We start from the raw sequence: 107,799 nt of genomic DNA, 5'->3' as shown, positions 1-107,799 counted from the left end.
GAGTATGAAACATGAAAACCATGGTGAAATCGCTGGGCGTCGCCGCGCTGGCCCTTTGGGGCGGCATGGCAGCAGCCGCAGATCAGGTGACGTTGCAGCTGAAATGGGTCACGCAGGCCCAGTTCGCGGGCTATTACGTCGCGCTGGACAAGGGGTTCTATGCCGAGGAAGGGCTGGACGTGACGATCAAGCCCGGCGGCCCTGACATTGCCCCCGCGCAGGTGATCGCGGGTGGTGGCGCCGATGTGGTGCTGGACTGGATGCCGTCCGCACTGGCCTCGCGCGAGAAGGGCCTGGCGCTGGTCAACATCGCGCAGCCGTTCAAATCGTCGGGCATGATGCTGACCTGCCGCAAGGATGCCGGCGTGGCCAGTCCCGCCGACTTCAAGGGCAAGACGCTGGGCGTCTGGTTCTTCGGCAACGAATACCCGTTCCTGAGCTGGATGAGCAAGCTGGGCTACTCGACCGAGGGTGGCGCGGATGGCGTGACGGTGCTGAAGCAGGGCTTCAACGTCGATCCGATCCTGCAGGGCCAGGCGGCATGCGTGTCGACCATGACCTATAACGAATACTGGCAGATCATCGACGCGGGCCTGTCCCCGGACGATCTGGTGGTCTTCAAGTACGAGGATCAGGGCGTCGCCACGCTGGAAGACGGCATGTACGTGCTGGAAGACAACCTGAAAGACCCCGCCTTCGTCGAGAAGATGGTGAAATTCGTCCGCGCCTCGATGAAGGGCTGGAAATGGGCCGAAGAAAACCCCGATGACGCGGCCATGATCGTGCTGGACAACGATGCCTCGGGCGCACAGACCGAAGCACACCAGAAACGCATGATGGGCGAAGTGGCGAAGCTGACCGCCGGCTCGAACGGCGCGCTGGACCCGGCCGACTACGAACGCACGGTGGCGTCGCTGCTGTCGGGCGGTTCGGACCCGGTGATCTCGAAAGCGCCCGAAGGGGCCTGGACCCACATGATCACGGACAAGGCGCTGAACTGATCCCTGTTGGCGCCAATCGGAAAGGCCGGCCCCCTGGGCCGGCCTTTTCGCGTTACTTGGGGTGGTTCTCGCTGACCCGTTTCAACAGGCGGACAAGGGTCTCTTTCTCCTCGACATCGAGGCCCATCGTGATCTCGTCCTGGATCGAGCGGGCAATGGTTTCCACCTGCTCCAGCGTCGCGCGGCCCGAATCAGTCAGGTTCAGAACCCGGGCGCGGCGGTCCTTCTCGGACACGGATCGGGCGACATATCCCTTTTCGACCAACCGATCGACCACCCCGCCGATCGTGGCGCGATCGCAGGCCGTCCAGGCCGCGACGGTGGCCTGATCCAACCCCGGCTGCAACTTGATCGCGGACATGGCGGCGAATTGAAACGGTGTGATATCAATGCCTTCACGAGTCATGTGGTCGTGAAACAGCGCCGTCGCCACCTGGTGAGCACGCCGGACAAGGTGCCCGGGCATATCGTGAAATTCAGCCATTTTCCCTCTGGTTTTTTCTTATTACCGACCGTATGGTCGGATTTGTCAAGTGTAGCGTTGTTTCAGTTTCCGTGTTAACTAGATTGACATGATCCATAACGATATGAATACATATCGTATAGAGGACCACGACACATCCTGAGGAGGAGGACCCGTGTTGACCCAATTGGCCACCGCTTCGCGAATTGCGCAACCCGTCTGCGGGCGGACCTTGCGTCGCTGTGTCGGATGAGCCTCGGATCACCGTCCCCCCAATCCATGGAGACCTGAGCGAATGCGCTTTCTGGGATATTTCCGCAGCTCTTCGGCCTACCGCTGCCGGATCGCCTTCAACCTCAAGGGGCTGGAGTACGATTTCGAAAGCGTGCACCTGAAAAGCGGCAAACACAAATCCGCCGATTTCGCCGCCGTGAACCCGCAAAAGCTGGTACCGGCGCTGATCACCGACGACGGGCAGGAGCTGTACCAGTCGCTGGCGATCATCGAGTGGCTGGATGAAACATACGGTGGCGCACGGTTGATCCCGGCGGACAAGGACCTGCGCGCGCAGGTCCGGGCGTTTGCCCAGGTCATCGCCTGCGAAATCCACCCGCTACAGAACCTGCGCGTACTGCAATACCTGCGCAGCGATCTGGGCCTGGGCGAGGATGCCGTCAACGCATGGCTGGCGCGCTGGCTGGGCGACGGGCTGCAAGCCTGCGAGGACATCCTGGCCAAGCGCGGCGACGCGACGGCCTATTGTTTCGGCGACGAACCGGGGCTGGCAGACATCTGTCTGGTGCCGCAGGTTTTCTCGGCCGAACGTTTTAATGTTGATATTTCGCATCTGACGCGCATCAATGCGATTTATGAACAATGTCAATCAAATCCGGCTTTCGCTGCTGCACATCCGAAGGCGCAGCCGGATTTCGAAGCATGACCGACGGCGCCCCGCACTGACACGGGGCGACGCGCGGACAACGGCGTTTGCCTGCCTAAGGGTGGGCCGACAATCTTAACCACGGGAGGTAAGACAATGAAACTTTTCAAGACTGCTCTGCGTACGGCAGCGGCGGCGGCCATCCTGGCCGGCACCGGTGCGGCGGCTATCGCTCAGGAAGTGACCCTGAAGATGCACCAGTTCCTGCCGGCACAAGCCAACGTGCCCGCGCAGATCCTGGACGTCTGGGCCGACAAGATCGAGGCTGACTCGAAGGGCCGTATCAAGATCGAGCGTTATCCCTCGATGCAGCTGGGCGGCAAGCCGCCAGAGCTGATCGGCCAGCTGGAAGACGGCATCGCGGACATCGTGTGGACCGTTGCGGGCTACACCCCCGGCCGTTTCCCCAAGGCAGAAGTGTTCGAACTGCCGTTCATGATGACCAACGCCGAGGCCACCAGCCGCGCGTATTGGGAATATGCCGAAGCAAACATGTTCGACAACGAGTACTCGACCTTCAAGCCGATCGCCCTGTGGGTGCACGGCCCGGGCCTGATCCACTCGAAGAACCCGGTTGCCGCACCGGCTGACCTGAACGGCGTCAAGCTGCGCGCCCCGACCCGCGTGACCAACATCCTGTTCACCGACCTGGGCGCAACCCCGATCGGCATGCCGGTTCCGGCCGTGCCCGAAGCGCTGTCGAAAGGCGTGATCGACGCGACCGTCATTCCGTGGGAAGTGACCGCCGCGCTGAAGGTTTCGGAACTGGTGACCAACCACACCGAATTCGGCAACGCATCGCTGTACACCACCAACTTCATCTTCGCGATGAACAAGGACAAGTACGACGCGCTGCCCGACGACCTGAAGGCCGTGATCGACGCGAACTCGGGTGCGGACGTTTCGGCATGGGCCGGCAAGACCATGCAGGCCGCCGACGAGCCCGCCAAGAAGATCGCCCAAGACCGTGGCAACAACATCGTCGTGCTGAACGACGAGCAGGTCGCCGTCTGGAAAGAAGCGTCGAAAGGCGTCGAAGCCAAGTGGGTCGCTGAAATGACCGACAAGGGCATGGACGGCGCGGCGCTGCTGGATCAGGCAAAAGGCCTGATCGCCAAGTACTCGAACTAAGGCCTGGTGCCTTTGCGGCCACGGCAGGGTATCCTGCCGTGGTCTCTACGTACCTCTCGCATCAAGGACGAGGATACTATGCAACAGTTCATGAACAAGATTGCCCGCTACATGGCCATCCTGGGGGGCATCATCCTGACCCTTCTGGTGCTGCTGACCTGCGTGTCGGTGGCCGGGCGCGCGCTGAATACCCTGTTCCACTCGGGTCTGGCGCAAAGCCTGCTGGGTGACGCCGCACAGGCCGTGCTGGACGCGGGCGTTGGCCCCGTCCTGGGTGACTTCGAGCTGGTCGAGGCGGGCATCGCCTTTGCCATTTTCGCCTTTATTCCGCTGTGCCAGATCACCGGCGGACACGCATCGGTGGACATCTTCACCTCGGCTTTGCCGGTGAAGGCAAACCGTTTCATCCAGATGATCGTCGAGATCCTGTTCAGCTTTGCGCTGATCCTGATCGCATGGCGTCTGTATGACGGGATGCAATCCAAGATGCGTTACAACGAAACAACCTTCCTGTTGCAGTTCCCGATCTGGTGGGCATACGCCGCCAGCCTGGTGCCCGCAGTCATCGCGGCGGTGGTAGCCGTCTACATGGCCGTCGTGCGCATCGCGGAATTCTTCTCGGGGCGCACCATCATCCATGTGGGCGGGGGAGCTGAACACTGATGGACTTTACCAATCTCGAAATCGGACTTCTGTCCTTTCCGGTCCTGCTGGTGATGATTTTCCTGCGGGTTCCGATCGGTCTGGCCATGTTCCTGGCCGGCCTGTTCGGCCTGTACTTCATCAACAACGGGTTCAACGTGGCCTTCGCCAAGCTGAAGACCGAGACCTACTCGACCTATTCCAGCTACTCGCTGGCGATCGTGCCGATGTTCATCCTGATGGGCCATTTCGCGACCCTGGGCGGCATGAGCCAGGCGCTGTTCAAGGCGGCCGAGGCATTCCTGGGTCACCGCAAGGGCGGCGTCGCAATGGCGGCTGTTGGCGCGTGTGCGGGCTTCGGCTCGATCTGCGGGTCGTCGCTGGCAACCGCGGCCACCATGAGCCAGGTCGCGCTGCCGGAACTGCGCCGCTATGGCTATTCGGGCGGGTTTTCCACGGCCACGCTGGCCGCGGGCGGCACGCTGGGCATCCTGATCCCGCCGTCGGTCATCCTGGTGATCTACGCCATCCTGACCGAGCAGAACATCGCCAAGCTGTTCCTGGCCGCGTTCATTCCGGGCATCCTGGCGGCGATCGGCTACATGATCACGATCTCGATCTACGTGCGTATCCACCCCAAATCGGCCGGCGTGCGTGAGCCGCAGCCGATGTCGGAACGGATCCAGGCGCTGATCGACGTGTGGCCGGTGATGCTGGTGTTCCTGTCGGTCGTCGGCGGTATCTACCTGGGCATCTTCACCCCGTCCGAGGGTGCGGCAGTTGGCGCCTTTGGCACCGGTCTGATCGCGCTGATCAACGGCGGCCTGACCAAGCACACGCTGATCGAAAGCTTCATCGCCACCGCACGCGGCACCGGCATGATCTTCTTCATCGTTCTGGGTGCCGGGTTCTACAACGGCTTCCTGGCGCAAAGCCAGGTGCCGCAGGCGCTGTCGGAATACGTGGTCGGACTGGGCCTGAGCCCGTGGATCGTGCTGTCGCTGATCCTGGTTCTGTACCTGATCTTTGGCTGCGTGATGGATTCGCTGTCGATGATCCTGCTGACGGTTCCGATCTTCTTCCCGATCATCTCGGCGATGGATTTCGGCATGACGGCAGAAGAGGTCGCGATCTGGTTCGGCATCATCGTTCTGATCGTCGTCGAGGTCGGCCTGATCACGCCACCCGTGGGGATGAACCTGTTCGTCATCAACTCGATGGACCGTCTGACCCCGATGGTCGAGACCTACAAGGCGGTGATGTACTTTGTCGCCTCGGACATCGTGCGGGTGATGCTGCTGGTCGCCTTCCCGTCGATCACGCTGTTCCTTGTCCGCATCCTGCACTGACAAGGCTATGATATAGCGACAGAAAAACAGACGCCCCGGCCATTCGGTCCGGGGCGTTTTCTTTGTGTGATCCGCCGTACGGGACCGCATGAATCTTTTGACTCGGGCTGCGAATATAGCTATAGAACATAACTAATAGTGGAGATAGCAATGACTGACACCGAAATCCTCAAGGTCGAGATGAAGGGCGACATCGCCGTTGTGACGATGAACCGCCCCGGCAAGCGCAACGCGATGAACGATCAGCTGCTGGCTGCGCTGGACGGGTTTTTCTCGAACCCGCCCGCCGAAGCCAAAGTCGTCGTTCTGACGGGTGTGGACGGGCATTATTGCTCGGGTCTGGACCTGAGCGAGCACGTCGCCCGCGATGCCGAGGGCACGATGCGCCACTCGCGCAACTGGCACGGTGTCATGGACAAGATCCAGTTCGGCGGCCTGCCGGTCGTGTCGGCCATGTTCGGCGCGGTGATCGGTGGCGGGCTGGAGCTGGCGACCTCGACCCATGTGCGGATCGCTGAACCCTCGACCATTTTTCAGCTGCCCGAGGGGCGGCGCGGGATCTACGTCGGCGGCGGCGCATCGGTGCGCGTGGGCCGTATCCTGGGCGCGGACCGCATGACGGAAATGATGCTGACCGGCCGTAAATACGGCGCGGACGAGGGCCTGGCCCTGGGTCTGGCGCATTACTCGGTCGGTGAAGGCGAGGCGCTGGAACTGGCGATGGACCTGGCCGGCAAGATCGCCAAGAACGCGGGCATGTCGAACTACGTCATGATCCACGCCCTGGCCCGGATCGAGGACATGTCCAAGCAGGACGGCCTGTTCACCGAAAGCCTGTGCGCGGCGCTGACCCAGACCAGCCCGGACGCTCAGGAGGGCCTGCGCGCCTTCCTGGAGAAGCGCACCCCGACCTTCCGGTAACGTCCCATGGTGCGCAAAACCGCTGACAAACCCGAAGAAACGCCCGAGCAGGCCGGCCCCCTGGACCGGCACCTGCGCGACTATGCCGGGTACAACATCAAGCGCGCGTCCAACATCATGCAATCCAACGCCGCCAAGGCGTTGGACCCCTACGGGCTGCGCATCACGACCTTTTCGGCGCTGTGCGTGATCGTGGACAACCCGGACGTGACCCAGTCGCAACTGGCCGCCGCGCTGAACATGGAACGCTCGAACACGGTGCTGATCATCGACTCTCTGGAAGAGATCAACCTGATCGGTCGCTTCCGCGTCCCCACCGACCGTCGATCCTATGCCCTGCGCGCGACGCTGGCCGGGATCAAGCGGCGCGACGCCGCCGCGCGGGCCCTGGCCAAAGCCGAGGAGGAACGGCTGGTCAATCTGAGCCCCGAAGAACGTGCCCAGCTGGCAGATCTGCTGCGCCGCATCGACCCCCTGGATTGAGGAGATCCACCCAAATGACCGACCAGATTACCGCCCCCCATGACGTGCTGACCGAGACTCGTGCGGACGGCACTCTGATCTTGCGGTCCTCGCACAAGCTGGGGCCCGTCGCCAAAACCACCGGCGAATGGCTGCACAAATGGGCCGAAAAGACCCCCGACGCGGTGCTGATCGCGGAACGCAGCGGGCCGGGCTGGCGCGAAGTGACCTATGCGCAGGCGCTGAAGGCCGTGCGCAACATCGGCGCGTGGCTGCTGTCCAAGGGTTATGACAAGAAGGGCCCGGTCGTCGTGATGTCCGGCAACTCGGTCGATCACGCGTTGCTGGCGCTGGCCACGCAATATGTCGGTATGGCCAGCGTGCCGGTGGCCGAGCAATACTCGCTGATCCCCGGCGCGCATGACCGCCTGCTGTACATCATCGAAAAGGTCCGCCCGGGCCTGCTGTTCGTCGATGACGCAGGCCGCTACAAGGACGCCGTCGCGATGGAGGCGCTGGCCGACTTCGACATCCTGGCCTCGGCCACCGAAGGCGCCCCGCGCGACGTGATCCCCTTTGCCGAGGCGCTGGCCGGTGCCGACGTGGACGTGGACGCCGCCCATGCAGCCGTGGCCCCCGATACGCTGGCAAAGATCCTGTTCACCTCGGGCTCGACCTCGCACCCCAAGGGCGTGATCACCACGCACAAGATGATGTGCGTGAACCAGACCCAGATCGCGGATGCCTTCCCGGTGCTGCGCGCCCGTCCCCCGAAAATCCTGGACTGGCTGCCCTGGAACCACGTGTTCGGCGGCTCGCACAACTTCAACATGATGCTGGCCAATGGCGGCGCGATCTATATCGACGACGGCAAGCCGACCGATGCGCTGTTCCCCCGCTCGCTGGAGAACATGAAGATGCACACCGGCACACTGGCCTTCAACGTGCCCGTCGGTTTCGCCCGTCAGGTGGCCGCACTGAAAGCCGACCCCGAGCTGCGCAAGAAGTTCTTCACCGGTCTGGATTTCACCTTCTACGCCGGCGCCTCGCTGCCGCAGGAAATCTGGAAAGCCCTGGGCGACATGGCGACCGAAGTCACCGGCAAGGTGCCGCTGATGGTGTCCAGCTGGGGCATGACGGAAACCGCGCCCGCCACGCTGATCGTGCATGAGCGGGTCGAGCGCTCGGGCATCATCGGCGTGCCGGTCCCGGGCGCCGAGATCAAGCTGATCCCCGACGACGACGCCCGCTATGAACTGCGCTGCAAGGGCCCCAACATCATGCCCGGCTATTTCGAGGACCCCTCGAAAACCGCCGAAAGCTTCGATGACGAGGGCTACCTGATCACCGGCGACGCGGTGAAGTTCGTGGAGCCCGGCAATGCCGATCGCGGCCTCAGCTTCGACGGTCGCATCTCGGAAGACTTCAAGCTGACCTCGGGCACCTGGGTGCGCTGCGCCTCGCTGCGTGGCCAGCTGATGACCGCGCTGGACGGCGTGATCGGCGATCTGGTGATCACCGGCCAGGACCGCTCGGAAATCGGCGTGATGCTGTTCCCGACCCCGCCGCACGCCGGCAAGGCCGGGGAAATCGTCACCGACCCCGCGATCGTCGACAAGGTCCGCGCCGCGCTGACCGCGCTGGCCGAGCACGCCACCGGCAGCTCCACCCGGATCGGCCGCGCGCTGGTCCTGGCCGAGCCCCCCTCGCTGACCGACCACGAGATCACCGCCAAGGGCAACCTCAACGTCCGCAAGGTGCTGTCGCGCCGCGCCGACCTGGTGGCCCGGATCTATGACGACGCCGACCCGGATGTGATCCGCGTCTAAGGCTTCTTTCTGATCGAAATACTCCCGCCGGAGGCGTCCCAACCCCGCCACCGGCGCCACGCTGAAAAGGATAAGAACATGGTGGATATCACCAAAGTCCGCGCCCTCGACTTCCACACCCACGCCGAGGAACCCTGCGGCTGCCACGCCGATGACGGTTATGACGATCTGCAAACCACGATGGCGAAATACTTCGGCGCGCCGTGGACGCACCCGCCGACCATCCAGCAGACCGCCGCGCATTACCGCGAACAGAACATCGCCGCGGTGATCTTCCCGGTCGATGCCGAACGCGAAACCGGCTACCGCCGCTACAAGAACGAAGAAGTCGCCGCGCTGGCCGCGGAAAACGACGACGTGCTGATCCCGTTTGCCTCGATCGACCCGTGGAAGGGCAAGATGGCCGCCCGCGAAGCGCGCCGCCTGATCAAGGATTTCGGCATCAAGGGCTTCAAGTTCCACCCGACGATGCAGGGCTTCTACCCCAACGACCGCATGGCCTATGAGCTGTACGAAGCCATCGCCGAAGAGGGCGGCATCGCGCTGTTCCACACCGGCCAGACCGGCGTTGGTTCGGGCATGCCCGGCGGCAACGGGATGCGTCTGAAATACTCGAACCCGATGTACATGGATGACGTGGCGGTGGACTTCCCCGACATGAAGATCATCCTCGCGCACCCGTCCTTCCCCTGGCAGGAAGAGGCGCTGTCGGTCGCGACCCACAAGCCCAACGTCTACATCGACCTCAGCGGCTGGTCGCCCAAGTATTTCCCCGACATCCTGGTGAAATACTGCAACGGCCTGCTGAAGAAGAAGGTCCTGTTCGGCTCGGACTGGCCGATGATCACCCCCGAACGCTGGCTGGCCGATTTCGAGAAGATCGCGATCAAGGACCACCTGCGCGAAGACATCATCAAGAACAACGGCGCCCGCCTGCTGGGCCTGATGTAATCACCGCGCACCGGCGCGAATGACCCGCCCCGTCAGGGGCGGGGACTGCCCCTTTTTGCCCTTTGAAAGGACATGCCATGAAACCCTTTGCGGCCCCTGTCGACGACATTCTCTTCACGCTGGAACATGTGGGTGGCGCGGCTGCCCTGCCCGAATGGGATGGCGATCTGACCCGCGAGATCACCCAGGCCTTCGCCGCCTTCGCCGAGGGCGAGATCGCCCCGCTGGACGAGACCGGCGACAAGCAGGGCTGCCGTCTGGTCGATGGCCGCGTGGTCATGCCCGACGGGTTCAAGGAGGTCTACGCCGCCTATGCCGAACAGGGCTGGCCCGCGCTGACCATCGCCGAGGAATATGACGGCCAAGGTCTGGGCGGGGTCGCGCTGGCCTGTATCTCGGAAATCTACACCGGCGCCAACCACGCGCTGGAGATGGTCACCGGTCTGGTCCCCGGCGCCGTGCGGACGCTGATGGATTTCGGCACCGACGCGCAAAAGGCGGCCTTTATCCCGCGCATGGCCTCGGGCGAGTGGCTGTCGACCATGTGCCTGACCGAACCGGGCGCGGGCTCGGACCTGGGGCGCATCCGCACCCGCGCGGTGCAGGACGGCGACGCGTGGAAGATCACCGGCGAGAAGATTTTCATCTCGGGCGGCGATCAGGACATGTCGCAGGGCATTTTCCATCTGGTTCTGGCCCGCACCGGCGAGGCTGACAGCGGCGTGAAGGGCCTGTCGCTGTTCGCCTGCCTGTCCGATCTGCCCGACGGCAGCCGCAACCCGATCACCGTCACCCGGATCGAGGAAAAGATGGGCCTGCATGCCTCGCCCACCTGCCAGATGGCGTTTGACGGCGCGCATGCCGAGCTGGTCGGCCGCGAAGGCGAGGGCCTGCGGGCCATGTTCACCATGATGAACCACGCGCGGATTCAGGTGGCGCTGCAAGGCGTGGCGCATTCGACCCGCGCCCATGACATCGCCGCCGCCTACACCGCCGAGCGCGTGCAGGGCCGTGGCCCGGACGGCAAGCCGGTGACGCTGGACCAGCACACCGACGTCAAGAACATGCTGGCCGAGATGCGCGCGCTGTCGCTGCTGGGCCGTGGCATCTGTCACTTGGCCGTGGTCGAGCTGGAAAAGGGCGAAGACCCGATGCTGGTCGAGTTCCTGACCCCGATCGCCAAGCATTTCTGCACCGAAGCGGGGTCTCGCGCGGCGGATCTGGGCATCCAGTGCCTGGGCGGCTACGGTTATCTGCAGGAATACCGGGTCGAGCAGGTCTGGCGCGACTCGCGCATCACCCGCATCTACGAAGGGGCCAGCGGCATTCACGCGCTGACTCTGGCGACGCGCCTGCTGCAGGGCAATGCCGCCGTCGCGGCGGATCGCTTTGCCGCTTTTGCCTCTGACAACGCGCCCGAGGGTGCCGTGGCCCTGTGGACCCGCGCCCGCGAAGCGATGGCCAAGACCGACGCCCCCGCCGATTTCGCGGCCGATTTCATGGGCCTGTCGGAATGGGTGCTGCTGCGCGCGCTGGCCCCGCGTTTTGCCGCGCATCCCGGTGCCGCACAGATCGCGCAGTTCCTGAAACGGACCGAGTATCTGGGCGCCGTCCTGTCGGACCGCATCTGCGGCTGATCTACCGGACCAGAGAAACGACAAGGCCACCCAGCGGGGTGGCCTTTTTCGTGTTTTCAAAGATGAGTGGCTCAGGCACCTTTTGACATAGGTCAAAGTGTCCGACGGTTTCGTATGCGAAGCATTGCATATCAAAGACGGATGCGTGTTTAGGGAAGGACTCGCAGATGAGTGACGCAACTCAGGCTCAGGCGACCAATCGGCTGGAGCATTACCCGGTGACGTTTTTCTCGACGATCATGGGGATGACGGGGCTGGCACTGGCCCTGCACGCCGCAGATACCGCGTGGGGGTTCGGGCATATGCCCGCCAAGGCGGTGTATTTCGTGGCGATGGCCATGTTCGTGCTGGTCTCGGTGTTCTACCTGGCCAAGGCGGCCAAGTACCCGCAGGCCGTCCGGCACGAGTGGAACCACCCGGTGCGGCTGGCGTTCTTTCCGGCAATCTCGATTTCCCTGCTGCTGCTGGCGGCTGCCAGCCTGACGCAGGCCCCTGCGATGGCCGCGCCGTTGTGGTGGGCCGGGATGGCGCTGCAGGGCGTGCTGACGATTGCCGTGGTTTCGGGCTGGATCGGCGCGCGTGCGTTCCAGACCGGGCACCTGAACCCCGCGTGGTTCATCCCGGCGGTGGGCAACGTGATCGTGCCGATCGCTGGCGTCCCGCTGGGTCACCCCGAGATCAGCTGGTACTTCATGTCCGTCGGCCTGATCTTCTGGGTCGTGCTGATGACGCTGGTCGTGAACCGGCTGATCTTTCACGATCCGCTGCCGGGCCGGTTGCAGCCGACGCTGGTGATCCTGATCGCTCCGCCCGCGGTGGGGATGGTGGCTTGGGTTCGGCTGGTGGGTGATGTCGACAGCTTTGCGCGCATCCTGCTGAACGGGGCCTACCTGTTCACGCTGATCGTGGCCGTGCAACTGCCGCGCATCGTCAAGCTGCCCTTCGCCATGAGCTTTTGGGCGCTAAGCTTTCCCTTCGCCGCCGTGACCATCGCCAGCTTCACCTATGCGGCCAAGACCGGCAGCGTCGCGCATCACTATCTGGGGACGGGGTTGCTGGCCGTGTTGGTGGTGATCATCGCCGCGCTGGTCGCGCGCACCGCCAAGGCGATGGCCGCCGGAGAGGTCTGCGTACCTGAATGACAGCATACGTGAGCGACGGATTCCTTCCCTGACGATGGCGCTCATGTACCGGGGCCGTGCCAAGTCTGTCTGGCGCGGCTCCTTTTATCTGTCGCGCCGGGCCAGCGCGAAGCCCCCAAAGCCCGAGATCAGGATGACCGCCAGCCCGGATAGGCTGATCGCGTCGGGCCAGTCGTTGAACACCAGCACGCCCAGACCGGCGGCGGCGATCAGCTGGAAATAGATCAACGGAGCCGAGATCGTGGCCGGGGTGGTCCGGTTGATGACCACCAGCAAGAAGTTCCCGAAGGCCGAGGCCAGCGCGCTGAGCAGCACCAGCGCCCAGATCGACAGGGAGCCTGCGTCGGGCAGGTGGGTCAGACCCAGCGGGGCCAGCAGGACCGTGCCGATCAGCAATTGCGCGGTCAGCAGAAAGCGGGGGCGGTAGGCGCCGGCCAGCCAGCGGGTGGCGGCCAGGTAGCTGCCGTAGCAGCAGCCGGCCAGCAGCGCGAACAGCATCCCCGTGCCCATGTCCAGACTGGGCTGGACCACCAGAATGACGCCCGCAAAGCCCAGCCCCAACAGCGCGGTGCGGGCGCGGGTGACACGCTCGTTCAGCAGCAGGACGGCCAGCGCGTAGGCGACGACGGGGCCGATGAAGAACGCGCCGTAGACGTTGGCGATGGGCTCGGTCCGCAGGGCTGTCAGGATCGAGGAAATCCCCCCCGCGATAAAGGCCGCCCGCAGGATCACGCGCCAGTTCAGCAGCTGAGGCAGTTCGGCGCGCTGCATCCCGGACAGGGGCAGCAGCAGGACTGCGGCCAGCGCGAAACGCGACCAGGCGATGAAGAAGGGGCTGATGCCGTCCTGGGTCAGCAGCTTGCCCGCCGCGTCACCGACCACGATCGAGGTCGTGGCCAGACAGATCAGAAGGATGACCCTGACGGGAACAAGGGGGGGCATGGCGGCTCCGGGGTGGTGATGCCCTTGGGGTATCTGTCCCGCGCCGCCTTGCCAAGCGGGAACGCGCCCCGGTCGGGGCGCGCTGTTGGTTCAGGCCGAATGTCAGGCCGGACGCAGGCCCAGCATGTCGCGCGCTTGTGCCGCGGTGGCGACGGGGCGCTCGTACTTCTCGCACAGGTCGACGACGCGCTGGATCAGGGCCGCGTTCGATGGCGCCAGATGGTTGCGATCCAGACGGATGTTATCCTCCAGCCCCGCGCGGGCATGACCGCCCGAGGAGACGGCCCACTCGTTGATCGTGATCTGGTCCTTGCCGATCCCGGCGGCGCACCATTCGCTGTCGGGCAGCAGGCGCTGCATGGTCTTGATGTAGTAATCGAACACGTCGCGATCCACGGGCATGGCGTTCTTCACGCCCATCACGAATTGCACATAGGGGCTGTCGACCAGCCGCCCGTCCGCATACATGCGCGCGGCCTGATGGATGTGCGACAGGTCGAACGCCTCGATTTCCGGGCGGATGCCGTAGGTTTTCATTTCCGAGGCCAGCCAGTCCACCAGATCCGGCGGGTTCTCGTAAACGCGGGTGGGGAAGTTGTTCGACCCGACCGAGAGCGAGGCCATGTCGGGCCGCAACGGCAGCATCCCACCGCGCGTCTGCCCGGCACCCGAGCGCCCGCCGGTCGAGAACTGGATGATCATGCCAGGGCAGTGCTTCTCCAGCCCTTCTTTCAGCCGGGCGAATTTCTCGGGGTCCGAGCTGGGGGTCTGTTCGTCGTTGCGCACATGGGCGTGGCAGATGGTGGCGCCGGCCTCGAACGCCTCTTGCGTGGATTCCACCTGTTCAGCGACGGTGATCGGAACGGCAGGGTTGTCGGCCTTGGTCGGCAAGCTGCCCGTGATGGCGCAGCAGATGATGCAGGGTTTGGTCATGGGGATTCCTGTGGCGCGTAATTTGATTGACATTGACACATATCGTTACGTCAAGGCAAGGCTACACAGTGGCAATCGGGGTCAGAGGCGAGCCCACCGCACCCGGCAACCGCAACGGCGGCGCGGTCAGCAAAAAGCGCGCCCGCCCCTGCGCGCGCAGATGCGCGGCCAGCGGGGTCAGGTGCCACAACTCGCCCAGATGGACGCCCAGCTTGAACAGGCAATGCTCATGCAGCGGCAGGATCGAGCAGCAGGCATCGCCGGGTTTGGCGGGATAGGCCTCGACCGCGTAATTGTCGGCGATCAGGGCGGACAACCCACTGTCGGTGATCCAGTTCAGCAAGGCGCCGTCACGGCCATCCAGAACACAGCAGGAATTGTGCAGGCGATCCTTGTCCGGCTGGCGGTTCATGCCCAGAACCACATCGGCGAAACCGGTGTGCAGACAGACCATGTCCCCCTTTGTGACCTCGACGCCGTCCGCGTCCATCACGCGCATCAGATCGTCGTAGGAAACATGGCGGAAGGCGTCCCCGAAATGGTGGCGCAGGTCGATCAGCACGGCGCGGCCCTGCACCCCGTGAGCGGCCATATTCTCGATCCCCAGACGCAGGGCCTGACTGCCGGTCTCGTCCGCCTGCACGTCCTCACCCGCGCGGAACCCGTTGTAATAGACCGCGCGCGGAGTGCCCGAACCATCCACGTCGAACATGCCGCCGACATGGCTCAGCCCGTCCCACTGGCTGGAATATTGCAGATGCAGGATCGCTAGATCGTCGCAAATCACGTCGGTATGGCCGGCGATTTCACGGTTGAAAAAGGCGATGCCGTTGCCCTCGGTCGGGCGCAGGATCGGTGGGTGACGGCGCGCGTTCAGCCCGTTTCCACCCGGAAAATCCAGCGGCAGGGACAGGCAGAACGTGCGCCCCTCGCGCACCTCGGCCACGCCCTCGCGCACCTTTTCGGGGGTTATCAGGTTCAAACGGCCCAACTGGTCGTCTGGCCCAAAATCGCCCCAGGTCGAGCCCTTGGGGCGGTGTGTCCAACGCGGATTATTCATGACGGTCTCCTCTCTCCCGAGGAGCAGCCTAGCCAGCCTGGTCCCACGCCCGCAACTTCTTCTTTTTCCAAATATCCCCGCCGGAGGCACGGAAAATCACGGATTTTCCGTTCAAAATTCCGTCCCGGAATTTTTCCCGCCCAAAACGAAACGCGGCCCCAAATCAGGGGCCGCGTCATGTCTTCAAATGTCAGCCAGATCAGCCCAGCAGGCGGCGGGCGATCACTTGGGCCTGAATCTCGGCTGCACCTTCAAAGATGTTCAGGATGCGCGCGTCGCACAGGATGCGGCTGATCTTGTATTCCAGCGCGAAACCGTTGCCGCCGTGGATCTGCAGGCCGGTATCGGCGGCTGCCCAGGCCACGCGGGCGCCCAGCAGCTTGGCCATGCCGGCCTCAAGGTCGCAGCGGTGGCCGTGGTCTTTTTCCCAGGCCGAGAAATAGGTCAACTGACGCGCGACCATGATCTCGACCGCCATCATCGCCAGCTTGCCCGACACGCGGGGGAAGTTGATCAGCGACTTGCCGAACTGCTTGCGGTCCTGCGCATATTGCATCGCCACGTCCAGCGCCGATTGGGCCACGCCGATGGCGCGGGCGGCGGTCTGGATGCGGGCGGCTTCAAACGTTTTCATTAGCTGCTTGAAGCCTTGGCCTTCTTGTCCGCCCAGCAGGTTTTCGCCCTTCACATGGAAGTTGTCGAAGCCCAGCTCGTACTCTTTCATGCCGCGATAGCCCAGAACCTCGATCTCGCCGCCGGTCATGCCTTCGGTCGGGAAGGGGTTCTCGTCGGTGCCGGGGATCTTTTCGGCCAGGAACATCGATAGGCCCTTGTGGTCCGTGGTGTTCGGGTCGGTGCGGGCCAGCAGGGTCATCACGTGGGTCCGTGCGGCGTGGGTGATCCAGGTCTTGTTGCCGGTCACTTTGTAGTCGCCGTTCGCGTCCTTGACGGCGCGGGTGCGCAAGCTGCCCAGATCCGAGCCGGTGTTGGGTTCGGTGAACACGGCGGTCGGCAGGATTTCAGCGGCCGCGATCTTGGGCAGCCAGTAGGCCTTTTGCTCGTCGGTGCCGCCGCCTTCGATCAGCTCGGCCGCGATTTCAGAACGGGTGCCCAGCGAGCCGACGCCGATATAGCCGCGCGACAGTTCTTCGGACACCACGACCATCGAGGCCTTGGACAGGCCGAACCCGCCGTATTCCTCGGGGATCGTCAGGCCGAAGACGCCCATTTCAGCCAGCTCTTCGATGATTTCCATCGGGATCAGCTGGTCCTGCAGGTGCCATTCATGCGCGAAGGGTTCGACCTTTTCGACAGCGAAGCGGCGGAACTGCTCGCGGATCATCTCCAGCTCTTCTTCGAGGCCCGTGGCGCCCACGGTGATGTTGGCCGAATGCTCTTGCATCAGCTCGACCAGGCGGGTGCGGGCGGCCTGGGTGTTGCCCTTGGCCATCAGGGTCTGCACTTCGGCGCATTGGAAGGGCGCCAGCGCGTCCCAGCCCAGGCCCATGTCGGCCAGGCGGAACATCTCGTTCTGGCTCATCGGGATGCCGCCTGCGATGTGGTGCAGGTATTCGCCGAATGCGATTTGCAGGATCAGCTGCTCGGTCTCGTTGAACTTGCCGTCGTCCTTGATGCGCAGGGCCCAGTTCTGCATCTGGCGCAGCGATTCCACGTAGGTGGCCAGCCAGGACAGGCCGTGCACGGCGCTTTGGTTGGCTTCGATCAGGTCGGCCGAAACGCGGCCATCGGTGCTGACCATGCCGCGCAGCGTGGTGGTTGCGGTTTCCAGCACAGCCTCGGCCGGGGCGATCGACGCCGCGGTCAGCGTCAGAAGATCGGGAAGAATGATCGGGTTGGTCATCGCGTATTCCTGTCCTGTGGAGACATGATTCATATCTTAACTTTCATCCGCCCCTCCCTAGCCATTTCGCAAGTGCAGCGCAACAAAAATACGTTTGATTGCTGGGAAGTGTACTAAAGTTGCGGGTAAAAATTTTGCAATGCAGCACCCACAGAAGGTGTTATGCACGCCTCATGGAAGTGTTTTTCTCAGATATGACGCCGCTGACTTTGGCGCTGTGCCTGATGGTGGCGCTGGTGGCTGGCGTAATCAAGGGCATGGTCGGATTTGCCATGCCAATGGTCATGGTTTCCGGCCTTTCGAGCATTGTCGGGGCGGAATGGGCGCTGGCGGGGCTGATCCTGCCGACGGTGCTGACCAACCTGTGGCAGGCGTTGCGGCAGGGGCGGGCAGCGGCCTGGGCCTCGGTCAAGCGATTCCGGGTGTTCCTGCTGTGCGGCTTCGTCACGCTGGTGGCCAGTGCACAGCTGGTGCGGGTGCTGCCCGCGAACGTGCTGCTGCTGATGATCGGGGTGCCGGTGGTGATCTTCGCACTGATCCAGCTGTTCGGGGTCAAGCTGCGCCTGCGCGAAGACGGTCATCACGTGGTCGAGGCCGGGATCGGCGGCTTTGCCGGGTTCATCGGCGGGATGTCTGGGATCTGGGGGCCGCCCACGGTGATGTACCTGACGGCGATCAACACGCCCAAGCGGGACCAGATGCGCATTCAGGGCGTGATTTATGGGCTGGGGGCTGTGGCGCTGCTGGGCGCTCATGTCGGATCGGGCGTGATGCGGGCGCAGACGCTGCCGTTCTCGGTGGCGCTGCTGGTGCCGGCACTGGCGGGGACATGGCTGGGATTCCAGGTCCAGGATCGCATCGACCAGGCCGCATTCCGCAAGGCGACGCTGGTCGTACTGATGGTGGCCGGTCTGAATTTGATCCGGCGCGGGCTGACGGGCTGAACGCCCGTCAAAAGCCTCAGGCGGCGGGGGTGTAGTTCGCCACCGCGTCGATGAACGAGCGGATCTGGGTCTTCAGACGCTCATCCTTGATTTTCGAGATCGTGCTGGCGATGCGTGCGGTTTCTTCGTCGATGACGGGGCCGCCGTTTTCCTCGGCTTCGCCCAGACCGTCAAAGAAATACGACGGCGGCACGTTCAGGATGCGCGAAATCTCGAACAGCTTGCTGGCCGAAATGCGGTTGCGGCCCAGCTCGTACTTCTGGACTTGCTGGAACGAGATATCCAGGCCCTTGGCAACATCTGTCTGGGTCAGACCCCGCAACACGCGCAGGTTCTTGAGCTTTTTGCCGACATGTTCGTCTACAGGGTGTGACATGGGGTCCTTCCACTATCTATTGTCACATTCAGCAATACGAAATCTAGTCTTGCGATCAATCCGTTACATGTTGCAACTTTAGGTATACGCATTTACCCCTGATGGGTGATTTATTTACCATGCGGTCGGGAATTTCGGATAGGGTAAGGGGGCGAAAGTGGGTAAGCCCTTGCTCAGTAACGATATGTGGGCTTAGTTTTCACGAGTTGGCCGTTCGGGAGGCGGCTTTTTCATGGTGAAAAACCAACAGTCTGGTTTGTTGTTTGAACTATTGCGCTCGTTTGTGACGTTGGCGCACACGCTAAATTTGTCTCGCGCGGTGCGCGAACTCGACTCGACTCGCCAGACAGTCAGGCGCCACATCAACATCCTGGAAGAGTTCAAAGGCGAGCCGTTGTTCGGCCTTGAGGACCGCCAGTACTACCTGACCGATGCCGGACGACGCGCACTGCGCGAGGCGGAAACCCTGCTGGCCCGGGGCGAAGCGTGGATGAACAACGAATCCGCGCATATCGACGGGCTGTTCCATGTCTCGCAGCACGAACCGGAACGGAACTGGGAGTTTTTCCTGCAGCAACAGCCGGTCTCGTCGATCTGGACGGGCAGCTCGGGGTTGCTGAAGCGCGGGCTGAAATGCTGGGCCGAAGCCGAGGGGCAACTGGAGCACGAGGCCTTTCAACTGATCCGCCCCTACCTGATGGTGTTCCGTCGCTTCGACGAAGACTGGGTGTGTAGCGAGGTGGGCAGCAAATCGTCCTACGCCACGTGGTACGGCTGGGCGTGGGAACGCAGCGCGGTCGGGCGCTCGGTGCCGGGGCTGCCGGGCGGGTCTTCGCATGCGGTGCTGCTGGCGCAACCGTTCGAGGACGTCCGCGCCACACAGGGTCTGCGCTATGATCATGTGCACACGCTGATGTCGCGGGGCGAGGGCGATACGCAGCATCCGATCAGCTACAAGCGGCTGCTGATGGGCTGCCGCTACCCGGATAACAGCTTTGCCTTGGCCTCGTTGGTCGAGCGTAGCTACGACCTGACGATCTTTGGCGTGGACGCAGACAAGATCCAATCCATGCCCGCTGACGAGGTGATGTCGGGCGAAGACCCTGCAATTGCGCTAAAATAACAAGGAAAAGACTCTTTCCCGCGTTTTGGTCATCCTGAGTGGACCTGCAACACAAAGGAGAGACCAAATGACCATTCACGACGTTTTCGATGGCGCCCGCTTACTGACCGAGGCCGCGTCGACGCTTCAGGCGAACCAGATTTTCCTGACCGTCGGGGACGACTTCGAGGAGTACGCCCGCATCGTTTCCGCCGGCCGTCCCGAACAGCCGCTGGGCCCGCCGTTTGACCCGGCAAAGCAATTTTTGCCTTCTGCCAGAGGTATTTGGGTGATAGGGCGCAATGCTCAGGGTCAGTTGGTCCATACTCAGGCGATGCGCCTTCTGGACCTGTGTGACCAGACTCTGGCGCGCTACATGAGCGCCCGTTTCGCCGAGTTCCCCCCGGGTGGTGTGGGCATCGACATGGACGGGTCGTGGTTCCGTCCGGGGCCGGGTGCAAAGCGAATCACTGGGCGCGCTTGCTACCACGGCGAGATGTGGGTGAAGGACGATGCGGCCTATCGCGGCCGTGGTCTGATCGATCATCTGGCGCGGTTTGCCTTTTTGACGGCGATGCTGCACTGGCAGCCGGATTTCGTGTTCGGATTCATGCTGCGTACCGTCGCCCGCCGCGGTCTGGCCGAGCGTGAGGGCTACATGCACTGCGACCCGTACTGCCTGAGCTGGAAGGTCGAGGGCCGGAATGAGCCGCTGGATTGCAACATGGTCTGGATGGACATCGAAGACATCCGCCACGTGATCCACGTCCCTCTGGAGCAGCGCGTCCCCGTCGCCGCCTGACCCTGGGGAGTGGGGGGTGAGCTAGCACACATAAACAAAACGCCCCGGCTGGGGGGCCGGGGCGTTTGTCAGATTATTCAGGAAAGCCTTAGCCGATTGCGGCGGCTTTCACGTCCTCGTCGATATGGGGGACGTATTGCTCGAAGTTCTTGGCGAACATCTGCACCAGCTTGGTCGCTTGCGCGTCATAGGCGGCGGCGTCAGCCCAGGTCTGGCGCGGGTCCAGCAGCTGGTCATCAACGCCGGGCACCGAGACCGGCACTTCGAAGCCGAAGTTTGCATCCTTGCGGAAGGTCGCATCGTTCAGCGAGCCGTCCAGCGCGGCGGTCAGCAGGGCGCGGGTGGCCTTGATCGGCATCCGCTTGCCGGTGCCGAAGGCGCCGCCGGTCCAGCCGGTGTTCACCAGCCAGCAGGTTGCGCCGTGCTTGGCGATCTTTTCGCGCAGCAGGTTGCCGTAAGCTTCGGGACGACGCGGCATGAAGGGCGCGCCGAAGCAGGTCGAGAAGGTGGGTTCGGGTTCCACGACGCCACGCTCGGTGCCGGGGGTCTTCGAGGTGAAGCCCGACAGGAAGTGGTACATCGCCTGTGCCGGGGTCAGCCGCGAGATCGGCGGCAGGACGCCATACGCGTCACAGGTCAGCAGGATGATGTTCTTCGGGTGACCGCCGGTGGCCGATGCCGACGCGTTCGAGATGTACTCGAGCGGGTAGGCGCAGCGCATGTTCTGAGTCAGCGACGAGTCTTCGAAGTCCAGTTCGAAGGTTTCTTCGTCATAGACCATGTTCTCGATCACGGTGCCGAACATCGAGCAGGTCGCGTAGATTTCCGGCTCGGCTTCGGCCGACAGGTTGATCGTTTTGGCGTAGCAGCCGCCTTCGAAGTTGAAGGTGCCGCGGTCCGACCAGCCGTGTTCGTCGTCACCGATCAGGGTGCGCGACGGATCGGCCGACAGGGTGGTCTTGCCGGTGCCCGACAGGCCAAAGAAAATGGCGGTGTCGACGGGGTTGTCGATCGCATGGTTGGCCGAGCAGTGCATCGGCATCACGCCACGATCGGGCAGCAGGTAGTTCAGCAGGGTGAACACCGACTTCTTGTTCTCGCCAGCGTATTCGGTGCCGCCGATCAGGATCAGCTTCTTGTCGAAGTTCATCGCGATGACGGTTTCGGTGCGGCAGTTGTGACGCTCGGGGTTCGCTTGGAACGACGGGCAGTTGATGACGGTGAAGTCAGCCAGGAAGGTGTCCAGCGCCGCGCGCTCGGGGCGGCGCAGCATGTGACGGATGAACAGGTTGTGCCAGGCCAGCTCGGTCACCATGCGGACGTTGATGGCATAGGCCGGGTCAGCGCCGCCGACCAGATCCTGAACGTAGTAGTCCTTGCCCTTCATGTGCTCCAGCATGTCGGCATAGAGCGCGTCAAAGCCTTCGGGCGACATGGCGCGGTTGTTTTCCCACCAGATGGTGTCGACAACGCTGTCGGTTTTGACGACGTGTTTGTCTTTCGGCGAACGGCCAGTGAATTTGCCGGTCGAAACCAGGAAGGCGCCGCCGTTACCCAGTTTGCCTTCGCCGTTCTTGAGCGCGGCTTCGATCAGCGCGGGCTCCATAAGATTGTAAAAGACATTACCCAGCCCTTCGATCCCCTGATCCTCAAGCTGGAAGTTCGGGTTTACCCGTCCAAATGCCATATTGCCAAGCTCCTGTAGCCGCGAAATCAGCGGCGTTGTCAGTATTTCGGTGCGGGCTCCCTCCCGCAGCGCGTCGGGAACATGCCCGATAGCGCGCCTCTTAACATGTCGCTTCCAGAGAAGAACAGGACGGTTTGGCGCAGTTAGCGCAACCAAATGAAGGTTAGCGCAATCACGGCGAATTTTGTCCGATGGCTGCGCCAGATGGGCCGCAAAACCGGCGAAAATTATGAAACCGTTGAGGAATCGCTTGCACAGTAAATGCGAAATCCAAGCTGATTCGCAGTTTGGGATTGATTGATCGGCGCAAACGACGTCATAATGTCGGGAAAATAAAAAGACAAAATCGAGCAGAATAAGGAATTCGCAGATGGCCAAAATCGCCCTCGTGGATGACGACAGAAATATTCTTACGTCCGTGGCAATGACTCTCGAGGCCGAAGGTTTCGAGGTTGAGACCTATAATGACGGGCAGTCGGCGCTTGATGCGTTCAACAAGAAACTGCCGGACATGGCAGTGCTGGACATCAAGATGCCCCGGATGGACGGGATGGACCTGCTGCAGCGCCTGCGCCAGCGGACGTCGATGCCGGTAATCTTCCTGACCTCGAAGGACGACGAGATCGACGAGGTTCTGGGTCTGCGCATGGGCGCGGACGACTACGTGAAGAAGCCCTTCAGCCAGCGCCTGCTGGTCGAACGCATCCGCGCGCTGCTGCGCCGGCAGGATGCGGTCGCGGGCGAGATCGTGGGTGACACCGAAGAAACCAAGGTGATGGAGCGCGGCGACCTGCGGATGGACCCGCTGCGCCATGCGGTGGCCTGGAAAGGTCAGGACGTGTCCCTGACGGTCACCGAATTCCTGCTGCTGCAGGCCCTGGCGCAACGCCCCGGTTTTGTGAAGTCGCGCGATCAGCTGATGGACGTGGCCTATGACGATCAGGTCTACGTCGACGACCGGACGATCGACAGCCACATCAAACGCCTGCGCAAGAAGATGCGGACGGTCGATTCCGAGTTTTCGGCTATCGAAACTCTGTATGGCATTGGCTACAGATATAACGAGGAATGATGGCTCTCGCTGAGGGGATTCATTTGCGGGACGCAGGCGGAAAACGCGATGGCGATGTCGTGTTGGGCGAGGAGTTTGTCGCCCCCGAAAGCACCGTCGAGAAGGAGCTGCGCGCACGGCGTGCGCGGCGTGGTTTTCTGACGCTGAACCGGTCGCCACTGACCCGCAAGATCATCACGTTCAACCTGATCGCCCTGAACATCCTGGTTGCCGGGGTGCTGTTGCTCAATTCCTCGCGGGACTCGTTGGTCGTGGACCGCGCCGACGCACTAATCGCGCAGGCCGAGCTGGTCTCGGACGTGATCGAAGCGCAGCTGCCCAAAGGGGCGCCGGTCAGCCTGGCCTCGGGTGATGGCGTCGACGTGGCAGCCACGCTGGAAGGGCTGGACCTGCGCAAGGGGGTCGAGGTTTACGTGTTCGACCAGCGCGGCGCGCTGATCTCCTCGGGTCAGGGCAAGGGCGTGATGCGGACCCGCAGCACGGATCAAGGCGGCTCGACGATCATTTCGGACGCGCTGGCAAAGATTTGGGAACGCTTCGACGTCCTGATCAACGGCCCGCGCGACCGCACAGCCATGCCGAATATCGAACAGCTGGTCAGCATGATGGTCAAACCGGCCGTCGCGGGTGGTGCACAGATCGAAACCGGACTGCAGACGGCCCAGGGCAGCTATTTTGCCGCCGCAACGCCGATTCAACAGGGCGATGCGACGGTTGGCGTGATCGCGCTGACCAGTGCGGCTGGGGAAATCGACCAACTGGTGCGCGGCGAGCGTGAGCGTATCCTGCAGATGTTCCTGATCGCCACGCTGGTGTCGATCGGGTTGAGCCTTGTGTTGGCCTCGACCATCACGAACCCGCTGGCCGACCTTGCGGCCGCCGCAGAACTTGGCGGCGCGCGCGACCGGCGCAGCCATGCCGCCGGACGCATCCGTATTCCCGATCTGACCGCGCGACCCGACGAAATCGGACGCTTGTCCGCCGCCTTGCGCGGGATGGTTTCGGCGCTTTATGACCGGATCGACAGCAACGAACAATTTGCCGCCGACGTCGCGCACGAAATCAAGAACCCGCTGGCCAGCCTGCGCTCGGCCGTGGGGACGATGCGCGTCGCCAAGCGTGACGATCAGCGTGAAAAACTGCTGGACGTGATCGAACATGACGTGCGCCGGCTGGACCGTCTGGTCAGCGACATCTCGAACGCGTCGCGTCTGGATTCCGAGCTGGTCAAGGAAGAGCAGGAAGGCTTCAACCTGCTGAAAATGATCTCGAATCTGGGCGAATACCTGGGCCAGCAGGCCGAGGAAAAGGGCATCGAGTTCATCATGGACATCCCCGATGCGCCGATTGCCATTCACGGTCTTGAGGCGCGGCTGGCGCAGGTTTTCGTGAACCTGATCACCAACGCGATCAGCTTCTGCGAGGATGGCGATGCGATCCGTGTCTGGGTTCGTCAGCGCGACAATCGCGTGCTGGTCGTGGTCGAGGATACCGGCCCCGGCATCCCGGAACAGGCGCTGACGAAGGTGTTCAAACGCTTCTACTCGGAGCGGCCCGAAAACCAGTTCGGCAACAACTCTGGTCTGGGTCTGGCGATTTCGAAACAGATTGTCGAAGCCCATGGTGGGGTGATCTGGGCCGAGAACATTCGGCCGACCGACGCCGACCCGACCTCGGAGCCGCTGGGCGCCCGTTTCGTGGTTGGCCTGCCGGTCTGACATGTCTGGCGACATCCTGCATGCCTCTGCGGTGGCCCTGAACGGGGCCGCCGTTTGCATTACTGGGGGCAGTGGGTCTGGCAAATCGGGACTGGCGTTGCAACTGATGGGCTATGGCGCACAGCTGGTGGCCGATGATGGTTGCCGGATCTGGGCGCAGGACGGGGCGCTGTGGGTGGACGCGGTGGACACGATCCAGGGGCGGATCGAGGCGCGGGGCATCGGCATTCTGAACGCGGCCGCTGCCGGGCCCACGCGTTTGGCTCTATGGGTCGATCTGGACCAAACGGAACCTCACAGACTGCCACCGCAGCGTGAAAAGGTTTGTCTGGGCGTTTCCCTTCCGATCGTCCACAATGCGCAGACGCAGCATTTTGCTGCGTCGATTCTCCAGTACCTCAGGGCAGGACGAAACGCCTGATTTCACGACGCAATGACCGAGCAGACCCCATCCCGCCCCAACAAACGCATCGTCCTGGTGACCGGCCCGTCGGGCGCCGGACGCAGTACGGCGATCCGCACGTTGGAGGATATGGGCTATGAGGCCATCGACAACCTGCCGCTGTCGCTGTTGCCACGCCTGCTGGAAGGGCCGCCGCTGAACAGCGATCTGGCGCTGGGGCTGGATGTGCGCAACCGGGATTTTTCGGTGAATGCACTGATCGAGACCATCGACCGCCTGTCCGACATGCCCGACATCCGGCCCGAAGTGCTGTATCTGGACTGCCGGCAAGACGTGCTGCTGCGCCGCTTTTCCGAGACGCGCAGACGCCACCCGATGGCTCCGGCCGAAAGCCCGGACCAAGGGATTCAGCGTGAATGCGACCTGCTGGTGCCGATCATGGCCCGCGCCGACATCCTGATCGACAGCTCGGAACTGACGCCGCACGACCTGAAGGCCGAGGTGGAGCGACTGTTCTCGGGAGAAAAGGGCACGCATCTGGCGGTGTCGGTGAACTCGTTTTCCTACAAGCGGGGCCTGCCGCGGGGCATGGACATGGTTCTGGACTGCCGGTTCCTGCGAAACCCTTATTGGGATGCCAGCCTGCGGGGCCTTGACGGGCGCTCGGGCGCGGTGGCGGACTATGTTGCGCAGGACGCGCGGTTCGACGGGTTTTTCCAACGTGTGCTGGACCTTGCGGAAATGCTGCTGCCCGCCTACCGGGACGAGGGCAAGGCGCATTTTGCCATCGGGTTCGGCTGTACCGGCGGTCAGCACCGCTCGGTCACAATGGCAGAAAAGCTGTCGAAGGCCCTTGCGGAACGCGGTTGGCAGGTGTCAACTAGGCACCGAGAAATAGAGCGGAAGGCCAATGCTGCGCCGCAGCCGCCGGGATTTGGGTCAGTGATCGCCAAGATGAAGGAAGACAACGCGTGATCGGTATCGTCATCGTCGCGCATGGAGGGCTGGCCCGGGAATACCTGGCTGCCGTCGAGCACGTCGTCGGGGCCCAGAACGGCATCCGGGCAATCGCGATAGAATCCGAACACGACCGTGGCCAAAAACAGCGCGAAATCTGCGAGGCCGCAGACGCGGTGGATCAGGGGCAGGGCGTTGTTGTCGTCACCGACATGTTTGGTGGCTCTCCGTCGAACCTGGCGCTGCTGGCCTGTCAGCCGGGCGGGCGCCGCATCATCTATGGGGCGAACCTGCCCATGCTCATCAAACTGGCCAAAAGCCGCCATCTGGACGTGGCCGACGCCGTGCGCGCCGCGACCGAGGCGGGACGCAAGTACATAGACAGCCAAAACATTTCCAAAGACTGATACCATGACCGACAGCATCACGCGCACCTTGCAGATCATCAACGTGAAGGGCCTTCATGCCCGCGCCTCGGCCAAGCTGGTCGAGGTGGTGGAAGGCTTCGACGCTCGCGCCGAGGTGTCGCGCGACGGCATGTCGGCCTCGGGCGACAGTATCATGGGCCTGCTGATGCTGGCAGCGTCCAAGGGAACCTCGATCGACGTGCGGACCTCGGGGCCGGACGCTGCGGCCTTGGCCGACGCGTTGGAGGCCTTGGTGGCCGACCGTTTCGGGGAAGAGATGTAAGCGCCAGCAGGCGCAACAAGGATGGGTCTGCTTCAGTGAAAGACAGTTCCGTGACCGACTCGCACCCCCAGGCAGAGCCGACGACCTATGACAGGCGCAGCCTGACCTATGCCAGCACGTTCGATAACAAGCTGACCGCGACGGTCATCAAGACGATCGAATGGATGAGCGGCAAGCTGACGATCCTGCGGATGGTCCGCAGGTTCGAAAAGCAGGGCGCCCCGACTGGTCAGGCGTTCTGGCGCGCGGCGCTGGACGTGATGGGCATCTCGCTGCAAACCCCGCAGGACCAGATCGACCGCATCCCGCTGGACGGGCCGGTTGTCGTCGTGGCCAACCATCCGCACGGGCTGACCGATGGCATGATCCTGGCCGATCTGGTCGGTCGTCGGCGCGACGATTACAAGATCCTGACCCGCGCCCTGCTGACCGGAATTGACGAGGTGGCGTCCTCGTACCTGATCCCGGTGCCGTTCCCGCACGAGGAAGACGCGCAGCGCAAGTTCGTGGAAATGCGCTCCGCCGCGATGGACGAGCTGAAACGCGGCGGGCTGATCTCGGTCTTTCCGTCGGGCGTGGTGATGTCGTCGAAAACCTGGTTCGGCCCGGCAGAGGAGGCGGAGTGGAACGTGTTTACCGCCCAGATGATCCGCCGTTCGGGGGCCAAGGTGGTGCCGATCTTTTTCCCGGGGTCGAACTCGCGCTGGTATCAGATCGCGAACCGGATTTCCCCAATCCTGCGGCAAAGCCTGCTGCTGCATGAGATCGTGCATAGCTGCAACAAGCCGCAGAAACCCGTTGTGGGCCATCCCCTGACCGACGCACAGATGGAGCGGTTGGCCAAGGATCCGCGCGGCTTCATGGCGTGGCTGCGCGAGCACACGCTGGCCTTGGGGCAGGACGCCCGGTAAGCCCGGGCGCCGCCGATCTTAGCGGGTGGGAACCGGCTCGTCGCCGTTGTAGTCGTAGAACCCGCGCTTGGATTTGCGGCCCAGCCAGCCGGCCTCGACGTACTTCACCAGCAGCGGGCAGGGGCGGTACTTGGTGTCCGACAGGCCGTCATACAGCACCTGCATGATCGACAGGCAGGTATCCAGACCGATGAAATCCGCCAGCTCCAGTGGACCCATCGGGTGGTTGGCGCCCAGCTTCATCGCGCTGTCGATCGAGGCAACGTCACCCACGCCTTCGTACAGGACATAGCAGGCCTCGTTGATCATCGGCACCAGAACGCGGTTCACGATGAAGGCCGGGAAGTCCTCGGACGAGGCGGCGGTTTTGCCCAGTTTGTGCACGATCGCCAGACACAGGTCATAGGTCTTTTGATCGGTGGCGATGCCGCGGATCAGCTCGACCAGTTTCATCACCGGGACCGGGTTCATGAAGTGCAGACCCATGAAACGTTCGGGGCGGTCGGTGCGGCTGGCCAGGCGGGTGATCGAGATCGAGGAGGTGTTCGTCGCCAGGATGGTGTGCGGCGCCAGGTGCGGCTGCAGGGATTCAAAGATGCCGCTTTTGACGGCCTCTTTCTCGGTGGCGGATTCGATGACCAGATCCAGCTGGCCCAGCTCCGCCAGCGCGGTGGTGGGACGGATCCGCGACAGGGCGTCTGCCTTGTCCGCTTCGCTCAGCTGGCCGCGATGCACCTGGCGTTCCAGGTTGCGGTCGATGGTGGCGATCGCGCGGTCCAATGCGTCCTGACTGATATCATTCAGCAAGACATCGAACCCCGCCGTGGCCATCACATGAGCAATACCATTGCCCATCTGGCCCGCGCCGATCACGCCAACTGATTTGATTTCCATGGGATGTTCCTTCTGCGGTTCGGGCGGACTGTTTCACGACCGCCGACATGCTGCAAGTGCAGCGTAACCGGCAATTGTTACTCAAATTTGCCGTTTAGCGAATTATCAAGGTCTGTCAGCGACTCTTGCCCTTGGGTGAAAACATGGTGGGTGAGATGACCTATGAACATAACGGGGCCGGTGCCCTGGACTATTTGGTATGCAATTACGGCCAGCAGCGGCTGCATTTTCGGGGTCCGGAACGTTCCCTGACGCAGCCGTACGCGGTTTTTATCGGCAGCACAGAGACTTACGGGAAGTTCGTGGCGCGCCCCTTTCCCGCGCTGGTCGAGGACATGATCGGGCTGACCAGCGTCAACCTTGGGGTCACCAACGCCGGGGTCGAGACGTTCCGCAGCGACCCCGCCGTGCTGGAGATCGCGCGAAAGGCGGAATACGTGGTGCTGCAGGCGATGGGGCCGCAGTTTGTTTCGAACGGATTTTACTCAGTTCATCCGCGTCGGAACGACAGGTTCATCCGTGCGACCGCTGCATTGCGGCAGCTTTACCCGTCGCTGGACTTCACGCAGTTCCATTTCGTGGGCCATCTGCTGGGTCAGTTGAAACGCGGGTCTCGGCGCAATTATGAGAAGGTCGCGGCAGAGTGTCGGCGGGCTTGGTTGACCTCGATGGTCACCCTGATCCGGCGGATTGACCGACCGACGCTGGTGCTGTGGATGCCGCAAACGCGGGCGGACCCGCTGTTGAACGACCGCCTGCTGCAACCCATCCAGAAACGCTGTGTGCAGGTGGTCGAGGCGCCGCTTTCCAATGACGGCTCTGACGACCGCACGGCAGGCATGGTCTTTGCCCCGATGGAGGCGTTTGCCGCGCGCGATCTGCCGAATCCGCTCATGCATGCGGCGATTGCCCAAAAAGTGGCGCAGGCGGCGCGGTCCAACGGCTTGGCCTGAGCGAACTTGCACAAGAAACAGGCAAAGCGCTCCCTGCTTGTGCGGCAAAGCGGCGTCCAACGTCGCGGCGCTGCTTGAGCCTGACAGGCAGTGGGGCCTACGCTTGGGCAAGGTCGACCTAAGCGGCTGATTGAACAAGAGATGTTTCCGATGATCCGGACATACCAGCCGGCAGATCGTTACCAGGTGGCCACGCTGATCGGCAATTGCTACGCGCGCAGCTACGAAGCGTGCCTGGTTGAGGCGCTGAGAGAGAACGGGGATGTCGCGGCAGAGTATGTCTGGGACAGCGACGATGGCCCGGACGGGCATATCTGCATGGCCCGCCACCTGTATCCTGACCGCTGGTTTATCCTGGCCACCGTCGCCGTCCGCCCCGAGAAACAAGGCGCAGGCATCGGCAGCGACCTTGTGCGCGCGGCGGTCGAGGCGGCGCGCCAACAGGATGCGTCGGCCGTGACGGTGCTGGGCCACGCGCGGTATTACCAGCGCTTCGGGTTCACGCGCACGGCGGCCGAGCGGTTGGAGACTCCGTTTTCGCTGGAAAACACGTTGATGTACCCGATCCGGATCGAAACCGCCGGGATCGAGGCCGAACTGGTCTATCCCCCCGCCTATTCGCGGCTTTAGGCCGGCATTGCGTTCAGCGCCGAAATCGCGGAAAACGGGCCGATCCCAAAAGCAGGCCCACCGATGCATCTGACGCTGACAAACGCCACGATCCTGCGTCCTGACGGCTGGGCGCAGGATGAGATTACCGTGGATGGCGCGGTCTTGTCCGATCAGAGCGCCCCGCGCCGGGTGGATTTATCCGGCTTCAAGGTGCTGCCCGGTATTGTCGACATCCACGGCGATGGGTTCGAACGGCATCTGGCCCCGCGTCGCGGTGCGATGAAAGACCTGACTGCAGGTCTGGTTGCGACCGAGGCGGAACTGGCCGCCAATGGCATCACCACGGCTACACTGGCCCAGTTCTGGAGCTGGGAAGGCGGGATGCGGGCCCCGGAATTTGCGCTGCGCTTTCTGGATGCGCTGGAAGGGTATGCGGGTCTGGGCACCGATTTGTGGGTTCAGTTGCGGCTGGAAACCCATTTGCTGAATGATTTCAGCCGCTTCGAAGATGCCGTCGCGCGGTATGGCGTCGGTTTCGTGGTGTTCAACGACCACCTGCCGCACGAGGCGCTGGCCAAGGGCAAGCGCCCGCCTCGACTGACCGGGCAGGCGCTGAAAAGCGGCCGCTCGCCCGAGGCGCATCTGGCCATGCTGCAGGACCTTCACGCGCGTGCGCCAGAGGTGCCAGCGGCGCTAACAGGGTTGGCGGACCGGTTGCGCGCGCAGGGGGTGCTGATCGGCAGCCATGATGATCGCACGGCCGTGGCGCGAGCGGAATGGCGTGCGATGGGTGTCGCGCTGTCGGAATTCCCCGAGACCCGCGAGGCGGCCGAAGCGGCCCGCGCGGCGGGTGACCCGGTTGTGTTGGGGGCGCCGAACGTGGTGCGCGGCGGCTCGCATTCCGGGAATGTCAGCGCGGCAGAACTGGTGATGGGCGGGATCGGGGACGCGCTGGCCTCGGATTACCATTACCCCGCGCCACGTTTGGCGGCACTGGCGCTGGATCGCTGGGATCTGGTGTCCTCGGGGCCGGCGCGGGTGTTGGGGCTGGCGGATCGCGGCGAATTGATGCCGGGCAAGCGGGCCGATCTGGTGGTGCTGGATGCGGCAGGCCGGGTCGGGGCGACGATTGCGGGCGGGCGGGTCACCCATCTGGCCGGAGAGGTCGCCGCACGCTTTCTGGCGTGAGCGCCCGCGGAGAGTGCGGACGCTCCGCGGGGAGTATTTCTGATCAGAAAGAAGGGGTTATGGCGTGATGCGGTTGACGTGGCCCATCTTGCGACCGGGCTTCGTTTCGGCCTTGCCATAGAGGTGCAGTGCGGCGTTGGGTTCCTTGGCGATGTCGGGCACGCGGTCCATGTCGGCGCCGATCAGGTTTTCCATCACCACGTCGGAATGACGTTTGCCATCGCCCAGAGGCCAGCCGGCGACCGCGCGGATGTGCTGCTCGAACTGGTCGATGGCGCAGCCGTTCTGGGTCCAGTGGCCGGAATTGTGCACGCGCGGGGCGATTTCGTTGACGATCAGACCCTGCGGGGTGACGAACAGCTCGACCCCCATCGTGCCAACGTATTTCAGCGCGTTCAGGATTTTCGCGGTCAGCAGGACGGCGTCCATTTTCTGGCTGGCAGTCAGGTTCGCGGGCACGGTCGTGGTGTGCAGGATGCCGTCGCGGTGGACGTTTTCGCCGGGATCAAAGCAGGCAACCTGGCCGTCGATGCTGCGGGTGCCGATGACCGAAACCTCGTGCGTGAAGTTCACGAAGCCTTCGAGGATCGAGGGCGCGCCAGCCATGTCGGCGAGGGCTTTCCCGGCGTCCTCGGGCGATTTCAGGCGGGACTGGCCCTTGCCGTCATAGCCGAAGCGGCGGGTTTTCAGGATGGCGGGCGTGCCGATTTCGGCGATGGCTTCGGCCAGATCGACGGCGTCGTCCACGGCGGCGAAGGCGGCGGTTTTCAGGCCCAGATCGGTGAGGAATGCCTTCTCGGTCAGGCGGTCCTGACTGACGGCAAGTGCGCGGCGATTGGGGCGGATCGGGCGCAAGGATTCCAGGATGTCGAGCGCCGAAGTAGGAATGTTTTCAAACTCATAGGTGATTACATCCACGGTTTCGGCAAAGGCGCGCAGGGCGGCTTCGTCCTCGTACGGGGCGGTGGTCACGGCATGGGCGACGTCGGCGGCGGGCGGGTTGGCGCCGGGTTCATAGATGTGGGTCTTGAAGCCCAAACGCGAAGCCGCGACCGAGAGCATGCGGCCCAGCTGACCGCCGCCCAGAATGCCGATGGTCGCGCCGGTGGGGAGGGTGTCAGTCATCCGAAGGCTCCTCGGGGATCGAGGCGGAGAGCGCGTCGCGCCAGGCATCCAGACGGGCGGCGATTTCGGGGTCGGTGTTGGCCAGGATCGCGGCGGCCATCAGCCCTGCGTTCTTGGCACCAGCGCCGCCGATGGCCATCGTGGCAACGGGAAAACCGCGCGGCATTTGCAGGATGGAATAGAGGCTGTCGACGCCCGACAGGGCCTTGGTCTGGACCGGCACGCCGATCACCGGCACGCGGGTTTTCGAGGCCATCATGCCCGGCAAATGCGCGGCCCCGCCGGCACCGGCGATGATGACGTGCAGGCCGCGGTCCACGGCGGTCTTGCCATAGGTCCACAGACGGTCGGGCGTGCGGTGGGCCGACACGATCTTGGCCTCGTAGGCGATGCCCAATTCATCAAGGATATCAGCGGCTTCTTTCATGGTGGGCCAGTCCGATTGGCTGCCCATGATGATGCCTACTTTCACGTCCGTCATTCCGTGCCCCTTTTGCCTTCAGGAGCGCGCACTATAGCCAAGGCGGCGCGTTACGCAATGATGTCCGGGGTCAGGCGATCCTCGATCAGGGCGATCATGTCCTTTAGCCGCAGCTTTTTCTTTTTCAGGCGCTGGATCGTCAGCTGATCGGCGGTGCCGCGTTCGACCATGGCGATGATCGCCTCGTCCAGATCGCGGTGTTCGCGGCGGAAAACCTCCAGCTCTACCCGCAGCACGTCTTCGGTTTTCATCGAAATGTCGCTTTGGGCGTTCATGGCTGTGATTCTTGTTGTTCTCTGCTGCTGTAACATACTGAAAACCAACCTTTTCGCAAAGCCCTTGCGCCCTTTCCATTGCGCCCCCATATTTCAAGGGTAGGTCGCCGCAACGGGGCCTGCGTATTTGGACTGTCGCTTAGCCGTAAGGACGTGCCGATGACGAAACTTACCTTGGGGTCGCACCCGTATCTGCTGGGTTTTGACCAGCTGGAACGCCTGCTGGAGCGTAACGCGAAGTCCGGCAACGAGGGGTATCCGCCCTTCAATATCGAACAAACCTCTGAAAACTCTTACAGAATTACGCTGGCCGTGGCCGGTTTTGCCGAGGATGAACTGGCGATCACGCTTGAGGATCGGCAACTGGTGATCCGGGGTCGGCAACGCGAAGAGTTGGAAGGCCGGGTGTTCCTGCACCGGGGCATCGCGGCGCGACAGTTCCAGCGCAGTTTCGTGCTGGCGGACGGGGTCGAGGTGGGCGAGGCCGTGATGGAAAACGGCCTGCTGCACGTCGACCTGAACCGCGTCCAGCCCGAGACGGTGGTGCAGAGCATCAAGATCAAAAGGGGTTAAGTCATGGATACGAAATACGATTTCGGCACCGACGACCAGAACCGGATCGTCTATGTCCGCTCGGTCAAGGTGGCCGACCTGCCGGTGGAACTGCGCGAACAGGCACAGGGAAAATCGACGCTTTATGCCGTCTGCAACGTCGAGGGCGAGCGTCTGGCGCTGGTCAATGACCGCAAACTGGCCTTCCTGCTGGCCCGTCAGCACGACCTGGCGCCGGTCGCGGTGCACTGAGGTAACGATCCGTTAACCGCGAGAATCGTAAGAATTTCGCCGGTTTTCGTACGCCCGTTTTGGCGGCACATCCGTCCCCATTAGGCTGTTGTTAAGGCAACCGTTCTATCCCTGTCCCTGCGCCCCGGCCACAGGAGGGATGGAATGACTATTTTCAGCACTGACCATGAAAAAGGCGCGCCCCGCGAAGGGCGCGCCCGATTGTTCCGAAGGCGAGGGACTTAGCCCCAGCCGCCCGAGATCAGACCCATCGATTCCAGCTTCAGCAGGACCTGATGGGCGCAGTGATCGACCTCGACGTTCTCGGTTTCGACGACCAGCTCGGCAGCGGTCGGGGATTCATAGGGATCGGAAATCCCGGTGAACTCCTTGATCTTGCCTTCGCGGGCCAGCTTGTACAGGCCCTTGCGGTCGCGCGCTTCGCACTCTTCCAGCGAGGTGGCGACGTGCACTTCGACGAAGGCGCCGTAGGTTTCGACCATCTCGCGCACGGCGCGGCGGGTCGCGGTGTAGGGCGCGATGGGCGCACAGATCGCGATACCACCATTCTTGGTGATCTCGGAGGCGACGTAGCCGATCCGCTTGATGTTGATGTCGCGGTGCTCTTTCGAGAAGCCCAGTTCCGACGACAGGTGCTTACGCACAACATCGCCGTCCAGCAGGGTCACGGGGCGGCCGCCCATCTCCATCAGCTTGACCATCAGAGCGTTGGCGATGGTCGATTTGCCGGAACCCGACAGACCGGTGAAGAACACGGTGAAGCCTTGCTTGGAGCGCGGCGGCGAGGTGCGGCGCAGTTCCTGCACGACTTCGGGGAACGAGAACCACTCGGGGATCTCCAGGCCTTCACGCAGGCGGCGACGCAGTTCGGTGCCCGAGATGTCCAGGACAGTATCGCCCTCGGGGACCTCGGAAACGGGGAAGTACTGCGCCTTCTCTTGCACGTAGACCATGTGCTTGAAGTCGACCATTTCCAGGCCGATTTCTTCTTCGTGCTTCTTGAACAGCTCCTGCGCGTCGTAGGGGCCGTAGAAGTCCTGACCCTGGCTGTTCTTGCCCGGTCCGGCGTGGTCGCGGCCAACGATGAAGTGAGTGCAGCCGTGGTTTTTACGGATCAGGCCGTGCCAGACCGCTTCGCGCGGGCCAGCCATACGCATGGCCAGGTTCAGCAGCGACATGGTGGTGGTGGCGGCCGGGTACTTGTCCAGGACGGCCTCGTAGCAGCGCACGCGGGTGAAGTGGTCGACGTCACCGGGCTTGGTCATGCCGACGACGGGGTGGATCAGCAGGTTGGCCTGAGCTTCGCGCGCGGCGCGGAAGGTCAGCTCTTGGTGGGCGCGGTGCAGCGGGTTGCGGGTCTGGAAGGCGACGACCTTGCGCCAGCCCAGCTTGCGGAAGTAGGCGCGCAGCTCGTTCGGGGTGTCGCGGCGGGCCTTGAAATCGTAGTGCACGGGCTGCTGGATGCCGGTGATCGGGCCACCCAGATAGATGCGGCCAGCGGTGTTGTGCAGGTAGTTGACGGCGGGGTGGGCCAGGTCATCGGCGCCGAAGACCTTTTCAGCTTCGTTCGATTTGTCGGCTTCCCAACGGTCGGTCACGGTCATGGTCGCAAGGATCACGCCTTCCTGATCGCGCAGGGCGATGTCCTGACCGATTTCCAGCTTGTCGGCAAAGTCGGTGCCAACGTCCAGGGTGATCGGCATCGGCCACAGGCTGCCATCTTCGAGGCGCATGTTTTCGACGACCGAGTTGTAGTCGTTTTCGCCCAGGAAGCCCTTCAGCGGGTAGAAGCCGCCGTTCATCAGCAGCTCCAGGTCACAGATCTGGCGCGGGGTCAGATCCCAGCTGACCAGATCGGCCGCTTCCGTCTTCAGCTTCTGCGCCGAGTCGGCGGAGACATAGAGTTCGGGGATCGGTGTAAGGTTGTTTTGCATGAATTTAGCCCTAGTTTTCAAGGTAATTAGGCCGCTGGACGTGCCGGTGAGTTCTGCGTGGAGGTGATCGTATTCCGCCAGCTTGCGCGTCAGGAACCGATCGGTGAGCCGGATTTTTTCCGTCGCGCCGCGCGCGGTCAGCGCATAGGCGAAACGTTGACGTTTGTCGGGTCCGGCACGTTCGGTGATCTTGATGAACCCGGCCTCTGCCGCAGCGCGCAGCTGCGTGTTCAGCCGTCCGAGGGAAATCCCCAGCGCCTGAGCCGTCGAGCGCTGCGAAGCCTCCGGCGCCTGATCAAGCTGGCGCAGGAGACGGAAGAGCAGGTCTTCTTCCGCAACATCCGATTTGGTCATGGGATTGGGCGACATGGCCTTCGACTCAAGGTGTGTTCACTGGTGAACACATACAGGAAATCTGCGTTCAAGAAAGAACAAACTTTGTCGCAGGCCGGTTTTCCGCAGAGAAAGGGAAATTCTGCCACCCAAATCCCCAAAACGCGAAAAAGCCCGGCACATTGGCCGGGCTTTCGAAACGGATGGGTCGGATTACTCTTGTCCGGCGAGCCAGCGTTCCGCGTCCAGCGCGGCCATGCAGCCCATCCCGGCCGAGGTGATGGCCTGACGGTACTTGTGGTCGGTCAGGTCACCCGCGGCGAAGATGCCGGGGATCGAGGTCTCGGTCGAGCCGGGCTTGACGGTGACATAGCCGCCGTCGTGCATTTCCAGCACGTCCTTGACCAACTCGTTCGCGGGGGCGTGGCCGATCGCAACGAAAACGCCCTTGCAGGGGATCTCGGAAATCTCGCCGGTTTCGACATGCTTGACGCGCACAGCCGAGACGCCCTTGGGGTTATCCTCGCCCACGACTTCGTCAAGGGTGTGGAACCACAGCGGCTCGATCTTGGGGTTCTTCATCAGGCGGTCGATCAGGATCTTTTCGGCGCGCAGCTCGTCGCGGCGGTGGATCAGGGTGACCTTGCTGGCGAAGTTGGTCAGGAAGAGCGCCTCTTCGACGGCGGTGTTGCCGCCACCGATCACAACGATTTCCTGCCCGCGATAAAAGAAGCCGTCACAGGTGGCGCAGGCGGAAACGCCGAAGCCCTTGTAGGCGTCCTCGGACGGCAGGCCCAGCCACTTGGCGCGGGCGCCGGTGGCTAGAATGACCGCGTCGGCGGTATAGACGGTGCCCGAGTCGCTGGTCGCCGTGAACGGGCGCTTGGAGGTGTCGAGCGAGGTGATGATGTCGCCGATGATCTCGCACCCCATTTCGGTGGCGTGCTCTTGCATCTTGATCATCAGGTCGGGGCCCTGAATCTCGACGAAGCCGGGGTAGTTTTCGACCTCGGTCGTGGTGGTCAGCTGGCCGCCGGGTTCAATCCCCTGCACCAGGATCGGGGACAGCATGGCGCGCGCGGCATAAACGCCAGCCGTGTAGCCCGCCGGACCGGAGCCGATGATCAGAACCTTGGTGTGTCGCGTGTCGGCCATGGCTTTCCCTTTTCGATCTTGATGTGTCGCTAACGCATATAATCCGGCGGGGCGCGGTGTAAAACCCCCTGCAATGGGATGGGCCGGGGTTGGAAAACAGGCATATCACGTAAACGTTTTGCAACGATGTTGCCGGGTGACGAAATAATATTGCGTGTAGAATGCGGGTGTTATAAGAAACCGCCTCATAGGAGGATAGTTATGCCCACCTCGCGTCTGGATCCCATTGATCGTAAAATTCTGGCCGAACTGCAGGCGGATGGTCGTATGACCAACGTCGAGCTGGCCAAACGCGTGGGCATTTCCGCGCCGCCCTGCCTGCGCCGCGTGCGTACGCTGGAGGAGGCGGGCTTTATCCAGGGCTATCACGCCAAGGTTGATTCGCGTGAATTGGGCTTTGAGGTGCAGGTCTTTGCGATGGTCGGGCTGCAAAGCCAGGCCGAGTCGGACCTGTCCAAGTTCGAGCAACGCTGCCGCGACTGGCCGCTGGTCCGCGAATGCCACATGCTGAACGGCGAGGTGGATTTCATCCTGAAATGCGTCGCGCCGGACCTGAGCACGTTCCAGTCGTTCCTGACCGGCCAGCTGACGGCCGCGGAAAACGTGGCGAGCGTGAAAACCTCGCTGGTGATCCGCTGCGCCAAGGACGAACCGGGCGTTCCGTTCGACGTTCTGGAAGAGCGGCTGAACCGCCTGGCCTGAGGCCGATCTTAGTAAATGTGGGACTGAAGCAACTGCGCGTCATCCGTGCGGCGATGCGCCATTGGGCCGAATCCCGACAGGTTGATCAGGTGCGGGAACAGCGACAGGAACAGGCGCAGCATCTCGGGGCCCAGTAGCTCGGCGCGGTGGGGGCCGGGGTGGAAGGATTCGGTCGGCAGGCCGCTGGTCACGATGGTGGCATGCTGCGGCAGGACGACGTGGAACACGCGGGTCGGGGACGGCGGGGTCAGCTGGAACACACCGTCGCCATCGACCAGATCCTGCACCGGCACATAGGCCGCATCCGGGCCCTGACCGCGCAGAACGCGGGCGCCCGGCCCAAGGATGGTGTCCACAACGGGCCGGCCGATCCCGAAGCGGTCCGCCATGATCCGGACCAATCGAGAGAGTTCAGGCCGATCGGCCGGCACGTTGGGAATGATCTGCATCGAGCCGATCCACTGCACGGTCTGGAAACCGTGCTCGACCGTCTCGACCTGCATACCGGGTTGCAGATCCTCGATGGCGCAGGGGCCGTTCGGAGTGCTGAGCAGCAGGCCACGGCCAAAGGCCGAGAAGGCTGCCTCGAACGCAGGAAGGGAGGGCGCGATGACCTGCCGGAACGCGGGCGAGTCACCGTCCAGATAGGCGATGTCATAGCGCCGGGTCACGCCGGGCCGACGCGCCGAAACGCCACCGTGGCGGGCCAAGGTCGAGGGACGGGCAACCGTGTCGAACACGGGGGCAAACTTATTCATGTACGCACCATTCCTGGTTCGTCGCATCCGCGTCGGCCCCCACCGACAACGACAGAAGGACAGTTTCCATCTGTTAGTTCGGAAATAATGCCCGGTTGCGGCGGGTATTGTCAAAGATTTCAATCTATTGTGTCCCGCGCCGCCGGGAAATGCCTGCCCGTTGCCGGGATTGTTTCGTCTGGCCGGAACAGTCGGCCACATTGCTGCCACATTGCGATTCGGCGAAAAAAGGGCCGCCCCGGGGGGCGGCCTGATCACAGTCTTGGGCGCATGGAAATCGGATCAGCTGGCGCGTTTCGCGGGCTGAGGGGTGGCGGGCTTCACAGCCGGGCGCTTGCGCGCCCAGGGCATCGCGGGCATCTCGGATTTCGAGGTCTCGATGATGGATTTCATCCAGCGTTTCTGCTTGCGGGCCATTCTGTGCTCCTGCCGGTAAGTCTGTCTTGGAAACAATCTGACCGCGCAATGAGGCATTGTTTGGGCGATGGCGTTCGCAGAATGGGGAACTATTGTGGCAGGCTGCCTCAGAGTCGGATGACAGAGATCAGGCGTCCGTAATCCGCCTCGCCCGCGTGGGTGGTGCGGCGGTAGGAGAAGAAGCGATCCGGGTCGTGATAGGTGCAATGGCCGATCCATTCGGCCTGACCGATCCCGGCAGTGCGCAGGCGGTGCAACCCGTACGAGGGCAGGTCGAACATCATGCGGTCGCCCTGACCCTTGGCAAAGAAGCGGGCGTTGTCGGGGGCTTCGGCCAGAAAGGCGGCCAGGAATTCGGGCCCGACTTCGTAGGCGCGCTGGCTGATGGTGGGGCCGATCACGGCGCTGATGTTGGCGCGGGTGGCGCCGAGGCTCTCCATCGCGTCCAGCGTCGATTCGAGCACGCCATCCAGCGCGCCGCGCCAGCCGGCATGGGCTGCGCCGATCACCCCGGCGGAGTCGTCAGCAAACAGAACGGGCTGGCAATCGGCGGTCAGGATGCCAAGGGCGATGCCGGGCGTGGCGCTGACCATCGCGTCGGCGGGGCCGGATTGCGGGCCGGGCTGGGTGACGACGACGACATCGGGGGAATGGGTCTGGTGAATGGTCACCAGCGCCTCGGGCGGTACATCCATCGCACCGGCGACGCGGGTGCGGTTGATCGAGACGATCTCGCGTTGATCGGACGAGCCGAAGCCGCAGTTCAGGCCGGAAAAAATGCCGGACGAGGCACCGCCCTTGCGGGTGAAAAACCCGTGCTGTGTGTCGCGCAGAAGGTCCGATGTCAGGAATTCAAGCGTCATGGTTCCAGTCCGGGGGGTGGGGTTTGTCCGTCGGGATAGAGGCCGATCACTTTGAACAACGTCCCCATTTCGGCCGGGTGCGTCAAGCGGCGATGTGCGGCGATCAGGTCGTCCAATGCGGGGCCGGTCAGGCGCTGGGCCAGGGCCTGCGCGCGCTGGGTGATGCCCAGCCGTTCGAGGAACACGCCTTGCGTGCACAGGCGGGTGAAACGGGCGGGGGCGGCGGCGAGGGCCAGCGCCTCGAAGTCGACATGGGCGGTCAGGTCGGCCTGTCCGGGGTCGGTCAGCGGGTCGGTGTGCTGGTGGGCGCGCAGGGCTTGCAGCGTGTCACCCAGACTGCGCCAGTCGCCGTAATCCACGATCAGCGCCACGCCGCCATGCGTTGCGATGCGGGTGCCCAGATCGGCGGCGATGGCGGCGGCGGGGGCGCAGAGCTCGACCAGGTTGCCGTCTTCGGTGTCTGCTAGCCGGTGGTCCAGATCGGCCACGGGGGTGGGCGCGGTCAGCGCAAAGGACAGGGTGCCGTCGGTTTCGGTAACGCGCCGCTCGGCCCAGTTATCGCCGGAGCGGATGAACTGGCGGATCGGCAGGGCGTCGAAGAATTCGTTGGCCACAAAGTAGGTCGGGCCGTCGGGCAGGTTGGCAAGGGTGTCGTGCCATACGGGAGCGTATTGTGTCAGGCGGCTGGCCTGTTCGGCGCGCAGGGTGGGCGATGCCTCGATCAGGTGCAGGCGCATGGCGGCATGAAAGCCGGGAACCGCGCGGGTGGCGCGCAGGATGTCGGCCATCAGGGTGCCACGGCCGGGGCCGGCCTCGGCCAGGAGAAACGGCGTCGGTGCGCCTTGGTCCAGCCAGCTTTGCGCCAGTGACAGGCCCAGCAATTCGCCGAACATCTGGCTGATTTCCGGCGCGGTGGTGAAGTCGCCCGAGGCGCCCAGCGGGTCGCGCGTGGTGTAATAGCCCAGCGTGGGGTGCAGCAGGCATTCGGCCATGTATTCGGCCACGGACAGCGGGCCGGTGCGGCGGATGCGGGCGATGAGGTGGTCGGTCATGCTCATGCGCGGCGCCGGGCGTAGAGGATGAAGCCGATGCCGATCAGCACCATCGGCAGGGACAGAAGCTGGCCCATGCTGAGGCCCCAGTCGCCCAAGCGGACGACATGGCCCAGCGGGTTGTCGACGCTGATGAACTGGTCGTCAGCTTGGCGGAAATGTTCCACGATGACGCGGGCAAGGCCGTAGCCGGTCAGGAAGGTGCCCATGATCAGGCCGGGACGTTTCAGCGCGCCGCGGCGGAAGGCCAGCCAAAGCAGCAGGGTGCCAAGGATCAACCCCTCCAACGCCGCCTCGTAGAGTTGCGAGGGGTGGCGGGCGCAAAGGCCGAGGATGCCCTCGCAGGTCTGGGCCGAGGCACCGGGGAAGATCACGCCCCAGGGCAGGTCGGTGGGACGGCCCCAGAGTTCCGCGTTGATGAAGTTGGCGATGCGGCCCAGCATCAGCCCGGTCGGCACGGCCAGCGCCAGCAGATCGCCGGTGGACAGGCGCGGGATGCGGTTGCGGGCGGTAAAGATCAGCGCGGCGATCACGACCCCAAGGAAACCGCCGTGGAAGGACATGCCGCCCTCCCATATGCGCAGGATGTCGGCGGGGTGGGTCAGGTAATAGCCGGGGCGGTAGAACAGCACGAAGCCCAGCCGCCCGCCAAGGATGATGCCAAGGATCATCCAGGTCAGCAGATCCTCGACCTGCCGGTCGGTCATGGGGGGCTGATCGCGCCACAGGGCGGGGCGGCGGACGGCGGCCAGAACGATGCGCCAGCCGATCAGGATGCCCGCGATATAAGCCAGCGCGTACCAACGCAGGGCGAACTCGATCCCGAACAGGGAGATCGAGAAAATCTCGGGCGTCAGCGGCGGAAAGGGGATGGCGTAGATCATGCGTCTGTGTGCCTCTGGCCATGTGGGAAAGTCAACCTTGTGGCCGGAGCCATCACAGCCCATATAGGGGGCAACTCGTAACGGTGGAGACGCAAGATGCAGACCCGGAACAAATTTCTGGACGACATGTCCCAATTGATGACCAACGCGATGGGCGTGGCGCAGGGCGCCAAGACCGAAGCGGAAACCGCGATGAAAAGCCTGATGGACCGCTGGCTGGCCGACCGCGATTTCGTCACGCGTGAAGAATTCGACGCCGTGCGCCTGATGGCGCAGAAAGCCCGCGAAGAGAACGAGGCCCTGAAGGCCCGTCTGGACGCGCTGGAAAAATCCGCCAAGTAAGGCGATGTGGCCCCGTCCGGCGCAAGGGCGGGGCGCTTAGCCCGAGACGTGGCTGAGCAACAGGCAACTTTCCGAGTTCACCACGCCGGGGATTTCCCGGATTTGCCGCAGCACATTGTCGAAACTGACAAGGCTGTCGGCACGAATCTCGACGACCAGATCCCACGCGCCGTTGGTGGAATAGACGGTGGACACCTCGGGGATGCGGGTCAGCGTGCGGATGACGGCGCGCGACATCGACCCCTGTAGTTCCACCATCGAGATCGCGCGGACCTCTCCTTCGACATCGACATCGGTTTCAATGGTGAAGCGGCGGATGCGCCCTTCCTCGACCAGCGATGCCAGCCGGTTTTTCGCGGTGGTGCGCGACACGCCCGCCTTGGCGGCCAGCTCGGTCACCGACAGGCGGGCGTTCTGGCGCAGGGCCGAGATCAGGGCGCGGTCGGCAGGGGTGAGTGGGGTGGGCATGTCGTTTTGTCCATTTCATTGCGCAATATGGCAAGTATAGCCGCGAATTTGCGCAAAATAATAGGCCAATATGACAAGGCCCCGTGCGATCCTGTTTGAAACGAAAGGAACGCGCCAATGACCAAGACCTGTGCCCTTCTGGGGGCTCCGATTGAAACGGGGGCTTCGCAACCCGGCTGCATCATGGGCCCGGCCAGCCTGCGCACCGCCGGACTGGCGCGGGTGCTGGGCGAACTGGGCTGGCAGGTCAGCGATCTGGGCGATCTGGGCATCCCGACGGTCGCGCCGCTGCCCCATGCCAATCCCGCGCTGCATCACCTGGCCGAGGCCCGTGCCTGGATCGAGGCGCTGACCCCCGCCGCACATGCCGCCGCGCGCGATCACGATCTGCCGATCTTCATGGGCGGCGATCACTCGATGGCGGCGGGCACCGTGGCGGGCGTGGCGCGTCATGCGGCCGATCTGGGCCGCCCGCAGTTCGTGCTGTGGCTGGACGCGCACCCTGACCTGCACTCGCTGCACTCGACCACCAGCGGCAATCTGCACGGCACGCCAGTGGCGTATTTTACCGGGGCCGAGGGGTTTGACGCCTATCCGACCCTGACCCATGCCGTCGATCCGGAGAACGTGTGCATGATGGGCATTCGCTCGGTCGATCCGGCGGAACAGGCGCGCATCACGGACACCGGCATCGAGGTGCACGACATGCGCGCGATTGACGAAACCGGCGTGCTGGCCCCGCTGCGCGCGTTCCTGGCCCGCGTGGCCAAGGCGAACGGGCTGCTGCATGTCAGTTTCGACGTGGATTTCCTGGACCCCGGCATCGCCCCCGCCGTCGGCACCACCGTGCCCGGCGGCGCCACCTTCCGCGAGGCGCATCTGATCATGGAGGAGCTGTGCGACAGCGGCCTCGTCACCTCGCTGGATTTGGTGGAGTTGAACCCCTTTCTGGATGAACGCGGGCGCACGGCGTCGCTGCTGTGCGATCTGACGGCCTCGCTCATGGGCCGCCGCGTTCTGGACCGCATGACCCGGAGCTTTGCCGCATGATGCTGGAACCGTCACACTTGGCCTTTGTGCCCTTCGTTTCCGTCCAGAACATGATGCGGCTGGTGCATCATGTCGGGGCAGAGCAATTCCTGACCGAGCTGGCCACCTATATCGAGGCCGATTTCAAACGCTGGCCCGAGTTCGACAAAACGCCGCGCGTCGCCAGCCATTCGCGCGAGGGCGTGATCGAGCTGATGCCGACCGCCGACGCGGAAAACTATGGCTTCAAATACGTCAACGGCCACCCGGCGAACATGCGGCGCGGCTATCAGACGGTGACGGCGTTCGGTGTGCTGTCCTCGGTCGCGAATGGCTATCCGATCCTGCTGACGGAAATGACCGTGCTGACGGCGCTGCGGACGGCGGCGACCTCGGCGCTGGTGGGGCGGTATCTGGCACCCAAAGGTGCGCAGGTCATGGCAATGATCGGCTGCGGCGCGCAGTGCGAATTCCAGGCGCTGGCGTTCCGGGCGATCTGCGGGATCAACCGGCTGCGGCTGTGGGATATTGATGCGCGCGCGATGGAGAAGGCCCGCACCAATTTGCAGGCCGTGGGCTTTGACGTGGTCGTCTGTGCCAGCGGGCATGACGCGATCGAGGGCGCGCAGATCATCACCACCTGCACGGCGGACAAGCAATACGCGACGGTGCTGACCGACAACATGGTCGGCGCGGGCGTGCATATCAACGCCATCGGCGGCGACTGCCCCGGCAAGACGGAACTGCACAGCGACATCCTGCGGCGCGCGGATATCTTCGTGGAATACCCCGAACAGACCCGGATCGAGGGCGAGATTCAGGCGCTGGACCCTGACCATCCGGTCACCGAACTGTGGCGCGTCATGCGCGGAGAGGCCCCGGGCCGTACCGATCCGCGCCAGATCACCCTGTTCGACAGCGTGGGTTTTGCGATCGAGGATTTCTCGGCCCTGCGCTATGTCCACGCCAAGGTCGAGGGCACGGATTTCGCGGAACCGCTGGACATGCTGGCCGATCCGGACGACCCGCGCGACCTGTTCGGGATGCTGCAACGCGCGAAATAGAGCGTCAGACAGGCTGACTTTTTCCACAGGCATCCGCATCCGTCGGGTGCCTGTTTTTATTGCATCCTTTTTACTCATTATTCGGTGGTCAAACGCAATTCGTCCACAACTTATTGCGGTTATCCCCAAAATTTAGCTTTACAGAACAACGATCGCGCAGGCACCATATATGGTAAGGAAGGCGGAAACCTCCCCTTCCTTTAGAGCAGACACCTAGCGTTAGGGGCGTCAAAAACCCGTTACGCTAACCAGCAAAAAAGAGGTGGCGCCATGGCATTGTCCGAGCAGTTTCTGCAAGAAGACCTTCATCCCATCGACCTGGTCGAGCATATCGCCGAGCATCACGAATGGGAATTCGACCGCATCGCAGACGATCAGATCGCGATGGCCGTTGAAGGACAGTGGCGCACCTACTCGATCACCTTGGCATGGTCGGATTACGACGAAACCCTGCGGCTGATCTGCACCTTCGAGATGGAACCCCCCGAAGATCGCCTGCCCGCGCTGTACCACGCGCTGAACGAAACCAACGATCAGTGCTGGGCCGGGGCCTTCACCTTCTGGGAAGAACCAAAGCTGATGGTCTATCGCTACGGTCTGGTTCTGGCGGGCGGTCAGATCGCCACGCCCGATCAGGTGGACACGATGATCCGCGCTGCCGTGCTGAGCTGCGAACGCTACTACCCCGCCTTCCAACTGGTGGTCTGGGGTGGGCGAGAGCCCGCAGATGCGCTGCAGGTCGCCATTGCAGAGGCCTACGGCCGCGCGTAACACTTCGCCCCGAACCAAACAGGCGAGGGGATAATCATGGATATGCAACATGTGGCCACGGCCGGGCTGGTATTGCTGGGCTGTGGCAAGATGGGTTCGGCCATGCTGGAGGGCTGGCTGAAACAGGGGCTGCCCGCGACGTCGGTCTGGGTGCTGGACCCGCGCCCGTCGGAGTGGCTGAAGGCAACAGGCGTGCATGTGAACGCCGCGCTGCCCAAGGCCCCCGCGATCGTGCTGGTCGCTGTCAAACCGCAGATGATGGGCGACGCGCTGCCGACCTTGGCGGCGATGGGCAATGGCGCGACGATGTTCGTTTCGGTCGCTGCGGGCACGCCGATTGCGCGGTTCGAGGAGGTGCTGGGCGCCCAGACCCCGATCGTGCGCGCGATGCCGAACACGCCTGCCGCCGTGGGGCGCGGGATCACGGCGATCATCGGGAACGCCCATGTCAGTGACGCCCAACTGGACCTGGCCGAGGGGCTGCTGCGCGCCGTGGGGCAGGTCGTCCGTTTGCAGGACGAAGGTCAGATGGACGCGGTGACGGGCGTGTCGGGCTCGGGCCCTGCCTACGTGTTCCACCTGATCGAGACGCTGGCCAAGGCCGGCGAAGCGCAGGGGCTGCCCGCCGATCTGGCGATGCAACTGGCCAAGGCCACCGTGGCGGGTGCCGGTGCACTGGCCGAAGCGGCGGAGGAGACGCCCTCGCAGCTGCGGATCAACGTGACCAGCCCGAACGGCACCACGCAGGCCGCGCTGGAGGTGCTGATGGACGAACAGGCGGGTTTCCCCGCGCTGCTGACCCGCGCCGTGACGGCCGCGACCCTGCGATCCAAGGAGCTGGCCCGTGGCTGAGATTACGTTCGACGACTTCCTGAAGGTGGATATTCGGGTGGGTAAGGTGCTGCGCGCCGAACCCTATCCTGAGGCACGTAAACCGGCGATCAAGCTGTGGGTCGATTTCGGCCCCGAGATCGGCGAGCGCAAGACCAGCGCGCAACTGACCGCGCATTACACGCCTGAAACTCTGGTGGGCCGCACCGTCATGGGCGTGGTCAACTTCCCCCCGCGCCAAATCGGCAAGTTCATGTCCGAAGTGCTGGTGCTGGGCGTCCCCGACGCGGACGGAGAGGTCGTGCTGCTGACCCCCGACCAAGACGTCCCCCTGGGCGGGAGGATGTTCTGATGGCGCGTTCCGGCCCCCCGCGCGTGCTGATCGCGCGCCCCTTGCCCGACGCGGTGATCGAGCGGGCGCGCTCGCTGTTCGACGTGGAGCTGCGCGCCAATACCCAACCGATGAGCGGGGCCGAGATGCGCTCGGCCCTAGCGCTGTATGACGGGGTGATGCCGACGCTGGGCGATCGCTTCAGCGCGGATATTTTTGCCGAGTTCGGGCGGCCTCGCTGCCGGATCCTGGCGAATTTCGGGGTGGGCTATAACCATATCGACGTGGCTGCCGCCGCCGCGCATGGGGTGAAGGTGACGAACACCCCCGGTGCCGTGACCGATGCCACCGCCGACATCGCCATGACCCTGATCCTGATGAGCGCCCGCCGCGCGGCCGAGGGCGAACGGCTGGTCCGATCCGGCCAATGGCAGGGCTGGCACCCGACCCAGATGCTGGGGATGCATGTGACGGGCCGCACGGTCGGTATCGTCGGCATGGGCCGCATTGGGCAGGCCATTGCGCGGCGCTGTCACTACGGGTTCGGGATGGAGGTGCTGTTCCACAACCGCTCGTCGAAATCGGTGGATTTCCCGGCGACGCAGGTGGACAGCCTGACCGAGCTGGCCGCGCGCGTGGACATCTTGGTTGCCGCCGTGCCGGGCGGGGCCGAGACGCACCACCTGATCGATGCGCAAGTGCTGGCCGCGATGCAGCCGCATGCGCATTTTATCAACATCTCGCGCGGGGACGTGGTCGAGGAAACCACGCTGGTCGCCGCCCTGCAAGCGGGCCAGATCGGCGGCGCGGGGCTGGACGTCTACGAGCATGAACCCCAGGTGCCCGACGCCCTGCGCAAGTTGGACACCGTGACCCTGCTGCCGCATCTGGGCACCGCCGCGCTGGACGTGCGGACGGATATGGGCATGATGGCTTTGGATAACCTTGCGGCGTTTTTCGACGGAAAACCGCTGCCGAACCCGGTCTGATCGGGGTTGACCAAGGGGAAGCGGGGCTTGACCCCGCGCCTGCCTTGCCCGATCAATTTGATCACTTTCTCAGGGGGCGCCGATGCATAACGTGGCTATTACCGGAACCGGGGTCTTCACCCCGTCCGAAGTCATCACCAATGACGAGCTGGTGGAGGCGTTCAACGCCTATGCCGATCTGTTCAACGCCGAGCACGCGGATGCAATCGCGGCGGGCAAGGTGACGGCGCTGGAGCATTCCTCCTCGGAGTTCATCTTCAAGGCCTCGGGGATCGAGCAACGCTATGTGCTGGACAAAGAGGGCGTGCTGGACCCCACCCGCATGTTCCCGCGGTTCCGCCAACGCTCGGACGACGAGCCGGGGATCATGACGGAGATCGCGCTGGAGGCATGCAAGACCGCGCTGGCGCAGGCGGGGCGTTCGGCCGAGGAGGTGGATCTGGTGATCTGCGCCGCGTCGAACATGGAGCGTGCCTATCCGGCGGTCGCCATCGAGATCCAGAACGCGCTGGGCGCGGGCGGGTTCGCGTTCGACATGAACGTGGCGTGCAGCTCGGCGACCTTCGGGATTCAGGCGGCGGCGGACATGATCCGCTCGGGCTCTGTCCGTTGCGCGATCGTGGTGAACCCCGAGATCACCTCGGGGCACCTGGAATGGCGCGACCGGGACTGCCACTTCATCTTTGGCGACGTGGCGACGGCGACGGTGCTGGAACGCGAAGAGGACGCCAAGGGCGCGCATTTCATCGTGCACTCGACCCGCTGCGCCACGCAGTTTTCCAACAATATCCGCAATAACAACGGCTTCCTGCGGCGCAACCGGCCCGACGGGATGGTGGATCGCCGCGACATGCAGTTCATGCAGAACGGCCGCAAAGTGTTCAAGGAAGTGGTGCCGATGGTGTCGGCGCATATCCTGAGCCACTTGGCCGACGCCGAGGTCGAACCCACCAGCCTGCGCCGGCTGTGGCTGCACCAAGCGAACAAGTCGATGAACGATTTCGTGGGCCGCAAGGTGCTGGGGCGCGAGCCGGAACCGGGCGAGCAGCCGAACATCCTGCAGGATTACGCCAATACCTCGTCGGCGGGGTCGATCATCGCCTTCTCGAAGTATTCGGACGACATGCAGCCGGGCGACAAGGGCGTGATCTGCTCGTTCGGAGCGGGCTATTCGGTCGGATCGGTTCTGGTCGAGCGCCGTTGAGCGCCCCGGAATTTTCGAAAAATTCCGGACAAATTTCTTTGAAAGAAATTTGCTCAGCCCGTGGTGGAGGGGCGATCTCCGATGGCCTCGCGCCAGTGGCGGCGGCATAGGCTGACATAGGTCTCGTTGCCGCCGATCTGCACCTGCGCGCCTTCGCGGAGGGCTTTGCCGTCGCCGCCCATGCGGACGACCATCGTCGCCTTCTTGCCGCAATGGCAGATCGTGCGGACTTCGCGCATTTCGTCGGACAGGGCCAGCAGGGCGGCCGAGCCGGGGAACAGCTCCCCCTGGAAATCGACGCGCAGGCCGTAGCACATCACCGGCACGTCCAGATCATCGACCGCGCGGGCCAGTTGCCAGACTTGCTGTTTCTCCAGAAACTGCGCCTCGTCCACGAACACGCAGGCGACGGGCCCCTGATCCAGACGGGCGGCCAGCTTCGCGTAGAGGTCCTCGCCCGGGCCAAAGGTGTCCGCGTCCGAGCCGATCCCGATGCGCGACGCAATCCGCCCTTCGCCGGCGCGGCGATCGAACTGGGCGGTCAGCAGATAGGTCTGCATCCCGCGTTCGCGGTAGTTGTGCGACGCCTGCAGCAGCACCGTCGATTTGCCCGCATTCATGGTGGAGTAGTTGAAATACAGCTTTGCCATGGCCCGGGTTTTCCCGCCAATCGCCCGCTGTTGCAAGCATCGTTTTGAAGGGGGCAGACGGGTCCGCGATACCGCGGAACTGACGGGCCTGGGCCCTTGGGGATGGTCGGCACCTGTATGGCACCACGAACCCGTCTTAACGACCGGGAAACCCGGCCGGCTTCGAACCCGCACACAAAGGTCCGAAACCAGGATTTGCCAGTCAAAAAGCACCAGCAACTTGTTACTTTCAAACAACTTGACGCCCCATAAATACACTCGGGGCACGGTTAAGGATGACATGTGAGGGCAAATTGATTAATGGGAAACGATCGACGGTTTTCCCCCTGTCGAGTGACTGTTGTGTAAAGGCTTGCGAATGAAGGTTGTCGCCGGGTACCTGAAGAAACATACAGAGGCGCTGGTCAAGGACGTTGGCATCGAAGCCGCGTGCGAGATTACCGGCAAATCCAAGGCGACGCTGGGCCGGTATTACTCGGACAACCCTGAACATGCCGACCGTTTCATGCCGATCGACGCCGTTGCGATGCTGGAGGGGGCGGCCTCGTTCCCGCATGTGACCAGCGCGCTGGCGGATTTGCGGGGGATCTCGTTGTCCTACACCGCCGAGCGGCGGAACGACAACGACAAGGGCGGCATCAACTCGGACGTGATTGCGCTAAGCCAGCGGTTCGCAATGCTGATGGCCGAATACAACCAGTCGATCGAGGATGGCATCATAACCATCAACGAGGCCAAACGGCTGCTGAAGGAAACGCTGGCGCTGCAGCATGTCTTGATCGAGATGAAGCTGCACCTGGAAGAAGAGGCGACCTGAGCCGATGCCCCAACCGCCCAAGGCACGCAAGCTGTCAGAGGCAGAGGGGCACACGCCGCGGCTGTTACAGGACTTCCTGACCGATATCGAACAAAGCACGCGGTCCGTTCAGGTGTGGGAGCGGCTGGTCGAACTGGGCCGGACGGTTCAGTTGCCGTTCATCGATTTCATCGCCGCCAGCAGCTATGCCGATTGGCGGCGGACGTTGTTCGTGCGGACCTCGTACGATTCCAACTGGCTGAACGATCTGTACACTGACCCCGAGGTGCAACGCTGGTCGACCTTTCGCGCCCACGCCTCGCAGTACCTGACGCCGATCCTGATCGGGCTGGAATTCACTGACCCGGCAGAGGTGGGGCCACGCCGGATCGAGGTGCTGAAGATGGCGGCCGAGCGTGGCATTCGGGCCGGGTTCTCGGTGCCGTTGCGGGTGCATGTACCGCCGCAGGCTGCGTTGATCAGCTTTTCCGGGAACCACGACCGCGCCGCCATGCTGGAGATCGTGGCGCAGCACGGCTGGACGCTGAACGTGGCCGCGATGGTGGCGCATCAGCGGTATATGCGGCATTTCTCGGCCGAGTTCTTTGAGCGTAACGAGATCACCGACAAGCAGCGCGAATTGCTGCAGATGGTGGGCAAGGGCCTGCAGGACAAGCAGATCGCGGCCGATCTGGGAATTTCGGTCTCGGCGCTGCGGCAGCGGATGCACAGCCTGATGGCCAAGGCCAACCTGTCCAATCGCGCCGAGATCGCCGCCCTTGCCATGAGCACCGGCCTGCTGCCGGACCGACAATTCTACACGGGCGAAAGCGAGCATCTGCTGGTCGAGATGGACAATGCCGGGGTCCGCACACGCCCGTTGTGAGCCAAAAAATAAGACCTTCCGGTTGCCCGGAAGGTCCTTGTTTCTGAAATGACTTATGAAACACTTTGCCCCCAAATTGGGACGGAGGGACTGTATTTCCTTGGCCCTGAGATCCGCCATCTTGCCCGTTGGGGAGTAGGCTCAGGCGATCCTCATAACCTAAAGTATAGGCTTTGATAGCCTTTCTGTCGTGTCATTTCCGTGACGGCAAACCCTGCGGGTACTGGAAATTATTACAGGGTGGCGGTGTTTTTGCGTGGTTAAGAAATCGTTAACCGGTTGGAAAAAAATGCAAATTGACCTTAGGTGACCTTTGGGAAACTTTTTCGCCGTACTCAGAAAGGTGCCTATTTATGCGGCAGCCACACATCCCTTGCGAGAGTCAAATGTATTCAATATCCTAAATACGAGAAATCTGACTGTTGGGTCGGGCAATCCACGGCGAATCACCCCCGCGAAAACGAAAGGGCGAGGTCCGTATGGACCCCGCCCCCAATCGTTGGTTTGTCCGTCAGATCAGCCCTGCAGCGCCATCACGCCGAAGTCACCCTGCGCGCGGGCCTGCATCGCCTGTGCGGCGGCTTGCGCGCCGGCGGCGGTGGTGAAGTAGGGGATCTTGTCGTACAGCGCGACCGAGCGGATCTCGCGGCTGTCAGACACCGATTGCGCGCCTTCGGTGGTGTTCAGGACCAGCTTGATCTGGCCGTCCTTCAGCAGGTCCACGATGTTCGGGCGGCCTTCGTAGACCTTGTTCACGTGGTCGCAGGCGATACCGTTTTCCTGCAGCCAGGTGCCGGTGCCACGGGTGGCGACCAGCCCAAAGCCCAGCTCGACCAGGGTGCGGGCGGCTTGTGCCATCGCGGGGGTCTTGTCGTCGTCCTTGATCGAGACGAACACCTTGCCTTCGGTCGGCAGATGGGTGCCAGCGCCCAGCTGCGCCTTGAGGAAGGCCATCGCAAAGGACACGTCCCAGCCCATCACCTCGCCGGTAGAGCGCATTTCCGGGCCCAGGATCGTATCGACACCGGGGAAGCGGGCGAAGGGCAGCACGGCCTCTTTCACGCTGAACCAGGGCATGTTCGGATCGGCCAGGGTCATCGGGTCGGCCATCGGCAGGGTGCCGGGCTTGGCGTCCTTGGGGTATTCGCCGCGGAACGGGAAGTTCGACAGCGGTTCACCCGCCATCAGGCGCGCGGCGATCGACGCGATGGCCGAGTCGGTGGCCTTGGCGACGAAGGGCACGGTGCGCGAGGCACGCGGGTTCACCTCGATCAGGTAGATCTCGCCGTCCTTGACCGCGAACTGCACGTTCATCAGGCCGACAACGCCCAGGGCCAGGGCCAGGGCCTCGGTCTGGCGGTGGATTTCGTCGATGATGTCCTGCGGCAGCGAGTAGGGCGGCAGCGAGCACGCGGAGTCGCCCGAGTGGACGCCCGCCTCTTCGATGTGCTGCATGATGCCGGCGACGTGGACCTCTTTGCCGTCGCACAGCGCGTCGACGTCGCATTCGATGGCACCGGACAGGTAGTTGTCCAGCAGCACGGGGCTGTCGCCGGACACGACGACGGCCTCTTTGATGTAGCGTTCCAGCTGGGCCATGTCGCGGACGATTTCCATCGCGCGGCCACCCAGAACGTAGGAGGGACGGATCACCAGCGGGAAGCCGATTTCCTCGGCGATGGCCAGCGCCTGCGCGTCGGTGCTTGCGATGCCGTTATGCGGCTGCTTCAGGCCCAGACGGATGACCAGCTGCTGGAACCGCTCGCGGTCCTCGGCCAGGTCGATGGCGTCGGGGGTGGTGCCCAGGATCGGGATGCCTTCTTCGAACAGGGCGTTGGCCAGTTTCAGCGGGGTCTGGCCGCCGAACTGAACGATCACGCCGTGCAGGGTGCCGTTCTGCTGCTCGGTCCGCAGGATTTCCATGACGTGTTCAAAGGTCAGCGGTTCGAAATACAGGCGGTCCGAGGTGTCGTAGTCGGTCGACACGGTTTCGGGGTTGCAGTTGACCATGATGGTTTCATAGCCCGCGTCGGTCAGCGCGAAACAGGCGTGGCAGCAGCAATAGTCGAACTCGATCCCCTGACCGATCCGGTTGGGGCCGCCGCCCAGAATGACGACTTTCTTCTTGTCGCTGGGGCGGGCTTCGCATTCAACCTCGCCCATCATCGGGGCTTCGTAGGTTGAGTACATGTAGGGCGTCTGCGCCTCGAACTCGGCGGCGCAGGTGTCGATGCGCTTGAACACGGCGTTCACGCCCAGGTTCTGGCGGGCGCGGCGGACGTTGGCCTCGGTCCGGCCGGTCAGCTTGCCCAGACGCGCGTCGGTGAAGCCCATCATCTTGAGCTTGCGCAGGCCGTCCTCGGTGACGGGCAGGCCGTCCTTGCGGATCTTGTTCTCGGTTTCCACGATTTCGCGGATGCGGGCCAGGAACCACGGGTCGAACATGGTGGTGGCGTGGATTTCTTCGTCGCTCAGCCCGTGGCGCATGGCTTGCGCGATGGTGCGCATCCGGTCGGGCGTGGTTTTCGAGATCGCCTTGATCACGGCGGCCTTGTCGGGCGCGCCGGGGATTTCGACTTCGTCAAAGCCGGTCAGGCCCGATTCCATCGAAGCCAGCGCCTTTTGCAGCGACTCGTGGATGGTGCGGCCGATGGCCATCGCCTCGCCCACCGATTTCATGGCGGTGGTCAGGTAGGGCTCGGAGCCGGGGAATTTCTCGAACGCGAATTTGGGGATCTTGGTGACGACATAGTCGATGGTCGGCTCGAAGCTGGCCGGGGTCACCTTGGTGATGTCGTTGTCCAGCTCGTCCAGCGTGTAGCCCACGGCCAGTTTCGCAGCGATCTTGGCAATCGGGAAGCCGGTCGCCTTGGAGGCCAGAGCCGACGAACGCGACACGCGGGGGTTCATCTCGATCACGACCATGCGGCCGTCAGCGGGGTTGATCGCCCATTGCACGTTCGAGCCGCCGGTTTCGACGCCGATTTCACGCAGCACGGCGATCGAGCCGTTGCGCATGATCTGGTATTCCTTGTCGGTCAGCGTCAGCGCGGGGGCCACGGTGATCGAGTCGCCGGTATGCACGCCCATCGGATCGACGTTCTCGATCGAGCAGACGATGATGGCGTTGTCGGCTTTGTCGCGCACGACTTCCATCTCGTATTCTTTCCAGCCCAGCAGCGATTCATCGACCAGGATCTGGCTGACCGGCGAGGCCTCAAGGCCCGAGCGGCAGTAATATTCGTAATCGTCGCGGTTATACGCCACGCCGCCGCCGGTGCCGCCCAGGGTAAAGGCGGGGCGGATGATGGCGGGCAGGCCGATCTCTTCAAGGGCTTCCAGCGCCTTGGCGACGCCGGCCTTGATGTCGTACTTGCCGTCCGGTTTCTTGGGCGAGGACACGATGGTCGCCTTGGGGTTTTCCAGGCCGATGCGGTCCATCGCTTCGCGGAACAGCTTGCGGTCTTCGGCCATCTCGATGGCTTCGCGGTTGGCGCCGATCAGTTCGACGCCGAATTTTTCCAGCACGCCCATGTCGGCCAGCGCCAGAGAGGTGTTCAGGCCGGTCTGACCGCCCATCGTGGGCAGCAGTGCGTCGGGGCGCTCTTTCTCGATGATCTTGGCGACGGTCTCGGGGGTGATCGGCTCGATATAGGTGGCGTCGGCCAGACCCGGATCGGTCATGATCGTCGCGGGGTTCGAGTTCACAAGGATGACCCGGTAACCTTCTTCGCGCAGGGCCTTGCAGGCCTGGGCGCCAGAGTAGTCGAATTCGCAGGCTTGCCCGATCACGATAGGTCCGGCGCCGATGATCATGATGGAGGAGATATCGGTTCTTTTGGGCATGGCGGACCTCTTGTGAGCATTGGGCAGCATTGAACAGGGGTATGACTCACCCCGCGCAAATTGTCGTGGGTTATAGCCATCGGTCCCGACTGTGCAAGGGGGGAACGGGAATCATCTGCGATCTGTCGCAGATGGACTGTTTTCGCCCCTCAACTGGTCTATAGCACCCCGGGGAGGGCAGATCACGAAGGGTGAGGTGCCTTGAGACTACGATTCGATCATGGCCCGGCGGGGGCGGTGGCGGTATTCGCCCGTCCCGTGGCGCAGATCGTGGCCGAGCGGCCCGAGCAGGTGGCGCCTGCCCTGGCCGAGCTGGCTCGCGTTCAGGCGCGGGGGCTGTGGCTGGCGGGCTATGCCAGTTACGAGCTGGGTTATGCGCTGGAGCCGCGCCTGCACGCGCTGATGCCGAACGACCGGCGGCTGCCGTTGCTGCACTTCGGTGTGTACGAGGCGCCCGAGGATGCGCCGCCGCTGAACGGCGCGGGCGCGTTGCACGATCTGGCCCCGCGCTGGGACGGTGCGCGCTATGCCCGCGCGTTTCAGGCCGTGCACGACTATATCGGCCGCGGTGACATCTATCAGGCCAACCTGACCTTTCCGGTGGATGCGGTGGCCGAGGGAACGGCTGCGGGGATTTATGCGTCATTGGTGGCGCGACAACCGGTCGGCCACGGCGCGCTGGTCCAGACGGACGGGGTGGCGCTGCTGTCCCGCTCGCCCGAGTTGTTCTTTCGCACCGATGCGGGTGGGCGCATCCAGACCCGCCCGATGAAAGGCACCCTGCCGCGCCTGCCCGATCCGGCGGCGGATGCCCGGCAACGCGCCATTCTGGCCGGGGATGAGAAGAACCAGGCCGAGAACCTGATGATCGTGGACCTGCTGCGCAATGACATCAGCCGGATTTGTCAGGCGGGCTCGGTCCGGGTGCCGGACCTGTTCGCGGTGGAAACCTATGCGACGGTGCATCAGATGGTCTCGACCGTGCAGGGGCGGTTGCGTCCGGGCACCGGGCTGGACGGGGTTTTGCGGGCGCTGTTCCCGTGTGGCTCGATCACCGGGGCACCGAAACTGCGGGCGATGCAGATCATCCGCGAACTGGAACCCTGGTCGCGCGACGCCTATTGCGGCACCATCGGCTGGGCCGCGCCGGACGGACGCTCGGAATTCAACGTGGCGATCCGTACCGTCATGCTGGAGGGCGCGCGCGCCACGCTGAATGTCGGCGGCGGGGTGGTCTGGGACAGCACCGCCGCATCGGAATATGAGGAGGCGCTATGGAAAGCACGCTTTGCCCGGACGCTGATACCCGCCTGATCGAAACCTTCGGCTGGCTGCCGCAGCACGGCGCGCGGGCGCTGGGGCTGCATCTGGACCGGATGGCCCGCAGCAGCGCGGCGCTGGGTTTTGCGTTCGACCGGGGCGCGGCCGAGCAGTTGGTCGCAACGATCCACGCCGAGGCCCCGCAACGCTGCCGCCTGACGCTGGGTGCCTCTGGGGATCTGGAGCTGACGCGCGCGGACCTGCCGCCCTCGCCCCCCGAATGGAGGGCGATCATCGCGCCCGACCTGCTGGACCCCGCCGACCCGTGGCTGCGCCACAAGACGACCCGTCGCGCGCTTTATGACCAGCACCGCGCCGCGCTGCCCGAAGGGGTGGGCGAGGCGGTGTTCTTCAACACCGACGGCCATCTGTGCGAGGGCACCATCACCAACCTGTTCGTGACGCTGGCCGACGGGCGGCGCGTGACGCCCGCGCTGTCCTGCGGGCTGTTGCCGGGCATCTACCGGCAGCAACAGTTGGCGCTGGGCGCCGTGACCGAGGCGCTGATCACCCGTCAGGATCTGGCCAATGCCCGCGCAATCACCGCCGGTAATTCGCTGCGCGCAGAGATTCCCCTGCGCCTGACCCTGCAAACCGGTTGAGAATTCCCCGCCATTCAGGCACAGAAGGCCGCGAAACCGGCCGCCTCCCTTGACACTGGCGGCAATGCAATGTGTATCGGCGCAACCGCCGCCACACCGTAAGGAAAAAAGACATGCACGCATATCGCAGCCATACCTGCGCCGCTCTGACCAAGGATAACGTGGGCCAGACCGTCCGCCTGTCGGGTTGGGTCCACCGGGTGCGCGACCATGGCGGCATCCTGTTCATCGACCTGCGCGACCACTACGGCGTCACGCAAGTGCTGTGCGACCCGGACTCGGCCGCCTTTGCCGAGGTCGAGAAGGTCCGCAGCGAGTGGTGTATCCGCATCGACGGCGAGGTGAAGGCCCGCGACGCATCGCTGGTGAACCCAAAGCTGCCCACCGGCGAGATCGAAGTGTTCGTCCGTGACATCGAAGTGCTGGGCGCCGCCAAGGAACTGCCGCTGATGGTGTTCGGCGATCAGGAATACCCCGAGGAAACCCGCCTGCGCTATCGCTACCTGGACCTGCGCCGCGAGGCGATGCAGGACAACATGACGCTGCGCTCGGACGTGGTGGCCTCGATGCGCCGCCGCATGTGGGATCGCGGCTTCCGCGAATTCCAGACCCCGATCATCACCGCCTCGTCGCCCGAAGGGGCGCGCGACTTCCTGGTGCCGTCGCGTCTGCACCCGGGCAAGTTCTACGCCCTGCCGCAGGCCCCGCAGCAGTTCAAGCAGCTGATCATGATGTCGGGCTTCGACAAGTATTTCCAGATCGCGCCCTGCTTCCGCGACGAAGACCCGCGCGCCGACCGCTCGCCCACCGATTTCTACCAGCTGGACCTGGAGATGTCGTTCGTCACCCAGCAGGACATCTTTGACACGATCAGCCCGGTTCTGGCTGGTGTGTTCGAAGAATTCGGCGGTGGCCGCAAGGTCGACGCGCCCGGCGAATGGCCGCAGATCTCGTACAAGGACTCGGCGCTGTGGTACGGCACCGACAAGCCCGACCTGCGCAACCCGATCAAGATGCAGGTCGTGTCCGAGCATTTCGCGGGCTCTGGCTTTGCAATCTTCGCCAAGCTGCTGGAGCAGGACGGCACCCAGATCCGCGCCATCCCCGCACCCACCGGCGGCAGCCGCAAGTTCTGCGACCGCATGAATGCGTTTGCGCAGAAAGAGGGCCTGCCGGGCATGGGCTATATCTTCTGGCGCGACGGTGCGGACGGCATGGAAGCCGCTGGCCCGCTGGCCAAGAACATCGGCCCCGAGCGCACCGAGGCGATCCGCCAGCAGCTGGGCTTGGGCGTCGGCGATGCCGCGTTCTTCCTGGGGGGCAAGCCCAAGTCGTTCGAGAAGGTCGCCGGCAAGGCCCGCGACGTCATCGGCGCCGAGCTGGGCCTGACCGAGACCGACCGTTTCGCATTCGCCTGGATCGTCGATTTCCCGATCTACGAACAGGACGAGGAAACCGGCGAGATCGACTTCGAACACAACCCGTTCTCGATGCCGCAGGGTGGCCTGGACGCGCTGAACGGTGACCCGATGGAGGTCCGTGGCTTCCAGTACGATCTGGCCTGCAACGGCTACGAGCTGGTGTCCGGCGCGATCCGGAACCACAAGCCCGAGGTGATGCTGAAGGCGTTCGAGATCGCCGGCTACGACGAGGCCGAGGTGAAAAGCCGTTTCGGTGCGCTGTATCAGGCGTTCCAGTACGGCGCCCCGCCGCACGGTGGCTGCGCGGCTGGCATCGACCGGATCGTGATGCTGCTGGCCGACACCGCCAACATCCGCGAGGTCATCATGTTCCCGATGAACCAGCGCGCCGAGGACCTGATGATGAACGCGCCCTCCGAGGCGTCCAGCGACCAGCTGATGGAGCTGTCGCTGCGCATCATCCCGCAGGACTGATCCCGTCACAGGATTGCAAAACGCCCGGGGGAAACTCCGGGCGTTTTCGTTTGCGCGCGGTATGGGCAATGTTCCGCCCGCGCCCCGAACCGCGCCGCAAGAAAGCTGCAATTCACCCGTATCAGCCCTATCTTGAACCCAAACAGCACGAGGAGCGCGATGGCCTTCGATCCGAAACTTGCCGAAATCCGCTTTGGCACCGGGCTGGCGCGGCGCATTTTGGGGCCAGACTCGGTCGACCAGATGCTAGAGAGGCTGACCGGCCCCGACCTGATCGCCCGCGATTACCCGATCGAGACCTTCCCCGCGTTCCAGAAACGCATCATCGAGGCGCGCGAGACCGGCAAGGCGTACCGGCAGGCCAAGAACGCCGCCAACGCGCCCGAGCTGGCCAAGATCCATGACCGGGTGAAACAGGATGCCCGCCGCGCCCAGTCTTACTGGATGCTGCAGGTGCTGGGGCGGCGCAGCTATACGCAGGACGGTTTCCGCGAACGGCTGATCGCCTTCTGGACCGACCATTTCACCGTGATCGGCAAGGGCGCCGTGATGCGCCGCGTGGCCCAGCCCGTGGCCGAGACATTCCTGCGGCCCAACATGACCGGCCACTATGCCGACCTGCTGATCGCGGGTGTGACCAATCCGGGGATGGTGAACTATCTGGATCAGCAATTCTCGGTCGGGCCGAACGCACCGGCACGGGCCAAGATGCCGCCCGCGCGCGGGTTGAACGAGAACTTGGCCCGCGAGGTGCTGGAGCTGCACACGCTGGGCGTGGACGCGCCCTACACCCAGAAAGACGTGCGCGAACTGGCCGAGCTGCTGACCGGGCTGGGCATCGACGCTGACGGCGCTCAGGTGTTTCGCGAAAACTGGGCTGAACCGGGCAGCGAGATGGTGCTGTCGCAGACCTATGGCGGCGATCCCGCGCGGATGGATCACATCCGCTCGGTCCTGACGGATCTGGCGGTGCATCCGGCAACCGCACGGCACCTGTCACGAAAGCTGGCGGTGCATTTCCTGGGCGACCGGCCCGACCCCGCCGTGGTCGAGGCGATGGAGCGCACCTGGCGCGACACCCGCGGCCATCTGCTGAGCGTCTACCGCGCCATGCTGACCCACCCCAACGCATGGACGCCCGAGCGCGTGAACGTGAAGCCGCCGTTCGATTTCATCTCGTCCGCGCTGCGTGTGTTCGCGGCAGACCCCAAGCCGTTCAAGGGCAAGCCCAACGATGTCGAGCAGCGCATCCGCAAGCATTTCCTGAACCCGCTGCAACGCATGGGGCAGCCGTGGGAATTGCCGATCGGCCCCGATGGCTGGCCCGAACAGGATGACGCCTGGGTGACGCCGCAGGGTCTGGCGACGCGGATGGAATGGGCGCTGGAAACGCCGCAGGTCTTGCTCAAAGGGCTGCCCGACCCCCGTGAATTCGTCGAGATGGCACTGGGCCCCAACCCGCCCGAATCCGTCCGATTCGCAGCAAAAGCTGCCGAAAGCCGTGCCGAAGGGATCGCGCTGGTGCTGATCTCTCCGGCGTTTCAGCGCCGATAAGGAGCGTGTGATGACCGACTGGACCCGCCGCAAACTGCTGACCCGATCCCTGGCGCTGGGCTGCTCGGCAGCGGCCAGCCCGCTGCTGACGCCGATTTCGCTGGCCGCCGGGCCGTGGGACAACCGGCTGGTCGTCATCATCCTGCGCGGCGCGATGGACGGGCTGGACGTGGTGCAGCCCTACGGCGACCCGGCCTACGCCGCCGCCCGCCCCAACCTGAAGGGCGGAGAGGCCGGCGGCGGGCTGGACCTGGACGGGTATTTCTCGCTTCACCCTGCGTTAGAGGCGTTGATGCCAATGTGGCGCGCCGGAGAGTTGGGCTTTGCCCACGCCGTCTCGACCCCCTATCGCGACAAGCGCAGCCATTTCGACGGGCAGGATCTGCTCGAGGCTGGCACCCCCGATCTGGGCCCCGCCACCGGGCGCGATGGCTGGCTGAACCGGATGCTGCAAACCGTGCCGGGGATGCGCCCCGATCTGGCCTATGCCATCGGCCACGAAAACCTGCTGATCCTGACCGGGCAGGCCCCCGTGGCCAACTGGTCGCCGGATGTGCGACTGAAACTGTCGCCGCAGGGGCGCCGTCTGGCCGAGTTGGTGATGCACGACGACCCCGCCTTTGCCGACGCCTTTGCCGAGGCCGCGCAGCAACTGGACAGCGGTGACGGTGGCATGATGGCGGTGCCGACGGGCACGGATATGGACATGGCGGGCCTGTCCAAGAAAGGCACCGAGGGCATCCGGCAGGTCGCCGCCTTTGCCGGGGAAAAACTGCTGGGGGACACGCGCATCGCTTCGTTCTCGATCGGCGGGTGGGATACGCACAGGTTCCAGCCCGGCGCGCTGCCTCGGGCGTTGACGCAGCTGTCGGACGCGCTGTTGGTGCTTAAATCGACGCTGGGCGACACTTGGGGCAAGACCGCCGTGGTGGCGATGACGGAATTCGGACGCACCGTGCGCGAGAACGGCACACGTGGCACTGACCACGGCACTGGCGGCGCGATGCTGCTGGCGGGCGGTGCGATCCGGGGCGGGCAGGTGGCGCGCGATTGGCCCGGCCTGTCCGAGGCCGCCCTGTACCAGCGCCGCGACCTGATGCCCACGCGCGACGTGCGCGCCTATGCGGGCTGGGTGATGCGCGGCCTGTTCGGGCTGGACGCGTCAGTACTGGAGCGTACGGTTTTTCCGGGGCTGGACCTGGGGCCGCGCCCGTCGCTGATCCTTTAGGGCTTTTGCGCCTTGCGGCAGTGGGTTAGCCTGCGCCCGATCCTATAGGAGGGCGCCATGACCGATCCGCGTATTCTGGGCGAAACCGTGCCGAACTGGGCCCCGCCGCCGCGCCCCGATTGGGCCGTGCTGGACGGCCAATACGTCCGTCTGGAAAAGCTGGACGCCGAGCATCACGCCGCCCTGCTGTTCCGCGCCTACGAAGGGCACGACTGGGTGTGGGATTACCTGCCTTACGGTCCGTTTTCCTCGGCCGCGCAGTACCATCGCTGGATGCGCGACGTGGCCGGTGGGGCTGATCCGTATTTCTTTGCGATCTACGACAAGGAAACGCGCCAGTATGGGGGCGTCGGCAGCTATCTGCGGATCACGCCCGAGGCCGGATCCATCGAGCTGGGCCACCTGAATTTCGCGCCCCGCCTGCAGCAGACCAAGGCCGCGACCGAGCTGTTTTTCCTGACGATGCAATGGGCGTTTCAGGCCGGGTATCGCCGGTTTGAGTGGAAATGCGATGCGCTGAACCTGCCCTCGCGACGCGCGGCGCAGCGGCTGGGGCTGAGCTACGAGGGGATTTTCCGGCAGGCTACCATTGTGAAGGGGCGCAACCGCGACACCGCCTGGTTCGCCGCCATCGACAAGGAATGGCCCGCGCTGAGCGAGGCCTTCCGCGTCTGGTTGTCGCCCACCAACTTCACCACCGACGGACGCCAGAAAGAGCGCCTGTCGGACCTGACCAAACTGGCGGGCGTCGCACCCGATCCGGGGTTGGCCGGTTAAACGGCGACGGGGCTGGCCAGCCGGTCCTGCATCAGCCCGGCCAGATTTGCCACGGCTGAACCGCAACTGCGCCCCTGCATCCGCGCGATGGTCAGCGCCTCGCCGGCGGTGATCAGCGGGGCGTCGGCGGCGCTGCGGGCGATGCCGGTCACGAATTGCGCCACGTAGTCCAGGATCTGGTCGTCATTGCCGTCGCTCAGCAGGTCGGCCGCGTGGGCCAGATCGTCCTGATAGGCCAGCGTGTCGGGCTGGATCACCTCATCATTCACGGCACGCGGCCCCATCGGGCGCTGGTCGGCGGGCAGGCAGGCCAGGATCAACTCCTGGAACTGCGCCAAAGAGCGCGTGGGCTTGGGCAGGAACCCGTCCGCCCCGGCCGCCAGGCAGCACTCCTGCGCCAGATCATCGGCGCTGGTGCCCAGAATGACGGGGATGCGCGGGGACATGGTGGCGGCCTCGTGGATCAGGTCGGCCCCCTCACCATCTGGCAGGCCGTGATCCACGATCAGCACGGTCGGGCGGTAGACCATCAGGTGCCGTTTCGCCGCCATGATGCTGTCGGCTCGCCGGATGCGCGCCCCGGATCGGACGCAGAGCAGGCGCATCGCCTCGCAGGCGAAGCGGCTGTCCTCGACCGCCAGAATGGTCACGCCCAGCAGCGGGCGGGCAGGCGTGGGAAAGCGGTTGAACTGAAACTGGTCTCTGTCGTCCATGGGAATCCTCCTGCGGCATCATGCGACTCAACATGGAACAGGGTTGGTGAATGCGGCGTTAACGCCCCGGTGACAGCGGCCCGGACGCTTGCGCAAACCCCCGTCGCCCGCCATAACTGCGCGAAACTTGGAATCCAAAGGAGACCCCCATGATTGGCCGCCTGAATCACGTCGCTATCGCCGTTCCCGACCTCGAAGCCGCATCCGAGCAGTACCGCACCGCGCTGGGGGCCAAGGTGAACCCGCCGCAGGACGAACCCGATCACGGCGTCACCGTAGTGTTCATCGAACTGCCCAACACCAAGATCGAGCTGCTGTACCCGCTGGGCGACAACTCCCCGATCCTGGGTTTTCTGGAAAAGAACCCCTCGGGCGGTATTCACCATGTGTGTTACGAGGTCGACGACATCCTGGCCGCGCGTGATCAGCTGAAGGCCAACGGCCTGCGCGTTCTGGGCAACGGCGAGCCGAAGATCGGCGCCCACGGCAAGCCCGTGCTGTTCCTGCATCCCAAGGACATGAACGGCACCCTGGTGGAGCTGGAGCAAGTCTGATGACCATCACCTCGGCCCTTGTCCTGTTCGCGGTGATCTGGTTCATGACCTTCCTGATCGTGATCCCGATCCGCCTGCAGACCCAAGGTGACGTGGGCAAGATCGTCCCCGGCACCCAGGCCGGCGCGCCCGAGCATCATAACCTGAAGAAAAAGGCGATGATCACGACAGCGATCACCGTGGTGCTGTGGTGCGTGATTTCGGGGATCATCCTGTCGGGCTGGATCTCGGTGCGTGACATCGACTGGTTCAACCGGATGGGCCCCACGGGGTAAGCCGACGGACCAACACGCAAAAGGCGCCCCGCAGGGCGCCTTTTTTGTTTAGCGACGTCCCCCCGTCACCCCGTGGTAGATGTGGGTGAAGGTGGCGGCGCCCAGGATCGGGATCACCAGGTTGACCAGCGGCAGGCTCAGCGGCATGGCCATCAGCGTGCCGGCCAGCCAGATCGTGCCCCGGTGCTGGCGGCGCAGGTCTTTCGCGCCTTGGCGACCGACCCGGCGGATGGCGGCAAGCGTGAAATACTCCATCCCCAACAGGAACCCGTTCAGACCCCAGAAGATGAACAGCGAAAACGGCGTCAGGACCGGGATCAGGTACAGGAACAGCGCCACGATATTGGCCCCGATCAGCAGGCCCAGAAAGTTGATCGTGTCCTTGATCGCCTCGCCCAGCGGCACCTTGGTGGCGGCGGGCAGGTGGGGGTAGTGGCGATCCTCGACCGCCTGCGCCACCTCGTCCAGGAACATCGAGGTGATGGCCGACGCGACCGGCACCATCAGGAACACCGACAGGATCATCATCAGGAAAAAGCTGGACCAGCCGACCAGATCGTTCAGCCAGGTGACCTCGCCGATCAGAGGCAGGGCGGTGCTGTCGCCGACAGACCATTGCAGGAACCACAGGAAGGCCGCGTAGACGGTGACCAGCAGCGCAAAGGTCAGGCCGATGCCCAGGAACAGCACCTTGCGGAACCGGCGGTCGCCGACCTGCCCCAACGTGCGCGAGAACGAGGAAAAGATCAGGCCGATTGCCATGTGACGATGCTCTCCAGATCGGGGCGGGGACGGTCGGGCGGGGGCGAGGTTTCGGTGCCGATATGGATCAGCCCGGCGACGCGCTCGTTCTCGGCAAGGTCCAGGCCCTGCTCGACGAAACCACGGTCATGCGCGGGCCAGCCGGTCAGCCAGTTGGCGCCCCAGCCGCTGGCTTGCGCGGCGTTCAGCAGCGCCAGACAGACGGCCCCGGCCGAGTAGGTCTGTTCGATCGCGGGCACCTTTTCGCTGTCCTTCTGCACCTCGATCACCGCGACGCACAGGTGGCTGGTGTCGAATTGCATCGGGCCTTTCAGCACCTTGTCCTCGGGCAGCTCCAGCGCGGCGGCGCGGGAGCGGGCCAGATCGCCCAGCCGCTGCAGCGCGCCGCGTTCCAGCACGATCAGGCGCCAGGGCTCCAGCTTGCCATGATCGGGGCTGCGCAGGGCGGCGGTCAGGATCGGGGTCAGCTGATCGCGCGAGGGGACGGGCGTGGTCAGGGTCTTTTGCGGACGCGAACGGCGCGTCAGCAGAAACTCCATCACGGCGGGGTTCTGTTCCATAAGGGGCCTTTGTCGGTTCTTCAGGCTCTATTTCGGGCCTTTGGGGCGTCGGTTCAACCCGTCACAGGCCCAATTCCGTCGCCATTTCACCGATCAGTTCGCTGAAGACCGCGTTCATGCGGGCGTTCGGCTGGCGTTTGGCCACGGTGTCGGCCATCGGGTCGGGGGCCGCGTGGGTGCTGCCCGAAAGCTCCTCCATCACCGCATGGCCGCAGAAGGGGACGTAGGCCTCGGAATAGCCGCCCTCGTGCACCATCACCAGCTTGCCGCCGCACAGGTCAGTGGCGGCCTGCATGACCTGCCGGGTCATCAGGCGGAAGGTCTCGGCGGTGCACAGCTGCCGCGCGATGGGGTCAAAGATACCCGCGTCAAAGCCGCAGGCGATGATGATGACATCGGGTTTGAAACGGCGCAGGGCGGGCAGGGTGATGCGCTCCATCGCCTCAAGATAGCCGACATGGCCGACGCCCGAGGGCAGCGGGACGTTGATGTTGTACCCCTCGCCCGGACCGCGCCCGCGATCCGCCAGCGCCCCGGTGTCGAGGGGATAGTTCGCCTCTTGGTGCAACGAGATCGTCAGCACGTCGTCGCGGTCGTAAAAGATCGCCTCGGTCCCGTTGCCGTGGTGCACGTCCCAATCGACGACGGCAAAGCGTTGGGCAAGACCCGTGGCGCGGGCGGCCTCGATCGCGATGGCGATGTTGTTGAGCAGGCAGAACCCGTTGGGCCAGTCGGGCAGGCAGTGATGCCCCGGCGGGCGCGACAGGGCATAGGCGTTGTCCAGATCGCCGGTCAGCACATCGGCCAGCGCCTGTTTGGCCAGACCCGCGGACAGGGCTGCGATCTCGAACCCGCCCTTGGCGAAGGGGGTGCGCAGGCCCAGCTCTCCGCCGCCGGCATCGGACATGTCCTTGAACGCGGTCAGGTAGGTTTCGGGGTGGATGCGGGCCATGTCTTCCCAGCTGGCGGGGGCGGCGTGGCGCATCGACAGGTCGTCGGTCAGGCCCGAGACCTCCATCAGGTTTTTCAGGCGGCGTTTGGTTTCGGGGTTTTCGGGCAGCCCCCCGGCGGCCAGCGGCTGTACATATCCGCCCAGTGGCAGGGTCAGCGCGTAATTGCCGCCCGCGTGCCAGAAACACTTCTCATCCCAGAAAAATCCCGTTGCCATTCTAGTCTCCCTCTTGCTCCGGTTGTTACTATCGGGGGGAGAATCCGTGATGTAAATGCGGGTGGAGGGGGCGGACGCCTCCGGCGGGAGTATTTGGGATCAGAAAGAAGGGAGGGGCGCATGCGCGAGTTGGAGCATCTGGCCGAGACGGGCACCGAGATCGCCGTGCGCGTGACGCCCAAGGCCTCGCGCAATGCGCTGGTGGTCGAGGACGGGGCGATCCGGGTCTATGTCACCACCGTGCCCGAGGGCGGCAAGGCCACGGCGGATGTGCAGAAGCTGCTGGCCAAGGCGATGGGCGTGGCGAAATCGCGGCTGGTGCTGGTGCGCGGGGCGACCAGCCGGGACAAGGTGTTTCGTGTCGATTAGGTCTGGTTGCGGACGCGCGAGTAGACGCCCTCGGGCAGGTTCAGCGCGGCGGCCAGATCGTTCAGCTGGCTGATCGACAGGGTGATGCGTTCGACCAGATCGGTGCGCGGGTCCAGCTGTTCCAGCACGATGCAATCCTCGAAGGCGTTGATGGTGATGTCTTCCTGCAGGTGGGTGTCGCCTTCGTCCACCAGCGTTATGACGGTCGCGTCGAAATCGTGCTCGATTGAAAACATGGCGCATCCTTTCCGTTTGCCATCATGGTGACACGCTGCGCCACCGCGCGGAAGAGCAAACCCGGCGGGTCTGGACAACGACCGGCGAGTCCCTGACAAGGGGGGCGGAGGGGCGCCATGCTGCAAATCGAAAATGTCGTGACAGATCGCGGCTCGCGCTATGCGGTGTCGGGCGGGCCTGTGGCCGATGCGGCGGGCGTGGAGGCGTTCCTGAAAGAGCTCAAGCGCGCCAAACGCTATGCCAAGGCGACCCACAACACCTGGGCGGTGATCCATTCCGACGGCACCCAGGTCAAGGGCGACGACGGCGAATCCGGTGCCGGCATGGTGATTCTGCGGATGTTGGAGCGCGAGGGCCTGACCGGCCATATCGTGGTCGTGACCCGCTGGTATGGCGGTAAACATCTGGGCGGCGACCGTTTTCGGCACGTCCAAACCTGCGTGAACGCCTATCTGGAAGCACTGCGCTTGACCTGAGTCAAGGCCCCGATCCTGACCTTGCGTAACCTGTCTCCGGGTGGTGTCGTTGCCGCAAGGGGTAAGCCATGCAGAGTTACCAGAAGATTTCCCGCCATGCCCGGCTGGTCGAACACATGGCCGATGCCTTGGGTGTCGACCTTGTCGAAAACCTGATGGAGGGGGTGCTGACCCCTGAGGAACTGGATGCCGCGGTGCTGAGCTGCACGGGCTGTCCGAACCCCGAAGGTTGCGATCACTGGCTGGAAACGCACGACGACGGGCAGGCCGAGGAAACGCCGGACTACTGCCGCAACGCACAGCTTTTCCGCGAGTTGCGCGCTTTGGCGCGCGATTGATCAGGGTCAAGGAATCGCATCCGTAGGGCCTGTATGTTTGATCCTGTTAACAACTCGGAGGAGTTCCCGTGAAACCGCTTGGCGAAACGAAACGACACTACTGGCTGGCTCAGAAAATGGCCAAGGCCACTGGTGCCGACCTCGTTGCGGCGCATGAGGCCGGGGATCTTCCGCAAGAGGAATGGGCTGAACTGGTTCAGAATTGCCGCACTTGCGACTGGACCGAGGGCTGCGATCGCTGGCTGAAGGAACACCCCGAGGCCGAAACTGTCCCCGAGACCTGCGCCAACTGTGGCCGCCTGACCGAGCTTCAGGCCGAAGCAAGTGAAGGGATGCAAGGATGAGCGTGATTTTCAATCTTGGCGATCCGGCGCGGCATTTCTGGCTGACACGGTCGGTCGCGCGCTCGATGGGGCTGAACCTGTCCGAGGAAATGACCACCGGTCGGCTGTCCGCGCAGGGATACGCGCAGATGGTGACTGCCTGCCGCAAATGCCCATTCGTAGCCCAATGCGAAAACTGGCTGGCCCATTCCGGGGCTGGAGCGAATGCCGCCCCCGAGAATTGCGCGAATGCGCCGGTTCTCAACGGGCTGAAACACTGAAACGACAGACAAAAGGAGACGCCCGATGGGCCTGTTCGATAAAATTGGCCGCCGCGCCTCGGTGATGGGGAAAATGGCGGAAACCGTGGGTGTGGACTTTGCCGAAAAGGTCGCCCAGGACCCGACCGTGGCCGCGAAATACCGCGAGGCGGTGATGCGCTGCTCGCATTGCTCGCATGATGGCGAATGCAAAGGCTGGATGGCCGAGCATCCCCACGCCACCGAGACCCCGGATTACTGCCGCAACAAAGACCTGCTGGAGGGTCTGGCGCGCGGCTGATCGCCTGCTCGCTGTTGACATAGCGAAACGCCCGAAGCCATGTCGGCCTCGGGCGTTTTGATGCGTTTGCGGTTACTTCTGCAGCGCCACCAGCAGGGCCGAGGCTTTGACCGTCTCGCCACCGGCCAGCTCGGCCAGGCTCTGGTCAGGCGTTGCCTGCACGTCCTGCGCGGCAAGCTTGGCGATCACGCCGTCCACATCGGTGCCCAGCATCGGTGCCAGCGCCGAGACCGGTGCGTTCACCACCATCTGCGCGACGCCAAACTCCGGTCGGCCGCCGCCTTTTTGCGGGGCGGGGATGACAAAGGACAGCCCCAGCGCCACCACGAACGCGCCCATCAGCCCCATCGCCAGCGGGCGCTTGAAATACAGGGTGAAGGCGCGCCAGTTCAGCACCACGTGCAGCGCCACCGCGGCCACCATCGCCCAGCCCAGCCATTCGTGGGCCACCTTGTTCAGCCCGGTGTCCCAGTGAAAGAACATCAATCCCCCGGTCACGGACATCATCACGAAACTGCCGATGGTCAGCGGGGTGGCGTATTGGCGAAGACTGGACATGATAGTCACCTTTGGTGCTTGAAAATCTGACGGGCGCGGCGTGCCGACACCCGGTCTCTGCCCCTGGATCGGACCGGAAGGGTCGCACTAACCTGGCACTCTTCCAGATCCCTTCCGGCCCTGCCCCAAAGGCAGAGACATTCGTAAAACGCCCCGCTTCCGCGGTTCCGTCGCAGCGCAGCATGATTTTCTTTGCTAACGCAGCGTAAAGATTTCGTTGCATTCCCAACGGTTTCGGCCGCATCCTGCGGGTCGGAGGGGTATCATGCTGTATTTTCTGCACCGTCTGCGCCTGCGCGTCATCTGGAGCTGGGCCGGATGCGTCGAAGTCTGGCGCAACGAGCATTCGTTCCGCAGTTGGGTCTGGGCCAATCTGGTCAGCGCCGCGCTGGCCTTTGCGCTGCCCCTCACCGGGGCCGAGCGCGCGCTGATCCTGGCGCTTGGCGTGCTGGTGATGGCGTTCGAGCTGATCAACTCGGCCATCGAGCGTGTCGTGGACGACATCGGTAAGGATCAGCGCGAGTTGGCGAAACAAGCCAAGGACGCCGGCAGCGCAGGCGTCGCCGTCGCCGCCATCGCGGCGGGCATCGCGTGGATCGTTGTTCTGGTGTGGTGAAGGGGCTTAGAGCCCCTTATGCGCCCCGTCACACAGCGGTTGTTTGGCCGAATGCTTGCAGCCGCAAAACAACACCTTCTTGCTGGCTTCAGCGGTGTACTTGATGGGCGCGAATTCCGATCCCTTGTGCGAGCCATCACAGAACGGCTGCTTGCTGGACTTCCCGCACGAGCACCAGAAATAGCTTTTGCCTTCTTCCACCTCGACGGGCAGGGGGGATTTCTGGGCGATGATCGGTGCGTCGGACATGTCGGCTCTCCATAGGGTTGGCTGGCCCCACTGTGCCAAGTCCACCTCGACGGTCAATTCCGGCAAAAGCACAGGCCCCGTGCGAATTCGCACCTTTGCCCGCGCCTCAGCGCAGTTGACCCCACAGGTCGTATTCCCCGGCCTCGTCCACCTCGACGGTGACGATGTCGCCCACGGAAATCCCCTCGGTGCCTTCGTCGATGAACAGGTTGCCGTCGATCTCGGGCGCGTCGGATTTGGTGCGGCAGGTGGCGATGCCGTCCTCGTCGATATCATCGACGATCACGTCCATGATCTGCCCGACCTTGGCCGCCAGTTTCGCCTCGGAAATCGCCTGCGCCTTCTCCATGAAGCGTTCCCAGCGCTCTTGCTTCACTTCGTCCGGCACATGGTCCGGCAGGTCGTTCGAGCGCGCGCCCGCCACGTTTTCGTACTGGAAGCAGCCGACGCGATCCAGCTGCGCCTCGTCCATCCAGTCCAGCAGGGTCTGGAACTCGGCCTCGGTCTCGCCGGGGTAGCCCACGATAAAGGTCGAGCGCAGCGTGATGTCCGGGCAAATCCCGCGCCATTCGGCGATGCGGTCCAGCGTCTTTTCAGCCGCGGCCGGGCGGGCCATGCGTTTCAGCGTATCCGGGTGGGCGTGCTGGAACGGGATGTCCAGATAGGGCAGGATGCCGCCCTCGGCCATCAGCGGGATCAGGTCGGTGACATGCGGGTAGGGATAGACGTAATGCATCCGCACCCAGGCGTCCAACTGCCCCATCTCGCGCGCCAGATCGAGGAAGGGGAATTTCGAATCCCGCTCTTTCCAGTCGGTGCCATAGGCGCTGGTGTCCTGAGAGATCACCAGCAATTCCTTCACGCCGCTTTCCACCAGCTTTTCCGCCTCGCGCATCACCGCCTTCAGCGGGCGGCTGGCCAGTTTCCCGCGCATGTCGGGGATGATGCAGAATTTGCAGTGGTGATTGCAGCCCTCGGAAATCTTCAGATAGCTGTAATGGCGCGGCGTCAGTTTCACGCCGGATGCGGGCAGCAGGTCGATGAACGGATCGGGGTCGGGCGGCACCGCGCCATGCACGGCGTCCAGCACCTGCTCGTATTGATGCGGGCCGGTGACGGCCAGAACCTTGGGGTGCACGCCGGTGATGAACTCCGGCTCGGCGCCCAGACAGCCGGTCACGATGACCTTGCCGTTTTCCTTCAGCGCCTCGCCGATCGCCTCCAGGCTTTCGGCCTTGGCGCTGTCCAGGAACCCGCAGGTGTTCACGATCACCGCATCGGCCCCGGCGTAATCGGGGGAAATCCCGTACCCTTCGGCCCGCAGGCGCGTCAGGATGCGTTCGGAATCCACCAACGCCTTCGGACAGCCAAGGCTGACCATGCCGATGGTCGGCTGCCCCTCGCGTGGGGCATCAGTGAAACGCGCACGCGGCGCGAGGTCGGGGCGAAGGTTCGGCGGATTCTGACTCATGGCGCGCATATACGGCGGAACGGCCCGCATAGGAAGAGCGTTGCTTATTCAAGCCACCGTGACCCGCCCCCCATTGGCAGGGCCACGGCGCGCGCGTAAGCTGTAGGGAACAGGCAAAAGGGGGTGGGTGCCATGCGGTTGTTGATGAAACTTGTCGGGGCGCTGGTGATTGCGGCAATTCTGGTCGTGGTCGGGCTGCTGATGCTGCCGGGCGACAAGATTGCCCAGGTCGCCGTGGATCAGCTGAAGACGCAGACCGGCCGGCAGGTGACGCTGTCGGGGAACACCACGATCAGCTATTACCCCGTGCTGGGCGTCTCTACCGGCCAGCTGACCATCGCCAATGCCGACTGGTCCAACTCCGGCCCGATGATGACCGCCGACAGCCTGAAGGTGGGGGTGGATTTCATGTCGCTCCTTTCCGGCGCGATCAAGATCACCGGGCTTGAGGCCGTGCGCCCCGCCATCCTGCTGGAGCGCGCCAAGGATGGCCGCGTGAATTGGGAGCTGGGCGTGGACAACGTCGCCCCCTCGGGGCAACCGGCGGGCAGCTCCAACAAGCTGGCCCTGTCGCTGGACCGTGCGCTGATCTCGGGCGGCACGCTGCGCTATGTCGATCACGGCGCGGGCACCGATCTGAACGTGCGCGACGCCAACCTTGATCTGCAATGGCCGGTCTATCGCGGGCAGGCCACGTTTTCCGGCGGGCTGACCTACGGCGCGCAGCCGCTGACCTTCTCGGGCCAGATCGCCAACCTTGCTGGCCTGATCGAGGGCGAAGTCACCGCCGTCTCCGCCCGGATCGCCTCCGCCGCTGGCTCGGTCGGCTTTGACGGCCGCGCGGGCACACAACCCCAGGCCCAGGGCACGCTGACCGTCGATCTGAAGGACACCTCGGGCTTTCTCTCCGCACTTGGCGTCACTGGCGTCAGCCTGCCGCGCGGGCTGGGTCGGGCCGCCAAAGTCTCGGCCGACCTGACCTATACCACCGCCGCGCTGCTGTCGCTGCGCAACCTGTCGGCCACGCTGGATCAGAACAGCCTGAACGGCGAGGCCGATCTTGACCTGTCCAAATCCAAGCCCGTGCTGACGGCCAAACTCGCCGCTGGCTCCGTCGATCTGACGGGCCTGTCCGAGGGCGGCTCGGGCGGCGGCGCAGCCTCGGATGGCTGGTCCAAGGCCGCCATCGACGCCTCGGCGCTGGGGATGCTGGACGGCCAGATCGCCCTGTCGGCCAAGGGCCTGTCGGTCGCGGGCCTGACCTTCGGCGCCGCGAAAACCCAAACCACCATCGAAAATTCGCGCGCCGCGATCACCCTCAGCAGCCTTGCGGGCTATGACGGCACGATCAGTGGCTCGGTCGTGGCCAACAACCGCTCGGGCCTGTCGGTCGCGGGCAACGTCAAGGCTTCGGGCGTCGAGATGCAGAAACTGCTGGGCGACTTGGCGGGCATCACCCGCTTCACCGGCCAGGCCAACGCGAATATCGAGTTCCTGTCCTCGGGCCAATCCGTCCACGCCATCATGAACGCCATCTCGGGCAAAGGCGGCATCAGCATGGGCCGCGGCACCATCCAGGGCATCGACCTAGACAAGCTGATGCGCCAGGGCATGACTACCGGCGGCACCACCGTGTTCGACAGCCTCGGCGCGACCTTCACGATGGACAAGGGCAACCTCTACAACAAGGACCTGCTGCTAAAACTGCCCGCCGTCTCGGCCACCGGCGAGGGGCGCGTCGGCCTTGGCAAGCGCGACATCGACTACCTGTTCACCCCCAAGGTCGACAGCATCAACGACGGCAAGGGCCTTGCGATCCCGGTCGCCATCAAGGGCCCGTGGTCCAGCCCCAGCATCCGCCCCGATATGGAAAAAGCCATCGACCTGAACTTCAAGGAAGAAAAGGAAAAGGCCAAGAAAGAGCTGGAAAACAAGGTCAAGGAAAAGCTGGGCGTCACCAACCCCGACAATCCCGACGAAAAGGTCGAGGACGCGGTCAAACGCAAGCTCGAGGAAGAAGCCAAGAAAGGGCTGCTCAACCTGCTGAACAAGAAGTGATCAGCCGCGCAGCCCGGTTTCCTTCAGCATCCCGCGCCGCTTGGCCTCGTAGTAATAGCCCCGCGCGTACCAGCGCACGGCCTCGTCATGGCTGCCATCGGCGACCAGCCAGGCCCCGCGCAGATACTTGACGCCGTATTTCAGATTGGTCTCGGCATCCAGCAAGCCAGTGGGCGCGCCGTGATACCCCATCCCGCGCGCCGTCTGCGGCAAGATCTGCATCAGCCCGTAATAGGGCCCGTTGCGCGCTTCGGGGCGATACATGCTCTCGCGCTGCACCACCTTGTGCACCAGCGAACGCGGCACATCATAGTGATCGGCATAACGGTTGATCAGCTTGCGCAGCTCCGGCGTCTCATTGGGATAGAGGTTGCGTGACACCTCCGGGCCCCTGTTCATCCGGCGCCCGCCGCCACACCCGGCCAGCGTCAAAGCCGCCAGAACCGCCAACCCAAATTGCCGTCGCTGCATCTCTGCTCCTGCCCCCTTGTCTTCTTTCTGGCCGAAATACTCCGGGGGGAGGAGCCGCAGGCGACGGGGGGCTGGCCCCCCGAACGCCCTTTTACACCAGACTCAGCGGCCCAGGCACCAGCGCATGACCGCCTTCTGCGCATGCAGGCGGTTTTCCGCCTCGTCGAAGATGACCGAGTGCGGGCCGTCCATCACGGCGCTGGTCGCCTCGTCGTCGCGATGCGCGGGCAGGCAATGCATGAACAGCGCGTCGGGCTTGGCATGGGCCATCAGCGCCTCGTTCACCTGGTAGGGGCGCAGCTGGTTGTGACGCCGCTCGCGGGCCGATTGCGGATCGTGCATGCTGACCCAGGTGTCGGTGACCACCAGATCAGCGCCCGTGACGGCGGCAACGGGGTCGCGGATGATGTCGACGTTCACACCCTTGGCGCGGGCTTCCTCGACGAACACCATCTCGGGGTCCAGCGGCGGCGGGCCGGCAAAGACCAGATCAAACCCGAACTGCCCGGCGGCATGGGCGAAGCTGGCGAAGACGTTGTTGCCGTCGCCACACCAGACCACCTTTTTGCCGGCGATCGGGCCGCGGTGTTCCTCGAAGGTCTGGATGTCGGCCATGATCTGGCAGGGATGGGTGCGGTTGGTCAGCCCGTTGATGACGGGGACCGAGGCATATTCCGCCATCTCCAGCAGGGTCTGTTCCTCGAAGGTGCGGATCATGATCAGATCGACGTAACGGCTCAGAACGCGGGCGGTGTCGGCGATGGTCTCGCCATGGCCCAGCTGCATGTCGGTGCCGGACAGCACCATCGTCTGGCCGCCCAGCTGGCGTACGCCCACGTCAAAGCTGACGCGGGTCCGGGTCGAGGGTTTTTCGAAGATCAGCGCGACCATGTGGTTCTTCAGCGGCTGGTCGTCATCCGGCGCGCCCTTGGGGCGGCCGTTGCGCGCGGCCTTCATGGCCTTGGCGGAATCGATCATCCCCCGCAGCGCGGCGGGGTCGGTGGCATTGATATCCAGGAAATGGTTCATGGGTTCGGTCTTTGCGGTCGGTCCGGGAGTGGGGGCCAGCCCCCACACCCCCGGGATATTTGGAAAAAGAAGAAGGGATCAGCCTTCCAGTTTGGTGGCGGCGGCATCGAGGCGGGCGATGGCCTCGGCGATGTCGTCTTCGGTGATGTTCAGTGGCGGCAGAAGGCGCACCACGTTGTCGCCGGCGGGCACCGTGATCACCTGGGCGTCATAGCCGGCCTTGACCACGTCGAGGTTGGAGGCCTTGCACTTGAGGCCCAGCATCAGGCCCGAGCCGCGCACCTCTTCGAAGATGGTGGGGTGGGCGGCGACCAGCCCTTCGAGCGCCTGGCGCAGGTGGCCCGAGCGGGCGCGCACGCTGCCCAGGAAGTCGGGGTTGGCGACGTGATCCATCACGGCCGAGCCCACGGCGCAGCCCAGCGGGTTGCCGCCATAGGTGGAGCCGTGGGTGCCCGCGGTCATGCCGAAGGCGGCCTCTTCGGTGGCCAGAACGGCGCCCAGCGGGAAGCCGCCGCCGATGCCTTTGGCAACCATCATGATGTCCGGGGTGATGCCTGCCCATTCATGGGCGAACAGCTTGCCGGTCCGGCCCATGCCGCATTGCACCTCGTCCAGGATCAGCAGCAGGCCCTTTTCGTCGCAGAGCGCGCGCAGCGCCTTGAGGTCGGCGTCGGGTAGCGGGCGGATGCCGCCTTCGCCTTGCACGGGTTCGATCAGGATGGCGCCGACGGTCGGGGTGATCGCGGCCTCAAGTGCTGCCTTGTCGTTCCACGGCAGGTGGACGAAGCCGGGCAGCAGCGGGCCGAAGCCCTTGACCATCTTTTCCGACCCGGCGGCGGCGATGCCAGCCGAGGAGCGCCCGTGGAACGAGCCCTCGAAGGTGATGATGTCGGTCTTTTCGGGCTGGCCCTTTTCGTACCAGTACTTGCGGGCCATTTTCACGGCCAGTTCGCACGCCTCGGTGCCCGAGTTGGTGAAGAACACCGTGTCGGCAAAGGTGTGTTCGACCAGCTGATCAGCCAGCTTTTGCTGCTGGGGGATGTGGTACAGGTTGGACACGTGCCACACCTTTTGCGCCTGATCGGTCAGCGCCTTGACCAGGTCGGGATGCGCGTGGCCCAGGGCGTTCACGGCGATGCCGGCGCCCAGGTCAAGGAAGCGTCGGCCATCCGCCTCGATCAGCCAAGAGCCTTCGCCCTTCACGAAGGAGAGCGGCGCGCGGTTGTAAGTCGGCAGGACGGACGGGATCATGAGCGGATTCCTTGTTCCAAAGAGAGTCCCTGAGGTTGCATTCACAGGGACGGGTGTCAACGATTTTAGGGGGTTGGGCCGGGATAACCGGCGGATCAAAGGCAGCGGGACGTCAGGCGCGGGTGCGTCGGCGTCGAATCGAAACGATATGTGCTGCGGTTTTGATCATGTCGCCGCAATAGCGCCTTGCGCGGGCCTTGGCCAGCGGCAATGCGTGCGCGCCCGTTGGGTGCGTCTTATCCGTCACATCCGGGGCGGGTTACGCCTTCAGCCGGTACCCGGTGCGGAACATGCCCCAGGCGATGGCGCTGACGGTCAGCAGGGTGCCGCCCGCCACGGCCAGCCCCAACCAAGGGGAGCTGTCGGACACGCCCAGCACGCCAAAGCGCGCGCCGTCGATCAGGTAGAAGATCGGGTTGAAATGGGTCAGCTGACGGATGCCCTCGGGCAGCGCCTGAACCGAGTAGAACGTCCCCGACAGAAACGCCAGCGGCGTGACGATGAAGTTGGTGATGGCGGCCATCTGGTCGAACTTGTTGGCGAACACCCCGGCGACGATGCCGATCGCGCCCAGCAGCGCCGCGCCCAGGATGACAAAGCTCAGCGCCCAGATCGGGTGCGCCACCTTGATGTCCAGGAACAGGTACATGCCTGCCGCGATGGCCAACGCCACCAGCAGCCCGCGCGCCACGCCGCCCGCCAGGTAGCCCAGGATCAGCTCGGCCGGGGACAGCGGCGGCATCAACGTGTCCACGATATTGCCCTGCACCTTGGAGATCACGATCGACGAAGTGGTGTTGGCAAAGGCGTTCTGGATCACCGTCATCATCATGATGCCCGGCGCGATGAAATGGGTGAAGGGCACGCCCATCACCTCCCCGCGCTGGGTGCCGATGGCGATGGTAAAGATCATCAGGAACAGGGCCGCCGTGGCCAGCGGCGCCAGCAGGGTCTGGCTCCAGACCACGACAAAGCGCAGCACTTCGCGCCGCATCAGGGTGTACAGGCCCAGCCAGTTGACCCGCCCGAACCGGCGCGTTCCCATCTGCCACTGCGTCTCCATCTGCGGTTTCCCCCGTGTTTGACCGGATTCGATGCCTTGTAACTCAGGCGCGGATCACTAAAATAGGACCCGAGCTAGAAAGTACAGGGGCGGTCCGCGAAAGCGGGGCCGCTTTTTATGGTAAGGAAACCGCATGTCCTGGACCGATGAACGCGTCGAACTGTTGAAAAAAATGTGGTCCGAGGGCCAGTCGGCCAGCCAGATCGCCAAGGAACTGGGCGGCGTGACGCGCAATGCCGTGATCGGCAAGGTGCATCGCCTGGGCCTGTCGAACCGCTCGGGGGCCGCACCTGCGCCCGCCGCGGCCAAGCCCGAACCCAAACCCGCGCCCAAGCCCGAGGTCAAGCCCGCCGCCGCCGAGGCCAAGCCCGCCGCGAAACCGGCCGCCGCCAAGCCCGCGCCCAAGCCCGCTGAAACCGCCGAAGAGGCCCCGGCCGAGCGTCCCTCGAACGTGACGCCGATCCGCAAGGCGATCATCCCCGCCGGCCAGCCGCTGCCGCCGCAGCCTTCGGCGAACGAGATTTCCCCCGAGGCGCTGGCCAAGGTCAACGAGATCGAGAAGAAGGCCAAAAAGCTGACCCTGCTGGAGCTGACCGAGCGCACCTGCAAATGGCCCGTCGGCGACCCCGCGACCGAGGATTTCTGGTTCTGCGGTCTGCCCGTGCAGCAGGGCAAACCCTATTGCGAGGCGCATGTCGGCGTGGCGTTCCAGCCGATGTCGAACCGCCGCGACCGCCGCCGCTGATCCACATCAGCCGCAAGGATACGCCCCGCGGTGCGCTGCGCCGCGGGGTTTTTCATGGGCCATGCCGGGTTGGGCAGCGAAAGGGTTGCATCCGGGGCCCCGCTCCCCGCACACTCGCCCCCGAGGAGACTTGATGACGCCCCCAACCGCCACCCCGCCGCACCGCCAAAGTGCCCGCCCCTCGGGTGTGCTGTCCGAGGTATTGTTCGGCGTAGTCATGGGGGCGCTGCTGCTGGTCGTTCTGGTGGCCGCGGTTCTGGGCCTCTACCTGCTCAAGAACGCGCTGGGGATCGATATCTTCCCCGATCATCACCTCAGCGATTACATCCCCCTGCTGACCATCCTGGACGCCAGCTAAGCGCGCAGCAAAAAGGGGGCCGCAGCCCCCTTTTCTTCGTCAGTTCTGGTCGGATCAGGCCGACATCAGCCCGTTCAGCGCCAGGAAGATCAGCGCCGACATCAGCGCGGCGGCGGGCACCGTGATGACCCAGGCCGCGACGATGGTCATGAAATGCGAGCGGCGCACCAGCTTGCGGCGGCGGCGCTCTTCAGGCGCGATGACCTTGCCTTTCTTGCCCTTGGACAGGTTCAGGCGCAGGCGGCGCTCGGCGTGCCATTCGCGGAAGAAACCGACGCCGAACACGCCACCCACCGCGATATGCGTGGACGACACCGGCAGGCCCAGCCAGCTGGCCACGATCACCGTGATTGCCGCCGACAGAGCGACGCAATAGGCGCGCATCGGGTTCAGCTTGGTGATCTGGCTGCCGACCATGCGGATCAGCTTCGGCCCGAACAGGAACAGCCCGAACGAGATCCCGAACGCGCCGATCACCATCACCCAGCTGGGGATGGCCACCTTGGCCTCGATCAGGCCCGACTGGGTGGCGCTGACCACGGCGGCCAGCGGTCCGACCGCGTTGGCCACGTCGTTGGCGCCATGCGCAAAGCTCAGCAGCGCGGCCGAGAACACCAGCGGCAGGCCGAACAGCACCTTCAGCGACTTGTTGCGGTTCTCCAGCCCCTGCGACTGGCGCGCGATCATCGGCACCGAGGCCGCATAGGTCGCGATACCGACCACGGCGCCGATTACCAGCGCGGTGATCAGGTCGATCTTGATCAGGTGCTTCAGGCCCTTCATCGCCAGGTAGGTCGCGAAAACGCCCGCCATGATGCCCACCAGCATCGGCACCCAGCGGCGCGCGGCGGCGATCTTGTCGTCGACATAGATGATCTTGGCCTTGATGAACGCCAGGAACAGCGCGGCAATCGCCCCGCCCAGCACGGGCGAGATCACCCAGCTGGCCGCGATCGCGCCCATGTTGCCCCAGTTCACGGCCATCAGACCCTCGGCCGCGATGCCTGCGCCCATGACGCCGCCCACCACCGAGTGGGTCGTGGACACCGGCGCGCCGACCCAGGTCGCCAGGTTCACCCACAGCGCCGAGCTGACCAGCGCCGCCATCATCGCCCAGATAAACACCTGAGAGCTGGGCATCCCCGACGGGTCGATGATCCCCTTCGAGATGGTCGAGACCACATCACCCCCCGCCAGCAACGCGCCCGCGCTTTCGCAGACCGCGGCGATGACGATGGCCCCGCCCATGGTCAGCGCGTTCGCGCCCACCGCCGGGCCCATGTTGTTGGCCACGTCGTTGGCGCCGATGTTCAGCGCCATGTAGGCACCAAAGACCGCCGCCGCGACCACCACCAGGTTGCCCGGGCTTTGGCCAAAGAACACGGCCGCCGTCAGGCCCGCCAGTACGATGAACGCCAGCGCGATCCCCGGTGCGACCAGCGGCCGGGCGACATAGGTCGTGGCGTGCTCGATCTGGCTGATACGGCCCAGATCCTTGTCCAGCGTCTTCCACTCGTTGTTCTTGGGTGCGTCCGACATGTTTGATCCCCTCGTTCTTTGGGCACCGGCCCTAGAGGGGGTGCCCGCATGAATCAAGGAAATTGTCACAAAACAGTCGTGAAACCGTTACAAGTGTCGCAGGATGGCCTTCAGACCCGGTTCGGCCACCTGATCAGCGGCCCGGCCCGGCGCCATCCATTTGCGCTTGCGCTGGCGGGCTTCGGGGTAGTCGTCCATCACCTTTTCGACCTGCACCAGGTAGACATGCACCTCCACCGGGATCGGCACGCCGCCCCCCATGATCTTGTCATAGGTGTAGGATCCGATCGGCATGGGGTCGACATCGGCCTTGCGGACGCCGGCCTCTTCCCATGCTTCGGTCAGGGCGGCCTCGTGGTTGGGTTTGCCGTCCATCGGCCAGCCCTTGGGGATGATCCAGCGCCCCGTCCCGCGCGAAGTGATCATCAGCACTCGCTGGTCCCGTCCCTTGCCGCGCACGCACAGGGCCGCCACCTGCAACAGGCGCGGGCGCGTGATCAGCGGCTGAACCATCGCGGTCCATGCCTTTTTCAGGCCTTCGTTCATGGGCGGTCTGCTCGGGGTCCGTTGGGTGGCCGGTTATCCGGCGCGTCAAAAACGTATATACGTTTTGTAACGGTTTTGCAAAGGGTCTCGCGTCGCGTGTCAGGTGCCGCGCGGTTTCGCCCTTAGCGTCGGATCGGCCTGAGTGGGGTCCTCGGGCCAAGGGTGTTTCGGATAGCGCCCGCGCATGTCCTTGCGCACATCCGTGTACGACGTCGCCCAGAAGCCGGGAATATCCATCGTCGTCTGCACCGGCCGCCCCGCAGGCGACAGCAAGGTCACCCGCAATGGCCGCCGCGCCACCATCGGATGGCTGGTCTGGCCGAACATCTCTTGCAGGCGCAGGCTGATTTCGGGGGCCTCGCCGCTGTAATCAATCGGGATCTGCCGCCCCAAGGGCGTGGTGAAATGCGCCGGTGCCGCCCGGTCCAGGGTCTGCATCTGCCCCCAGTCCAGCATCCCCCGCAGCGCGGGCAGCAGATCGAACCGCTTCCAGTCCTCGGCCGATTTCACCCCGCGCAGATGCGGCAGCAACCAATCGTGCAGGCCGTCCATCAGGGTGGGCAAGGTCATCTCGGGCAGCTCCTCGCCCGAGGTGCGCACCAGTTCCACCCGCGCCACGAAGCGCGCTGCGGCGTCCGACAGCACGATCCCCAGATCGCGCACCCCGTCCAGCATCGCCAGCGCCACCGCGTCCGAGGGCGCATCCTTCCACACCCGGTCATCCAGCGTCACCGCGCCGAACATCTCTTGCCGCCGCGCCACCACGCGCCGGTCGCGTTTCGACCATTCGCAGACGTCCCGCCAGTCGATCTGATCGGCAAACAGCCCGCGCAGCTCGGCCTCGCTGATCTGCACCGCCTGCCGGATCTTCGCCTCGCGCGGGTTGCCGTCTGTATCGGTGACCACGATCAGCCGCGCATTCGCCAGCGGGTCGTGATCGTCCAGCACTGCGCCCTTGCCGCCAGACAACACGAACCGCGCCTGATCGCCCTTGCGCCGCAGCCCGACCCGGTCGGGATAGGCCAAGGCCGCCATCTCGGCGGCGCTCATCGCCTGCTGCGCATCGCGCCTTGCGGCGCTGCGCAGGCGTTTCGCCTCGGCCTTGATCCGTTCGATGACGCCGCGATTGGCCTGCCACGGGCGGCGTTCGGCAAAGCTGCGCGGATCGCGGATCGCCTCTAGCCGCAGCGCCAGATCGACCGGGGCGGCAAACGGCAGCGGATCGCGTTCCGCCAGCAGCGCGGCCAGCTCCGCCGCCTGATCGCCGGCCACGGCCAGCATATGCGCCAGACGAGGATGCAGCGGCAGCTTGGCCAGCGTCTTGCCGTGATCCGTCACCCGGCCCGCCGCATCCACGGCGCCCAGCATGTGCAGCAGCGCCACCGCCTCGGCGTAAGAGCCCGCATTGGGCTGGGTCAGCAGCGGCAGATCGCTCGGGGCCGCGCCCCACACCGCCAGCTCCAACGCCAGCCCGGCCAGATCGGCGGCTTCAATCTCGGCAGGCGGGTAGGGGGCCAGGCCGCCCTCTTCGCCCTTCGTCCACATCCGATAGCACACGCCCGGCGCGACCCGCCCCGCGCGGCCTGCGCGTTGCTCGGCCTCGGCCTTGGTCACGCGTTCCGTCACCAGCCGCGCCATGCCTGAACCCGGATCGAACCGCGCCCGCCGCGCGCGCCCCGCATCCACGACCACGCGCACATCCTGAATGGTCAGCGAGGTTTCCGCGATCGAGGTCGCCAGCACCACCTTGCGCCCCTGCGCCGCCGGCTGGATCGCCGCGCGTTGCGCCGCAAACTCCATCGCCCCGAACAGCGGCCGCACCGCGCAATCACCGGGCAAACGCCCCTTCAGCAGCCCCTCGACCCGCCGGATTTCCCCCTCGCCGGGCAGAAACACCAGCACGCCCCCCTCGGTCTCGGACACCGCCCGCGCCACCAGATCGGCACAGGCCGCCTCCAGCCGCGCACCCTTATCCAAGGGCCGCTCCAGATGCCGCATCTGGACCGGGAAACTGCGCCCCTCGGACGTGATCACCGGCACATCGCCCATCAGCGCCGCCACCGGCCCGGCATCCAGCGTCGCCGACATCGCCATCAGCATCAGGTCATCGCGCAGCGCGCCCGCCACCTCCAGACACAGCGCCAACCCCAGATCGGCGTTAAGCGAGCGTTCGTGGAATTCGTCAAACAGCACCGCGCCGACGCCCGCCAGCTCTGGATCGGACTGGATGCGCCGGGTCAAAATCCCCTCGGTCACCACCTCGATCCGGGTCTTGCCCGAAACCTTCGCCTCGCCGCGCACGCGGTAGCCCACGGTTTCGCCCGCGCGTTCCCCCAGCGTCTCGGCCATCCGTTCGGCGGCGGCCCGCGCTGCCAGACGGCGCGGTTCCAACATCAGGATCGTGCCTTTGACCAGCCCCACCTCCAGCAGCGCCAGCGGCACCACCGTGGTTTTCCCCGCGCCGGGGGGCGCCTGCAACACCGCCCGACCGCCCGCGCGCAACGCGGCCAGCAACGGGTCAAGGGCATCATGAATGGGCAGATCGGTCTTCATCCCCCGCTTATCGGGGATGCGACGGATCGCGGCAAGGCCCATCGCCTCTGGACAAATCGCCCCCGCGCGGGGCATGTAGACCCCCGTAAAAACGGGACGGTGCCATGGATATTGAACAGCTCAGTGACAAGATCATCGCGGGCGACCGCCGCTCTCTGGCCCGGGCCATCACCCTGGTCGAAAGCAGCCGCGCCGACCACCGCGAACAGGCCGCTGACCTGATCGAGGCACTGGCCCGCAAGTCCGACCGTCAGGCCATCCGCATCGGCCTGTCCGGCACCCCCGGCGTCGGCAAATCCACCTTTATCGAGAGCTTCGGCATGATGCTGACCGGGCAGGGGCTGAAGGTCGCCGTTCTGGCGGTGGACCCGTCCTCGGCTCGCTCCGGTGGCTCGATCCTGGGCGACAAAACCCGGATGGAGCGCCTCAGCCGCGACCCGAACGCCTTCATCCGCCCGTCCCCCTCGCAATCCCACCTCGGCGGCGTCGCCCGCCGCACCCGCGAGGCCGTGGCCCTGTGCGAGGCCGCAGGCTTTGACGTGGTGCTGATCGAAACCGTGGGCGTCGGCCAGTCCGAAACCGTGGTCGCGGAAATGTCCGACCTGTTCATCCTGCTCTTGGCCCCGGCGGGCGGGGATGAGCTGCAAGGCGTCAAACGCGGCATCATGGAAATGGCCGACATCATCCTTGTGAACAAAGCGGACGGAGACCTGAAACCCGCCGCCATGCGCACCTGCGCCGACTACGCCGGCGCCCTGCGCCTGCTGCGCAAACGCCCGCAGGATCCGGCAGAATTCCCCAAGGCGATGACCGTCTCGGCGCTCGAAGAAAACGGCCTTGCCAAGGCGTGGGAAGAAATGACCACCCTGACCGACTGGCGCCGCGACAACGGCCATTTCACCGGCCGCCGCGCAGCGCAGGCGGAATACTGGTTCGGGCAAGAAGTGCGCCAAGGCCTGCTGGCCCGGCTGGAACGCGAACCCGTCAAAGGCATGATGACCCACCTCGGTGCACAGGTCGCCTCGGGTCAAACCACGCCCACCGCAGCCGCCGCCGAGATTCTGGCGCTGATGCAGCAAGGCTGACGGGAATCCGGCCAGACCCCCCTTGACGCGCCAAATGATTCCGCCTAATGACGCCGAACGGAATTCGGGGCGCTGCCTGTGCGGCGTCCATTTATGTTGTAGGGGTCAGATGCGCCCCGCTGATCGAGATGAGGATAGACCCATGTCGCGCCGCTGCGAACTGACCGGTAAAGGCCCGATGACTGGCAACAATGTCAGCCACGCAAACAACAAGACCCGTCGCCGGTTCCTTCCGAACCTGAACGACGTGACCCTGCAATCCGAGACCCTGGGTCGCGGCGTCAAGCTGCGCATCTCGGCCGCGGCTCTGCGCTCGGTCGACCACCGCGGCGGTCTGGACGCGTTCCTGGCCAAAGCCAAGGACACCGAACTGTCGGACAACGCTCTGAAAATCAAGAAAGAGATCGCGAAAGCTCAGGCTTCGGCCTAAGTCTCGCACCTTTCCAAGGTTTAGCAGCCCTGCCTTACCCGGCGGGGCTGTTTGCTTTTCTCCGCCAGCATTGCATCGGCGAAAGGGGGCGGATTTGAGTATTTCTTTCAGAAAGAAGCCGAAAGGCGCCCCCTTTTCTTTGCCCGCGCGCGGTTCGGATAAGGACGGCACTCCTTGCTTCTTTCTGATCTAAATACTCAATTTCCGACGGACGTGCCTGCAGGCCGGACAGTGGGGGTTGGGCGGTTTTGTCGCTTTCCAATATTCCGCATCAGGCATATATCTGATCGTGGCATGACGAAACTTCTGCGCACATATCTGGGCATTTCCCTCGCCCTTATGCTGGCCCTGACGGGCCAGTCGATGGCCGTTGCGCGGGGTATTCCGTCTGCCTCTGGCCAGATCGTCCTATGTACGGGTACTGGTCCCATCTCCGTACTGGTTGATGAAAAAGGCCAGCCGGTGGGGAAACCCCATATTTGTCCGGATTGCGCGCTGACGCTGTTTGCGGCGTTGGGCGAGGAACCGCCCCAGATCATGCGTCCCCTGGGTCGTGTGACCGCCCTGCGCATCGACGTTGGTCGCCATGACGATGCCGGACAGCCTGTCCCCGCCCGGGCGCGGGGGCCTCCTCTGGTCGTCTGAACCCATCCGGGTCGCGGCGCGGTGCTGCGTGCCCTGTTTCAGATACAGACCAAAGGACAGACAAGAATGTCGATCAAATCCACTTTGCTGGCGGCGACTGCTGCTATTTCTCTGGCCCTGCCTGCATTTGCCGATGGCATCATGGTGGTCGAGCCTTATGCGCGCGTGTCGGCGATGATGTCGAACTCGGGCGCCGCTTTCATGGTGATCGAGAATCACACGGGTCAGGACGACCATCTGGTCGGCGCGACCTCGGATGTGGCCGAAAAGACCGAGCTGCACACCCACAAGGAAGACGCCAATGGCGTGATGCGGATGATCCACGTTGCGGAAGGGTTCGACCTGCCGAAAGACGGCAAGATCATGATGGTTCGCGGCGGGCATCACGTGATGTTCCTGGGCCTGAACCGTCAGTTGGCCGATGGCGACATGGTGCATGTCACCCTGCAATTCGAGAAGGCCGGGGCTGTCGAGGTTGATGTGCCCGTTGACCTGAACCGCAAGCCCGATCAGGCCATGCAGGGCCAAATGAAGCATGGCAACATGCAGATGGGCAACGGCCAGATGAAGAAGATGTCAAACTGATCGAGGGGGGAACGCTCATCCTCGGGCGGCGGTGCCGCCGTCGTCGCAGCGTAAAGCCGGTCCCGCGGGGCCGGCTTTGTCACATGCCCAGACGGCGCAGCAGGGTGTCGACCCAGTCAGGGACGATCCGTGTCGCGGGGCCGAAATGGGTTTCGGCGAAGTCCGAGACAACGGCCGAGGGTTCCAGGTTCAGCTCGACCGTATGGGCGCCGGCGCGGTCGGCATCCTGCACGAAGGCCGCTGCCGGGTAGACGTTGCCCGAGGTGCCGATCGCGGCAAAGACATCCGCGCTGCGCAGCTCGTCCCAGATCCGGTCCATGTAATAGGGCATTTCGCCGAACCAGACGATGTCAGGTCGCCCAGCAGGCGCCCCGCAGACGGGGCATTGCTGGCCGGGGGCCATGTGGTCGGGCGCGGGCCAGCGGTGGTCACATGCGGCACACAGGGCCCCCGACAGAATGCCGTGCATATGCAGGACGTTGCGTGATCCTGCGGCCTCGTGCAGGCCGTCCACGTTCTGCGTGACGATCAGCACCTCGCCACCGTAGTCGCGCTCCAGCCGGGACAGCGCCTCATGCGCGGCATTGGGCCTAGCCTGCGCGGCCTGCACGCGGCGCGCGTTGTAGAACTCGTGCACCAGCGCGGGGTTGCGCGCGAACCCCTCGGGGGTGGCGACATCCTCGATCCGGTGGCGGGCCCACAGGCCCCCCTCGTCGCGGAACGTCCCCAGTCCGCTCTCTGCCGAAATTCCGGCCCCGGTCAGAATCACGATCTTGTCCATGGCGTCCTCCGACGTTTTGGCAGTGCAGAAACCTCTTTCACCGGCGGTCCCGCTTGCACTAGCATCAAAACCAGAAGGAGGCCCCGATGACCACCCGTATCCTGCTTGTCTGCCTGGGAAACATCTGCCGCTCGCCTGCGGCCGAGGGCGTACTGCGCCAGCTGGCCCCGCATCTGGCGCTCGACAGCGCCGGCACGTCCTCCTGGCATGTCGGCGAAGCGCCCTATCCCCCGATGCAACAGGCGGCCCACGCGCGCGGCTACGACCTGTCCACCTTGCGCGCCCGTCAGGTTATCCCCGCCGATTTCGCCGTGTTCGACCTGATCCTGGCGATGGATGAAACCAACCTCGCCGATCTCGAGGCGATCCGCCCCACCGGCAACACCACGCCCCTGCGCCTGTTTGCCGAGTTCGCCACCCAGCAAACCGCCACCTCGGTCCCCGATCCCTATTACACGCGGGATTTCGACGGCACGCTCGACCTGATCGAGGATGCCGCCCGCGGCCTGCTGGCCAAACTCTGCCCCTGGTTTCTTTCTGATCCAAATACTCGCGCCGCAGGCCCGGAAAATTTCAAATTTTCCGGGCAAAATTCTTCGAAAGAATTTTGCACCGCCCCGCTCAGCCCGAGTGCGCCCAATCCCAATACAGCTCGCGCGTCCGTTTCGTCACCGGCCCCACCGCATAGCGCGTGTCGTCGAACGCGGTCACTGGCGTGACCTTGTTCATGTTGCCCGACAGGAACACCTCGTCCGCCTTGTGGAAATCATCGAACGTCAGCACCGTCTCGTGCACGGTGATTCCGTCTGCCCGCAGGTTCTTGATGTGCCGCGCGCGGGTGATCCCGGCCAGGAAGGTGCCGTTGGCGATCGGAGTGAACACCTCTCCGTCCTTGACCATGAACACGTTCGCCGTGGCGCTTTCGGCGACATTGCCCATCGCGTCAGCGACCAGCGCATTGCCAAAGCCCTTGGACTTCGCTTCGGCCAGCATCCGCGCGTTGTTCGGGTACAGGCACCCGGCCTTGGCGTTGCACACTGCGTCCTCCAGCACCGGGCGGCGGAAACGGGTGCGGGTCAGCGTTGTACTGGCCTCGGGGGCGGCCATCGGGATCGCCTCCAGGCAGATCGCGAATCCGGTTGCTTCGGGCGTCGGCACGATGCCGGACGCATCGCCGTTGATCGCCCAGTACATCGGGCGGATATAGACCGCCTCGCCGGCTTGGAACCCCTTCAGCCCCTCGCGCACCAGCGCGACCATCTCGTCGGTTTCCACCGTCGGCTCGATCATCAGCGCCCGGGCCGAGCGGTTGACCCGCGCGCAATGCGCCTCCAGATCCGGGGTCAGGCCGTCAAAGAACCGCGCCCCGTCGAACACGTTGCTGCCCAGCCAGGCGCCATGATCGGCCGCCCCCATGACGTTGACGTCGCCCTGATGCCAGGTGCCGTTGAAATAGGTGCGGATCGTGTTGCTCAGTGCCATTTTGGTGCTCCTTTGAGGGCGCAGGCTACGGGGCGTGTCCGGCAGGGTCGATACCGTAGTTTGACGGGGTTTTGATCGCGCACCCGCTTGACGCAACGCCCCGCCGCCGCCGACACTGCGCGCATTCAGACCACAGGATTTCCCATGCTCCGTTTCCTTGCCCTGCTTGCCTTGCCGTTGCTGGCCGCCTGCCTGCCCGCCGGCGACACCCGCCACCCGATCCAGCGCCTGCTGGAAGGGCGCACTGTCACCTACGACTTGCCCCGCGAAACCGACGACTACAAGAACCCGCCCGACATGGCCGCCGAGGTCCAGACCTGGGCCGCCGACGGCACCACCGTGTTGCAATGGCGCCCGCTGCTGGTGAAACACAAGACCTATCCCAAGACCGGCCGCTGGTGGATCAAGGGCGATCTCTATTGCCAGTGGTTCAACCCCGAACCACCGCCCGCCGATCTGACCTGCATGACCGTCCGCGCCTATGACAACGGCACCCGCGTGCATTTCCGCGAACCCGGCATCATGGTCTTCTTCCGCCGCGAACGGCACGGCACCTTCTCCAACTGACCGCGCGATTTGACGCCAATCAAGGCGCACACATTCTCCGCATGGCATGTGTGCGCCATCCCAACCCGGAGTCCCCGATGAAACGCGCCTTTCTTCCCCTGATCCTTGGCCTGTCGCTGGCCGCCCCCGCGATCGCTGGCCCGCTGGCCGATTTCGACGCGGCCTATCGCGGCATGTACGCCCGCTATCGCGCCGCCCTGTTCCAGACCAACGCCGGCTCGCCCGAAACCGCGACGCAGGCGATGAAGGGCTTTGCCGCCGCCTGGGGTCAGTTCGCCGCCAGCTACGGCGCCACGCCCCCCGCCCATCTGGCCGAGGATACCGGCTGGCCCGCCACCGTGCAGGACGTGACCGCCGCGCTGTCTGCCGCCCAGGCCGAGGTTCTGGCCGGTCAGCTGCCCGAAGCCCACGAAACGCTGGAACATGTCCGCGACGTGCTGTCGGACATGCATGCCCGCAACGGCATCGAAAGCTACTCGGACCGCATGAACGCCTACCACGCCCAGATGGAGGGTGTGCTGACCTTCGATCTGTCCCAGCCCGACGCGCTGGCCCTGCTGCGCGAGAAAGCCGCCGTTCTGGCCTATCTGTCCGGCGACCTGCTGGCCTCGCCCCCGCCCGAAGCGGCCGGTAATGCCGAATATGACACGCTCAGCGCCGAATTTGCCGCCTCGGTTGCCGCGCTGATGGACGCCGCCCGCAGCGGTGACATGGCCACCGTCAAATCCGCGCTGGCCGGTCTGAAAAAGCCCTACGCCAAGCTGTTCGTGAAATTCGGCTAAGCTCACGCGCAGCACACCGGATCGTGAGTTGAGCCCCGCGCCTGCCTGAGGTCTTTTGCACTTGCAGCAAAAGACCGAGGACCCCATGACCGTTTCCCGCCGATCCCTGATGCTGGGCGCCGCCGCCTTGGCCGCGCCCGCTCTGCTCCCGCTCCGCGCCCTCGCGCAAGAGGAGCGCGCCACGGATCCCGCCGTGCGCCGCAACATCTCCAGCTTTGCGCGGGTGGATTGGCGCGACCATTTCGACTCGCTTGGCGTCGGGGTGATCGTCGCCGATACCGACTCGCGCGCGCTGCACTACTGGTCGGGCGACGGGCTGGATTACCGCCTGTATCCGACCTCGGTCCCGATGTCGCGTGAACTGACCCGGCTGGGCGATACCCATGTCGTGAAAAAGGTGAAGGGCCCGCGTTGGACGCCCACCCCCTCGATGCGCGAGCGCGATCCCTCGCTCCCCGCCTTCATCCCCGCCGGGCCGCAAAATCCGCTGGGCACCCACGCGCTGTATCTCAGCTGGCAGTACTACCGCATCCACGGCACCCACGACACGCGCAAGATCGGTCGGCGGTCCTCGGACGGCTGTATTGGCCTCTATAACGAGAAGATTGCAGAGCTGTTCGATCTGGTCGAGGTCGGCACCCGCGTGCGCCTGATCTGAACGTACGATTTTCAGCGAGAATCATACAATTTCCGGGATTACCCGAACATGAATGCCCCGCGCCGGGTGGGCCGGCGCGGGGCGAAATCGTCAGCTGCGGATCATGCCGACGATGTCATAGGTCTTGGCCAGGATCGGCGCGGCGATCTCGCGCGCACGCTCGGCACCACGGCCCAGGATGCGGTCGATCTCGGCCGGGTCTTGCATAAGCCGTTGCATTTCCATGGAAATCGGCGACAGCTTCTCAACCGCCAGATCGGCCAGCATCGGTTTGAACTCGGAAAACTGCTTGCCGCCAACCTCGGCCAGAACGGCGTCCACCGATTGGTCGGCTAGTGCTGCGTAGATGTTGACCAGGTTGCGCGCGTCCGGGCGATCGTCCAAGCCTTTAATTTCGCTCGGCAAAGCCTCGGGATCGGTCTTGGCCTTGCGGATTTTCTTGGCGATCGTGTCGGCGTCGTCGGTCATGTTGATGCGGCTGGCATCCGACGGATCGGACTTCGACATCTTTTTTGTCCCATCTCTCAAGGACATAACCCGCGTGGCCGCCCCTTCGATCACCGGATCCGGGATCGGGAAGAAGTCGACGCCATAGTCATGGTTGAACTTGATCGCGATGTCCCGCGTCAGCTCGACGTGCTGTTTCTGGTCCTCGCCCACCGGAACTTCGGTCGCGTGGTACAGCAGAATGTCAGCCGCCATCAGCGACGGATAAGCGAACAACCCCAGCGAGGCGTTCTGAGCATTCTTGCCCGCCTTATCCTTCCACTGGGTCATGCGCTGCATCCAGCCCATGCGCGCCACGCAGTTGAAAATCCATCCCAGCTGAGCGTGCTCGGTCACCTGCGACTGATTGAAAAGAATGGATTTTTCCGGATCGATCCCGCTGGCGATAAAGCCGGCGGTCAGTTCGCGCGTTTGTTTGCGCAGGGCTTCGGGGTCTTGCCAGACGGTGATCGCGTGCAGGTCCACGACGCAATAGATCGTCTCGATCCCGTCGTGCTGCTTTTCCACGAAGCGCTTGATCGCGCCCAGATAGTTGCCCAGGGTCAGCCCGCCCGAGGGCTGGATGCCCGAAAACACGCGCTGTTTGAAAGCGGCGTTCGGATTGGATTGCGTTTGGACCGCATCCGACATGGTGTATCTCCGTCTGGATTTATTGGTGAGGGTGGCTTACCCATGCCCTGAACCTGCGTCAAGGAAAGCCCGATGAGCGAAGAAAATAACGCCCCATTCAACACCGTGCCGCCCGTCGTGGTCGCGCTGTTCCTGCTGATCATGGGGATCGAGATCGCCTTTGATCTGGGCGCGCGCGGTCTGGCCGGAGGGCCGCAGGCGGTGGGTTGGCGGCTGGACGCGGTGCAGACTTACGGGTTTTCTGCGTTGATTTTCAACAGGATGCTGGAACTGGGCCAATACCCGGCCGAGCATCTGATCCGCTTCGTCTCTTACGCGTTCATCCATAGCAGCCTGACGCAGGCCGTGTTCGCGGGCGTCATGGTTTTGGCGCTGGGGAATATGGTCGGCAAGGTGTTCTCGCAGCTGGCGACGCTGCTGGTGTTCGTGCTGGGCATCGTCGCGGGGGCGGTGATTTACGGGCTGATCGTGGACACGCAATTCGCGCTGATCGGCGCGTTCCCGGGCGTTTATGCGTTGATCGGGGCCTATTCCTTCTTGCTGTTCACCCATCAGACCTTGGTCGGCGGCAACCGGCTGCAAGCCTTCCGTCTGATCGGCGTGCTGATGGGTATCCAGTTGATTTTCGGCCTGATTTTCGGCGGACAGCCCGATTGGATCGCCGATGTCGGCGGGTTCATCGTCGGGTTCGTGGTGTCCTTCGTGTTGGTGCCGGGGGGCTGGCGGCGCTTGCGCGACCGCCTGCGCCACCGTTAACCGCCGCGCTTGAACGAGCGTTTGAACTCGGCCAGACGGAATGCGCCGATGATCTGGCCCGCGCCGAAATAGCTGACCATGCCGATCAGAACCAACGCCAGCAAGGCCGCGTAGCGCAGGCCGGAGGCGTGCAATGCGCCCTCCATCAGCCAGGCCGCGCCCCACAGGCAGACGCCCATGATCCCCGAGGCTGCGACGATCCGCCAGATCCGGCGGTGGAACCGGGCATCGAACCGGGCCACGTCTCCGAACGGGCGGGCGCCGCGTGACAGCAGGCCGACCATCGCCCAGGCGGCGAAAGTCGTTGCAATCGCACAGGAAATCCATCCAGCAACCGGGGCCAGACCGATTGCAATCCCGGCATTCACCACCATCGAGGCGACCGCGTAGTTAAACGGGCGGCGCGTATCCTCGCGCGCAAAGAACAGCGGTTGCAGGATTTTCTGAATCACGAAGGCAGGCAGGCCCAACCCGTAGATCGCCACGGCCAGCGCGATCGCCTGCACGTCCGCCGATGTCGTCGCTCCGCGCTGGAATAGGACCGAGACCAACGGCCCCGGGATGACCACCAGCGCCACGGCGGCGGGTATGGTCAGCGCCAGGGAAACCTCGGCCGCGCGGGACAGCGCATTGCGCGCGCCCTCGTCGTCGCGGGCCTTCAGACGGCGCGACAGGTCGGGCAGCAGCACCACGCCAATCGCGATGCCGACCACGCCCAACGGCAGCTGATACAGCCGGTCGGCGGCATAGAGCCAGCCCACGGCGCGCTCGAAATAGCTGGCGACCTGTTGGCCGACCAGCAGGTTTACCTGCACCACGCCCCCGGCCAGCGCGGCGGGTACGGCGACGCGGATCAGCCGGCGCATGTCAGGCGTCATCCGGGGACGCTGGAAATGCACGTGGAACCCGGCCTTGCGCGCTGCGATCCAGACCAGCGCAAGTTGCGCCATGCCCGCCAGCGGGATGGTCCAGATCAGGGCGCGGGCGATGTCGCCTCCGGTCAGGGCGGCCACGATCATCACCCCCACCAGCAGCACGTTCAGCAGCACCGGTGCTGCGGCCGCGGCGGCAAAGCGCCCCAGCGCGTTCAGCACCCCTGACAGCAGCGCAGCCAGCGAGATGAACAGGATGTAGGGAAAGGCAATCCGCGCGAATTCCACTGACAAATCAAACTGTTCCTGCCCCGCAAACCCCGAGGCCAGCCCGTAGATCATCCACGGCATCACCGCCTGCGCAGCCAATGTGATCAGGATCAGGATCGAGGCCAACCCGGCGAACGCCTGCGCGGCAAAGCCCTCGGCATCCTCGCCCCCCTCCAGCTTCTTGGAAAAGATCGGGATGAAGGCCATGTTGAACGCGCCCTCGGCAAAGAAGCGGCGGAACATGTTGGGCAGGCGGAAGGCCACCACATAGGCCTCGTACGCGGGGCCGGTGCCCAGATAGGCCAGGATGATTGCATCCCGGACAAAGCCCAGAATGCGGCTGGCCAGGGTCCAGACCCCGACCGTCAGAAAGCCCGAGATCAGGCGGATGGGTTTCACGAAATGGCCCTTTCCACACCTTTGTCGATCGCTTCGCGCAGCTTGCGTTCCAGTGCCTTCTGCTTGGCGGCCGAGTGGAACTTCAGCCCGAACATGTCCTTGACGTAGAACGTGTCGACGACTTGCTCCCCGTACGTAGCGATCACGGCGCTGGCGATATAGACGTTGTTGGCGGCCATCGTGCGGGTCAGATCGAACAGCAGGCCGGGGCGGTCGCGGGTGTCGACCTCGATGATCGTGTAGATGTCCGAGCCTTCGTTGTCGAAGGTGATCGAGGTGGGCACCTTGAACGCGCGTTCGCGTTTCTTGATCTTGTCGCGCGATTTGATGGCTTCGGTGGCCACGACTTCGCCCTTCAGGGTTTTCAGGATCATCTGGCGCAGGCGGGGCAGGCGGGCTTCCTCGAAGGGGTGGCCGTCGGCGTCCTGAATCCAGAACACCGCCGTGGCGTAGCCGTCATTCGAGGTATAGGTCCGCGCATCGACGACGTTCGCGCCCACCAGCGCCAGCGCTCCCGCCAGACGCGAGAAGATGCCGGGGTGGTCCACCAGCGCAAAGCAGGCGCGCGTAGCGTCGCGGTCGGCGTCCAAGTGCAGGTCGATGCGAACCTCGTCATCCGGAATGCCGCGCAGAAGGTTGGCAAAGATGACATGCGTCTGCGTGTTCAGACCCTGCCAGTAGGGCGGATAATGCCGGCTGGTTTCGTGGCGCAGGGCGGCGGGGTCCCAACCGTCCAGCGCATCACGCAGCGAGCGGCGTGCCTCGGCGCCCCGGTTCTCGCGGTTCAGCTCTTCAAGCCCGTGTTCCAGCGCCTGGGCGGTTTCCTTGTGCAACTGGCGCAGCAGCATGGCCTTCCAGTTGTTCCAGGTGCCCGGGCCGACGCCCCGGATATCGCAGACCGTCAGGATGGCCAGCAGGTCCAGCCGCTTGCGGTTCTTCACGGCCTTGGCAAAGTCGCGCAGGGTGCGCGGGTCGGACAGGTCACGTTTCTGCGCCATGTCGGACATCAGCAGGTGATAGCGGACCAGCCATTCGACCGTCTCGCAATCAGCCTTGGACAGGCCAAGGCGCGGGGCCACCTTGCGGGCGATCTGCGCGCCAAGGACCGAGTGATCCTCGTCCCGGCCTTTGCCGATGTCATGCAGCAGCAGCGCCGTATAGATGATGCGGCGGTTCACGCCCCGTTTCAGGATGCCGCTGACGACCGGCAATTCCTCGATCAGGTCGCCGTGCTCCAGCTGGCTGAGGACGCGGATACATTGGATCGTGTGCTCGTCCACCGTGTAGTGGTGGTACATGTTGAACTGCATCATCGCCACGATCGGTTCGAACTCGGGGATGAAGGCAGCCAGAACGCCCAGTTCGTTCATGCGGCGCAGGGCGCGTTCGGGGTTGCCGTGCTTCAGCAGCAGGTCCATGAAAATGCGCTGCGCCTCGCGGTCGTTGCGCATGTCGTCGTCGATCAAGTGCAGGTTGGCCGTCACCAGACGCATGGCGTCGGGGTGGATCAGCATCCCGGTCCGCAGGCCCTCTTCGAACAGGCGCAGCAGGTTCAGCTTGTCGGACAGGAACTTTTTCTCGTTCTCGATTGCCAGACGGTTGTGGATGACCTTGTAGCCTCCCTTGACCTTGGGCGTCCGGCGAAAGATGCGCTCGAGCAGGGGGGCGCTTTTGACGTGCATGGCTTCCAGTTTGGTAAGGAAGATGCGGGTCAGGTCGCCGGTTGCGGTCGCGTGGCGGAAATAGTCCTGCATGAAATGCTCGACCGCGCGGCGCCCGCCCTTGTCGGTATAGCCGATCCGAGCGGCGACCTCGACCTGCAGGTCAAACGTCAGCTGGTCCGAGGAGCGCCCGGTGAACAGGTGCAGGTGGCAGCGGACCGCCCAGAGGAAATCCTCGGCCCGGATGAAGGTCTTGTACTCGTCGGCGGTGAACACCTTCAGGCGGACAAGTTCCGCGGTGTCCTGAACCTGGTGCAGATACTTGGCGATCCAGAACAGCGATTGCAGGTCGCGCAGACCGCCCTTGCCCTCTTTCACGTTCGGTTCGACCACGTAACGCTGGCCGCCCTGCCGGTTGTGGCGGGCGTCGCGCTCGGCCAGTTTGGCCTCGATGAATTCAGCGGCCGTGCCTTTGAAAAGTTCGGACCACAGGCGCTGGTCCAGCTCAGTCGCCAATGCGCGGTCGCCGGTGAGGACGCGATGCTCCAGCAGGGCGGTGCGGATGGTGAAATCCTCGCGGCCCAGCTTGATGCAGTCCTTGATGGTGCGCGACGAGTGCCCGACCTTCAGCCGCAGATCCCACAGGATATAGAGCATCGACTCGATGATCTGCTCGGCCCAGGGGGTGATCCGGTGCGGCGTCAGGAACAGCAGGTCCACGTCCGAAAACGGCGCCATCTCTCCCCGGCCATAGCCGCCGACGGCGATCACGGTCATCTGCTCGGGCTTGGCGCCTTTCGGTGCCATCAGACGGGTGGCGATGTCCATTGCGGTGATGACGATGCAATCGGTCAGCCAGGTATAGGCCCGCGTCGTGGGCCGGGCCGCTAGGGGCTGGGCAGTAAAGGCCGCCTCGATCGCGTCCATCCCGTCCTTGCGGGCCTGTAGCAAGATCGGCACCACGGCCGAGCGGATGTCAGCGGGATCGCTTTTGCCTTTGGTAGCAGCGGCGATCTGTGCGTCCACCGAGGCCGCATCGAAAATGCGCGTTGCCGGACAGATCAGGCTGTCCGGCGCTTCAGGCGTATCTTTCATGATAGGATCTTTGGATTACATACCGCTGCCCGCGAAAGTGCGGGGGGCGGCGTCGATGATCACGACTTTCTTGTTCTGGATTTGGGCGATGGCCAGGCCACGCTCGTTGGTGCCGTCGCTGCGCAGACGGAAGATGCCGTTCACACCCTGAAAGCCCGCGCCCTGCGTCAGGGCGGCCCCGGTCAGGGCGTCGCTTTGGCCAGCTTTGACCAGCGCGCCAATGGCCGCGATCCCGTCATAGGCCAGCCCGCCGATCGAGTGCGGCTGCGACTGATACGCTTGGCCGTAACGGCTGCTGAAGCGCGCGGTCATGGTCGGGTCGGGCATGGCGAACCACGCGCCCTGAACCGCCGGCATCTCCAGCGTTTGCGGCGGGACGTCCCAGCGGGTCAGGCCGATATACTGCACGGTCTGGGCGTTCACGCCGGTTTCGGACAGCAGCTGCGTCACCAGAGGCAGCGCGCCATCGGTGTTGGCGGTCAGGAACAGCGCATTGGCCGCGCCGCTTTGCACGGCCTCGCGGATTTGCGGAATGGCATCGACCACCCCCTGCTGCGAGAACTCATAGCCCACCGTGGCCGCCATCGAGGCACCGCCGGTCTGGCCAATCGCGGTCTGGATGGCGTTCTTGCCCAACTGACCGGCCAGGTTGTTGTCATGTGCGATGACGATGTTGCCCTTGCCCTGGGTCGAAGCATAACGCACCAGCCGCTTGGCGGTGTTTTCAAAGGTCGGGCCCAGAATGAACAGGTTGCCGCCCGCGATGGTGGCGTTGTTCGAGAAGGACAGCACGTTCACCCCGCGCGCCGCGACGCTGACGGCAACGGCATTGGCCTCGGCGCTGTAGACCGGGCCAAGGACGATCTTGGCGCCTTCGTCAACGGCGCGAATGCCTTGCTTTTGCGCGGTTGCGGGGTCGCCAGCAGTGTCATAGACCCGCAGATCGATATTGATGCCTTCCAGATCGGCGATGGCCAGACGGGCCGCGTTTTCCAGGCTCAGCGCCAGGATATCGTCACCAGTATTGCCGCTGCCGCGCGGCACCAACAGGGCGACGGGCACCGGGGCTTGGGTGTTGATCAGCGGACCGCCCCCCGCAATCGGTTCGCACGAGGCCAGCACAACAAGGCTGAGCAGGGCGAACAAACGGGCAATCAGGTTGCGGGTACGGGACAAAACGGCGAACATGGACTGGCTTTACTCCCTGGGAATGGGCAAAAGGACGCCCGTGGGCGTTTGCGCCCGATAATAGACACCGTGCAGAAGGGGTCCAGTGTTGAATCCGCAAATCACACCGATGGCACCCGGCCTGTATCTGATTGCAACACCGATCGGAACGGCGCGCGACATAACCTTGCGCGCGTTGGACATTCTGGCTTCGGCCGATGTGCTGGTGGCCGAGGACACCCGCAGCCTGCGCAAACTGATGGATATTCACGGCGTCCACCTGCGCGACCGGCCCGTCCTCAGCTATCACGATCACAACGGTGGACAGATGCGCCCGCGCCTGATGGCCCTTTTGAACGAGGGGAAATCGGTCGCCTACGCCTCTGAGGCGGGCACGCCGATGGTCGCCGATCCCGGCTTTGATCTGGCCCGCGCAGCGCGCGAAGAAGGACACACCGTCGTCTCTGCGCCCGGCGCCTCGGCCGTCATCACCGCGCTGACGGTGGGCGGTTTGCCGACCGACCGATTCTTCTTCAACGGCTTTCTACCCAACGCGTCGGGCCAGCGGAAATCCGCCCTGCGAGAGTTGAAGGACGTACCGGGGACGCTGGTCTTTTACGAATCGCCCAAGCGGATCGCGTCGATGCTGCGTGACGCGGCCGAGGTTCTGGGCCCGAACCGCGACGCCGCCGTCTGCCGCGAGCTGACCAAGAAGTTCGAGGAAGTCCTGCGCGCCCCGCTGTCCGAATTGGCGGTGCAATGCGAGGAGCGGGCGCTGAAGGGCGAAATCGTGGTCCTGATCGACCGCGCCGGTTCACCTGAAATTAACGAAGACGACCTAGAGACTCTGATCCAGCAGGCTTTGCAGAACGGCTCGGTCCGGGATGCCGCGGACATGGTGGCCGCGCAGACCGGGCTGCCGCGCCGGCAGGTCTATCAACTCGCGCTGAAAATGGACAAGGACAGATGACCACAACGCCGAACCTGCACCGCCAACGAAAAGGCGCCGTTGCATACCAGTTCGGCCAAAGCGCAGAGGATCAGGTTCTGCGTCACTATCAATCCCTGGGTCTGCACCTGCTGCACCGACGGTGGCGCGGACGGGGCGGTGAAATCGACCTGATCCTGCAAGACCGCGAAACCATCGTTTTCGTCGAGGTGAAGGCCGCCTCCAGCATCCAGTCTGCCATCACCCGGCTTGGCCCGCCGCAGATGCGCCGCATCCATGCCGCTGCCGAGGAATTCATCGGAACGCTCCCCTCGGGCAGCCTGACCGAGGTGCGGTTTGATCTGGCATGTGTCGACAAGACCGGCGCGCCGCAGATCATGGAAAATTGTTTCAGCCATTTCTGATTTGCCTCGCCCGGTCCCTTGCGCCATGTAAGGGGCAACCAAGCAAGGGGACCGAGCATGAAAATCGCTTTCCAGATGGACCCGATCGGGCCGATCAACATCAACGCGGACAGCACGTTCCGCATCGCCCTCGAAGCGCAGGCGCGCGGGCACGAGCTGTTCTATTACACGCCGGATCGCCTCGCCTATCAGGAAGGGCGCATTACGGCCAAGGGCTGGCCGCTGACCGTGCAACGCGTCGAAGGCAACCACTACTCCCTTGGCGCCGAGACCGAGGTCGACCTGTCGGAATTCGACGTGGTCTGGCTGCGTCAGGACCCGCCGTTTGACATGTTCTACATCACCACGACTCACCTGCTGGAGCGGATTCATCCCAAGACGCTGGTGGTCAACGATCCGTTCTGGGTGCGCAACTACCCTGAAAAGCTGATGGTTCTGGATTTCCCCGAACTGACCCCGCCGACCACCATCGCGCGCGACCTGCCGACGATCCGCGCGTTCAAGGAAAAGCACGGCGATGTCATCCTGAAGCCGCTTTATGGCAACGGCGGCGCTGGCGTGTTCCGCCTGACCGAAAGCGACCGCAACCTCAGTTCCCTGCACGAGCTGTTCACCGGATTCTCGCGCGAGCCGCTGATCGTGCAGAAATACCTGCCGGACGTCAGCAAGGGCGACAAACGGGTCATTCTGGTCGATGGCGAACCCGTTGGCGCGATCAACCGTGTGCCGCAAGCGGGCGAGACTCGCTCGAACATGCATGTCGGCGGGCGTCCCGAAAAGATCGGCCTGTCGGCGCGCGATCAGGAGATTTGCGCCACGATCGGCCCGCGCCTCAAGGAAAAGGGGCTGGTCTTCGTCGGTATCGATGTGATCGGCGACTACCTGACCGAGATCAACGTGACCTCGCCCACCGGCATTCAGGAGTTGGAGCGTTTTGACGGCACCAACACCGCCGCGCGGATCTGGGAAGTGATCGAAGCCAAGCGCGCCTGATCGCTGTCGCGATCAGCTGTTTTCCCTGACAGAGCTGAGGCGGAACGACACCGCCTCGGCCACGTGGTGGCGCTGTACGGCATCGCTGCCGTCCAGATCAGCAATCGTGCGCGCGACACGCAACACACGGTGATAGCCGCGCGCGGACAGGCCAAGGCGGTCCGCGACCTTGGTCAGCAGATCCTTGCCAGCGGCATCGGGCGTTGCGACGCGGTCCAGCAAGGTGCCCTCGATGTCTGAATTCAGGCGCGCATCGGGTTCGTTTTCGTACCTGTCAGCCTGAACCGCGCGGGCGTTGGCGACGCGGAGCGCGACCTCGGCAGAGCTCTCTCCGCTTGGCGGCAGGTCAAGGTCGGCGTAGCTGACTGGCGGCACCTCGACCCGCAGATCGAACCGGTCCATCAGCGGGCCGCTGATCCGGCCCAGATAATCCTCGCCGCAGGTGGGGGCGCGGCCACAGGCGCGCGACGGGTCGGACAGATACCCGCAGCGGCAGGGGTTGGCCGCCGCGATCAGCATGAACCGGCAGGGGTATTTCACATGGGCGTTGGCGCGGGCGACCATGACCTCTCCGGTCTCGATCGGTTGGCGCAGGGTTTCCAGCACCGTCCGCGGAAATTCCGGAAACTCGTCCATGAACAGCACGCCGTTATGCGCCAGACTGATCTCGCCCGGTTTGGCACCGCGCCCGCCGCCCACAATCGCCGCCATCGAGGCGGTGTGATGCGGTTCCCGGAACGGGCGGATCCGGGAAATCCCACCCTCGTCCAGCAACCCGGCCAGCGAATGGATCATCGAGGTTTCCAGCGCCTCGGCCGGGGTCAGCGGCGGCAGAATGCCGGGCAGGCGGGCGGCCAGCATGGATTTGCCGGACCCGGGCGTGCCGATCATCATCAGGTGGTGGCGTCCGGCGGCTGCGATCTCCAGCGCCCGTTTGGCACGTTCCTGGCCCTTTACATCCCGCAAACATTTGCCCTGCGTATCGGCCAAAACCTCGCCCGGTAGGGCCGGTGACAACGGGTTTTGCCCTGAGAAATGGCGCACGACATCGGCTAAACCGGGGGCGGCGATGACCTGACAGGCGCCGACCCACGCCGCCTCAGCCCCCGAGGGTTTGGGGCACAGTAGCTGGCGATCCGCCTCGGCGGCGGCCATCGCGGCGGGCAGGGCGCCGATCACGGGCACCAATGATCCGTCCAGTGACAATTCCCCCAGCGCGGTTGTCGTCTCGACCGCATCGCGCGGGATAATGTCCAGTGCCGCCAAAAGGGCCAGAGCGATGGGCAGGTCGAAATGGCTGCCCTCTTTCGGCATGTCTGCGGGGGACAGGTTGACGGTGATCCGCTTGGACGGCAACGCAATCGCCATCGAGGCCAACGCCGTCCGCACGCGATCACGCGCCTCGGACACCGCCTTGTCCGGCAGGCCCACGATGGAAAACGCGGGCATGCCAGGGGTGACGGCGCATTGGACTTCGACCGTGCGGGCGCTGACGCCTTCGAACGCGACGGTATATGCCCGGGCGACCATGCGCTCTCCTCATCCTTCAAGGTTAACGAAGGTTAAGCCCCGGAAGGTTGAGGAAAGGTTAATGCCTACAGCAGCGCCGAGAATTTCGGCCAGGCCAGCGGATCGGCGACAGTCTTGTCCCGGCAGAATGCATTGCAAAAGCCGAAGATGCGCCCGTCAAACTCGGCCATATGGGTGACCGCTTCTCCGGAATAGGGGCAGGCATCATTCTCGGGTGTGCCGCTGGTGACGGCCTGCGCGGGCATGGCGGCGGGGCCGGGCCAGGGTTTTATCGGCAGGTCCATCGCATAAGGCACGGGGTCGTATGACTTGGTCAGGCCCATCGCGCGCCAGCGGCGGAACACCGGATCGGCCAGCGTCGCGGCGACATATTCCTGCATCAGTGGGCTTACCGGCAGGTTGTACCCCGCGATCCGCGCCGCGACCGGGGCAAAGAACACATCAGCCAGCGAGTAGCGGCCGAACAGCCACGGGCCGGCCTCTCCGTGCCGGGTGCGGGCCAGGGTCCACAGGTCTTGCAGGCGGGCGAGGTCCGCCAGAACGGACTGGCTGGGCTGCATCTGGTATTGGTGCAACAACTGCATCGGGCATTGGCTGCGCAGGTTGCCAAAGCCCGCGTGCATTTCCGCAGCCAGCCACCGGGCCAGCGCCCGCGCGGCCGGATCGGTGGGCCACATCATCGCCTCGGGGTGGCGCTCGGCCAGCGTTTCGGCCATCGCCAGCGTCTCGCCGACGACGATCCCATCGGGGGTGCGCATCACTGGGACCAGCCGGGCGGGGGCAAGGTCTGCTAGATCCTCGCCCATGGTGCCATCATAGAGGCCGACCATGTGGGTTTTCTTGGGGATGCCGAACTTCTCGAACATCAGCCAGCCCCGCATTGACCAGCTGGAAAACACCCTGTCACCAATAAACACGTCGTACGTCATCGCAGTCCCTTTCGCGGATCGTTTCGCCGAGGCTAAGCCAGTAAAGTCAGCCGGGACAACGATTTGTTGTGCGCGGCGCCATCACGGAAGGTGATTGATGCGATCCGCCGCCCACTGCCCGTCTTTCAGGCGCAATTCGGTCACCGACAGGTTGTCGATGCGGTGCGAGAATGCCTCAGACGCGGCCAACCCCAGCGCCCGCTGGACCTGCGTCAGGATCACCCCGAAATGCGCCACCGCGATGATGTCGCGGCCGGGGTGGGCGGTCAGCAGCTGTGCCACGGCGCCGTTCACCCGGGTGCAGACCTGGTTCCAGCTTTCGCCCTGCGGCGGGCGCGTGTCGCCGGGGCGTTCCCAGTATTGCCGGGCCAGATCCTGCTCCTTGATCTCGAAATGACGCTTCATTTCCCAGGTGCCAAAGTTGATTTCCCGCAGGTTGGGCTCATGCGGTAGGCGTGCTCGGTGCGCCGCAATGGCGGTGGCGGTATCGGCCGCGCGGATAAGGTCCGAGGACACGACCAGCGCGTCGTCCGGCAAGTGCGCAGACAGGCGCTCCAACTGCCCGATGTCGGACAAATCGGCGGGCAAATCCGTCCAGCCGACCATGCCCTTGGCGTGGGTCGGTCCGTGACGCACCCAGAAAAAGCGGCTCATGGCAGGGTTCCTTTCAGGGCCAGTGGCAATCCGGCCATCACGGCCACGACCAGTCCCGCGCGGGCGGCCAGACGTTGGTTCAGCGCGCCCTGGGCGTCGCGGAACCGGCGCGCCAGCGCGTTTTCGGGGACGACGGACATGCCAACCTCGTTCGAGACGATCACAACGGGGGCGCGGCAATCATCCAGCGCGGCCAGAAACTCGGCCTCGGCCAATGCCATGTCGCTGCCGTCCAGCAGATGGTTCGACAGCCACATCGTGGCGCAATCCAGCAGGACCACCTGCTCGGGCCGAGCCTGCGTCAGCGCAGGGCCGATGTGCATCGGTGCTTCGATCGTGGTCCATCCGTCGCCGCGCTGAACCCGGTGGCGATCCACCTTGTCGCGCATCTCGTCATCCCAAACCCTTGCGGTGGCTAGGTAAATCCGGTCGGCCCCGGCATTTTTCACCAAGGTTTCGGCCCATTGGGACTTGCCCGACCCGGCACCGCCCAGAACGAGGGTCAGTTTATCAAGCATCTTTCGCACACCTTATTGTGAACCAAACGCGCTTGTCGTGCGTATCATTCACGGTCCTAATGAAAAAGGGGCACAACTGTGCCTGAACCTGGGGTGGTACCGATGGCTCTTGATTATCCGAACGACTTGTCGCTGTCGCGGGTGGCAATGAAGGCCGAACTGCTGGACGCCGAAACCGAGCTTCAGCTGGCCTATGCCTGGCGCGATCAACGAGACGAGGCCGCGCTGCATCGTCTGATCACGGCGTATATGCGTCTGGCGATCTCGATGGCGGCGAAATACAAGCGCTACGGCGCGCCGATGAACGACCTGATCCAAGAGGCGGGTCTGGGCCTGATGAAGGCCGCGGACAAGTTCGACCCGGATCGCGGCGTGCGGTTTTCGACCTATGCCGTCTGGTGGATCAAGGCCAGCATCCAGGACTATGTGATGCGCAACTGGTCGATGGTGCGCACCGGCTCCACCTCCTCGCAGAAGTCGCTGTTCTTCAACCTGCGCCGCGTTCAGGCCCGGCTGGAGCGCGAAGCCCTGTCGCGCGGCGAAGAGCTGGACCGCCACCAGATGCGCCACATGATCTCGACCGAGATCGGCGTGCCCCTGCATGACGTCGAGATGATGGAGGGACGCCTGTCCGGCTCTGACTTCTCGCTGAACGCGACGCAATCCAGCGACGAAGACGGCCGCGAGTGGATCGACACGCTGGAAGATGAAGGTGCCAAATCCTCGGAGATCGTCGAGGAACGGCACGACCGCGCCGCCCTGCGCACCTGGCTGGTCGAGGCGATCGGCTCGCTGAACGAGCGCGAGCAGTTCATCATCCGCGAACGCAAATTGCGCGAACCGCCCCGCACGCTGGAATCGCTGGGCGAAGAGCTGAACCTGTCCAAGGAACGCGTCCGCCAGCTGGAGGCAGCCGCCTTTGCCAAGATGCGCAAACAGCTTGAAGCGCATTCCGAAGAGGTGCATCAACTGCTGTCATGAAAGCAGTTTCCCTGATTTTTTCGCTGGTACTGGCCGGGCAGCCGTTGCTTGCCCAGCCGGTCCAAGACCAGATGGCCACGTCCGAGGTGATCTACCTGGGCGAAACCCACGACAACCCGGTCCACCACCAGCGCCAGGCAGACTATGTGGCGCGGTACAAACCGCGCGCCCTGGTGTTCGAAATGCTGACGCCCGATCAGGCGCAGATGGCCGTTGGCTCGGTCCGTGGCGATCAGGCATCGCTCGAAGCGGCGCTTGGCTGGGCCGATACCGGCTGGCCGGGTTTCGCGATGTACTACCCGATTTTCGCCGCCGCCCCGAACGCCGTAATCTACGGCGCTGCCGTCCCGCGAGAGGCGACCCGTGAGGCGATGAAATCCGGCATATCCGACTGGTTCGGGCCAGAGGCCGAGGCGTACGGGCTGACGACACCCCTGTCCGAAGACCAGCAGGAACAGCGCGAAGCCCTGCAAGAAGAGGCGCATTGCAACGCCCTGCCAGACGAAATGCTGCCCGTCATGGTCGACGTGCAGCGCCTGCGCGACGCGGTAATTGCGCGGGCCGTGTTGCAGGCGGTCGACGAAACCGGCGGGCCTGTCATGGTCATCACCGGCAACGGCCACGCACGCAAGGATTGGGGCGCGCCCGCGGTTGTGGCCCATGTCCGCCCCGAGGTCTCGCAATTCGTCGTCGGCCAGACCGAGGATGACGAAACCGCCGATCCCTCTTACGACATCACCCTGTCCGCCCCAGCCGCCCCGCGCGAAGATCCGTGCAAGGCGTTCCGCTAAGCGGGCGGTAACCGGGCTTGTCAGCCCGCGTGCTTGATCCTAGTGTCGGCGCGATCTATTCGGGGGGACAAGATGCTGGCAAACAAGCGTATCCTGTTGATTATCGGCGGCGGAATCGCGGCCTACAAGACGCCTGACCTGATCCGCCGCCTGCGCGAACGCGGGGCGAGCGTGACGCCGGTCCTGACGTCTGCCGGGGCCGAATTCGTGACGCCCCTGACCGTGGCCGCAGTGGCCGGAACGCCGGTGCACACCCAGCTGTTCGACCTGACCACCGAGGCCGAGATGGGCCATATTCAGCTGTCGCGCAGCGCCGATCTGGTGATCGTGGCCCCCGCAACGGCGGACCTGATGGCCAAGATGGCGAACGGGCTGGCGAATGATCTGGCCTCGACCCTGCTGATGGCGACGGACACACCGGTGATGATCGCCCCCGCCATGAACGTGCGGATGTGGGATCACCCGGCAACGCAGCGCAACCTGGCCACGCTGAAGGCCGATGGCATCCGCGTGATCGGCCCGAACGAAGGCGACATGGCTTGCGGCGAATACGGTCCGGGCCGGATGTCCGAACCGCTGGAAATCGTCGCCGCCGCCGAGGCTGCGCTGTCGGACGGGCCACTGAAGGGCAAACGGGTGATCGTCACCTCGGGCCCGACGCAGGAACCGATTGACCCGGTGCGCTATATCTCGAACCGCTCGTCCGGCGCGCAGGGCACGGCGATTGGCAAGGCACTGGTCGCGCTGGGGGCCGAGGTGGTGTTCGTGACCGGCCCCGCAGATGTGCCGCCGCCCGAGGGCGTGCAGGTGGTGCGCGTGGAAACCGCCGTGCAGATGCTGGATGCCGTTCAGGCCGCTCTTCCCGCCGATGCGGCGGTGTTTGCTGCGGCCGTGGCAGATTGGCGTGTGGCGCAGGCGGCCAGTTCGAAGATGAAAAAGGAAAAGGGCGAAATCCCCACCCTGAGCTTTGCCGAGAACCCCGACATTCTGGCGACCGTCAGCCAGATGACCAAGGGGCGCCCGCCGCTGGTGGTTGGCTTTGCCGCCGAGACCGACAACGTGATCGCCCACGCCACCGCCAAGCGGCTGCGCAAGGGCTGTGACTGGATCGTAGCCAATGACGTCTCGCCCGCGACGGGGACGTTCGGGGGTACACAGAACACCGTTCATGTGATCAGCGACGACGGCGTCGAGGATTGGCCGAAGATGGCCAAGGACGCCGTGGCGGAGCGACTGGCGCAACGGATTGCCGGGGCTTTGGTCGGATAGTGCGGATGCCTCCGGCGGGAGTATTTTGGCTCAGAAAGAAGAGGAAGAAGGCGTCATGGTGACTGTCGCGCTGATGTGGACTGAAGAGGCAGATCGCGGTTTGCCTTTGCCGTCATACGAAACCGCCGGCGCGGCGGGCGCTGATCTGCGCGCGAATTTCGACGCGGCGCGGCGGGACGAGGGCGTTGTTCTGGCCCCCGGTGCGCGCGCGCTGGTGCCGACGGGGCTGAAGCTGGAAATCCCGCAGGGGTACGAGGTGCAGATCCGCCCTCGTTCCGGGTTGGCGCTGAAGCATGGGATCACACTGCCCAACAGTCCGGGGACGATCGACAGCGATTATCGCGGGCCTTTGGGGGTGATCGTGATGAATGCGGGGGATCAGTCGTTCCACATCGCGCATGGTGATCGGATTGCGCAGATGGTGGTGGCACCGGTGGTGCAGGCTGCGTTCGTGATGGCCGGGGCGTTGAGTGAAACGGACCGTGGCGAGGGCGGGTTCGGCTCGACCGGGCGGGGCTGATGGGGCTGGTCTTGGCGATGGCGGCGGCGCTCTGGGGGATGGGCGTTGTGATGAAGGCGCCGATCCGGGTGCGCGCGGTGATGCTGGGTGCGCTGTGGGCGGCGGTG

The 107,799-nt window shown here is 64.3% G+C and carries 117 protein-coding genes and 1 pseudogene (1 of these 118 running past the window's edge); 72 read left to right on the top strand and 46 right to left on the bottom strand.

All coding sequences use genetic code 11. The features are described 5' to 3' along the window. Positions 1-20 precede the first annotated feature (20 nt). A complete protein-coding gene (locus E7681_RS01100) occupies positions 21-1,001 on the top strand; it encodes an ABC transporter substrate-binding protein (RefSeq protein WP_425471369.1) in 981 nt (326 codons plus the stop codon). Between the two features lie 52 nt (positions 1,002-1,053). Here the strand turns inward: E7681_RS01100 and E7681_RS01095 are convergent, their stop codons facing one another. After that, on the bottom strand, positions 1,054-1,485 hold the full coding sequence (locus tag E7681_RS01095; RefSeq protein ID WP_136337413.1) for a MarR family winged helix-turn-helix transcriptional regulator: 432 nt from the start codon (positions 1,483-1,485) through the stop codon (positions 1,054-1,056). 274 nt (positions 1,486-1,759) lie between these two features. On the opposite strand from E7681_RS01095, the gene maiA reads away from it, so the two are divergent. The 10 genes from maiA to E7681_RS01045 all read left to right on the top strand — a co-directional run bounded on the left by maiA (position 1,760) and on the right by E7681_RS01045 (position 12,468). Next, on the top strand, positions 1,760-2,404 hold the full coding sequence (gene maiA / locus E7681_RS01090) for a maleylacetoacetate isomerase (protein ID WP_136337412.1): 645 nt from the start codon (positions 1,760-1,762) through the stop codon (positions 2,402-2,404). A gap of 96 nt (positions 2,405-2,500) precedes the next feature. Continuing rightward, positions 2,501-3,535 carry a TRAP transporter substrate-binding protein gene (locus E7681_RS01085; RefSeq protein ID WP_136337411.1) on the top strand — a complete coding sequence of 345 codons (1,035 nt, stop codon included), beginning with the start codon at positions 2,501-2,503 and terminating at the stop codon, positions 3,533-3,535. Positions 3,536-3,625: 90 nt separating this feature from the next. Next, positions 3,626-4,198, top strand: coding sequence for a TRAP transporter small permease (locus E7681_RS01080; RefSeq protein WP_246032378.1), 573 nt, complete (start codon positions 3,626-3,628; stop codon positions 4,196-4,198). Next, complete coding sequence (locus E7681_RS01075; protein WP_136337409.1) at positions 4,198-5,526, top strand: TRAP transporter large permease; 1,329 nt, start codon at positions 4,198-4,200, stop codon at positions 5,524-5,526. Before E7681_RS01080 ends, E7681_RS01075 begins: the two co-directional genes overlap by 1 nt. Before the next feature lie 150 nt (positions 5,527-5,676). Further along, positions 5,677-6,447, top strand: a complete 771-nt coding sequence (locus E7681_RS01070; RefSeq protein WP_136337408.1) for a crotonase/enoyl-CoA hydratase family protein — start codon at positions 5,677-5,679, stop codon at positions 6,445-6,447. 6 nt (positions 6,448-6,453) lie between these two features. Further along, entirely contained in the window at positions 6,454-6,930 is a 477-nt protein-coding gene (locus tag E7681_RS01065) for a MarR family winged helix-turn-helix transcriptional regulator (RefSeq protein ID WP_136337407.1), read from the top strand. 14 nt (positions 6,931-6,944) lie between these two features. Next, positions 6,945-8,738, top strand: coding sequence for a feruloyl-CoA synthase (locus tag E7681_RS01060; protein WP_136337406.1), 1,794 nt, complete (start codon positions 6,945-6,947; stop codon positions 8,736-8,738). A 78-nt stretch (positions 8,739-8,816) separates the two neighbouring features. Continuing rightward, positions 8,817-9,689: an amidohydrolase family protein gene (locus E7681_RS01055; protein ID WP_136337405.1), complete on the top strand. Its 873-nt coding sequence runs from the start codon at positions 8,817-8,819 to the stop codon at positions 9,687-9,689. A 77-nt stretch (positions 9,690-9,766) separates the two neighbouring features. Beyond that, complete coding sequence (locus tag E7681_RS01050) at positions 9,767-11,326, top strand: acyl-CoA dehydrogenase family protein (RefSeq protein WP_136337404.1); 1,560 nt, start codon at positions 9,767-9,769, stop codon at positions 11,324-11,326. Positions 11,327-11,493: 167 nt separating this feature from the next. Further along, a complete protein-coding gene (locus E7681_RS01045; RefSeq protein ID WP_136337403.1) occupies positions 11,494-12,468 on the top strand; it encodes an SLAC1 anion channel family protein in 975 nt (324 codons plus the stop codon). Positions 12,469-12,552: 84 nt separating this feature from the next. Here the strand turns inward: E7681_RS01045 and E7681_RS01040 are convergent, their stop codons facing one another. From E7681_RS01040 to E7681_RS01025, 4 genes are all read right to left on the bottom strand, one after another. Continuing rightward, positions 12,553-13,410, bottom strand: coding sequence for a DMT family transporter (locus E7681_RS01040; protein ID WP_136337402.1), 858 nt, complete (start codon positions 13,408-13,410; stop codon positions 12,553-12,555). 102 nt (positions 13,411-13,512) lie between these two features. Beyond that, positions 13,513-14,343 carry a 3-oxoadipate:acetyl-CoA acetyltransferase gene (locus tag E7681_RS01035; protein WP_136337401.1) on the bottom strand — a complete coding sequence of 277 codons (831 nt, stop codon included), beginning with the start codon at positions 14,341-14,343 and terminating at the stop codon, positions 13,513-13,515. A 61-nt stretch (positions 14,344-14,404) separates the two neighbouring features. After that, positions 14,405-15,403 carry a cyclase family protein gene (locus E7681_RS01030; RefSeq protein ID WP_136337400.1) on the bottom strand — a complete coding sequence of 333 codons (999 nt, stop codon included), beginning with the start codon at positions 15,401-15,403 and terminating at the stop codon, positions 14,405-14,407. A 199-nt stretch (positions 15,404-15,602) separates the two neighbouring features. Next, positions 15,603-17,264 carry an acyl-CoA dehydrogenase family protein gene (locus tag E7681_RS01025; RefSeq protein ID WP_425471366.1) on the bottom strand — a complete coding sequence of 554 codons (1,662 nt, stop codon included), beginning with the start codon at positions 17,262-17,264 and terminating at the stop codon, positions 15,603-15,605. 194 nt (positions 17,265-17,458) lie between these two features. Between E7681_RS01025 and E7681_RS01020 the strand changes: the two genes are divergently transcribed. Beyond that, entirely contained in the window at positions 17,459-18,208 is a 750-nt protein-coding gene (locus tag E7681_RS01020; RefSeq protein WP_246032377.1) for a sulfite exporter TauE/SafE family protein, read from the top strand. A gap of 16 nt (positions 18,209-18,224) precedes the next feature. On the opposite strand, the gene E7681_RS01015 is transcribed toward E7681_RS01020, so the two are convergent. Beyond that, positions 18,225-18,584: a helix-turn-helix domain-containing protein gene (locus E7681_RS01015; RefSeq protein ID WP_136337397.1), complete on the bottom strand. Its 360-nt coding sequence runs from the start codon at positions 18,582-18,584 to the stop codon at positions 18,225-18,227. A 232-nt stretch (positions 18,585-18,816) separates the two neighbouring features. Here E7681_RS01015 and E7681_RS01010 point away from each other — a divergent pair, with 232 nt between their 5' ends. Both E7681_RS01010 and E7681_RS01005 read left to right on the top strand, forming a co-directional pair. Beyond that, positions 18,817-19,707 carry a LysR family transcriptional regulator gene (locus E7681_RS01010; RefSeq protein ID WP_136337396.1) on the top strand — a complete coding sequence of 297 codons (891 nt, stop codon included), beginning with the start codon at positions 18,817-18,819 and terminating at the stop codon, positions 19,705-19,707. Between the two features lie 67 nt (positions 19,708-19,774). Beyond that, on the top strand, positions 19,775-20,488 hold the full coding sequence (locus tag E7681_RS01005) for a hypothetical protein (protein WP_136337395.1): 714 nt from the start codon (positions 19,775-19,777) through the stop codon (positions 20,486-20,488). A gap of 88 nt (positions 20,489-20,576) precedes the next feature. Here the strand turns inward: E7681_RS01005 and E7681_RS01000 are convergent, their stop codons facing one another. Then, on the bottom strand, positions 20,577-22,175 hold the full coding sequence (locus E7681_RS01000; RefSeq protein WP_136337394.1) for a phosphoenolpyruvate carboxykinase: 1,599 nt from the start codon (positions 22,173-22,175) through the stop codon (positions 20,577-20,579). 370 nt (positions 22,176-22,545) lie between these two features. On the opposite strand from E7681_RS01000, the gene E7681_RS00995 reads away from it, so the two are divergent. The 7 genes from E7681_RS00995 to E7681_RS00965 are packed head-to-tail and all read left to right on the top strand — an operon-like array spanning position 22,546 to position 27,926. Then, the gene (locus E7681_RS00995; protein ID WP_136337393.1) at positions 22,546-23,247 is read left to right on the top strand and encodes a response regulator transcription factor; all 702 of its coding nucleotides are present in this window, start codon (positions 22,546-22,548) and stop codon (positions 23,245-23,247) included. Beyond that, positions 23,247-24,965 (top strand): sensor histidine kinase, encoded by a 1,719-nt coding sequence (locus tag E7681_RS00990; protein WP_136337910.1) that lies wholly within the window; start codon positions 23,247-23,249, stop codon positions 24,963-24,965. The genes E7681_RS00995 and E7681_RS00990 overlap by 1 nt, the downstream gene beginning before the upstream one ends. 1 nt (position 24,966) lies before the next feature. Further along, positions 24,967-25,386, top strand: a complete 420-nt coding sequence (locus E7681_RS00985; RefSeq protein WP_136337392.1) for an HPr kinase/phosphorylase — start codon at positions 24,967-24,969, stop codon at positions 25,384-25,386. A 12-nt stretch (positions 25,387-25,398) separates the two neighbouring features. Then, the gene (rapZ, locus tag E7681_RS00980; RefSeq protein WP_136337391.1) at positions 25,399-26,343 is read left to right on the top strand and encodes an RNase adapter RapZ; all 945 of its coding nucleotides are present in this window, start codon (positions 25,399-25,401) and stop codon (positions 26,341-26,343) included. Then, positions 26,340-26,732 (top strand): PTS sugar transporter subunit IIA, encoded by a 393-nt coding sequence (locus tag E7681_RS00975; protein ID WP_136337390.1) that lies wholly within the window; start codon positions 26,340-26,342, stop codon positions 26,730-26,732. The genes rapZ and E7681_RS00975 overlap by 4 nt, the downstream gene beginning before the upstream one ends. 4 nt (positions 26,733-26,736) lie before the next feature. Continuing rightward, positions 26,737-27,015, top strand: coding sequence for an HPr family phosphocarrier protein (locus E7681_RS00970; protein WP_136337389.1), 279 nt, complete (start codon positions 26,737-26,739; stop codon positions 27,013-27,015). 50 nt (positions 27,016-27,065) lie between these two features. Next, positions 27,066-27,926 (top strand): lysophospholipid acyltransferase family protein, encoded by an 861-nt coding sequence (locus tag E7681_RS00965; protein WP_246032375.1) that lies wholly within the window; start codon positions 27,066-27,068, stop codon positions 27,924-27,926. Between the two features lie 18 nt (positions 27,927-27,944). Here the strand turns inward: E7681_RS00965 and E7681_RS00960 are convergent, their stop codons facing one another. Beyond that, entirely contained in the window at positions 27,945-28,820 is an 876-nt protein-coding gene (locus tag E7681_RS00960) for a 3-hydroxybutyryl-CoA dehydrogenase (protein WP_136337387.1), read from the bottom strand. Between the two features lie 143 nt (positions 28,821-28,963). Between E7681_RS00960 and E7681_RS00955 the strand changes: the two genes are divergently transcribed. From E7681_RS00955 to E7681_RS00945, 3 genes are all read left to right on the top strand, one after another. After that, positions 28,964-29,773, top strand: a complete 810-nt coding sequence (locus E7681_RS00955) for a DUF6473 family protein (RefSeq protein WP_342777045.1) — start codon at positions 28,964-28,966, stop codon at positions 29,771-29,773. A 150-nt stretch (positions 29,774-29,923) separates the two neighbouring features. Beyond that, positions 29,924-30,403 carry a GNAT family N-acetyltransferase gene (locus E7681_RS00950; protein WP_168733127.1) on the top strand — a complete coding sequence of 160 codons (480 nt, stop codon included), beginning with the start codon at positions 29,924-29,926 and terminating at the stop codon, positions 30,401-30,403. 63 nt (positions 30,404-30,466) lie between these two features. After that, positions 30,467-31,573, top strand: coding sequence for an alpha-D-ribose 1-methylphosphonate 5-triphosphate diphosphatase (locus tag E7681_RS00945; protein WP_136337384.1), 1,107 nt, complete (start codon positions 30,467-30,469; stop codon positions 31,571-31,573). 57 nt (positions 31,574-31,630) lie between these two features. On the opposite strand, the gene E7681_RS00940 is transcribed toward E7681_RS00945, so the two are convergent. The 3 genes from E7681_RS00940 to E7681_RS00930 are packed head-to-tail and all read right to left on the bottom strand — an operon-like array spanning position 31,631 to position 33,454. Further along, positions 31,631-32,698, bottom strand: coding sequence for a 5-(carboxyamino)imidazole ribonucleotide synthase (locus E7681_RS00940; RefSeq protein ID WP_136337383.1), 1,068 nt, complete (start codon positions 32,696-32,698; stop codon positions 31,631-31,633). Further along, positions 32,691-33,179 (bottom strand): 5-(carboxyamino)imidazole ribonucleotide mutase, encoded by a 489-nt coding sequence (gene purE / locus E7681_RS00935; protein WP_136337382.1) that lies wholly within the window; start codon positions 33,177-33,179, stop codon positions 32,691-32,693. Before purE ends, E7681_RS00940 begins: the two co-directional genes overlap by 8 nt. Positions 33,180-33,229: 50 nt before the next feature. Further along, positions 33,230-33,454 (bottom strand): YdcH family protein, encoded by a 225-nt coding sequence (locus E7681_RS00930; RefSeq protein WP_136337381.1) that lies wholly within the window; start codon positions 33,452-33,454, stop codon positions 33,230-33,232. A 159-nt stretch (positions 33,455-33,613) separates the two neighbouring features. Here E7681_RS00930 and E7681_RS00925 point away from each other — a divergent pair, with 159 nt between their 5' ends. Further along, complete coding sequence (locus tag E7681_RS00925; RefSeq protein ID WP_136337380.1) at positions 33,614-34,027, top strand: Hsp20 family protein; 414 nt, start codon at positions 33,614-33,616, stop codon at positions 34,025-34,027. Between the two features lie 3 nt (positions 34,028-34,030). After that, on the top strand, positions 34,031-34,258 hold the full coding sequence (locus E7681_RS00920; protein ID WP_136337379.1) for a DUF1150 family protein: 228 nt from the start codon (positions 34,031-34,033) through the stop codon (positions 34,256-34,258). Positions 34,259-34,479: 221 nt separating this feature from the next. Here E7681_RS00920 and E7681_RS00915 read toward each other — a convergent pair whose 3' ends face one another. Next, a complete protein-coding gene (locus E7681_RS00915) occupies positions 34,480-36,546 on the bottom strand; it encodes a bifunctional sulfate adenylyltransferase/adenylylsulfate kinase (protein WP_136337378.1) in 2,067 nt (688 codons plus the stop codon). A 192-nt stretch (positions 36,547-36,738) separates the two neighbouring features. Next, complete coding sequence (gene trxB / locus E7681_RS00910) at positions 36,739-37,680, bottom strand: thioredoxin-disulfide reductase (protein WP_136337377.1); 942 nt, start codon at positions 37,678-37,680, stop codon at positions 36,739-36,741. 201 nt (positions 37,681-37,881) lie between these two features. Between trxB and E7681_RS00905 the strand changes: the two genes are divergently transcribed. Then, complete coding sequence (locus E7681_RS00905; RefSeq protein ID WP_136337376.1) at positions 37,882-38,382, top strand: Lrp/AsnC family transcriptional regulator; 501 nt, start codon at positions 37,882-37,884, stop codon at positions 38,380-38,382. An 8-nt stretch (positions 38,383-38,390) separates the two neighbouring features. Here the strand turns inward: E7681_RS00905 and E7681_RS00900 are convergent, their stop codons facing one another. The 5 genes from E7681_RS00900 to lgt form a co-directional block, all read right to left on the bottom strand. Continuing rightward, entirely contained in the window at positions 38,391-39,140 is a 750-nt protein-coding gene (locus E7681_RS00900) for a Hint domain-containing protein (RefSeq protein WP_168733126.1), read from the bottom strand. Positions 39,141-39,422: 282 nt separating this feature from the next. Beyond that, entirely contained in the window at positions 39,423-39,557 is a 135-nt protein-coding gene (locus E7681_RS19240) for a hypothetical protein (RefSeq protein ID WP_281277639.1), read from the bottom strand. Positions 39,558-39,664: 107 nt separating this feature from the next. Next, the gene (pgeF, locus tag E7681_RS00895; protein ID WP_136337374.1) at positions 39,665-40,420 is read right to left on the bottom strand and encodes a peptidoglycan editing factor PgeF; all 756 of its coding nucleotides are present in this window, start codon (positions 40,418-40,420) and stop codon (positions 39,665-39,667) included. Next, entirely contained in the window at positions 40,417-41,478 is a 1,062-nt protein-coding gene (locus tag E7681_RS00890; RefSeq protein ID WP_136337373.1) for a class I SAM-dependent methyltransferase, read from the bottom strand. The genes pgeF and E7681_RS00890 overlap by 4 nt, the downstream gene beginning before the upstream one ends. Continuing rightward, positions 41,475-42,356, bottom strand: a complete 882-nt coding sequence (gene lgt / locus E7681_RS00885) for a prolipoprotein diacylglyceryl transferase (protein WP_136337372.1) — start codon at positions 42,354-42,356, stop codon at positions 41,475-41,477. Before lgt ends, E7681_RS00890 begins: the two co-directional genes overlap by 4 nt. Positions 42,357-42,452: 96 nt before the next feature. Here lgt and E7681_RS00880 point away from each other — a divergent pair, with 96 nt between their 5' ends. Then, the gene (locus E7681_RS00880; RefSeq protein WP_136337371.1) at positions 42,453-42,698 is read left to right on the top strand and encodes an accessory factor UbiK family protein; all 246 of its coding nucleotides are present in this window, start codon (positions 42,453-42,455) and stop codon (positions 42,696-42,698) included. A 36-nt stretch (positions 42,699-42,734) separates the two neighbouring features. Here the strand turns inward: E7681_RS00880 and E7681_RS00875 are convergent, their stop codons facing one another. Next, positions 42,735-43,166 (bottom strand): Lrp/AsnC family transcriptional regulator, encoded by a 432-nt coding sequence (locus tag E7681_RS00875; RefSeq protein ID WP_136337370.1) that lies wholly within the window; start codon positions 43,164-43,166, stop codon positions 42,735-42,737. A gap of 117 nt (positions 43,167-43,283) precedes the next feature. Between E7681_RS00875 and rocF the strand changes: the two genes are divergently transcribed. From rocF to E7681_RS00840, 7 genes are all read left to right on the top strand, one after another. Next, a complete protein-coding gene (gene rocF / locus E7681_RS00870; protein WP_136337369.1) occupies positions 43,284-44,216 on the top strand; it encodes an arginase in 933 nt (310 codons plus the stop codon). Then, positions 44,213-45,259: an ornithine cyclodeaminase gene (locus tag E7681_RS00865; protein WP_136337368.1), complete on the top strand. Its 1,047-nt coding sequence runs from the start codon at positions 44,213-44,215 to the stop codon at positions 45,257-45,259. The genes rocF and E7681_RS00865 overlap by 4 nt, the downstream gene beginning before the upstream one ends. 270 nt (positions 45,260-45,529) lie before the next feature. Continuing rightward, entirely contained in the window at positions 45,530-46,030 is a 501-nt protein-coding gene (locus E7681_RS00860; RefSeq protein ID WP_136337367.1) for a type III secretion system chaperone family protein, read from the top strand. 36 nt (positions 46,031-46,066) lie between these two features. Then, complete coding sequence (proC, locus tag E7681_RS00855) at positions 46,067-46,882, top strand: pyrroline-5-carboxylate reductase (RefSeq protein ID WP_136337366.1); 816 nt, start codon at positions 46,067-46,069, stop codon at positions 46,880-46,882. Beyond that, the gene (locus E7681_RS00850; protein ID WP_136337365.1) at positions 46,875-47,213 is read left to right on the top strand and encodes a tRNA-binding protein; all 339 of its coding nucleotides are present in this window, start codon (positions 46,875-46,877) and stop codon (positions 47,211-47,213) included. Before proC ends, E7681_RS00850 begins: the two co-directional genes overlap by 8 nt. After that, positions 47,213-48,181, top strand: coding sequence for a 2-hydroxyacid dehydrogenase (locus E7681_RS00845; protein WP_136337364.1), 969 nt, complete (start codon positions 47,213-47,215; stop codon positions 48,179-48,181). Before E7681_RS00850 ends, E7681_RS00845 begins: the two co-directional genes overlap by 1 nt. Before the next feature lie 82 nt (positions 48,182-48,263). Further along, complete coding sequence (locus E7681_RS00840) at positions 48,264-49,385, top strand: beta-ketoacyl-ACP synthase III (protein ID WP_136337363.1); 1,122 nt, start codon at positions 48,264-48,266, stop codon at positions 49,383-49,385. A 53-nt stretch (positions 49,386-49,438) separates the two neighbouring features. Here the strand turns inward: E7681_RS00840 and E7681_RS00835 are convergent, their stop codons facing one another. Next, complete coding sequence (locus tag E7681_RS00835; protein ID WP_136337362.1) at positions 49,439-50,035, bottom strand: thymidine kinase; 597 nt, start codon at positions 50,033-50,035, stop codon at positions 49,439-49,441. A gap of 358 nt (positions 50,036-50,393) precedes the next feature. On the opposite strand from E7681_RS00835, the gene E7681_RS00830 reads away from it, so the two are divergent. Both E7681_RS00830 and E7681_RS00825 read left to right on the top strand, forming a co-directional pair. Beyond that, positions 50,394-50,852 carry a hypothetical protein gene (locus tag E7681_RS00830; RefSeq protein ID WP_136337361.1) on the top strand — a complete coding sequence of 153 codons (459 nt, stop codon included), beginning with the start codon at positions 50,394-50,396 and terminating at the stop codon, positions 50,850-50,852. A gap of 4 nt (positions 50,853-50,856) precedes the next feature. Further along, a complete protein-coding gene (locus E7681_RS00825; RefSeq protein WP_136337360.1) occupies positions 50,857-51,717 on the top strand; it encodes a helix-turn-helix transcriptional regulator in 861 nt (286 codons plus the stop codon). A gap of 516 nt (positions 51,718-52,233) precedes the next feature. Here E7681_RS00825 and carB read toward each other — a convergent pair. After that, positions 52,234-55,563 carry a carbamoyl-phosphate synthase large subunit gene (gene carB / locus E7681_RS00820; protein WP_136337359.1) on the bottom strand — a complete coding sequence of 1,110 codons (3,330 nt, stop codon included), beginning with the start codon at positions 55,561-55,563 and terminating at the stop codon, positions 52,234-52,236. Between the two features lie 201 nt (positions 55,564-55,764). Here carB and E7681_RS00815 point away from each other — a divergent pair, with 201 nt between their 5' ends. The 6 genes from E7681_RS00815 (at position 55,765) to E7681_RS00790 (ending at position 62,939) form a co-directional block, all read left to right on the top strand. Next, entirely contained in the window at positions 55,765-56,877 is a 1,113-nt protein-coding gene (locus tag E7681_RS00815) for an aminodeoxychorismate synthase component I (RefSeq protein ID WP_136337358.1), read from the top strand. Next, a complete protein-coding gene (locus tag E7681_RS00810; RefSeq protein WP_136337357.1) occupies positions 56,838-57,485 on the top strand; it encodes an aminotransferase class IV in 648 nt (215 codons plus the stop codon). The genes E7681_RS00815 and E7681_RS00810 overlap by 40 nt, the downstream gene beginning before the upstream one ends. Positions 57,486-57,598: 113 nt before the next feature. Continuing rightward, positions 57,599-59,380: an aspartate--tRNA ligase gene (gene aspS / locus E7681_RS00805; RefSeq protein WP_136337356.1), complete on the top strand. Its 1,782-nt coding sequence runs from the start codon at positions 57,599-57,601 to the stop codon at positions 59,378-59,380. Positions 59,381-59,539: 159 nt separating this feature from the next. Continuing rightward, entirely contained in the window at positions 59,540-60,934 is a 1,395-nt protein-coding gene (locus tag E7681_RS00800; protein WP_136337355.1) for a DUF1800 domain-containing protein, read from the top strand. 10 nt (positions 60,935-60,944) lie between these two features. After that, complete coding sequence (locus E7681_RS00795) at positions 60,945-62,162, top strand: DUF1501 domain-containing protein (protein ID WP_136337354.1); 1,218 nt, start codon at positions 60,945-60,947, stop codon at positions 62,160-62,162. Positions 62,163-62,219: 57 nt separating this feature from the next. Then, positions 62,220-62,939, top strand: a complete 720-nt coding sequence (locus tag E7681_RS00790; protein ID WP_136337353.1) for a GNAT family N-acetyltransferase — start codon at positions 62,220-62,222, stop codon at positions 62,937-62,939. On the opposite strand, the gene E7681_RS00785 is transcribed toward E7681_RS00790, so the two are convergent. After that, positions 62,936-63,652 carry a response regulator gene (locus E7681_RS00785; protein WP_136337352.1) on the bottom strand — a complete coding sequence of 239 codons (717 nt, stop codon included), beginning with the start codon at positions 63,650-63,652 and terminating at the stop codon, positions 62,936-62,938. The two genes, E7681_RS00790 and E7681_RS00785, sit on opposite strands and share 4 nt — an antisense overlap. A gap of 149 nt (positions 63,653-63,801) precedes the next feature. Here E7681_RS00785 and mce point away from each other — a divergent pair, with 149 nt between their 5' ends. Both mce and E7681_RS00775 read left to right on the top strand, forming a co-directional pair. Next, positions 63,802-64,206 carry a methylmalonyl-CoA epimerase gene (gene mce / locus E7681_RS00780; protein ID WP_136337351.1) on the top strand — a complete coding sequence of 135 codons (405 nt, stop codon included), beginning with the start codon at positions 63,802-63,804 and terminating at the stop codon, positions 64,204-64,206. After that, entirely contained in the window at positions 64,206-64,481 is a 276-nt protein-coding gene (locus E7681_RS00775; RefSeq protein ID WP_136337350.1) for a DUF1467 family protein, read from the top strand. The genes mce and E7681_RS00775 overlap by 1 nt, the downstream gene beginning before the upstream one ends. A gap of 48 nt (positions 64,482-64,529) precedes the next feature. On the opposite strand, the gene E7681_RS00770 is transcribed toward E7681_RS00775, so the two are convergent. The 3 genes from E7681_RS00770 to E7681_RS00760 form a co-directional block, all read right to left on the bottom strand. After that, a complete protein-coding gene (locus tag E7681_RS00770) occupies positions 64,530-65,243 on the bottom strand; it encodes an EI24 domain-containing protein (RefSeq protein ID WP_246032373.1) in 714 nt (237 codons plus the stop codon). Next, positions 65,228-65,803, bottom strand: a complete 576-nt coding sequence (locus E7681_RS00765; RefSeq protein WP_136337349.1) for a nitroreductase family protein — start codon at positions 65,801-65,803, stop codon at positions 65,228-65,230. Before E7681_RS00765 ends, E7681_RS00770 begins: the two co-directional genes overlap by 16 nt. A 61-nt stretch (positions 65,804-65,864) precedes the next feature. Further along, a complete protein-coding gene (locus E7681_RS00760; RefSeq protein WP_136337348.1) occupies positions 65,865-66,971 on the bottom strand; it encodes a class II histone deacetylase in 1,107 nt (368 codons plus the stop codon). Positions 66,972-67,091: 120 nt separating this feature from the next. Here E7681_RS00760 and E7681_RS00755 point away from each other — a divergent pair, with 120 nt between their 5' ends. Beyond that, positions 67,092-67,340 (top strand): DUF167 domain-containing protein, encoded by a 249-nt coding sequence (locus E7681_RS00755; protein ID WP_136337347.1) that lies wholly within the window; start codon positions 67,092-67,094, stop codon positions 67,338-67,340. Here the strand turns inward: E7681_RS00755 and E7681_RS00750 are convergent. Continuing rightward, positions 67,337-67,576, bottom strand: coding sequence for a hypothetical protein (locus E7681_RS00750; RefSeq protein WP_136337346.1), 240 nt, complete (start codon positions 67,574-67,576; stop codon positions 67,337-67,339). The two genes, E7681_RS00755 and E7681_RS00750, sit on opposite strands and share 4 nt — an antisense overlap. A 117-nt stretch (positions 67,577-67,693) precedes the next feature. On the opposite strand from E7681_RS00750, the gene E7681_RS00745 reads away from it, so the two are divergent. The 5 genes from E7681_RS00745 (at position 67,694) to E7681_RS00725 (ending at position 69,275) form a co-directional block, all read left to right on the top strand. Next, the gene (locus E7681_RS00745) at positions 67,694-68,053 is read left to right on the top strand and encodes a YigZ family protein (RefSeq protein WP_136337345.1); all 360 of its coding nucleotides are present in this window, start codon (positions 67,694-67,696) and stop codon (positions 68,051-68,053) included. A gap of 68 nt (positions 68,054-68,121) precedes the next feature. Continuing rightward, a complete protein-coding gene (locus E7681_RS00740; protein ID WP_136337344.1) occupies positions 68,122-68,391 on the top strand; it encodes a DUF6455 family protein in 270 nt (89 codons plus the stop codon). 68 nt (positions 68,392-68,459) lie between these two features. Next, positions 68,460-68,735 carry a DUF6455 family protein gene (locus E7681_RS00735; RefSeq protein WP_136337343.1) on the top strand — a complete coding sequence of 92 codons (276 nt, stop codon included), beginning with the start codon at positions 68,460-68,462 and terminating at the stop codon, positions 68,733-68,735. Further along, positions 68,732-68,995, top strand: coding sequence for a DUF6455 family protein (locus E7681_RS00730; protein ID WP_136337342.1), 264 nt, complete (start codon positions 68,732-68,734; stop codon positions 68,993-68,995). Before E7681_RS00735 ends, E7681_RS00730 begins: the two co-directional genes overlap by 4 nt. A 25-nt stretch (positions 68,996-69,020) precedes the next feature. Beyond that, positions 69,021-69,275 (top strand): DUF6455 family protein, encoded by a 255-nt coding sequence (locus tag E7681_RS00725; protein WP_136337341.1) that lies wholly within the window; start codon positions 69,021-69,023, stop codon positions 69,273-69,275. A 72-nt stretch (positions 69,276-69,347) separates the two neighbouring features. Here the strand turns inward: E7681_RS00725 and E7681_RS00720 are convergent, their stop codons facing one another. Next, a complete protein-coding gene (locus tag E7681_RS00720; protein ID WP_136337340.1) occupies positions 69,348-69,833 on the bottom strand; it encodes a DUF4405 domain-containing protein in 486 nt (161 codons plus the stop codon). 265 nt (positions 69,834-70,098) lie between these two features. Here E7681_RS00720 and E7681_RS00715 point away from each other — a divergent pair, with 265 nt between their 5' ends. Further along, positions 70,099-70,449 carry a diacylglycerol kinase gene (locus tag E7681_RS00715; RefSeq protein WP_136337339.1) on the top strand — a complete coding sequence of 117 codons (351 nt, stop codon included), beginning with the start codon at positions 70,099-70,101 and terminating at the stop codon, positions 70,447-70,449. A 6-nt stretch (positions 70,450-70,455) separates the two neighbouring features. On the opposite strand, the gene E7681_RS00710 is transcribed toward E7681_RS00715, so the two are convergent. Together E7681_RS00710 and rimO are read right to left on the bottom strand one after the other, a co-directional pair. Further along, positions 70,456-70,698, bottom strand: coding sequence for a CDGSH iron-sulfur domain-containing protein (locus E7681_RS00710; protein ID WP_136337338.1), 243 nt, complete (start codon positions 70,696-70,698; stop codon positions 70,456-70,458). Between the two features lie 106 nt (positions 70,699-70,804). Continuing rightward, positions 70,805-72,178 carry a 30S ribosomal protein S12 methylthiotransferase RimO gene (gene rimO / locus E7681_RS00705; RefSeq protein WP_136337337.1) on the bottom strand — a complete coding sequence of 458 codons (1,374 nt, stop codon included), beginning with the start codon at positions 72,176-72,178 and terminating at the stop codon, positions 70,805-70,807. Between the two features lie 123 nt (positions 72,179-72,301). Here rimO and E7681_RS00700 point away from each other — a divergent pair, with 123 nt between their 5' ends. After that, positions 72,302-74,227, top strand: a complete 1,926-nt coding sequence (locus E7681_RS00700) for an AsmA family protein (protein WP_136337336.1) — start codon at positions 72,302-72,304, stop codon at positions 74,225-74,227. Here E7681_RS00700 and E7681_RS00695 read toward each other — a convergent pair whose 3' ends face one another. The 4 genes from E7681_RS00695 to E7681_RS00680 form a co-directional block, all read right to left on the bottom strand. Continuing rightward, positions 74,228-74,698 (bottom strand): lytic transglycosylase domain-containing protein, encoded by a 471-nt coding sequence (locus E7681_RS00695; protein ID WP_136337335.1) that lies wholly within the window; start codon positions 74,696-74,698, stop codon positions 74,228-74,230. It abuts the gene before it with no gap. Between the two features lie 102 nt (positions 74,699-74,800). After that, a complete protein-coding gene (argF, locus tag E7681_RS00690) occupies positions 74,801-75,727 on the bottom strand; it encodes an ornithine carbamoyltransferase (RefSeq protein ID WP_136337334.1) in 927 nt (308 codons plus the stop codon). 78 nt (positions 75,728-75,805) lie between these two features. After that, on the bottom strand, positions 75,806-76,978 hold the full coding sequence (locus E7681_RS00685; RefSeq protein WP_136337333.1) for an aspartate aminotransferase family protein: 1,173 nt from the start codon (positions 76,976-76,978) through the stop codon (positions 75,806-75,808). 259 nt (positions 76,979-77,237) lie between these two features. Beyond that, entirely contained in the window at positions 77,238-78,041 is an 804-nt protein-coding gene (locus tag E7681_RS00680) for an ABC transporter permease (RefSeq protein WP_246032372.1), read from the bottom strand. A gap of 133 nt (positions 78,042-78,174) precedes the next feature. On the opposite strand from E7681_RS00680, the gene E7681_RS00675 reads away from it, so the two are divergent. Continuing rightward, a complete protein-coding gene (locus E7681_RS00675) occupies positions 78,175-78,786 on the top strand; it encodes a GcrA family cell cycle regulator (RefSeq protein WP_136337332.1) in 612 nt (203 codons plus the stop codon). A gap of 133 nt (positions 78,787-78,919) precedes the next feature. Continuing rightward, positions 78,920-79,144 carry a hypothetical protein gene (locus tag E7681_RS00670; RefSeq protein ID WP_136337331.1) on the top strand — a complete coding sequence of 75 codons (225 nt, stop codon included), beginning with the start codon at positions 78,920-78,922 and terminating at the stop codon, positions 79,142-79,144. A gap of 54 nt (positions 79,145-79,198) precedes the next feature. On the opposite strand, the gene E7681_RS00665 is transcribed toward E7681_RS00670, so the two are convergent. The 3 genes from E7681_RS00665 to hrpB form a co-directional block, all read right to left on the bottom strand. Next, positions 79,199-80,683, bottom strand: a complete 1,485-nt coding sequence (locus E7681_RS00665) for an inorganic phosphate transporter (RefSeq protein WP_136337330.1) — start codon at positions 80,681-80,683, stop codon at positions 79,199-79,201. Positions 80,684-80,770: 87 nt separating this feature from the next. After that, on the bottom strand, positions 80,771-81,229 hold the full coding sequence (locus tag E7681_RS00660; protein WP_136337329.1) for an NUDIX hydrolase: 459 nt from the start codon (positions 81,227-81,229) through the stop codon (positions 80,771-80,773). Positions 81,230-81,328: 99 nt separating this feature from the next. Continuing rightward, entirely contained in the window at positions 81,329-83,782 is a 2,454-nt protein-coding gene (gene hrpB, locus E7681_RS00655; protein WP_136337907.1) for an ATP-dependent helicase HrpB, read from the bottom strand. 104 nt (positions 83,783-83,886) lie between these two features. Here hrpB and meaB point away from each other — a divergent pair, with 104 nt between their 5' ends. The 4 genes from meaB (at position 83,887) to E7681_RS00635 (ending at position 86,527) form a co-directional block, all read left to right on the top strand. Next, complete coding sequence (gene meaB / locus E7681_RS00650) at positions 83,887-84,867, top strand: methylmalonyl Co-A mutase-associated GTPase MeaB (RefSeq protein WP_136337328.1); 981 nt, start codon at positions 83,887-83,889, stop codon at positions 84,865-84,867. Positions 84,868-85,009: 142 nt separating this feature from the next. Further along, positions 85,010-85,297, top strand: coding sequence for a 50S ribosomal protein L28 (gene rpmB, locus E7681_RS00645; protein WP_136337327.1), 288 nt, complete (start codon positions 85,010-85,012; stop codon positions 85,295-85,297). A gap of 294 nt (positions 85,298-85,591) precedes the next feature. After that, entirely contained in the window at positions 85,592-85,942 is a 351-nt protein-coding gene (locus E7681_RS00640) for a hypothetical protein (protein ID WP_136337326.1), read from the top strand. A gap of 66 nt (positions 85,943-86,008) precedes the next feature. Beyond that, the gene (locus E7681_RS00635) at positions 86,009-86,527 is read left to right on the top strand and encodes a copper chaperone PCu(A)C (RefSeq protein ID WP_136337325.1); all 519 of its coding nucleotides are present in this window, start codon (positions 86,009-86,011) and stop codon (positions 86,525-86,527) included. Between the two features lie 79 nt (positions 86,528-86,606). On the opposite strand, the gene E7681_RS00630 is transcribed toward E7681_RS00635, so the two are convergent. After that, positions 86,607-87,308 (bottom strand): NAD-dependent deacylase, encoded by a 702-nt coding sequence (locus tag E7681_RS00630; RefSeq protein ID WP_136337324.1) that lies wholly within the window; start codon positions 87,306-87,308, stop codon positions 86,607-86,609. A gap of 86 nt (positions 87,309-87,394) precedes the next feature. On the opposite strand from E7681_RS00630, the pseudogene E7681_RS00625 reads away from it, so the two are divergent. Further along, positions 87,395-87,829 (top strand): annotated as a pseudogene (locus E7681_RS00625) (low molecular weight protein-tyrosine-phosphatase); the annotation flags it as partial. Positions 87,830-87,929: 100 nt separating this feature from the next. On the opposite strand, the gene E7681_RS00620 reads toward E7681_RS00625, so the two are convergent. Continuing rightward, positions 87,930-88,790: a branched-chain amino acid aminotransferase gene (locus E7681_RS00620; protein ID WP_136337322.1), complete on the bottom strand. Its 861-nt coding sequence runs from the start codon at positions 88,788-88,790 to the stop codon at positions 87,930-87,932. Positions 88,791-88,934: 144 nt separating this feature from the next. Here E7681_RS00620 and E7681_RS00615 point away from each other — a divergent pair, with 144 nt between their 5' ends. The 3 genes from E7681_RS00615 (at position 88,935) to E7681_RS00605 (ending at position 90,797) form a co-directional block, all read left to right on the top strand. Further along, on the top strand, positions 88,935-89,357 hold the full coding sequence (locus tag E7681_RS00615; RefSeq protein ID WP_136337321.1) for a hypothetical protein: 423 nt from the start codon (positions 88,935-88,937) through the stop codon (positions 89,355-89,357). A gap of 77 nt (positions 89,358-89,434) precedes the next feature. Next, on the top strand, positions 89,435-90,139 hold the full coding sequence (locus E7681_RS00610; RefSeq protein ID WP_136337320.1) for a hypothetical protein: 705 nt from the start codon (positions 89,435-89,437) through the stop codon (positions 90,137-90,139). An 85-nt stretch (positions 90,140-90,224) separates the two neighbouring features. Further along, positions 90,225-90,797 carry a L,D-transpeptidase gene (locus E7681_RS00605; protein ID WP_136337319.1) on the top strand — a complete coding sequence of 191 codons (573 nt, stop codon included), beginning with the start codon at positions 90,225-90,227 and terminating at the stop codon, positions 90,795-90,797. Positions 90,798-90,887: 90 nt separating this feature from the next. On the opposite strand, the gene trpS is transcribed toward E7681_RS00605, so the two are convergent. Beyond that, positions 90,888-91,934 (bottom strand): tryptophan--tRNA ligase, encoded by a 1,047-nt coding sequence (gene trpS, locus E7681_RS00600; protein ID WP_136337318.1) that lies wholly within the window; start codon positions 91,932-91,934, stop codon positions 90,888-90,890. Between the two features lie 72 nt (positions 91,935-92,006). Between trpS and E7681_RS00595 the strand changes: the two genes are divergently transcribed. Next, positions 92,007-92,690, top strand: coding sequence for a rhomboid family intramembrane serine protease (locus tag E7681_RS00595; protein ID WP_136337317.1), 684 nt, complete (start codon positions 92,007-92,009; stop codon positions 92,688-92,690). Here E7681_RS00595 and murJ read toward each other — a convergent pair. From murJ to E7681_RS00580, 3 genes are read right to left on the bottom strand one after another with little or no spacing between them, the layout of a single operon-like run. Then, positions 92,687-94,231 (bottom strand): murein biosynthesis integral membrane protein MurJ, encoded by a 1,545-nt coding sequence (gene murJ / locus E7681_RS00590; RefSeq protein ID WP_136337316.1) that lies wholly within the window; start codon positions 94,229-94,231, stop codon positions 92,687-92,689. The two genes, E7681_RS00595 and murJ, sit on opposite strands and share 4 nt — an antisense overlap. Further along, the gene (locus tag E7681_RS00585) at positions 94,228-96,987 is read right to left on the bottom strand and encodes a [protein-PII] uridylyltransferase (RefSeq protein WP_136337315.1); all 2,760 of its coding nucleotides are present in this window, start codon (positions 96,985-96,987) and stop codon (positions 94,228-94,230) included. Before E7681_RS00585 ends, murJ begins: the two co-directional genes overlap by 4 nt. Before the next feature lie 15 nt (positions 96,988-97,002). Further along, positions 97,003-98,175, bottom strand: coding sequence for a penicillin-binding protein activator (locus E7681_RS00580; RefSeq protein WP_136337314.1), 1,173 nt, complete (start codon positions 98,173-98,175; stop codon positions 97,003-97,005). Between the two features lie 109 nt (positions 98,176-98,284). On the opposite strand from E7681_RS00580, the gene rsmI reads away from it, so the two are divergent. From rsmI to gshB, 3 genes are read left to right on the top strand one after another with little or no spacing between them, the layout of a single operon-like run. Beyond that, entirely contained in the window at positions 98,285-99,124 is an 840-nt protein-coding gene (rsmI, locus tag E7681_RS00575; protein WP_136337906.1) for a 16S rRNA (cytidine(1402)-2'-O)-methyltransferase, read from the top strand. Then, positions 99,121-99,507 carry a YraN family protein gene (locus tag E7681_RS00570; protein ID WP_136337313.1) on the top strand — a complete coding sequence of 129 codons (387 nt, stop codon included), beginning with the start codon at positions 99,121-99,123 and terminating at the stop codon, positions 99,505-99,507. The genes rsmI and E7681_RS00570 overlap by 4 nt, the downstream gene beginning before the upstream one ends. Before the next feature lie 57 nt (positions 99,508-99,564). Then, positions 99,565-100,500, top strand: coding sequence for a glutathione synthase (gshB, locus tag E7681_RS00565; protein WP_136337312.1), 936 nt, complete (start codon positions 99,565-99,567; stop codon positions 100,498-100,500). Positions 100,501-100,512: 12 nt separating this feature from the next. On the opposite strand, the gene E7681_RS00560 is transcribed toward gshB, so the two are convergent. The 4 genes from E7681_RS00560 to cobU form a co-directional block, all read right to left on the bottom strand. Next, positions 100,513-102,030: a YifB family Mg chelatase-like AAA ATPase gene (locus tag E7681_RS00560; RefSeq protein ID WP_136337311.1), complete on the bottom strand. Its 1,518-nt coding sequence runs from the start codon at positions 102,028-102,030 to the stop codon at positions 100,513-100,515. 65 nt (positions 102,031-102,095) lie between these two features. After that, positions 102,096-102,959, bottom strand: a complete 864-nt coding sequence (locus E7681_RS00555; RefSeq protein ID WP_136337310.1) for a glutathione S-transferase — start codon at positions 102,957-102,959, stop codon at positions 102,096-102,098. Positions 102,960-103,040: 81 nt separating this feature from the next. After that, complete coding sequence (locus E7681_RS00550) at positions 103,041-103,613, bottom strand: histidine phosphatase family protein (protein ID WP_136337309.1); 573 nt, start codon at positions 103,611-103,613, stop codon at positions 103,041-103,043. Further along, on the bottom strand, positions 103,610-104,131 hold the full coding sequence (gene cobU / locus E7681_RS00545; protein WP_136337308.1) for a bifunctional adenosylcobinamide kinase/adenosylcobinamide-phosphate guanylyltransferase: 522 nt from the start codon (positions 104,129-104,131) through the stop codon (positions 103,610-103,612). Before cobU ends, E7681_RS00550 begins: the two co-directional genes overlap by 4 nt. 102 nt (positions 104,132-104,233) lie before the next feature. On the opposite strand from cobU, the gene E7681_RS00540 reads away from it, so the two are divergent. The 5 genes from E7681_RS00540 to E7681_RS00520 all read left to right on the top strand — a co-directional run. Continuing rightward, positions 104,234-105,112 carry an RNA polymerase factor sigma-32 gene (locus E7681_RS00540; protein ID WP_136337307.1) on the top strand — a complete coding sequence of 293 codons (879 nt, stop codon included), beginning with the start codon at positions 104,234-104,236 and terminating at the stop codon, positions 105,110-105,112. Further along, positions 105,109-105,903: a ChaN family lipoprotein gene (locus tag E7681_RS00535; RefSeq protein ID WP_136337306.1), complete on the top strand. Its 795-nt coding sequence runs from the start codon at positions 105,109-105,111 to the stop codon at positions 105,901-105,903. Before E7681_RS00540 ends, E7681_RS00535 begins: the two co-directional genes overlap by 4 nt. A 72-nt stretch (positions 105,904-105,975) precedes the next feature. Further along, the gene (gene coaBC / locus E7681_RS00530) at positions 105,976-107,172 is read left to right on the top strand and encodes a bifunctional phosphopantothenoylcysteine decarboxylase/phosphopantothenate--cysteine ligase CoaBC (protein ID WP_136337305.1); all 1,197 of its coding nucleotides are present in this window, start codon (positions 105,976-105,978) and stop codon (positions 107,170-107,172) included. Positions 107,173-107,227: 55 nt separating this feature from the next. Further along, positions 107,228-107,692 (top strand): dUTP diphosphatase, encoded by a 465-nt coding sequence (gene dut, locus E7681_RS00525; RefSeq protein ID WP_136337905.1) that lies wholly within the window; start codon positions 107,228-107,230, stop codon positions 107,690-107,692. Continuing rightward, positions 107,692-107,799, top strand: partial view of a HesA/MoeB/ThiF family protein gene (locus E7681_RS00520; protein WP_136337304.1) — the start only. It continues 927 nt past the right edge of the window; 108 of the gene's 1,035 nt are visible here — the first part of the coding sequence; its start codon is at positions 107,692-107,694; its stop codon lies beyond the right edge, outside the window. The genes dut and E7681_RS00520 overlap by 1 nt, the downstream gene beginning before the upstream one ends.

Source organism: Thalassobius vesicularis, assembly GCF_004799325.1.
GTDB classification, from domain to species: domain Bacteria; phylum Pseudomonadota; class Alphaproteobacteria; order Rhodobacterales; family Rhodobacteraceae; genus Thalassobius; species Thalassobius vesicularis.
This window is presented reverse-complemented; position numbering and strand designations above follow the sequence as displayed.

What these genes read in the sequence shown, in the direction of transcription:
- E7681_RS01100 (WP_425471369.1), top strand. Translation starts at nt 21, where the DNA reads ATGGTGAAATCGCTGGGCGTCGCCGCGCTGGCCCTTTGGGGCGGCATG.
- E7681_RS01095 (WP_136337413.1), bottom strand. Translation starts at nt 1,485, where the DNA reads ATGGCTGAATTTCACGATATGCCCGGGCACCTTGTCCGGCGTGCTCAC.
- maiA (WP_136337412.1), top strand. Translation starts at nt 1,760, where the DNA reads ATGCGCTTTCTGGGATATTTCCGCAGCTCTTCGGCCTACCGCTGCCGG.
- E7681_RS01085 (WP_136337411.1), top strand. Translation starts at nt 2,501, where the DNA reads ATGAAACTTTTCAAGACTGCTCTGCGTACGGCAGCGGCGGCGGCCATC.
- E7681_RS01080 (WP_246032378.1), top strand. Translation starts at nt 3,626, where the DNA reads ATGAACAAGATTGCCCGCTACATGGCCATCCTGGGGGGCATCATCCTG.
- E7681_RS01075 (WP_136337409.1), top strand. Translation starts at nt 4,198, where the DNA reads ATGGACTTTACCAATCTCGAAATCGGACTTCTGTCCTTTCCGGTCCTG.
- E7681_RS01070 (WP_136337408.1), top strand. Translation starts at nt 5,677, where the DNA reads ATGACTGACACCGAAATCCTCAAGGTCGAGATGAAGGGCGACATCGCC.
- E7681_RS01065 (WP_136337407.1), top strand. Translation starts at nt 6,454, where the DNA reads ATGGTGCGCAAAACCGCTGACAAACCCGAAGAAACGCCCGAGCAGGCC.
- E7681_RS01060 (WP_136337406.1), top strand. Translation starts at nt 6,945, where the DNA reads ATGACCGACCAGATTACCGCCCCCCATGACGTGCTGACCGAGACTCGT.
- E7681_RS01055 (WP_136337405.1), top strand. Translation starts at nt 8,817, where the DNA reads ATGGTGGATATCACCAAAGTCCGCGCCCTCGACTTCCACACCCACGCC.
- E7681_RS01050 (WP_136337404.1), top strand. Translation starts at nt 9,767, where the DNA reads ATGAAACCCTTTGCGGCCCCTGTCGACGACATTCTCTTCACGCTGGAA.
- E7681_RS01045 (WP_136337403.1), top strand. Translation starts at nt 11,494, where the DNA reads ATGAGTGACGCAACTCAGGCTCAGGCGACCAATCGGCTGGAGCATTAC.
- E7681_RS01040 (WP_136337402.1), bottom strand. Translation starts at nt 13,410, where the DNA reads ATGCCCCCCCTTGTTCCCGTCAGGGTCATCCTTCTGATCTGTCTGGCC.
- E7681_RS01035 (WP_136337401.1), bottom strand. Translation starts at nt 14,343, where the DNA reads ATGACCAAACCCTGCATCATCTGCTGCGCCATCACGGGCAGCTTGCCG.
- E7681_RS01030 (WP_136337400.1), bottom strand. Translation starts at nt 15,403, where the DNA reads ATGAATAATCCGCGTTGGACACACCGCCCCAAGGGCTCGACCTGGGGC.
- E7681_RS01025 (WP_425471366.1), bottom strand. Translation starts at nt 17,264, where the DNA reads ATGACCAACCCGATCATTCTTCCCGATCTTCTGACGCTGACCGCGGCG.
- E7681_RS01020 (WP_246032377.1), top strand. Translation starts at nt 17,459, where the DNA reads ATGACGCCGCTGACTTTGGCGCTGTGCCTGATGGTGGCGCTGGTGGCT.
- E7681_RS01015 (WP_136337397.1), bottom strand. Translation starts at nt 18,584, where the DNA reads ATGTCACACCCTGTAGACGAACATGTCGGCAAAAAGCTCAAGAACCTG.
- E7681_RS01010 (WP_136337396.1), top strand. Translation starts at nt 18,817, where the DNA reads ATGGTGAAAAACCAACAGTCTGGTTTGTTGTTTGAACTATTGCGCTCG.
- E7681_RS01005 (WP_136337395.1), top strand. Translation starts at nt 19,775, where the DNA reads ATGACCATTCACGACGTTTTCGATGGCGCCCGCTTACTGACCGAGGCC.
- E7681_RS01000 (WP_136337394.1), bottom strand. Translation starts at nt 22,175, where the DNA reads ATGGCATTTGGACGGGTAAACCCGAACTTCCAGCTTGAGGATCAGGGG.
- E7681_RS00995 (WP_136337393.1), top strand. Translation starts at nt 22,546, where the DNA reads ATGGCCAAAATCGCCCTCGTGGATGACGACAGAAATATTCTTACGTCC.
- E7681_RS00990 (WP_136337910.1), top strand. Translation starts at nt 23,247, where the DNA reads ATGGCTCTCGCTGAGGGGATTCATTTGCGGGACGCAGGCGGAAAACGC.
- E7681_RS00985 (WP_136337392.1), top strand. Translation starts at nt 24,967, where the DNA reads ATGTCTGGCGACATCCTGCATGCCTCTGCGGTGGCCCTGAACGGGGCC.
- rapZ (WP_136337391.1), top strand. Translation starts at nt 25,399, where the DNA reads ATGACCGAGCAGACCCCATCCCGCCCCAACAAACGCATCGTCCTGGTG.
- E7681_RS00970 (WP_136337389.1), top strand. Translation starts at nt 26,737, where the DNA reads ATGACCGACAGCATCACGCGCACCTTGCAGATCATCAACGTGAAGGGC.
- E7681_RS00960 (WP_136337387.1), bottom strand. Translation starts at nt 28,820, where the DNA reads ATGGAAATCAAATCAGTTGGCGTGATCGGCGCGGGCCAGATGGGCAAT.
- E7681_RS00955 (WP_342777045.1), top strand. Translation starts at nt 28,964, where the DNA reads ATGGTGGGTGAGATGACCTATGAACATAACGGGGCCGGTGCCCTGGAC.
- E7681_RS00950 (WP_168733127.1), top strand. Translation starts at nt 29,924, where the DNA reads ATGATCCGGACATACCAGCCGGCAGATCGTTACCAGGTGGCCACGCTG.
- E7681_RS00945 (WP_136337384.1), top strand. Translation starts at nt 30,467, where the DNA reads ATGCATCTGACGCTGACAAACGCCACGATCCTGCGTCCTGACGGCTGG.
- E7681_RS00940 (WP_136337383.1), bottom strand. Translation starts at nt 32,698, where the DNA reads ATGACTGACACCCTCCCCACCGGCGCGACCATCGGCATTCTGGGCGGC.
- purE (WP_136337382.1), bottom strand. Translation starts at nt 33,179, where the DNA reads ATGACGGACGTGAAAGTAGGCATCATCATGGGCAGCCAATCGGACTGG.
- E7681_RS00930 (WP_136337381.1), bottom strand. Translation starts at nt 33,454, where the DNA reads ATGAACGCCCAAAGCGACATTTCGATGAAAACCGAAGACGTGCTGCGG.
- E7681_RS00925 (WP_136337380.1), top strand. Translation starts at nt 33,614, where the DNA reads ATGACGAAACTTACCTTGGGGTCGCACCCGTATCTGCTGGGTTTTGAC.
- E7681_RS00920 (WP_136337379.1), top strand. Translation starts at nt 34,031, where the DNA reads ATGGATACGAAATACGATTTCGGCACCGACGACCAGAACCGGATCGTC.
- E7681_RS00915 (WP_136337378.1), bottom strand. Translation starts at nt 36,546, where the DNA reads ATGACCAAATCGGATGTTGCGGAAGAAGACCTGCTCTTCCGTCTCCTG.
- trxB (WP_136337377.1), bottom strand. Translation starts at nt 37,680, where the DNA reads ATGGCCGACACGCGACACACCAAGGTTCTGATCATCGGCTCCGGTCCG.
- E7681_RS00905 (WP_136337376.1), top strand. Translation starts at nt 37,882, where the DNA reads ATGCCCACCTCGCGTCTGGATCCCATTGATCGTAAAATTCTGGCCGAA.
- E7681_RS00900 (WP_168733126.1), bottom strand. Translation starts at nt 39,140, where the DNA reads ATGAATAAGTTTGCCCCCGTGTTCGACACGGTTGCCCGTCCCTCGACC.
- E7681_RS19240 (WP_281277639.1), bottom strand. Translation starts at nt 39,557, where the DNA reads ATGGCCCGCAAGCAGAAACGCTGGATGAAATCCATCATCGAGACCTCG.
- pgeF (WP_136337374.1), bottom strand. Translation starts at nt 40,420, where the DNA reads ATGACGCTTGAATTCCTGACATCGGACCTTCTGCGCGACACACAGCAC.
- E7681_RS00890 (WP_136337373.1), bottom strand. Translation starts at nt 41,478, where the DNA reads ATGAGCATGACCGACCACCTCATCGCCCGCATCCGCCGCACCGGCCCG.
- lgt (WP_136337372.1), bottom strand. Translation starts at nt 42,356, where the DNA reads ATGATCTACGCCATCCCCTTTCCGCCGCTGACGCCCGAGATTTTCTCG.
- E7681_RS00880 (WP_136337371.1), top strand. Translation starts at nt 42,453, where the DNA reads ATGCAGACCCGGAACAAATTTCTGGACGACATGTCCCAATTGATGACC.
- E7681_RS00875 (WP_136337370.1), bottom strand. Translation starts at nt 43,166, where the DNA reads ATGCCCACCCCACTCACCCCTGCCGACCGCGCCCTGATCTCGGCCCTG.
- rocF (WP_136337369.1), top strand. Translation starts at nt 43,284, where the DNA reads ATGACCAAGACCTGTGCCCTTCTGGGGGCTCCGATTGAAACGGGGGCT.
- E7681_RS00865 (WP_136337368.1), top strand. Translation starts at nt 44,213, where the DNA reads ATGATGCTGGAACCGTCACACTTGGCCTTTGTGCCCTTCGTTTCCGTC.
- E7681_RS00860 (WP_136337367.1), top strand. Translation starts at nt 45,530, where the DNA reads ATGGCATTGTCCGAGCAGTTTCTGCAAGAAGACCTTCATCCCATCGAC.
- proC (WP_136337366.1), top strand. Translation starts at nt 46,067, where the DNA reads ATGGATATGCAACATGTGGCCACGGCCGGGCTGGTATTGCTGGGCTGT.
- E7681_RS00845 (WP_136337364.1), top strand. Translation starts at nt 47,213, where the DNA reads ATGGCGCGTTCCGGCCCCCCGCGCGTGCTGATCGCGCGCCCCTTGCCC.
- E7681_RS00840 (WP_136337363.1), top strand. Translation starts at nt 48,264, where the DNA reads ATGCATAACGTGGCTATTACCGGAACCGGGGTCTTCACCCCGTCCGAA.
- E7681_RS00835 (WP_136337362.1), bottom strand. Translation starts at nt 50,035, where the DNA reads ATGGCAAAGCTGTATTTCAACTACTCCACCATGAATGCGGGCAAATCG.
- E7681_RS00830 (WP_136337361.1), top strand. Translation starts at nt 50,394, where the DNA reads ATGAAGGTTGTCGCCGGGTACCTGAAGAAACATACAGAGGCGCTGGTC.
- E7681_RS00825 (WP_136337360.1), top strand. Translation starts at nt 50,857, where the DNA reads ATGCCCCAACCGCCCAAGGCACGCAAGCTGTCAGAGGCAGAGGGGCAC.
- carB (WP_136337359.1), bottom strand. Translation starts at nt 55,563, where the DNA reads ATGCCCAAAAGAACCGATATCTCCTCCATCATGATCATCGGCGCCGGA.
- E7681_RS00810 (WP_136337357.1), top strand. Translation starts at nt 56,838, where the DNA reads ATGGAAAGCACGCTTTGCCCGGACGCTGATACCCGCCTGATCGAAACC.
- aspS (WP_136337356.1), top strand. Translation starts at nt 57,599, where the DNA reads ATGCACGCATATCGCAGCCATACCTGCGCCGCTCTGACCAAGGATAAC.
- E7681_RS00800 (WP_136337355.1), top strand. Translation starts at nt 59,540, where the DNA reads ATGGCCTTCGATCCGAAACTTGCCGAAATCCGCTTTGGCACCGGGCTG.
- E7681_RS00795 (WP_136337354.1), top strand. Translation starts at nt 60,945, where the DNA reads ATGACCGACTGGACCCGCCGCAAACTGCTGACCCGATCCCTGGCGCTG.
- E7681_RS00790 (WP_136337353.1), top strand. Translation starts at nt 62,220, where the DNA reads ATGACCGATCCGCGTATTCTGGGCGAAACCGTGCCGAACTGGGCCCCG.
- E7681_RS00785 (WP_136337352.1), bottom strand. Translation starts at nt 63,652, where the DNA reads ATGGACGACAGAGACCAGTTTCAGTTCAACCGCTTTCCCACGCCTGCC.
- mce (WP_136337351.1), top strand. Translation starts at nt 63,802, where the DNA reads ATGATTGGCCGCCTGAATCACGTCGCTATCGCCGTTCCCGACCTCGAA.
- E7681_RS00775 (WP_136337350.1), top strand. Translation starts at nt 64,206, where the DNA reads ATGACCATCACCTCGGCCCTTGTCCTGTTCGCGGTGATCTGGTTCATG.
- E7681_RS00770 (WP_246032373.1), bottom strand. Translation starts at nt 65,243, where the DNA reads ATGGCAATCGGCCTGATCTTTTCCTCGTTCTCGCGCACGTTGGGGCAG.
- E7681_RS00765 (WP_136337349.1), bottom strand. Translation starts at nt 65,803, where the DNA reads ATGGAACAGAACCCCGCCGTGATGGAGTTTCTGCTGACGCGCCGTTCG.
- E7681_RS00760 (WP_136337348.1), bottom strand. Translation starts at nt 66,971, where the DNA reads ATGGCAACGGGATTTTTCTGGGATGAGAAGTGTTTCTGGCACGCGGGC.
- E7681_RS00755 (WP_136337347.1), top strand. Translation starts at nt 67,092, where the DNA reads ATGCGCGAGTTGGAGCATCTGGCCGAGACGGGCACCGAGATCGCCGTG.
- E7681_RS00750 (WP_136337346.1), bottom strand. Translation starts at nt 67,576, where the DNA reads ATGTTTTCAATCGAGCACGATTTCGACGCGACCGTCATAACGCTGGTG.
- E7681_RS00745 (WP_136337345.1), top strand. Translation starts at nt 67,694, where the DNA reads ATGCTGCAAATCGAAAATGTCGTGACAGATCGCGGCTCGCGCTATGCG.
- E7681_RS00740 (WP_136337344.1), top strand. Translation starts at nt 68,122, where the DNA reads ATGCAGAGTTACCAGAAGATTTCCCGCCATGCCCGGCTGGTCGAACAC.
- E7681_RS00730 (WP_136337342.1), top strand. Translation starts at nt 68,732, where the DNA reads ATGAGCGTGATTTTCAATCTTGGCGATCCGGCGCGGCATTTCTGGCTG.
- E7681_RS00725 (WP_136337341.1), top strand. Translation starts at nt 69,021, where the DNA reads ATGGGCCTGTTCGATAAAATTGGCCGCCGCGCCTCGGTGATGGGGAAA.
- E7681_RS00720 (WP_136337340.1), bottom strand. Translation starts at nt 69,833, where the DNA reads ATGTCCAGTCTTCGCCAATACGCCACCCCGCTGACCATCGGCAGTTTC.
- E7681_RS00715 (WP_136337339.1), top strand. Translation starts at nt 70,099, where the DNA reads ATGCTGTATTTTCTGCACCGTCTGCGCCTGCGCGTCATCTGGAGCTGG.
- E7681_RS00710 (WP_136337338.1), bottom strand. Translation starts at nt 70,698, where the DNA reads ATGTCCGACGCACCGATCATCGCCCAGAAATCCCCCCTGCCCGTCGAG.
- rimO (WP_136337337.1), bottom strand. Translation starts at nt 72,178, where the DNA reads ATGCGCGCCATGAGTCAGAATCCGCCGAACCTTCGCCCCGACCTCGCG.
- E7681_RS00700 (WP_136337336.1), top strand. Translation starts at nt 72,302, where the DNA reads ATGCGGTTGTTGATGAAACTTGTCGGGGCGCTGGTGATTGCGGCAATT.
- E7681_RS00695 (WP_136337335.1), bottom strand. Translation starts at nt 74,698, where the DNA reads ATGCAGCGACGGCAATTTGGGTTGGCGGTTCTGGCGGCTTTGACGCTG.
- argF (WP_136337334.1), bottom strand. Translation starts at nt 75,727, where the DNA reads ATGAACCATTTCCTGGATATCAATGCCACCGACCCCGCCGCGCTGCGG.
- E7681_RS00685 (WP_136337333.1), bottom strand. Translation starts at nt 76,978, where the DNA reads ATGATCCCGTCCGTCCTGCCGACTTACAACCGCGCGCCGCTCTCCTTC.
- E7681_RS00680 (WP_246032372.1), bottom strand. Translation starts at nt 78,041, where the DNA reads ATGGAGACGCAGTGGCAGATGGGAACGCGCCGGTTCGGGCGGGTCAAC.
- E7681_RS00675 (WP_136337332.1), top strand. Translation starts at nt 78,175, where the DNA reads ATGTCCTGGACCGATGAACGCGTCGAACTGTTGAAAAAAATGTGGTCC.
- E7681_RS00670 (WP_136337331.1), top strand. Translation starts at nt 78,920, where the DNA reads ATGACGCCCCCAACCGCCACCCCGCCGCACCGCCAAAGTGCCCGCCCC.
- E7681_RS00665 (WP_136337330.1), bottom strand. Translation starts at nt 80,683, where the DNA reads ATGTCGGACGCACCCAAGAACAACGAGTGGAAGACGCTGGACAAGGAT.
- E7681_RS00660 (WP_136337329.1), bottom strand. Translation starts at nt 81,229, where the DNA reads ATGAACGAAGGCCTGAAAAAGGCATGGACCGCGATGGTTCAGCCGCTG.
- hrpB (WP_136337907.1), bottom strand. Translation starts at nt 83,782, where the DNA reads ATGAAGACCGATCTGCCCATTCATGATGCCCTTGACCCGTTGCTGGCC.
- meaB (WP_136337328.1), top strand. Translation starts at nt 83,887, where the DNA reads ATGGATATTGAACAGCTCAGTGACAAGATCATCGCGGGCGACCGCCGC.
- rpmB (WP_136337327.1), top strand. Translation starts at nt 85,010, where the DNA reads ATGTCGCGCCGCTGCGAACTGACCGGTAAAGGCCCGATGACTGGCAAC.
- E7681_RS00640 (WP_136337326.1), top strand. Translation starts at nt 85,592, where the DNA reads ATGACGAAACTTCTGCGCACATATCTGGGCATTTCCCTCGCCCTTATG.
- E7681_RS00635 (WP_136337325.1), top strand. Translation starts at nt 86,009, where the DNA reads ATGTCGATCAAATCCACTTTGCTGGCGGCGACTGCTGCTATTTCTCTG.
- E7681_RS00630 (WP_136337324.1), bottom strand. Translation starts at nt 87,308, where the DNA reads ATGGACAAGATCGTGATTCTGACCGGGGCCGGAATTTCGGCAGAGAGC.
- E7681_RS00620 (WP_136337322.1), bottom strand. Translation starts at nt 88,790, where the DNA reads ATGGCACTGAGCAACACGATCCGCACCTATTTCAACGGCACCTGGCAT.
- E7681_RS00615 (WP_136337321.1), top strand. Translation starts at nt 88,935, where the DNA reads ATGCTCCGTTTCCTTGCCCTGCTTGCCTTGCCGTTGCTGGCCGCCTGC.
- E7681_RS00610 (WP_136337320.1), top strand. Translation starts at nt 89,435, where the DNA reads ATGAAACGCGCCTTTCTTCCCCTGATCCTTGGCCTGTCGCTGGCCGCC.
- E7681_RS00605 (WP_136337319.1), top strand. Translation starts at nt 90,225, where the DNA reads ATGACCGTTTCCCGCCGATCCCTGATGCTGGGCGCCGCCGCCTTGGCC.
- trpS (WP_136337318.1), bottom strand. Translation starts at nt 91,934, where the DNA reads ATGTCGGATGCGGTCCAAACGCAATCCAATCCGAACGCCGCTTTCAAA.
- E7681_RS00595 (WP_136337317.1), top strand. Translation starts at nt 92,007, where the DNA reads ATGAGCGAAGAAAATAACGCCCCATTCAACACCGTGCCGCCCGTCGTG.
- E7681_RS00585 (WP_136337315.1), bottom strand. Translation starts at nt 96,987, where the DNA reads ATGAAAGATACGCCTGAAGCGCCGGACAGCCTGATCTGTCCGGCAACG.
- E7681_RS00580 (WP_136337314.1), bottom strand. Translation starts at nt 98,175, where the DNA reads ATGTTCGCCGTTTTGTCCCGTACCCGCAACCTGATTGCCCGTTTGTTC.
- rsmI (WP_136337906.1), top strand. Translation starts at nt 98,285, where the DNA reads ATGGCACCCGGCCTGTATCTGATTGCAACACCGATCGGAACGGCGCGC.
- E7681_RS00570 (WP_136337313.1), top strand. Translation starts at nt 99,121, where the DNA reads ATGACCACAACGCCGAACCTGCACCGCCAACGAAAAGGCGCCGTTGCA.
- gshB (WP_136337312.1), top strand. Translation starts at nt 99,565, where the DNA reads ATGAAAATCGCTTTCCAGATGGACCCGATCGGGCCGATCAACATCAAC.
- E7681_RS00560 (WP_136337311.1), bottom strand. Translation starts at nt 102,030, where the DNA reads ATGGTCGCCCGGGCATATACCGTCGCGTTCGAAGGCGTCAGCGCCCGC.
- E7681_RS00555 (WP_136337310.1), bottom strand. Translation starts at nt 102,959, where the DNA reads ATGACGTACGACGTGTTTATTGGTGACAGGGTGTTTTCCAGCTGGTCA.
- E7681_RS00550 (WP_136337309.1), bottom strand. Translation starts at nt 103,613, where the DNA reads ATGAGCCGCTTTTTCTGGGTGCGTCACGGACCGACCCACGCCAAGGGC.
- cobU (WP_136337308.1), bottom strand. Translation starts at nt 104,131, where the DNA reads ATGCTTGATAAACTGACCCTCGTTCTGGGCGGTGCCGGGTCGGGCAAG.
- E7681_RS00540 (WP_136337307.1), top strand. Translation starts at nt 104,234, where the DNA reads ATGGCTCTTGATTATCCGAACGACTTGTCGCTGTCGCGGGTGGCAATG.
- E7681_RS00535 (WP_136337306.1), top strand. Translation starts at nt 105,109, where the DNA reads ATGAAAGCAGTTTCCCTGATTTTTTCGCTGGTACTGGCCGGGCAGCCG.
- coaBC (WP_136337305.1), top strand. Translation starts at nt 105,976, where the DNA reads ATGCTGGCAAACAAGCGTATCCTGTTGATTATCGGCGGCGGAATCGCG.
- dut (WP_136337905.1), top strand. Translation starts at nt 107,228, where the DNA reads ATGGTGACTGTCGCGCTGATGTGGACTGAAGAGGCAGATCGCGGTTTG.